Raw genomic sequence first — 115,343 nt, 5'->3', positions numbered from 1 at the left:
AACGTCCTTAACGACATTGACGTGCGAATGATAAACGGAACGGCAAAAGATGCGCTTGACTACTCCGAACAGGAAGGCGTCGGCCTCAAAGTGATCGCAATCGGTGGAGACAAGTTGGCCCGCGGTCTAACGCTCGAGGGCCTTTGCACCAGCTATTTTGTTCGAACGACAAAAATGTATGACACGCTCATGCAAATGGGGCGGTGGTTCGGATACCGCCCCGGCTATGTCGATCTTTGCAGGCTCTACACGACGACGGATTTAATCGAATGGTTCGAGCACATAGCGGACGCTTCTGAGGAATTGCGCGAAGAGTTTGACGCGATGGCAGCAAGCGGCGGAACGCCTCGAGACTACGGCCTGAAAGTTCAGTCGCATTCGGTGCTAATGGTGACGTCGCCGCTGAAGATGCGATCAGCGAAGAGCCTTCAACTCTCGTTTAGCGGACAGCTTTTAGAGACGGTTGCACTCCATAGCGCCACGAGCGCTCTTGATCGAAATCTCGCGGCGACGAACACTCTAATTCGAGAAATGGGCGCGCCGACCGAGGTATCCCCTAGGCGAACCCGGAACGGCGCGCCAACAGAATGGACTGGGAGTTTCGTTTGGACTGACGTGCGAGGTGAAAACGTTGCAGACTTCTTTTCTTCCTACTCGACTCATCCCCTGGCGCGCAAAGTAAACAGCTCAATGCTGGCGGACTTCATCAAGTCGATGAATAGCGAAGGCGAATTGACATCTTGGACAGTGGTTCTTGTCAGCGGTGGCGACGGAGCGTCCTATACCTTCGATAACGGGATTCGCGTCGAACACATGTTGAAACGAACCGCTGATCGGGACAAAAACGATCACTATTCCATCGGCCGCCTTCTTTCCCCTCGGGATGAAGCCATAGATTTGCACGAACCCGAATGGCGCGCGGCACTAGACATCACTCTACGGGCATGGAAACCCGATCCGGCGCGCCAAAAAGATGGCTCACCGCCTAAAAAGCCTGAAATTCCAAGCGGCGTCGCCGTTCGGCAAGTGCGCGGCATGGGCGCACCCGGCGTGGCAAAACCGGCGCCGGAAAGAGGCCTTCTTCTGCTCTACCCGCTAGATCCAACGAAGGCGGAAGCTGACCTATTCGACGGATGGACGGCGCCTGTGATCGCGTTTGGCGCAAGCTTCCCCAGCAGCAATTCCGGACAAAAGGTTGAATATAAGGTGGACCATCTGATTTGGGAGCAGGAATATGGCGCGGCCGACTAAGGAATTTATCGACGCTTGGCGCGCGCTATCAGGGCTTTCGGGCACCAGTGGGTGGCGGACCTTTCCGGTTGCTCCTGCGGGAGCCTGCGAACTGCGAGCAGGCCGGCACGCTCCAGGCGACGAGGAAGCGCTTCTCGCAAGCTTCACCGCCGCCACGATTCCACCACCTACGATGCTGCCCCGCGGGCAGGGGTTCTCCGTGGACAGAATCGAACAGGCAGGGGCAGTTCAAGGCTGGTTAGCTCTCTCACGGCAATCCTCCGGCAGCCAAGAATTGTTTGCGATGATGGTAGCCGACGTGGCCGGCGTGATGGATGCGAACGCCGCCCGATCTGAGGAAGAATTGCTGCGAGCCTTTTTGGCGCGAGTGCGTGGATGGCAAGAGTTCATGAAGTCTGGCTTCCAGGCGTTGGCACCTGAAGCCGAGACAGGCCTCGTCGGCGAATTGATGTTCTTGCGCGCAGTCATTGCTAGCGGGGTGCATGCAACATTCGCGGTCGACGCGTGGGTTGGTCCGTTGGATGCCCCGCAAGACTTTGTATTGGGAACTGGCGCTATTGAGGTCAAGTCAACTTTAGCCGCCGCAGGATTTCGCGCGAAGATCGGCTCTCTCGAACAGCTAGACGACTCGTTCAGAACTCCGATATTTATGGCCGCGACACGTCTGCGTGAATCTCAAAACGGACTCACGTTGCCGGAGATTGCCGCTGAAATCAAAAACCAAGTCGCCCACGACCTCTCTGCGTCCAACACGTTAACGGACAGGCTTTTGGCGGCGGGTTACATCGACGCACACGCCGATCGCTACACCAGACGCTTTGCCTTGGCTGATTTACGCATCTTTGAAGTCACCGCGGGCTTCCCGCGTATTACAACGGGTTCGGCGCCAACCGGAATCTTGCGAGCAACCTATGAAATTGATCTCGAGCACGCGCCAGGCCCACCGATCATGCTGATCGACACAATGCGAAAACTTGGAGTGCAATAAGCATGGACCTGAACGAATTCCTGACAGAGACTCAGCGTGAGGTCCGAGCCCAACTCGAAGACGGGGGTCTTTTCGACGAGATGGTGTTCGCCGAAGTGGTCATGCAGCACATGTCGGAGATCGGCATGACGTTTGAACCAGTTGTGTGCCATTACCAAGGGCGCGCCGATCGGGCAGTTTTGAGGCTGAGCGGCTACGCAATCTCAGACGACGCCGACCAGTTAGATCTTTTTGTGAGCATGTATGAAGGGGTGAACGAGATTACCCCCGTGCCAGACAGCGAAACGCTTCTCGCGCTGAAACAATGCTTAGCGTTCTTGGCACGGAGCGCCGATGGGAAGATGGCCTCTGACCTAGACGACTCGTCCGACGTGAAATCGTTGGCGCTCACCATCCAGAGCATCTATAACAGCTTGGAGCAGGTGCGGGTTTTCGTTCTCACTGACAAGCTGGCCAAATCAAAGAGCTTCCAAACTCGCGAAATCGCTGGAAAAGCGGTCCGGCTCGAAGTGATGGATATCGAGCGCCTCTACCGTCATTGGTCGGAGGGAAAGCCGCGCGACGAGCTGGTTGTCGATTTTCGGGAAGTATCAGGAGCGCCAATTCCTTGCGTCTACATTCCGGGTGGCGACGACGGTGAGTATGACTATGCTCTCACCGCGATCCCCGGAGATGCGCTTCGTTTCATCTATGAGCGCTTCGGCGCGCGCCTTCTAGAGGCTAACGTCCGGTCGTTCCTTAGCGTAAAGCGGCTCGGAGTAAATGCTGGCATCCAGAGCACGCTCAAGAACTCTCCCGAGCGTTTCATGGCCTTCAACAATGGGATCGTGCTGGTGGCGGACGAAATCCGGCTGGAACGGGGGCAGGATGGCGCGCCGGGAATTGCCTGGCTCAAAGGCATGCAAATCGTCAACGGTGGCCAAACAACCGCATCGATCTACTTCACAAAGCGCAAATATGCTGAGACGGATCTCTCGGCCGTAAGAGTCGCCGCGAAGATCATCGTCATGCGGGCACGGGATTCGACCACTGAAGAAGCGTTGGTCTCCGACATTTCACGATTTGCGAATAGCCAGAATGCGGTAAAGCAATCCGACCTTTCGGCTAACAAGCCATTCCATGTGGAGGTCGAGAAGCTCTCGTTGAGCGTCTACTGCCCAGATGGCGTGAGTCGTTGGTTCTACGAGCGCGCAACGGGTAGCTACAACACCCTACTGGTTAGAGAAGGCAATACGCCAGCAAGGTTAAGGCAGCTCAAAGAAGCTATCCCAGCGGCTAGAAAGATCACGAAAACCGATTTGGCGAAGTTCATAAATTCGTGGGATCTGCATCCTGATTGGGTGAGCATGGGATCACAGAAAAATTTTGACCGATTTATGTCCACACTAACTGTCAATGAAGGAGGGGTTGCGCCGCCCTTGCCCGACGTCGTCGCCTTCAAAACGATGATAGCGAAAGCGATTATCTTCAAGGCGACACAGAAGATGGTTCGGCCAATGTTCCAAGCATTTCAAGCGAACGTTACCACCTACGTGATATCGGTATTTTCAGCGCAGCTTGGAGATTGCGTCGACTTTGAACGAATCTGGGCTCGCCAAGCGATATCGGACGAAATGCTCGGCCAAATGGCGATATGGGCCAAGGAAGTCAACGCCGAGCTTCATCGAACCGCCGGAGGCAAAATGATATCTGAATGGGCCAAACGGCCCGAGTGCAAACAGGCGATCTTGGAGGCGCGCTATTCAACCGCGTCAACCAACATCCCCGAATGCGCGAACTAAACGAAAGCTTTGCGCATGCTTTGCTCTCTCTCAACCCACTCCACAATTCATGCAGCCCCTTGTCCGAGGCTGCATGAATTTAACTAGGGCCGTTGCTGTCGCGTGAGGTTTTCGAGACGATCGACCTTGGCCCGAGGCTCACCGGACCTGCTGCCTCGGTAGCCGTCTCTCGGCGATGTAAGCCTCCGCTTCGCCGACTCCGCAAGCGAACCAGCGGGGCTCTTTCGCGGCAGTCCTTGCGAACGCAGGAAGAGTCGGATGTCCCGCTGGCGGCGGCACGATAAAGCCCTTCGACTTGTTAGAGCTGAATGATTTTTGCTCGCTTGCCAGGGTAACGTGGTTTCGGCGGCATGCGAGTTCGACGCCGCGCCTCGACGTCATCTGGATCGGTGGGCACTTTTGACTCCACGGCTAGCACAATGCCCTTTTTCCCCTTCATCGCGTCCTTGATGAACGGAATTAAAATCCTCGCTTGCAGCGCGGACGTGCCCACCCAGCCTCGGGACACAAGATGGGTAAAGGTGCTTGGCGTGAGGTAGCGGCGACCTAGTGTCTCCGGGTAGAGTATCTTCCCGCCCTTCTCCCCCCTCGTCCGTGGATCGAGAGCCAGTCGTTTCCAATAATCAAGCGTCACGTAGGCGCCGGGCACATGGCCTTTCTCATCGTGCTCCAAAAGACGAGTGCAGAATTTTAGGAAAAAGGGATCTGGGCAAAACCGGTAGCCATCGCAAGTTTCGTCGACATCGACCTTCGCAAGCTCAGCCGCGGCACGGTCCATTCGAGCAATCTCTTTGTCGAGTTGGGCATCAGGGCGGTAGCCATCCTTTCCGTCCTCGCCTTCGAACATTTTGTATTGGACAAAGACAACCGCTCCGAGAGTTTCGTTGACGTAGATAAGGTCCACCCCGAGTTGCTTTTCCAGGTCCATCTTGTTTGCCAGAACAATAGTCAGCTTAGTGTCGCCATTTTCAAACGTGCGAGCGGGATACTGCTGCGACTTGACATAGTTCCAATCTCGATCGCCTTTCTCAAGATCGCGCAGAATGAGAACGTCCTCCATTGCGCGCATGCTGCGATCGTCGTCAAAAATCGACGTGGTGTCGGTCAGATTCGCACCGTTGAGCTGGGCAGCAGCCTTCAATCGCTCCTTGGGAATTCCTGCGATTTCCAGGGCCGTCATGGCGGCGTCGCGTTGGTAGGCCCAGTTCATCCGCGCGTTGATGGGGCCGGTCGCTGGCGGCGGTTGTTTGCGACTAATAAGTCCGCTTGCGATTTTGTGCGCCGATGAATCGACGCGTTTCAGCGCATCCATCATTTGCTCGAACGCTTTAGCCGAAATAGTCCCTCCGGCATCAAGCGCTCTGCGCGCACGCCAGATCTGCGCTCCTTCTAGCTTCCTTTTGATTGCAGAAATGCGAACGGGAGCCTTGAGGGAGGTAAGGTTCCAAATATCCAATTTGTCGCGACCTGATTCTGCGGCATAGTAGACAACGCTTCTTGCTACGTGCGACAGCGAACGCCCGTCCGTGCTGACAAAACAGAGCATCCATTTTCGACGGAGCGCCACCGAGATTTCCGGTATGCCCTGACTGCATATCTCTCGTGTTTGAAGAGCGTCTTCAAGCTCATTTAAGCGGTCCGCTTTGACATGAAGAAGGAAACCTATCTCCGGTATCCAGAGCGCCCTCGCTGGCGGGTATTGGTCTTCAATTGGAGGCATGAAGGTTTCCTCAAAATTTTTAAGCTGAACGGGTCCGATTGCTATGTTGGAAAGATAGCCGACCGAGACGACATTAGGTGTTCTCGCGATAGCAAGCCACGCCAAACAAGAATGTGGCTGCGGCTAAACAGATGTGCGGGAATATGGCATCGATGAACAGCGTCGCCGATCATCACGCTTCGCTGGGAGTTTCGGCCCCTTCATTTAACTGAGGTGATGGAAGAGCTAGCGTCGCTTGGCTGACTGTGCCCATGACGCGCGCTGTCAATTCGGCGCCAGAAACGTCCTCGTAGCGAGTCGGAATCTTCTCTTTCAGCCTGAAAAGACGCTTGTGGGCCGTCCGGGTTAACTGTCCGTAGCTTGTGGCGATAACTCGGCCGCGCACAACCCCATCCTCTTTGATTTCCTTCTCGCGAGCGGTTTTGTCGGCAACTTCGTGCCCCACGACGAAGGCCCGGAACATCGGCGTCCCGTCGATGGCGCCGCTTCCGAGGAAGTCCTGCACGTATCCATCCGCTTGGTTAACCTCTTCTCGCCCGATCGTCGATTGGCCTTTTTTGAGCTCGATAATCAGCACATCTCTAATGCGCGAAAGGTTGCCATCCGAGCCATCAAACGTCTCCGTCCCAACCACAGAAAGCGTCGCGTCAGCTAGACCGACAATATCCGGCCGCTTTCGTGCATTCTTGAACGCCGCGGCGTCGACTCGTTTTTCGAAAATTTTCTCGGTCGCCGTCTTGAGAGATACGTTGGACACGTATTCGCTACTGTCAAATTCGGGACCAAAAATCCAACGAGCCTGCGTAACGAGCGGGTGGAGAGTATGGAGTTCGTCTGTCGCCGGATCGCCGCTAAGTTTCTCGATTGCCACGACAACAGCGAGCCTATGGTCTATCTCGTCGAGAACGGACAAAGCGTCTTGGACGCTCCATTGACCGAGCAGGCGATCAAGCCCTTCGATGTCTGCCTCGTCAAGCTTGGTGAGCTTTTCAAGCAACGCCGCCCCGCCCCTCGCTCGCTCGAGGTTAATCACGGCTTGAACGGCCGCCGCGAGCGTGTCTGGGCGAATCGTGGGGGCTGCCCTGACGAGTTCCTGCGTGAACCCCGCGACCTCAATCCGCCCCAGAGGGGTCAGCTCTTTGAATTGCTCGCGTTTGCGAATCAACACCTCTTCGGAGCTCTCGTCGATCATGGTCACGGAAAGCTTGAATAGCATCTCTTGGGCGTATTCTCGGACCTCGTGAAACAGCGCATCCGCGTGCGCACCCGATTTGAAGCGCGACCAGTCTGGCTCAACCTCCGATATCCACTCGTCTTCAGCCTTGACCACGATGGAGTAACGCCGCGCGAAGCGCGCGCGGCGGTCGGTAACAGCCTCGTTGCCGACGACCCAACTCGGCGTCCCCACCAAACGGCCATTCACCCAAAAAGCGACGCCTTGGTAAAGGGTTGATTTTCCGCTCCGTGTCGAATCGACGACGAACGCCTCCGCTGAGCCACAACCCGGAATCTCCAAATCACGACGCTCGATCAGGCCGCTCTGGTCAGCCAACGACACCGACTGCCCGTTGACGCGCACGACAAACTGCGGGTCGTGCAGAAACCTCGCCGAGAGAATCTGCCGGATAGCATCGGGGTCCGGGAGGTGCCGAGCCACTGAGACAGACAAGATGGTGCCACTGCCCTGCCGGATGAAAGACGCTTCACTCTCGATACGGAATGGGTTTTTCCTGCTCTGCGTTCCGATCTCGAACGTGCAGCCCCTCCCCCCGCGCCACGTCTCCACCGAATAGAAATCCCCGAAGCAAAGCAGTCCGTGACGCCCCACTCCGTTGCGGCCATAAGCCCTGCGTCTTAGATCCTTGCGTTCTGGCGGGAACTCAACATCTTCGCCCTGGTTCTTCACGCGATCGTATCCAAGCGTCATCCAACGCGCTTTGAACTGTGCTGGCGTCAGCCCGTGGCCGTTGTCCCTCACAACCAAGTTCGCGTCTTTGGCCAGCGGGATAGCGATGTCCACTTGCGAGGCCCCGGCATCCCACGCATTGGCGACAAGCTCCGTTAGCGCTACCTCGGGGTCGCGGGCAATGCGGCCCAGCGTCCTGACGAGATAGTCCTCCTCGAAGAGGGAGCCAAAGCCTTGTTTTTGCTTTGCGGATCGAGTCATGGGGGGCGGCTCCTCAAAGGCCATATTTAACGCGGCGATTCTTGAAGGCTGGCTCAGTCCCTTCGAGAATCTGAACCACCTTGGCTCGGATCGTTGGATTCTCAATGCCGCCAGAGTCGTATGTAAAGCGACTCTCCGCTTTGTTGCACTGTGCGTAGATGATCTGCTCCGCGTCGCACACTACAGCTAGATTGGGGTTGTGGGTGACCATGATCACCTGCCGACGCTCCTTGGCTGCCTTAATGCACTTAACCAGAATCCGATAGATCGTCTGATTGTCCAAGTTCTCTTCGGGTTGGTCGATGACGATGGGAATGTCATCCTTGTCAACCAGCAAGTAGAAAACCAACAGCAGCAGCCCTCTCTCGCCGGGAGAGAGTTGGCCAATCTCCTGATTGTCGTAGGTTAACGAATAGCGCGGAGAAAGGTAAGCGAGTCCGTATAGATAGTCTAGGAGTTCTTGGGCTTCGACTCCCCGGCGCAACTGATCCGCCAAGCGTGTTTCGCGCCCTTGTTGGTCTCGTCGGTCATAGCGAAGCATGTCATCAATTTTTTCGGCGAACACAACCGCATCGTCAGCAGTGACGAAGCTCGCCTCCCTCAACAAAACGCGCATAAGCTGATTGCTGTCATCGACCCCTGAGAAAGAGCCTCGTGACTGGCGGTTGATGCGCTCAAGAAAGTGATCTTGGAACCCAGACTCCTCGATCCTGACCTCGAAATCTAGCGGCAGAGACATGTCCATCTTCTCTGCCGATTTCACAAAAGCTTGCACGGGCTCGTAGAGGCGCTTGTATTCGTCGCCGGTCGCGACGATATGCTCGTGGATCCTCTTGGTTAGTTCGATTCGGTCGGCGCGCAGCCCTGCCAGTCTATTGGGAAGCGCGTTTAACCCTTCCAGCTCCGCCTCGAACCAAGCGATGCTGTTGACCTTGTCCTTGCTGCCGACGAGATCGACCTTGGCTCTTTCCCACTCGGCTAGCGCCTCCTTATAACGGATGAACAACCGCTGCTTCTCATCCAGTTTGCCCTTTGTCGCCACGATCGAAGTCTCGACGCCTTCCCTGCGCTTCATCAGGCTGCCGGGTTCGGAGCTCTGAAGCTGGGCGTCAATGTCGAGAATTTCATTGCCAACCGCCGTGGCGATATTGTCGATCGGCGCAGATTCAATCCGAAGCTCGACCAAATCCTCCGCCTTAACCCCAGAGTCCAGCTCGTCGAGCAGCGGCTGCAACTCCGACACAAACAGCTCGTGCGTCTTGCGGTGGTTCGAGAGAGCTTGAACAATTCGCTTCGACACAGCTTGCTTCTTCGCCGCCAGACTCTTGCGCTCGCGAAGCGTCGCCTCTTCCTTGCTGATCTCTTGCGCTTGCTGTTCAAGCGTTTGAATCAACGCCGCCGCCTGCTGTGATTCCACCTGTGCCGTCGCGGAAGCGCCGGGATCTTCAACCTCCGCCGGCTTTGCCCCCTCCAACGCCACGAGCTCGGCCTTCTTGGCGGCGAGCTGCTCCTCCAGCCCAACCTTGAACTCCTGCGTTAGTCGTTTCTGCGTCAGAAGAATTTCAGCATTGATTTTGGAAATTTCAGTAAGAACGCTTTGCCGCGCCGTGTTGATTTCCGCAACCTTGAAGTCGAGCAACTCGTCCATCGATGCTTTGCCAAGCTGATCCTCTTCGGGGACGTGGGAGTAGATGATCTTCCGCAGCTCAGTGTCGAATGTCGATGACCCGCCCCCTCCAAGCTCGTTGCAAAGGGTTTCGAGGTAGCTTTGCGGCAGATACTTCACGCGCTCCACGCTGCTCGCCTGGGGGTCCTCATCAAGATCCCGCTTGGATTGGTTCCCGTCCTGCCAAACTAGGGTTCCGACGAAGTGCTGCGCCAAACGCCCTTTTGGGTTGCGAAACCTGTTGTCGTTGAGAAACGAAAAACCGCCGTGGTTCTTGGTGTCGCCGACCAGCGCAATGATGTCAGAAAGCGCGCTCTTTCCGCTTCCCTTGTTGCCGATGATGGCCACCAAGTCGGCGTTCAACGGCAGATCGACATCGAACCATGTGTCGGTTAGGGTCGAGCCCGGCTTCTTGCCAATGCGGATGGCCGAAGCGTATTTCGTCCGATTTCTTTCGACTAACTGCCGCTTGGGTGGGGTGTCGCCCACATAAACCCGATCATCGAACTCGTAAATCGCCTGAGCAAGACCAGAGAAAGTGGCATCTGCCTTGATCCAAGTGAAGCAATTGCCGATCCTGTCTTTGTGTTCGGTGTTGCGCAGATGGTGGGCATCGGAGCAATCCAGCAGAGCCGCCTTTACCCCTGACTCTCGCAGCTTATTCCGGCCTTTCAGATATGCCTCGGGATTCTCCGCAGCCGTGAACACAAGATCGGCCTCGTTGATGACGCTCTTCTTCTCCGCGATTGTATGGTCGTCCCACTTGAGGTTCTCCCATTCGGTCTTGCCGATGGCGAGGAGATGGCGATCGGCCAAAAGCGGTTTGGACAGGGCCAATTTCACGCGCTCAAAACTCACGTTTAGATTGTTGAACCCCTCTTTCAACGGTGACCCAAAAGCATCCCGTTTGTCGGCGGGAACCGAATCAATGATCGCCTGACCCAACGCGGCAAGATTCTCAGGGGTGATGACCCCGCCCCACGTTCCACCAGCAGCCTCGGCGTCCGCAATGAGCTTGTAGTCGGGGCTGATCGCGCTCAGAAATTGCTCACGGATCAGGGCTGGTTCGACTTGATCGAAAATAACATGCAGATTGATACGGCTCCACCCCGATTGAGTAAAACCACCTTTCCCCTCCTTGACCACGCCGCCGAATTTGTCGAGCCGGAGCTCAACGACAGGCAGGATCAAATCCAGATTTTTCAGCCGGCCGCCTTCACGCTTTGCTTTAAGCACTCGCTCATAGCCGTCGACGAACAGGTAATCGTTGATGCCGATAACCTTAAAATCAGCCGGCAGCGCTTCGAGATCGGAGAAAAAGGCTTCCCACGCCTCCTCTAGCTTTCCGGGGTAGTTGTTGACTATTGACGCGGGAGTGTGGACGTGGAGATCCCACTTCTTCCATGTCGATCCGATTCTCTCATTGGACATGCTCGGCCCCATATTTTTATGTTCTCGGCTTCCTCGAGCGCACTGTTCCGCGTCCGAATCCGCCTCAGCGGCGCCCCTCGTGGCGCACGCTCCGACTCGATCGGTGGGCGCACAGCCAGCCGCCGGCCTTTCTTGTTCGGCAATAAATGTAACACGATGAAGTGCTGCCATCGCATCGCCAGCCTGAACTTTGAACATGATTGGCCGAGGCGCCTTGGGGCAGAAAACCATGCTTCTTGGATATTCATTCTCGCAGGGTCCGCCGCGCGCCTGAGTGCTGCAACCCGGACGCTATGTCGCGCGCTCCTGCTCGGGCGGCTCAACGCGATAGCCGGCGTAGATTAGAACCCGCGCGCACAATGCAATGAAGGCCTCGACGGAGAGATCGTTTTTTGCGTCGTTCGTGCGCCAGGCGCATATCTTGAATGACGCCGAGCTCGCCGACGCCTCGACGTGATCAACTGTGGGCAGCAACGCGAAGCCCGCCTTGTAATGATGCCGGCCCTCTTGGGACTCGGTGTTCGCGTAGGTCGAGATGAGACGCCAATCGAGTGGTTCGCCGGTGTAATCGTCTAGGCCGCCGCTCGCCATCACGGCCGCGTGGATGGCGTCACGATATTGCGCGCCAGTGGCGAGCATGCCCCTCTTCCGGTCGCGGTTCACGTGCGCCTGCGCCTTGCGCAAGAGCCAACGCACGTAAAGATCCTCGGACACCACACCGTCGAGAAATGGTGGCAGTTGCCGTTTGCGGCGAACTCGTCGGATCGGCGAAGGATCGCCAACGCCTAGCGTGGCAACGGCGGGAGTAAGTGTTGCAGTCGCGTCGCTCATGCGCGCTCCTTACTGCCGACCGACACGCCCTCAACCCACCAAGCGCGATGTGGCGATGCGGCGGGGCTACCGCGATTGCCTAGCAGATGATTGTCGATTGACATGGTCTCGAATGCTCTCTTTTCTTCCCTGGTTGTTTTATGTTCTCGGCGAGGGCGGAGCGCCACTGCATTCCTGCCACTCGCTATACTCTTTTCGACCGAGTTGTGGTCGTTCTTTTCTCTTGCTCAAAAACAACATGGAACCCATCTATTTGACCGCGTTAGTTGGCTTGGCCGGGGCCGTTTCCACCTTTTTTGGCGTCTCAATCACAAGCCGCACACAGATAGCAAATCAGAAGATCAACAATCAATTCCAACTCGCGCTGGCACAAGAGAAGGCCAGGAGCGAACTGCTAGCCAAGGCCAAGGAGACCGGGGCCGCCCAACTGGCCACCGCGCACAAACTTCTTAGCCACATTTCCAGAGAGTTCTCCGTGACCGGACTCAATATTATGTGGACCGCGTCGATGTCAGTGGACGACTTCAACGCCAAATACATGTCTTTGTGCGAACGCGCCGATGAGCTATTGATGATCGTCGATTTCCACGCGCCCGAAGCCTCGGAGATCTGTCGCAAAATATACGGTGAGATGAACATGTTTTGGGGAAATTTCGGAAACGTTCTCCACCTCACCGCCGCCGGCACAAAGGTAGACCACAACACACCTTGCTTTCGGCTAGCGCATGACGCGGCCAGAGAAATCGGAGAAAAATCCGTCTTCGCACAAAGCAATTTGCGACGAAATTTCGAGTCGCACTACGCAGCTAGCTAGGTCAGCCTAGCGCGCGACAAAAGTTGGCTGATTCAAGGGGATTTCTCTCTCCCGACCGACAAAAGCAGATTCTATGCGGTGAAAGTAGTCGCGTTCGACCGGGTCTATATGCGGAAGATCAGAATCGCGAACTTGGTGGGCTTCAACAGCGGCATTTGCCAGTCGAGCCACCGGTTCGACGGGAGCTCGTTCGCTAATGCCATTTCGCTAGGGTTGTGGACCCAAGTCAGGGGCGACCACTGCAATTACGCGTGACGCCAGCTAAAGTTGTGGCTCACGAGACAAACCATTAGTCAGAAAAATTGCCATCGTGTTGACGGCACCCAAGTAAAGTGAGATGAGGAAGGCTCTCCGAGTTAGGCTGAGGTTTCCCGAATGCATCCCATCGCCATTTCACCCGTGCTGCTGACCATCCTGCTGGCGTGCCCCATTCTGCTTGCCATAATCATCATGATCTGCGGCTGCATGAGGCGCGCCCGTTTACCAACTCAATCGATTGGTCTACAACTTGGTGCTGGATTCATGCAAATGGGACCCGCCGAAGCTCGAAGATTTTGGGCTGTAATAGCGCTTATGACCGGTGCCTTACTGTGGCTTGTCGCGGATCTCATCGCGCACTTAGTCCTACATGCATTGTATTGACGCTACTGGCTCGGCAACTTCAGCGCTGGCACGTCCCCGAGCTTCAAGAGGCCATAGACAATCAGTGCAACTCCACAAATACCCAATGCCAAAAACAGGATCCAGCTCAGCAGCATGACCCAGCGATTGGCCCCGCTTGCGCTGAGATCCTGCGCAGATTTGTAAGCTACACGAGCAAGGTAGAGAAACCCCATTCCAAAGAAAAACTGAATCACCACCCCGAGTAAGTAGAAAATCTGATTATCCATATCTTGGTATCTGAAATAGTTCCGCCTCGAAGGCGGTTCATTGAACATGAAATGATACTATCAGTGCGCCGTTTTACTTCATACAGAATTTTGTGCCCCCTCCGCCGACGATTGGGTCTATGCGCGATCAGGCTCGCGCTGTCTGCTGATACGCCATTCCATAATTCGTCAGCGGTGCAAAATTGCACCAAGGCTTGAATGCGCCTCAATTGGTGTGAGCTTCGACTTCTCATTGTCCGTCTCGGATGGCGGTTGCGATACTCGTAGCTTCCAACGCAGCGGTGATTTTCTCCTTTGACGCGGCAAGCGCGGACAGAACGGCCTTCGAAAGTTCTTGGTGCGCTGACAGATTCGCCCATTCCCTCCCTGCCGCCTCGACGACTGGTAGCCAAACCAAGTCCCATGTGTCTACGCCTAAGCGCCCGATCACCATGCTCAACGAGACCTCCTCGGCTGCGCCTGCCACCACCCCCGAGGCGTTGACATAAAAGGGCGTTTCGGCGATCAAATCGAAGACAGTCCTGAACGCATGACCTCGTCGGACAGCCGCTTCCATAGAGTTGGAGACTTGATTGGCCTGCTGCCACGTCAGCAAGTCGATTTTCAGATAGAGACACTTCTGGTTGCCGCCGCGTGCGCCCCTGATTCCGCCCTGAGTATAGGTCGGCCCGCTTCCGTCCAGACGCATGCGCTCCAATGTCTTTGGCGAAAGGCGCAAAAACAGAGCCGCCTCGGCTGTCGTGAGCGCCGCTTTGTCGGGGAGCGCATGGAGCGCCGCCAGCACTTCATAGGTCTTCAATGCCGCGTCATGGGACGACATGCGCTCTTCTCCGTGGGTGCTTCCGGCTCGCTCCAGGCGCCCCCATCAATTTGCGGCGCCAGCGTCTGTCACGACTGTCTCCTTGCTCGCCTTGGGCGGTCGGCCCGAGCGAGGCTTCGGCGGCTTGCACACGTGCGGTTCAGGCGCCGGAAGCGGAGGCCAATCAACCGGTTTCAAGGCATTGTAGACGTTTGGTGCTTTGCTCAAAATCGCTTGTTCAATTCGTTCGATCCAATTTTTAAGCAGAGCCCATTCCGGTTTCGTATAAGTATCAGTGACGTGCGCGTCAGCGTGATTCAAAAACCGTTTCTTGATTGTATCTGGCACGTCGAGCGAAGTCGTTACCGCGCCAAAGGAGCGTCGAAAATCATGCGGATTGAGTTTTTTAATGCCGACTTCTTTTCGCAGCGTAGCCAGCAGAGCGGTGGCATTTGAATAGTGCCCGCTTTTAGAAAAACGGCTCCGCGCGGGGAAAACAAAATCTCGCGATTTCGCGCCGAATCCACGTCTCAAAGTCTCGTCGGCCGCTGCCTCCTGGCGCCTGCGTAACAACTCCGCGGCCATCCGCCCAAGCGGGAGTCTGTGATTGCGGCCATTTTTTGTGTCGTGCAGAAAGACGTATGGACCGTATTCGCCTTTCTCGGACAGCCAAACATGACTCGTCGTCTTCCGTTCGTCGGGCGTCAAAAGCTCAGCCCATTTGCATTGCACATGCTCAGACTTGCGAAAGCCGAGGAGCAACATCAAGATCAGGAAATGAACACCGGTCTTGTTGTCGTTCTCGCGCTGCTTGCTCCACGCAGCTTCGAGAAACGGCCCGATCGTTTCGCTCGGCGACAAGGGGTTCCTCTTGCCTTTTTCCTCACGCTCTCGCTCAATTTGGCTTCGCGTCCGGTAAAGGCCGTGCAATGTGAGAATGGCAAAAGGATTGGCGGCCAATGCCGGCGCACGGCCCGCGTGGTTCGCATCGACGAGCTCCACTCCGACGACCCAATTGATGGCGGTCGTGGCGAAGCGAAAGGCTTGCTCGTTCGCGGTCGGATGCGCGGCGCCGGCTTCAAAGCGGGAAACAATCTCGCTTGTCGCCAAGCTTCTCACTTTCTTGCCCGCCCAGCCCCAATCCGTGAACTTTCGTATGTGCCGGTCCGCCGCGCGCAAAGTCTCGGGCGCCGCTCTCTTTTTCACGCGCGTCGCAAGGTGGTTGCGATACGCAGCGAGAGCCTTCCCCAGTGTTATCTCAGCGGCTGATTCGTCCCGGCTGTCTTGATTTGGATTTCGCCCTGTTTCAACCATCTTCAACGCGAGCTCGGCCGCCTTTTTGCGGGCAACACCCAAATCCAAAAAATCGGCGACATTGCCCACCGTCGGCATGATGGAAACGCCCCGGACTTTGCGCCGAATGACGTAAGTCTTCTTCGACGAGACTCGAACGCCAAAACCAGGGGGCGCGTCACGGTTTGAATCCCATACAATGTATGGCTTATCGTTCGGCTCAAAAACCAAGCCGCCTTTCGCGTCCACAGCAACGGGCTTTTGGTCGAAGCGCAACCGCTTAACGAACGCGAGCGTGAGGTCTGCTTTCATAAGATTCCGTCATTCCTTTAGGCCCAACTGAGGGACTGGGATGGGGACTGAAGTATTTCTATGAACCCTTTCCTGGTAAGGCTTTCGAGCCTGCCTTTGCCAAGGGGGACTGGAATCTGGAGTGTAGACCAAACGACGCCCCTGCAGTCCGCGCTCAGTCCCCTTTGACATCGGGGAAGGCGTCGCAAAATGACGGAAAATGTCGGTGAATGTGCGAGCACGAACACAAGCAAGCTATTGAATGGAAACGGAAAACTTGAACGAAGCGAAGAGCGGCGCAGAGCTCGGAAACCATACTCCAATGATGCAGCAATACCTGCGCATCAAGGGGGAGCATCCGGGCACGCTCGTGTTTTACCGGATGGGCGACTTCTATGAACTGTTTTTCGACGATGCCGAAAAAGCCGCACGCCTGCTCGATCTCACGCTGACCCAGCGTGGTGCGTCGGCGGGTAATCCGATCAAGATGGCCGGCGTGCCGCATCACGCGGTCGAACAGTATCTCGCCAAGCTGGTGAAGCTGGGCGAATCGGTCGCAATCTGCGAACAGATTGGCGATCCGGCCACTTCGAAGGGGCCGGTCGAACGCAAGGTCGTGCGCGTGGTCACGCCCGGCACGCTCACCGATGCTGCGCTGCTGTCGGACAAGAGCGACGTGTACCTGCTCGCGGTGTGTGTGGGTCACAACCGGCGCGGCGTCGCCACCAACGTAGGCCTCGCGTGGCTCAACCTCGCGAGCGGCGCGTTGCGCCTCGCGGAAGTTGCACCGGATCAGGCGGCTGCCGCGCTCGAGCGCATTCGTCCAGCGGAAATTCTCGTCGCCGATTCGCCGGTCGATACCAACACGTGGTCGCCACCGGCTGGTTCTGGCGCACTGACACGGGTACCCGTCTGGCATTTCGACGTCTCCTCCGGCACGCAGCGCCTGTGCGATCAGATGGACGTGGCGAGCCTCGACGGTTTCGGCGCGCATTCGCTGTCGAGCGCCTGCGGAGCAGCCGGCGCGCTGCTGCTGTACGCGGCAGCGACCCAAGGTCAGCAGCTGCGCCATGTGCGCAGTCTGAAGGTCGAATACGAATCCGAATATATTGGGCTCGACCCCGCCACGCGCCGCAATCTCGAACTCACGGAAACGCTGCGGGGCACCGAAAGCCCGACGCTGTGTTCGCTGCTCGATACCTGCTGCACGACCATGGGCAGCCGGCTGCTGCGCCACTGGCTGCATCATCCGCCGCGCGAAGCGGCGATTGCGCAGGCGCGTCAACAGGCGATCGGTGCGCTGCTCGAGGCGCCAGTCAGTGCAAGCGTCGATACGTTGCGCGGCGCGCTGCGGCAAATTTCCGATATCGAGCGGATCACCGGGCGCCTCGCGTTGCTGTCCGCCCGCCCACGTGACCTGTCGAGCCTGCGCGATACGTTCATTGCGTTGCCCGATCTGCGCACGCTGCTGGCCTCGGTGACGGGCGCTGCCGATTCGCTCGCGCGCATCGACGCCGCGCTGGAACCGCCCGCGCCTTGCGTCGATCTGCTGAAGCTGGCGGTGGCGCCCGAACCGGCTGCAATGGTCCGCGACGGTGGCGTGATTGCTCGCGGCTACGATGCAGAGCTCGACGAGCTGCGTGATATCTCCGAAAACTGCGGCCAATTCCTGATCGACCTGGAAACGCGCGAACGCGCGCGTACCGGCATCAACAATCTGCGCGTCGAATACAACAAGGTGCATGGCTTCTATATCGAAGTCACGCGCGGCCAGACGGACAAGGTGCCCGACGACTATCGGCGGCGCCAGACGCTGAAAAACGCCGAGCGCTATATCACGCCGGAGTTGAAGACCTTTGAGGACAAAGCGCTGTCGGCACAGGAACGCGCGCTCGCACGTGAACGCTCGCTCTATGACGGATTACTGCAGGCGCTTCTGCCGTTCCTCGCCGATTGCCAGCGCGTTGCCGCGGCGCTCGCGGAACTCGATCTGCTCGCCGCGTTTGCCGAGCGCGCCCGCGCGCTCGACTGGGTCGCGCCTTCCTTCACGCCGAGCGCGGGTATCGCGATCGAACAGGGACGTCACCCGGTGGTCGAGGCGCAGGTCGAGCAGTTCATCGCCAACGACTGCACGCTCAACCCCGAACGCAAGCTGCTGCTGATCACCGGCCCGAACATGGGCGGTAAATCCACTTTCATGCGGCAGACCGCGCTGATTGCGTTGATGGCCTATGTGGGCAGTTATGTCCCGGCAACGCGTGCGACGTTTGGCCCGATCGACCGCATCTTCACGCGCATTGGCGCAGCCGACGATCTGGCCGGCGGCCGTTCGACCTTCATGGTCGAAATGACGGAAGCCGCGGCGATCCTGAACGACGCGACACCGCAAAGTCTCGTGCTGATGGACGAAATCGGCCGCGGCACTTCGACTTTCGACGGCCTCGCGCTGGCGTGGGCAATCGCGCGGCATCTGCTCGCGCACAACGGCTGTCACACGTTGTTCGCCACGCATTACTTTGAGCTGACGCAACTGCCCGCGGAATTTCCGCAAGCGGCCAACGTGCATTTATCCGCCGTGGAGCATGGCCACGGCATTGTCTTCCTGCATGCGGTGAACGAAGGCCCGGCGAATCAGAGCTATGGCCTGCAGGTGGCGCAACTTGCCGGCGTGCCTGCTGCCGTGATCCGTGCGGCGCGCAAGCATCTCGCGCACCTCGAGCAGCAGTCGGCCGGGCAACCCGCACCGCAGCTCGATCTGTTTGCGGCACCGCTGATGCTGCAGGACGCCGACGACGCTCATGACGACAGCGCCCCGCCCGCCCCTGCACTGACGGCTGCCGAGCAGGCGCTCATCGGGCGTCTGCGAGCGCTCGATCCGAACGACCTGCGCCCACGTGAGGCGCTGGACCTGCTCTATGAACTGCATGACCTGGCCACTGCGCCGGATGCAGATCATTGACCGGCGCCGTCGTCCGCAGCGCCAGCGCACGGTGTGCGCGGCGCTCGCATTTGCGCTGATCCTCGCAGCAGGGGTGTCAACCCAGGCACGCGCCGCGCCGATCCGCTACACCTTCGCAGTTATCGCCGATACGCTGCAAAGCCCCGCTGACGAGGCCTCGACGCAGCGACTCATCGACGCGATCGGCCGCGACCGCAACATGTCGTTCATCGTCTACGACGGCAATCTGAAGGGCGCGAAAGAAGCCTGCAGGGACACGTTATACGATCGGCGACAGGCTCTGCTGGAAGCAGCACGGCCGCCACTGATCTTCGTCCCCGGCCAGCATGACTGGACCGATTGCGGTATCGCCGAAGCCGGCGGCTTCGATCCGGTCGAGCGGCTCGACCAGCTACGGCAGACGATCTTTGCCGACCCTTCGTCCATGGGGCAAAATCCGCTGGCATTGACACGCGAAAGCGAAGTCTCGCGCTTCAGACCGTATCGCGAGAATGTGCGCTGGCAACTGGGCGACACCGTGTTCATCGGTTTGAATGTGCCCGGCTCGAACAACCATTACGTGAGCGCGGGCGGCCGTAACGGCGAGTTCGAAGATCGCGTGATCGCCAATGCGTTCTGGATCGAACACGCAGCCGAGTATGCGAAACGGCGCGAAGCACGCGCAGTTGTAATTTTCATTCAAGGCGACCCGGACCCGGAACGCTACGAGCGGCCAGACCGTTTCGCATGGCTGCGCTTCGGACGCAACGCACGTCGCGATGGCTTTCTGGAACTCAAGCGCAGCCTCGTGAAGGCCGCGCAGATCTTCCACGGCCCCATTGTGCTAATCCATAACGACGATGGACGCCCCGCCGGCGGCTTTGCGATCGACCAGCCGCTGCGTAACGACAAGGGGGAGGTGGTGACGAACCTGACGCGCATCGCCTTCACGCTGCATGATCGTCTGGATGAGTGGCTTCAGATTGAGGCCGATCTTTCGCGCAGGCCGCCTTTCCGGGTCAGCGTGCACGCCGTGCCGAAGAACATGCCGCTGGTGCCGTTCCAACCCGCGTCAGCGGTTCAGCCTGCGCAGGCTCCCGATGAAAGCGAGCCCGAGCTTTCCTCACCGGCGGCGGCGGGCAATCAGACGCCGGGGCAGATGCCGGATCAGTTACCCAATCAGTCGCCAGGTCAAACGTTGAATCAAACGCTCAATCCGGCTTCGAACCTGCCGCCGCTTCTACCGTCGACGCCACCGCCGGAGCAACCGCTCAACACGCTACCCGGCTCAGGTGGACAGGCGCCGGCCCCAGGTGGAGCATCCGCGGGCACGCCCTAAGGTAAGGCACACCCGTCGCGGCGCATCTACCAGGTTCAGTGCAACGTGGGGCCCGACGGCTCTTCATCGCCTTCGTCGTCATCCTCATCGAGTACTTCCAGGCCGTCCGCGCCGTGGGCATGTTCGTGCTGGATTTCGTCTTCAGTAGCGGGACGCACGTCCTTGACGGTCAGCGCAAAACGCAGCGCCATGCCGGCGAGCGGATGGTTGCCGTCGAGCACGACCTTGTCTTCCGCGACGTCAGTCACGACGTACACCAGCGAATCGATGTCCTCGTCGCCTTCTTCCGGCGTGCCTTCGAATTGCATACCGACTTCGAGCGGCTCGGGGAAGCGCGTGCGCGGCTCGATCTTCACCAGATCGGGATCGTATTCGCCAAACGCGTCTTGCGGTTCCAGCTGGATCTGGGTCTCGAAACCAGCCTCATGGCCGTCGAGCTCTTCCTCGATCTTGGGGAACGTGCCATCATAGCCGCCGTGCAGATAGACCATCGGCTCATCGCTCTCTTCGATCAGGTTGCCCTGCGCATCCGACAGCTTGTAAGCGACCGACACGACGGTGTTCTTTGCAATTTTCATTCGATTCTCCAGAATACAACTCACATTATACGATGCCCAAGCGGCCCCTTGACCACCCGGCGCATGCAGCTTCTGCGCGGATTTCTCCGCCGGTTCTGCCGCCCTCGCCGGACGTACCCACACCGCTGCTCGGCAATCTCACTCCGTCGCAATTCATGCGCCGGTACTGGCAAAAGAAGCCTCTGCTGATTCGTCAGGCCATCCCGAACGTCGAGGCGCCGCTCTCGCGCAGTGAGCTGTTCGACCTGGCCGATCAGGACGAAGTGGAAGCGCGCCTGATCACACACTTTCGCAACAAATGGCAACTGGAACACGGCCCGTTTGCGGCCGACGAATTGCCCTCGCTCAAGCAACGCGCATGGACGCTGCTCGTGCAGGGCGTCGACCTGCATAACGACCGCGCCCGCGCCCTGCTCGAGCGCTTTCGCTTCGTGCCGGATGCACGTCTGGACGATCTGATGATCTCGTACGCGAGTGACGGCGGCGGGGTCGGTCCGCATTTCGACTCGTACGACGTGTTCCTGCTGCAGGTGCACGGCAAACGCCGCTGGCGGATCGGCGCACAACGCGATCTGTCGCTCCGTCCGGGTGTGCCGTTGAAAGTTTTACAAAATTTCGAGCCAGAAGGGGAATGGGTCCTCGAACCCGGCGACATGCTGTATCTTCCGCCTCACATCGCGCACGACGGCGTGGCCGAGGGCGAGTGCATGACCTGTTCGATCGGCTTCAGGGCGCCCTCCTCGAGCGAGCTGACCGCGCAATTTCTGTATCATCTCGCCGAGCGTGGCGAAACGGGCGGCCAGCCAGAGCGTGCTGCCCAGCTTTACCGGGATCCGCAACAGCCTGCAGTAGCGCATCCCGCAGAGCTGCCTGCCGCCCTGGTCGAACGGGTAGGCGCGATCCTTGCTCAGGTGAAATGGGGCGAAAAGGACATCGCGTCGTTCCTCGGCACCTATCTGAGCGAGCCGAAGCCGAGTGTAGTGTTCGATCCGCCGGAACAGCCGCTCAACGAGGCGCGTTTTATCAGGCGTGCTTCAGAGTTGGGCCTAAGGCTCGACCGGAAGACGGTTATGCTGTACAACAGCCGCTTTTTCTTCCTGAATGGAGAAGAAAATCGGTTTGCAGGCCATAAAAGATGGTTGATTGAATTCGCTGATTGCCGGCGTCTGAGTGCGAAACGCTTTGTAACACTCTCAGGCGATTCATCGGTGACAGCATTGCTGCACGAGTGGTATCGTGCGGGCTGGATACAAGTGGGCGAGCTTGTCTAAAGCTTGTCCGCCTGTTATGAAGTACCGTGAAATTTTGTATGAGAAAGACAACGTATTGACCCCGCATTTGTCGACGGTCTGTACGAAAGTGCATATAATTTCCGCCCAAGCCGTAGGGAAGATTCACGCTCTTGTGAAGTGCGTCTCCACCAGCGGCCCAGGTCGGTGTTGGAGCACATTACCGGTATTATTTTGCGCTGTTGCTTACCTTTAACCATAAAAGGACGTGATCATGAAGAAATCCCTCCTCGTAGCATCCCTGTTGGCAGCTGTGGCACTGGCTGCATGCAACAAGAGCAGCGACCAGGCAGCTGCCCCGGCTAGCGATGCATCCGCTGCTTCGGCACCGGCTGCTGCTGCTTCGGATGCAGGCGCTGCAGCTTCGGACGCTGCTGCTGCTGCGAGCGACGCTGCTGCTTCGGCACCGGCTGCTGCTGCTTCGGACGCAGGCGCTGCTGCTTCGGACGCTGGTGCGGCTTCGGCTGCTGCAGCTTCGGGCGCAAGCCAGTAAGCTGTCGTACAGGGTTCGCCTCTGGGCGAAAACCACATCGGAAGATCGCTCTGGTCTTCCGGTGCGGTAAAGCAAAACGCCACGGATTTACATCCGTGGCGTTTTGTCATTCTGCGCTCGCTTAATGCAGCCGCTTAGTTGCTCTTAGTTGCTCTTACTCGCGCTTAGTCGCTTATTGCTTTTTGTATCGTCAGATAATTACCGTCGTTAATTACGATTTGCTTATAGCAGCCGTTTTCAACGACCGGCCATCACTTCTTTTTTTCACTCAGAACGCACGCCTGCGGCTTCTTCGAAGAACTCACGAACCACGTCGATCTCTCTGGTCCGCTTGAAAGGCGGCAGGCTCTGCCATATACGGCGCCCATACGGTTTGTCGACGAGTCGGGTATCGCAGATCATCAAAACGCCGCGATCCGTCTCAGCGCGAATCAGACGCCCTGCGCCCTGCTTTAGCGTAATCACCGCCTGCGGCAATTGATGGACCGCAAACGGGCTTAACCCCTTCTTGGTCAGTGCGTCGAGCCGGGCGGCCAGCACCGGGTCGTCGGGCGGTGCAAACGGCAGTTTGTCGATCACGACGAGCGAGAGCGCATCGCCACGCACGTCGACGCCTTCCCAGAAGCTTTGGCTGCCTACCAGGATCGCATTGCCATAGGAGCGGAAGCGATCGAGCAGTTCCGTGCGACTCGCATCACCCTGTACCAGCAGCGGGTAGTTCCAGCCACGCGCTTCGATCACGTCGCGCAGCTTCACGGCAATCTTGTCGACGGCCCGCAATGTCGTGCAGAGCATGAATACGCCGCCACCCGACGCTTCGATGGCCGGCAGCGCGGCTTCGAATACCGCGTCGGTGAACATCGGCGAGGACGGCTGCGGCAGATTGCGCGGCACGTACAGGAGGCCTTGCGTCGGATAGTCGAAGGGGCTCGGCAGCGTCATCGAGCGGCGCGCGTTCAGGCCCATCTGTGCGGCATAGTGCGCGAAATCGCCGCGCACCGAAAGCGTTGCCGATGTGAAAATCCACGCCCGCGGCACGCCGGCACGCTGCTTGGCGAAGATCGGCGCCACCGACAACGGCGTCTCATGCAATTGCACGGTATGCGCAAACACTTCGATCCAGCGCACCTTTTCGTTCGGGTCGCCAACGGCCTTCTTGTCGACCGTAGCAGCATCGCCACCGGCGGCGTCTGAGGCTACGTCGCGTTCGGCTTCGGTCGGCGGCGTCGTCCAGCCGGACAGGATCCCCTGCAACTCGCGCGCGCGCCGCAGACAGGCACCCAGCGACTCGGCGCGTTCCGCCTGGCTCGACAAGGCATTGGCGAGCGCAGCCAGTTCCGTCTCAAGCGTTTCGAGCGCAGCAAAGAGCGGATGGCCGTCCGGCAACTGGCCGATCGACAGCCGCACCGAATCTTCCTTGAAGGCGAGACGCACGTCGCGCGCCGAACGTTCGAGCGCCGCGCCGAGCTTCACCCAGTCGACCACCTCGCGCGCATGGCCCAGCCCTTCGGCAACCGAGTCACGGGCCAGTTCGAGAAACTGCGCAGTTGAGAGCGTCTCGCCGAAGAACAGCGTGGCGGTCTCCGGCAATTGATGCGCTTCGTCGAAGACGATCGTATTGGCCGTCGGCAGCAGTTCGGCCATACCGGTGTCTCGCAACATGATGTCGGCGAAGAACAGGTGATGGTTGACCACTACGATGTCGGCCTGCTGCGCCTCTCGGCGCGCCTGCATCACGAAGCATTCCTTGTAGTGCGGGCACTCCTGGCCAAGGCAGTTTTCACGCGTCGAGGTCACCATCGACCACACCGCGGCCGTCTCCGGCACACTCGCGAGTTCTGCCTTGTCGCCGGTGCGGGTGATCTTCGCAAAACGGACGATATCCTGCAGATACGAGGTTTCCTGGCGCGACGGCAGACGCCCATTGTCGGCGGTGCGTTGCAGGTAGTAGTGGCACAGGTAGTTCGCGCGACCCTTGAGCATCGCCACCGTGACGGGCACGGCGAGCGCATCGCGCACGGTGGGGATATCGCGCTGGAACAGCTGGTCCTGCAAGTGCTTGGTGCCGGTCGAGACGATCACCTTGCCGCCCCACAGCATGGCCGGTACGAGATACGCGTAGGTCTTGCCGGTGCCGGTGCCCGCTTCGACGATCAACGTGTTCTCGCTGCCATCGAGACCGCCGGCAGCGTCGCTCGTAGCAGCGTCTGCAGCCGCGGCAGCTGACGCATCCCCAGCGGGCGCCTGCAGGCGCCGTGCCGGCCGCTTCTGCGCCTCGAACATCGCCGGCTCGGGCATGGCCCTGCCCGACGCTTCCATCGCTGCAGCGACCGCGCGCGCCATCTCGATCTGCGAGGCACGCGAACGGTAGCCGTCAATCTGGCGCGCCAGCAGGCCATCAGCGGCGAAGATGTCGTCGAGTTCGGATTTGCGGCGGGGGTTCAGCGAGGCCGCGAGCGCACTCCCGGCTGCGCGCGGCTCGCGTGCGGAAGCTTCGTCATCCGACGAACTGCGCGAAGAAGAAACAAGCGGTGAATTCAAGGCAAGCGTTTCCTGCAAAATCCGGTGCGCGCGTGGCGACCCGGCGCCTGCCAGGTCGCGCGCCTAAGCGCGCGTATCCGGTTCGAGCTGCAACTGCAGCAAGATGATGGTGTCCTTCACCTTGAGTTTGCGCTTCTTGAGGCGCTGCAATTCAAGGTCGTCGAAGCCGGGCTCATCCGACATTTTGTCGATCAGACGGTCCAGTCCACTATGTTCCGATTCCAGCTGCAGAATACGGTCCTGAAGTGCGTTCGCGTCGATGACGTGATGATGGTCGCGCATGCTCGCCCCTCTTCCTGAGCGGCGCGGGCTGCCTCGTGCAGCCCAGACGCCTGAGGTTGCTGTCCGGCTAAAAACGCGTTACTGCTGTTGTTGCTGTTGCTTCTGCTGCTGCTCGAGTTGCTGTTGCTGCTGCAACTGCTCCTGCTGTTTCTGCTGCGCCTTGTCGGCCGCCTGCTTCTGGCGCGCCGCGACGTCCTGCTGATGCTGGGCGGCCGTCTCCTGCTTGCGCTGGAAGCTCTGCTGCTTCTCGACACGCTCCTGTGCCTTTTGCGCGCCCTGCTCGCGAGCCTGCTCGAGCTGGGTCTGGAAGTTGGCCTGCTTCTGATCGTACGCCTGCTGGTTCGCCGCCGCCTGCGACGGGCTGACACCGCGTTGCGCCTGATCCAGCGCGTGTTGCTGCACCTTCTGCTGATACGACTGCTCGTTGGCCGCGCGCTGCGGGGCCTCGGCTGCGCGCTGCGCCTGATCCAGCTGATGCTGGCGCTGCTTGTCCTCGTACTGTTGCTGGTTGCTGGCGTCCTGCGCCGCGCGCTGCGGGGCGTTGGCCTCGTCCTGGGCACGCTGCAGGGCTGCCTGCTGATCGCGCTGCTGCGCACGTGCCGTACGCTGTTCCTCGTCGAGCGCGAGCTGTTCCTTGCGGATTCCTGCCTGTACCGTGCGCATTCTGTCACGCGCCTTGTTGAGACAGTAGTTCACCAAAAACTTGCTATAACAATTGTGTTCGTCGACTGCGTAGTTATAGTTGTTCTCTTCGGTGCGATGGTTCAAGTCCGCTTGCCGCGCATCGAACCCGTTGCCCGGTGCCTCGCCCGTGGCGCCCTCCGCTCCCCTCGCTTTGGCATCCGATGCGCCGCTCGGGCCATTCAGCTGCCCGTCATCGGTGCGCAGCGTCGTGCCGGAGGCCGTGGAGCCCTCGACAGCAGCCGAACCGGCTGAACCCGCGGACGGCACGGTCGCCGCCGAGGGCGCCGATACCACCGGCTGATCCTGTGCCAACGCCGGTGCGGACACGGCGAAAGAGACGGCGGCAACGCCTAGCGCAGCGCAGGTGAACAGCGGCGCGGCCAGCGAGGCACAAAGCGAAGCAAGTGGAAAACGGGAGATCGGCAACGTCGTAGATGGGCAACGGAACATGCCCGAAATTCTATCACCCCGCGGTTGAGCCCTTTTGCATTTATGGCAAAATGCCCCGCTTCAGCAACCCGGCCGCAGCGCGCGCGTTCCGCGTGGCGCCACTCGCGGCCTCAGATCGAGTCCGGCAGGAACACCAAGACCCTATGACGGAAAACGTAGCACTCAAGATCGTACAGCGCATCGCCAGCGAACTCTCCGTCCAGCCGCGCCAGGTCGCGGCGGCGGTGCAACTCCTCGACGAAGGCGCGACTGTTCCGTTTATCGCGCGTTACCGTAAGGAAGTGACAGACAATCTCGACGACACGCAGCTGCGTAATCTCGAGGAACGTCTCCTGTATCTGCGCGAACTCGAAGACCGGCGCGCCTCGATCCTCGCGAGCATCGACGAACAGGGCAAGATGACGGACGAGTTGCGGACCGCCATCGAAGGTGCGGACAGCAAACAGGTGCTGGAAGACCTCTATCTGCCCTACAAGCCGAAACGCCGCACGCGCGCGCAGATCGCCCGCGAAGCGGGCCTCCAGCCCCTTGCTGACGCGCTGCTCGCCAATCCGCTGCTCGATCCGCAGACCGAAGCCGCCCAGTACGTCGACGCCGAAAAGGGCGTGGCCGACGTGAAAGCGGCACTGGACGGCGCGCGCGACATCCTCTCGGAGCAATTCGGCGAAACCGCCGACCTGCTCGGCAAGCTGCGCGAGTACCTGTTCAACCAGGGCGTGGTGTCGTCGAAAGTGGTGGAAGGCAAGGAAAGCTCGGAAGAAGAAAAATTCCGCGATTACTACGACTACTCGGAAACCATCAAGACGGTGCCGTCGCATCGCGCGCTCGCGCTATTTCGCGGCCGCAATGCCGGCGTGCTGATGGTCAAGCTGGGGCTTGGCGAAGAACTCGACGCGCAGGTGCCGCATCCGGGCGAAGCGCTGATTGCGCGCCACTTCGGCATCGCCAACCAGAACCGCCCGGCCGATAAATGGCTCGCCGACGTGTGCCGCTGGTGCTGGCGCGTGAAGGTGCAGCCGCACATCGAGAACGAGCTGCTGACCAATCTGCGCGAAGAAGCGGAGCATGAAGCGATTCGCGTGTTCGCCCGCAATCTGAAGGATCTGCTGCTGGCGGCGCCGGCAGGACCGAAGGCTGTGATCGGTCTCGATCCGGGCATGCGCACCGGCGTGAAGGTGGCGGTGGTCGATCGGACCGGCAAGGTGCTCGCCACCGACGTGATTTACCCGCACGAGCCGCGCCGCGACTGGGACGGTTCGATCGCCAAACTTGCGCGTATCTGCGCGCAAACGCAGGCTGAACTGATCAGCATCGGCAACGGCACGGCTTCGCGCGAAACCGACAAGCTGGCAAGCGAGCTGATCGCGCGCCATCCGGAGTTCAAGCTGCAGAAGATCGTTGTGTCCGAAGCCGGGGCTTCCGTGTATTCGGCCTCGGAACTGGCAGCGAAGGAATTCCCCGACATGGACGTGTCGCTGCGCGGCGCGGTGTCGATTGCGCGGCGTCTGCAGGATCCGCTCGCCGAACTCGTGAAGATCGAGCCGAAGGCCATCGGTGTCGGCCAGTATCAGCATGACGTGAACCAGCGTGAACTCGCGCGTTCGCTCGACGCGGTGGTCGAAGATTGCGTGAACGCGGTGGGCGTGGATGCGAATACGGCATCGGTGGCGCTGCTCGCGCGCGTGTCCGGATTGAACGCAACGCTCGCGCGCAATATCGTCGACTTCCGCGATGCCAACGGTCCGTTCCCTTCGCGCGAACATCTGCGCAAGGTGCCGCGTCTCGGCGATAAAACCTTTGAACAGGCCGCGGGCTTCCTGCGCATCAACAACGGCGAAAATCCGCTCGACCGTTCGTCGGTGCACCCGGAAGCGTATCCGGTGGTCGAGCGCATGCTCGCGAAGATCAACAAGCATGTCGGCGACGTGCTCGGTAATCGCGAGGCGCTGTCGGGCCTGTCGCCCGCCGAGTTCGTGGACGATCGCTTCGGTCTGCCGACCGTGCGCGACATCCTCGCCGAACTGGAAAAGCCGGGCCGCGATCCGCGTCCCGAGTTCAAGACTGCGACGTTCCGCGAAGGCGTCGAGAAGATCTCCGATCTGTCGCCGGGCATGGTGCTGGAAGGCGTCGTGACGAACGTCGCGGCCTTCGGTGCGTTCATCGATATCGGCGTGCACCAGGACGGCCTCGTCCACGTGTCGGCGATGTCGACGAAGTTCATCAAAGACCCGCACGAGGTCGTGAAGGCCGGCCAGATCGTCAAGGTCAAGGTGCTTGAAGTGGACGCGAAGCGTCAGCGCATTTCGCTGACCATGCGTCTTGCCGACGAGTTCGGTGCAACGGGTGCAGCGGGCGCCGCACAGCGCAGCGGTGGCGGCAGTGGCGGCCAGCAGGACCGTGGAGCCGGCAACCGGCCGGGCAGCAGCGGACGGGGCGCACCACAGCGCTCGCGTGAGCCTGAACCGTCAGGCGCGATGGCTGCAGCGTTCGCCAAGCTCAAGCGTTAAGGCGGCGCGCCGCAAGCGCCGCTAAACAAAAAGCCCACGCAGATCGCATCTGCGTGGGCTTTTTCATTGACCGCCCTGCCAGCAGAACAACCCCGGCAAGGACGGCATCGAAACTCAAATCTCGATCTTCGTCCCCAACTCCACCACACGATTGGCCGGGATACTGAAGAAATCGGTCGGCTTGGCCGCGTTCTGATGCATCCATGCGAACACCCGCTCGCGCCACACCGACATCCCTGGCAATTGTGTCGGCACAACCGTTTCCCGCGCGAGGAAGAACGACGTATCCATCAGTTCGAAGGTCATATCGTGCGTGCGGCCCACATCGGTCATCACCGCTTTCACGTCGGGCGTCTCGTTGAAACCGTATGCCGCCTTCACGAGGAACAGTCCCCCGCCGATCTCTTTGACCGTGACGCGATCCGCGTCTTCGACATAAGGAATATCGAGCGTCGCGAAAGTCAGGAAAATGGTGCGCTCATGCAGCACCTTGTTGTGCTTCAGGTTGTGCAGCAGACTCACCGGCACCAGCACATCGCTGCCCGTCAGATAGATGGCCGTGCCCGACACGCGATGCGGCGGATGCGCGAGCAAACCCTGCAGGAACGGCATCAACGGAATACCGTCGGCGGCCGTGCGTTCCTTGACGATCATCCTGCCCTTGAACCAGGTCATCAGCAGGAAAAACAGCAACGCGCCGATGCCCAACGGCAGCCAGCCGCCCTCCTCGACCTTCAGCAGATTCGCACCGAAGAAGCCGAGATCGACCACCATCAGGCCGCCGATAATCAGCGCGACCGCCAGCTTGTTCCACTTCCACACATTCACCATCACCACGCAGGCGAGGATCGTGGTGATCACCATCGTAGCCGTCACCGCGATACCGTACGCCGCCGCGAGATTGTCCGAGCTCTTGAAGGCCACCACGATGCACAGGATGATGAAGAGCAGCATCCAGTTCACCACTGGCACATAGATCTGTCCGATCGCGAGATCCGACGTATGCAGGATCTTCATGCGCGGCACATAGCCAAGCTGGATGGCCTGGCTCGTCAGTGAATAGGCGCCGGAAATCACCGCCTGCGAGGCGATCACGGTGGCCACCGTGGAGAGCACCACGAGCGGCAGCAGCGCCCAGTCGGGCGCAAGCAGGAAGAACGGGTTTTCGATGGCCTTGGGGTCGTGCATCAGCAGCGCGCCCTGGCCGAAGTAGTTCATCACCAGCGAAGGCATCACGAGACAGTACCAGGCCAGCCGGATCGGCTTGGCGCCGAAGTGGCCCATATCGGCGTACAGCGCTTCGGCGCCGGTCAGCACCAGCACTACCGAGCCGAGCACCACATACGCCTGCAGCACGTGCGCCGCCATGAACGAATAGGCATAGTACGGATTGAGCGCGCGGATGACGGCGGGCGCCTGCACGATATGCGCAAGGCCGAGCACACCGATCACCGCGAACCAGACCACCATGATCGGTCCGAACAGGCGCCCCACCATGGCCGTGCCGTGCCGCTGGATCCAGAACAGCACGATCAGGATAAGGATGGTGAGCGGCAACACCAGATGGGCCAGGTTAGGCGCTGCGATCTCCAGCCCTTCGACCGCGGAGATCACCGAGATGGCCGGCGTGATCACCGCATCGCCGTAGAACATGCAAGCGCCGAAGATGCCGAGCATTACGAGCAGCCCCGCGAGCTTCTTCTTTGGATCGACCGAGCGTAACGCCAACGCCATCAGCGCCAGCACACCGCCCTCGCCGTTGTTATCGGCGCGCATCACGAACAGCACGTACTTGATGCTGACGACGATCACGATCGCCCAGAACAGCAGCGAGATCACACCGAGGATGGATTGTTCGGTCAGCGGGATGCCATGCGCCGGGCTGAACGCCTCTTTCAGCGAATACAACGGACTCGTGCCGATGTCACCGAATACCACGCCGACCGCGGCCAGTGCGAGTGCAGGCAAAGGCTGTTTGTGCGCGTGATGGGTATCTGTCATAAACGCGAGGTATCCGTTCCTGAGCGGAAAAAAACGAGCGCTATTCTAAACTGACTGTAAGGTAGCGCCCCGGCCTGTTGTGCGTACACCACGTGGACAGCCCGCGAAGTTTAGCACCGTGCTACGAACCCGTCAGCCGCTTGTCATCGCGCTGTCAGGCGCTTTCTCATCAACCTGCGCGCGAAAAAAAACGGAGCCTAACCTGGCTCCGTTCTTGCTCATTCGCCGCATACGCCGGACAAGCCGGCGTCCATCACTGACCCGAGGATTCCTGCGCGGTACCGCGCTTGATCCAGGCGCCGAGATTATGCGGACGCACAGTGTCCCATTCCTCGAACGGCTGATGAATCCACGGATTGGTGGGCAGAAACTGCACGTGGTAGTCGGGCTTCACCTTCGAGCAGCCCTTGTACCAGAGCACCGCCGAGCGCACCGACGTAATGGCCGGATAGCGCTCTTTCAGATGCTGCTGCACGCGCGCCAGCGTCACGCCCGAATCGACGAGGTCGTCGACCAGCAGCACGTTGCCCGACAGCTCGCCGCGCGTCATCGTGATGTATTGGGCAATGTCGAGTTCGCCCTGCTCCGTGCCCGCGGCTTCACGGTACGAACTGGTGGCCAGGATCGCCAGCGGCAGATCGTAGATACGCGAGAGCTGATCGCCCACGCGCAGACCGCCGCGCGCGAGGCACAGGATCTTGTCGAACTTCCAGCCCGAATCGTGCACAGCGAGCGCCAGCAGTTCGATCAGGCGGTGATACTCGTCCCAGCCAACCCACAGGTTCTTGTCGTCATTGCGCGGGTCTTTCATCGCAATCATCGGTACACCCTGCGTCATGAGTTAAACCTTGAACGGATGACGAAGCAGAATCGTCTCGTCACGATCCGGGCCAGTTGAAACCATGTCGATCGGCACGCCAGCCACTTCCTGCACACGCGTCAGATAAGCACGCGCGTTGGCAGGCAGCTTGTCCCATTCCTTGATGCCGACCGTGCTTTCCTTCCAGCCGCCGAAAGTCTCGTACACCGGCACGCAACGCGCCACTTCCGTCGAACCGCGCGGCAGGATATCGCAGTCCTTGCCGTCGACCTTGTAGCCGACACACAGCTTCACTTCGTCGAGGCCATCGAGCACGTCGAGCTTGGTTATGCACAGGCCCGAGATGCCGTTGATCTGGATCGAGCGGCGCAGCGCAGCGGCGTCGAGCCAGCCAGTGCGGCGCGGACGGCCGGTGACCGAGCCGAACTCCTTGCCAACCGTAGCCAGCGTCAGACCGATCTGGTCCTGACGATCGACGTTATCCGCATCGTACAGTTCGCTCGGGAACGGGCCCGAACCGACACGCGTGCAATACGCCTTGGTGATGCCAAGCATGTAGTTCAGCTTTTGCGGACCGACGCCCGCGCCTGCGGCAGCCGCACCGGCCACGCAGTTGCTCGAGGTGACGAACGGATACGTGCCGTGGTCGATGTCGAGCAGCGTGCCTTGCGCGCCTTCGAACAGCAGGTTGTTGCCCTTGGCGTTTTCGTCGTAAAGGCGACGCGATACGTCCGTGACCATCGGCTTCAGACGGTCGGCGTAGCTCAGCATCGTATCGAGCGTTTGCTGGAAGTCGACCGCATCGACGCCCAGGTATTTCGTCAACACGAAGTTGTGGTAATCGAGATTTTCACGCAGACGTTCGGCGAAGCTTTCCGGATCGAACAGGTCTTGCACGCGCAAGCCGCGGCGCGCCACCTTGTCTTCGTAAGCCGGGCCGATGCCACGGCCGGTGGTGCCGATCTTGGCCGCGCCACGGCGCTTTTCGCGGCCCTGGTCGATGGCAACGTGATACGGCAGGATGAGGGTGGTGGCTTCGGAAATGAAGAGGCGCTTTTGCACATCAACGCCCGCGGATTCGAGCTCGCCAATTTCCTTGAACAGCGCTTCCGGCGACAACACGACGCCATTGCCGATGTAGCACGCCACGCCGGGATGCATGATGCCCGACGGAATCAGACGCAAGATGGTTTTCTTGCCGCCGATGATAAGCGTGTGACCGGCATTGTGACCGCCCTGGAAGCGAACGACGCCTTGAGCGTGGTCCGTCAGCCAGTCGACGATCTTGCCCTTGCCTTCATCACCCCATTGGGTTCCCACGACGACGACGTTACGTCCGGGGTTCACATTCGCAGCGCTGGCAGACATGTTGTTTCGTATGCTGGTTAAAAACGTATTCTACCTATGTTCGCGGAAGCTTCCGAATTTTTCCGTTTCCGCTCAACGGTATGGACGTTATCTTAGGTATATCGAAGTGATGCGGCGGCTCACCGCATCGATCGCTTTGCGTTCGTTCTGGCGAACGTTTTGCCGCTCAGGTTTCGCCGCTCAGGCGTGGGGTTCGACAACCCACGCGCCGTTGCGCTCGACCAACACGCGGTCGCAGGCAAATTCATCGAGCGCGTGGTCGTGACCCGGCAGCGCCTGGATCACCACTTCGCCCGCATCGCGCAATGCGGCCACACTGGCGCGCAGGGCGTCATCGTGCTGCCACGGCGCGAGAATCGCGCTGCTGCGCGCTTCGACCGGCGAGATACGCGCCACTTCACGCAGGTCGAGCGAAAAGCCGGTAGCCGCACGGGCCCGGCCATACGCCTGGCCGACGTGGTCGTAACGGCCACCACGCGCGACCGCGTTCGGCACACCGTCCACGTAGGCCGAAAACATCACGCCGCTGTGGTACGCATAGCCACGCAGGTCAGCGAGATCGATCATCACTTCCGCACCCTCGACCTGGCTGGCGAGGAACGCGAGATCGTCGAGTGCGCGGGCAATTTCCGGTGTGCCAGGCAGACGCTCGCGCGCTTCCTCCAGCACGGATGCGTCGCCATAGAGCGACGGCAACGCACGCAGCGCATCGCGAACTACCGGCGTAAGTTCAGTCGTCAATTCCGCCAGACGCGGCACGTCCTTGCCGGCGAGCGCTTCATAGAGCGATTCACCCAAAGCCTGCGCAGCCGGTTCGGCGTCGATCAGGGCCGCCAGCACGCCCGCATGGCACAGGTCCAGACGAACCTTCGCGAGACCCGCCAGACGCAGCGCGTCGAGCATCAACTGCTGGATCTCAAGGTCTGCTTCGAGCCCGGCGTGGCCGTAGATTTCCGCGCCGATCTGGATCTGTTCGCGCGTGGCATGCAGGCCACGCGGACGCGTGTGCAGAACGTTGCCGGCGTAACACAGGCGCGTCACGCCCTGACGGTTCAGCAGGTGCGCGTCGATGCGCGCCACCTGCGGCGTCATGTCGGCGCGCAGGCCCAGCGTGCGGCCCGACAACTGGTCGACCAGCTTGAAAGTGCGCAGATTGAGGTCGTGGCCCCCGCCCGTCAGCAGCGACTCGAGATACTCGAGCAGCGGCGGCATGACCATCTCGTAACCGTAGACGCGAAAACGGTCCAGCAGATGACGCCGCAACTCTTCGATCTTGCGGGCTTCCGACGGCAGCACGTCGGCAATATTCTCGGGAAGTAACCAGGTCGACATCGATACAGTCCTACGACGGTGAACACGGCGCCTCGCCGCGCCGGTAATTGAGAGTGAATGGCCAGCCGGGGCATGCGTACATGCATGCGGTGGCGGCGGCGCCGGCAGGCGACGCGCGCCCCGCGCCAAATCGCAACCCGAACCGCTCGCGCCTTCAGGTGACGATAAATAGCAGTATCAGCCCCAGCGCCATCACAATCAGTCCGCCAATGCGGATCTGCTGCGGCGGGCGTTCCGACATTTTACGGAACGTGTCGCGCCAGGCGCTCGGAAAAACGAAGGGGAACATCCCCTCGATGATCAGCATCAATGCGATCGCAAGCAATAACGAGCCGGCTATATCCATGCGAGTGGCGGTGCCGCGATACGTGTGCCGCGGCGCTCCAGTAATCAGTGTTTGCGCGCTGCCGCGGCGGCGTCCGGTGACATTTCACCGTCCGGGCTACGCATGAAGCGGAAAAACTCGCTGCTCGAATCGACCACAATCACGTCGTTCGGCTTGAAGGTGTTCCGGTAAGCCAGCATGCTCTGGTAGAACTGGTAGAACTGGGGATCGCGGCCATATGCGTCGGCGGCAATGGAGGCGGCCTTGCCGTCACCCTCGCCCTTGATCGTCTGCGCCTGCAGATACGCGTCCGCGAGCAATGCCTGCTGCCGGTTGGCCGCGTCGGCCTTGATCTGATCGGCCTCGGCCACGCCCTTGGCGCGCTCTGCGCTGGCCGCCTGCTCGCGCGCGGCGCTCATGCGCTTGTAGACCGAGTCAGCCATCGCAGCCGGGAAATCGATCCGGGCCAACTGGACGTCGATCACTTCCACGCCTAGCGACGCCGCCGCGGCGGACATGGCGCCACGCGCGTCGTCCGCAAGCGCCTGCTGTTTGGCCAGGGCGTCGGACAGCGTGACCTTTGCAAACGCATCGCCGAGCGCACTGCGCGACAACAAGGCGAGCCGGTCCGGCAACGTCTGTTCGTCGCCCTTGGTCTGGTCGAACAGCTTGAGCGGGTCGGTCACGCGATACTTGATCACGGAGTCGACCAGCAAGTCGGTTTTGTCAGACGTGACGAAGCGGTCTTCATCCGGCGTATCGAGCGTCTGGATCCGGCTGTCCACCAGCATCAGTGTTTGCAGCGGGGGCGGCAGCTTTGCATGCAGCCCCGGGCCGAGCAGTTCGGGAGTCGCGTCGCCGCGTCCGGACAGCACCGCCATATGACGCTGATCGACCACGAATACCGTCGACGACGCCGCAAACAGCAGAAGGACGATAACGACGATGAGCGCAATGATTCGATTCATGTTCGCTCGCCTCATTGGATGTCGTCTTCGCGACCGCGGCTGCGGAACGCGTCGCGCGAGCGCAGCGGATCGCTGGCAGCGTCGGCCTCGCTGGCCGAGCTCGCTGCCGCGGCGGCCGAGGCCGCTGCAGCAGGTGCGGGGGTATTGCTCGCGGCCTGGCTATCCTGCGTGCCCTGGGCTCCCTGAGTACTTTGCGCACCCTGGTTCAGGCCGACGGCGGAACCGGCCGAGCTGCCGGAAGCAGCGCTCGCCGCAGCAGCATCGGCAGCATGCTGACGGGTGGCCTCGACCAGCTTGTCGAGCGGCAGGTACATCACGTTGTTACCGGCTTTGCTGTCGACAAATACCTTCGTCGAATTCGAATAGATATGCTGCATGGTGTCCAGGTACATGCGCTCACGGATCACCGCCGGCGCTTTTGAATACTGCTCGTAGACCTGCTTGAAGCGCTCGGCATCGCCTTGCGCCTGCGCCACCACCTGGTCGCTGTAGGTCTTGGCCTGGTCGACGAGGCGCGCCGCGTCAGCCTGCGCATGCGGCAACAGGTCGTTGGCATACGCCTGAGCATCGGCCCTGGCGCGTTCACGGTCCTGATGCGCTTTCGCTGCGTCGTCGAATGCGGCCTGCACCTGCTCAGGCGCCTGCACACCTTGAATCGTCACACCGGTCACGACGAGACCGGTCTGCGATTCGTCCAGGGAATGCTGGATCGCATCGGTGAGTTGCTGGCGAATTGCTTCGCGATCCTGATAGAGAATATCGTCGGTGCTGCGCGCGCCGACAATGCTGCGCACGGCCGCCTGCGCAGCGAGCGTCACGCTCTGGTCGGGGTCGACACTGCGGAACAGATAGTCCGTCGCGCTACGCACCTGGTACTGCACGGCAAAACGCACATCGACGATGTCTGCGTCATGCGTGAGCATCGCGGCGTCCTTGACGTTCGCCATACGCACGATATTGTTGCGGCCAATCTCCACCGAACGCACGTCGCCGACATTGACGAGCTCGTGCGCTTCGAACGGATACGGCAGACGCCAGTGCACGCCCGGCGCCGCGGTATAGCGATACTTGCCGAACTGGGTTACGACGCCGGCCTGGCCGTCCTGCACCACGAACACACCGCTGCCGAGATAAATGGCGATCAGCACGCCGATGACGATACCGACACCGATACGCGCACCGCGCCCATTGTCAGGGCGGCCTGCGCCGCCACCCGTGCCCTTGCGGCCGAACATGCTGCTCAGGCGGCGATTGAAATCGCGCCACATCTCGTCGAGATCGGGCGGACCGTCGCCATCCTTGCCGTTCTGCGGACGCTTCGGGTCGTTCGGACGTTGCCGGTCGCCATTGCCGTCACCCCGGCCCCAGCGCGGATCGTTCATCGAAAGAGTGGCGCGCAGGCGCAGCCAGATACTCCGCACGTTGTAATCGTTCACCTGTGTTCGTTCACCAGAGTAGACAGCGGGTCAGTGCAATTTGGAACGGGTCAGTGCCCGAGTTCGGGGACCTTGCGGTCGTCACGTGATTCTGCAGGCCAGCCTTCTTCCGGCGCTTGTGGCGCGTTTGGCTCTGCATGCTGCACGTCGGGAAGAGTGTCGGCAGCCGCGATTTCGGCGATGGCAGCGCGCAGTGTCTCCAGTCCCTGCCCGGTTCGCGCGCTCAAAAAGACGCGCGAAATATTACCATACTCATCCCGCTCAACCGTGTCGCCTCGGGCCGCCAGCTCGGGCACGGCGTCGATCTTGTTGAACACCAGCACCTGGCGGATCGTGTCGGCACCGATTTCGTGCAACACCTCGTTGACCTGATCGATCTGGTCGAGGCGCACGGCGCTAGATGCATCCACGACGTGCAGCAGCAGATCGGCGTGAATCGTTTCTTCCAGCGTGGCGCGAAACGCTGCCACCAGCTGGTGAGGCAACTCGCGGATAAAGCCGACCGTATCGGACACCACCACCTGCCCCACCTCGTCGCCGAGATAGACGCGCCGCGAGGTCGTGTCGAGCGTGGCGAACAACTGGTCCGCCGCATACGCCTGCGCCTTCGTGAGCGCATTGAACAGCGTGGACTTGCCCGCGTTCGTATAGCCGACCAGCGACACCGACATCGTGCGGTTGCGCTCGCGGGCGCGCCGCTGCGTGCCGTGCTGGCGGCGCAGTTTTTCGAGCCGCGTCTTCAACGCCTTGATGCGCTCGCCGATCAGCCGGCGGTCGGTTTCAAGCTGCGTTTCACCCGGACCGCGCAAACCGATACCGCCTTTTTGCCGCTCCAGGTGGGTCCATGCGCGGATCAGCCGCGTGGACAGGTACTGCAATTGTGCGAGCTCGACCTGCAGCTTGCCTTCATGGCTGCGGGCGCGCTGCGCAAAAATATCGAGAATCAGACTCGTGCGGTCGATCACGCGCCTGTTAAGCGCCTGCTCCAGATTACGTTGCTGGGCCGGCGCAAGCGCGTGATTGAAGATGACGAGTTCAATGTCGTTCGCCTCGCACGCAAGACGCAGTTCTTCCGCCTTGCCGCTGCCGACAAACATTTTGGCATCGGGGCTGGAGCGGCGTCCGGTGAGAGTAACGAGGGGAGTCGCGCCCGCGCTTTGCGCGAGCAGGCTGAGTTCTTCGAGACTGGCTTCGAAATCGATCTTACCGAAGTCGATGCCGACAAGCGCTGCGTTGGTCAAATTGGAGGGTATCAAAATGAAGCGGCCGGGAGAGATCGCCAACGGGCGACACTACGCCGGCCGCGACGAGAGGTTAGGACTGTTCGGAATCCGGGTGGAAATTTACCGGGCGGGCAGGCACGACAGTGGAAATGGCGTGCTTGTAGACCATCTGGGTAACCGTATTCCGGAGCAACACGACGTACTGGTCGAACGATTCGATGTTCCCTTGAAGCTTGATGCCGTTGACCAGATAGATCGACACCGGCACATGCTCTTTACGCAGTGCGTTCAAAAACGGGTCTTGTAACAATTGCCCTTTGTTGCTCATAGCAAACTCCGTATTTTTTTGCAGGTTGACTAAATTGACGACGAAGAAAAAGAAATCCGCCGTCAACCGCTACACTATAGCCGATTTTCGTTTTTGCGCGAGTGACCTGGCCATCCGGCCAAACCCAACACACACGCGGGTTTCAGCCTTTGTCCGCGTAAGGGTTCGTCGACGATCTGAACTCTATGCGCAATGGAGTCCCAGTCAGCCCGAAAGTTTCCCTGAAGCGATTTTCGAGGTAGCGTTTATACGTTTCCGTGATCGCGTCGAGCGCATTGCCGTGAATCACGATAATTGGCGGGTTTTGGCCTCCCTGGTGCGCATAACGCAGCTTCGGACGAACCGGACCCCGCCGGCGCGGCTGCTGGAATTCGACTGCGTCGATCAGTGCGCGCGTCAATTTCGGTGTCGGCAGCTTGGACATGGCCGCCGCATAGGCGTCGTCAACCGAGCGCATCAACGGCCCAATCCCCGACTTTTCGGCCGCTGAAATAAAGTGAAATTTCGCAAAGTCGAGAAATTTTAGTTTGCGCTCCAGATCCGCTTTGGTGCGCTCGCGCACATGCGAGTCGAGACCATCCCATTTGTTTACGCCAACAACTAGCGCGCGGCCCTGCTCCACCACGAAACCGGCAATGTGCGCATCCTGGTCGGAGATGTCCTGACGGGCGTCGAGCAGCAGGATCACGACGTTCGCGTCCGAAATGGACTGCAGTGTCTTCACCACCGAGAACTTTTCGATGGCTTCGAACACCTTGCCGCGACGGCGCAGGCCAGCGGTGTCGATCAGCGTGTAGGGCTTGCCCTGACGCTCGAAATCCACGTAGATCGAATCGCGCGTGGTGCCGGGCATGTCGAACGCAATCACGCGCTCCTCGCCGACGAGCGCGTTGATCAGCGTCGACTTGCCGACGTTCGGACGGCCCACGATGGCGATCTTGATGCCGCGCGCAGCCTTTTCCTCGTCGCTCTCTTCCGGTTGCCCCGCGTATGCGACTTCCAGCGCATCGTTGATCATCTCGGTCACGCCGTCGCCGTGCGCCGCCGAAATGGCGCGCGGATCGCCGAGCCCGAGTTCGTAGAAGTCCGCGGCGACCGCGCTGTACTTCATCCCCTCGGCCTTGTTGACGACGAGGAAAATCGGCCGGCCAACCTTGCGCAAATAGTCGGCAATCGACTTGTCCTGTGGCGCGAGACCATTGCGGCCGTCAACAATGAACACGACGATGTCCGATTCTTCAACTGCCTGACGGGTCTGGCGCGCCATCTCATGGAGGATGCCGTCTTTGGCGACCGGTTCGAAACCGCCGGTGTCCACCACGAGGTACGGGCGCTCGCCGGTGCGGCCTTCGCCGTAGTGGCGATCGCGTGTGAGACCCGGCAGGTCGGCAACGAGCGCATCACGCGAGCGCGTGAGACGGTTGAATAGCGTGGATTTCCCCACATTGGGGCGCCCCACAAGGGCAATTACGGGTTTCATCAGATGTTGTTCACGGTGAAACGCGAGGCCGGGATCGATCACCCCGCGCGCGACGCCATGCGGCCGCGTCGCGGCTGCGTTTGACGCAAATTATCACGAATTCGGCCGGCCCCGGACGTGCGGCAAATATGCCCGTCCAGGCGGACGTTGGGCTGGCTATATGGGCGGCGCCGCAGCGCCGCCGGGTTCCAGGTGTTGCGGACGGCTCCGCTTTCGCACCCGCGGCAAGCCTATGCCGCCGCAAACCCACGAAGCGGACGGTGACGTGCACCGCCCTGGATACAACTAAAAACGCGCGCGGCCGGCTAAGCCGGCCTGCGCGCGGTACCGCGTAAGCCTCTCGCCGCGTTTAGCGCGGACGGAAGCCGTAGATGTCGCCGTCGTGCGTCTGGACGACGAGCGTTTCGCCCGCCACCACCGGCGCGGCGGTAATCGCTGTGCCATCGGTCGGCATCCGTGCGACGAGCGTACCGTCGTCACGTGAGAGGAAATGCACGAAACCCTGGTAATCGCCCATCACCGCGGCGTGACCCAGCAGGAACGGCACACTCAGTTCGCGGTTCTTCAGCTTGTCGTTGGTCCACAACTGCTTGCCGCTCGTCGCGTCGAACGCGTTGACGACCGACCAGTCGTCTGCACCGACCACCGTCGATTCGTCCTGCGCAATACCGCTCGTGCTCGAGAACGCCTTTTCCCACAACGGACGGCCCGAGTTCGCGTCGAAACAGCCAACCTGCCCCTGGAACGTCACGGCACAGGTTTGCGCGTCGACCAGCGTGGGCGGCCCGGTCACGTCATTGATCCGCTCGACTTCCGTCACGCCCTTCGGATAGGACACCGGCGTTTCCCAGAAGGTATCGCCCGTCTGCACATTGATCGCTGCGAACGTGCCGCCGGGGAAGCCGGCCAGCACCGCCTGGCCACCCGCGAACGTCATGCCTGCCGACACGCGCAGATTGAGCGGCACCGCGCGGTTGCGGTATACCCACTTCTGTTCACCGGTTTGCGCGTTGAACGCCGTGATCTGGCCGTCCACCGTGCGCACCACCACAAAGCCGTTACCCACCAGCGGCGGCGAAATGATTTCGCCCGGCGCCGTGTTCTTCCACAACTGCTTGCCGCTCTCGTCGAGCACGTACACCTGGCCCTTGAGCGCGCCGACCGCAGTCAGCGTTCCGTCGCTGCCGACACCTGCCGACAGGTCGCTGCCGATCTTGATACGCCAGACATCCTTGCCGGTCTGCGCGTCGATCTTCGCGACCGAGCCGTTCGCGCCTGCGGCGTACACGAAGTTGCCGACCGCCACCGGCGAGAACAGATAGCGCCCTGCCTTACCGACACTGGCCTTCCAGACCTGCTGCACGTTCAGCACGGGTTTGAACTCGGTGAGCGGCGTCGGCACGCGGCGCTCGTCCTTTGTGGATGAGCAAGCCGTCATCATGAGCACGGTCATCGCACAGGCAACGGGCACAGCGTAGCGTTTCAGCAGATTCATCGGTTGACGTTGCATTTAGGGAGATTGATCAAATGGGACTGGTTGGGCGTCATGCGACGTTCAACCGCCCAGCGCGTCCAGCTTGAACTGGATCAGCTGGCGCGAGGATGTATCGGACTTCGGCAGCGAATCGAGCGCGAGCTGATAGGCCGTACGTGCATCGGCACGCTTGCCCTGAGCTGCGAGCAGGTCGCCACGGCCATTCGCCACGACGCCCTTGAACGCGTCGGATTGCGGTTCGGCGAGCAGCGCCAGACCCTGGTCGTAAGCCTTGTCGTCGAGCAGCAGGGAAGCCAGACGCAGCTTCGCGATCTGCTTGAATTCGTCGTCCTTGGCATGGTCGACGGTCCATTGCAACTGCGCCTTCGCACCGGCTTCGTCGCCGGCTGCGTAGAGCGCCTTGGCCGCGGCCAGCGCGGTCATCTGCGCATATGCGGTGCCGCCGAACTTGTCTTCCATGTCGCCGGCCACACGGGCCACCTGGGCCTTGTCGCCGGCCGTCACAGCCTGTTGCACCTGGTCGTACAGCACGGCGGCTTCTGCAGCCTGATGCCGCTGCCAGTAGTTCCAGCCGTTCCAGCCAGCGGACGCAAGCAGTGCCACCAGCACGATCCACGTCGTGGAATTGCCCCACTGGGCCCACCAGGCCTTCAGACCTTCAATTGATTCTTGTTCGTCGTGGTAACTCATCGCCAGGCGATCCCTTCTCTTTTATTACCTTGTATGTGTCGAACCGCATGGCCGACGACATCGCAATCAGTCGTCGCCGTCTTCGGCGGATGCAACCATCGCATTGATTAGAAATTCGGTCAAGTCTTCGGCCGGCACGTTGTGTTGCTCGCTCTTACCACCGTCCTGACCCGCATTGCGCAGCGGCTTCACACCTACCGTGCCGCTGGCGATCTCGTCTTCGCCGAGAATCACTGCGAAGGCCGCGCCGCTTGCATCGGCACGCTTCATCTGCGACTTGAAGCTCGCCGTCTGGCCATCCGCACTGCAGTGCAGGATGACGTCGAGACCGGTGTCGCGCAGCCGCTCGGCGATGATGAAGGCCTGCTCGCGCGCCGTGTCGCCCTGATGGACCACATACACATCGCAACCTTCGTCCTCCGGCACGAGGTTCTCTTCCTTCAGAAGCTCGAGTATGCGCTCGACGCCCATGGCCCAACCGCAAGCGGCCGTCGGCTTGCCGCCGAGCTGCTCGATCAGCGGATCGTAGCGACCGCCGGCGGCCACGGTGCCCTGCGCGCCAAGCTTGTCCGTCACCCATTCGAACACGGTCAGATTGTAGTAATCGAGACCACGCACGAGACGCGGGTTGATCTTGAACGGCAGATTGTTCGACTTCAGGATGCGTTGCAGTCCTTCGAAATGCGCGCGCGACGCATCACCGAGAAAATCGATCAGCTTCGGTGCGTTCTGCGCGACTTCCTGCATGGCCGGGTTCTTCGTATCCAGCACGCGCAGCGGGTTCGTGTAGAGGCGGCGCTTCGCTTCTTCGTCGAGCACGTCCATGTGCTTTTCGAGGTACGCGATCAATTCGACGCGATGTGCCGCGCGTTCTTCCGCGAGCCCGAGCGAATTGATTTCGAGGCGAATCCCGGTCAGGCCGAGGTCATCCCACAAACGCTGGCACATCATGATGATTTCAGCGTCGGCATCTGGACCCGCAAAACCCAACGCCTCGACACCCACCTGATGGAACTGGCGATAACGGCCGCGCTGCGGACGCTCGTGGCGAAACATCGGACCGACGTACCACAAGCGCTTTGGACCGTCGTACAGCATGTTGTGTTCAATCGAAGCGCGCACGACGGCAGCGGTATTTTCCGGACGCATCGTGAGATTTTCACCGTTCAGCGCATCGGTAAAGCTGTACATCTCCTTCTCGACGATGTCCGTCACCTCGCCGATACCGCGCGTAAACAGTTGCGTATGCTCGACGATCGGTGTGCGAATGTTCTGGTATCCGTAAGAACGGAGCATCGACTTGACGGTCGTTTCGAAAAACTCCCACAACCCTGCTTCCTGCGGGAGGATGTCGTTCATGCCCTTCACACCGGACAATTTCTCGAGCTTTTTCTTCTGTTCAGTCATCTGTATTCGCTTGATACTTCTCAGTTGAGCGCGGTCGCGCGGCCGTAAGTACGCTCGACGTAATCGCTCACGATTTGCTGGAATTCTTCGGCGATGTGCTCGCCACGCAGCGTCTTCACTTTCTCGCCGTCGATGAACACCGGTGCAGCCGGATTCTCACCCGAGCCCGGCAGGCTGATGCCGATGTTGGCCTGCTTCGACTCGCCCGGGCCATTCACGATGCAGCCCATCACCGCGACGTGCATCTTCTCGACGCCAGGATACTGGTCGCGCCATACCGGCATCTGCAGACGCAGATAGGTCTGGATCTGCGAGGCGAGTTCCTGGAACAGCGTGCTGGTGGTGCGGCCGCAGCCGGGGCAGGCGATGACCATCGGCGTGAACGAGCGCAGGCCCATGGTCTGCAGGATTTCCTGGCCGACGATCACTTCGCCGGTACGCGGGCCACCCGGTTCCGGCGTCAGCGAGATACGGATCGTGTCGCCGATACCCTGTTGCAGCAGCACCGACAGCGCGGCCGTCGACGCCACGATGCCCTTCGATCCCATGCCGGCTTCGGTCAGGCCCAGGTGCAGCGCGAATTCGCAGCGGCGCGCGAGTTCGCGATACACGGCGATCAGATCCTGCACGCCGCTTACCTTGCACGACAAGATGATCTTGTTGCGCGCCAGGCCCAGTTCCACGGCGCGCTCGGCCGAGCCGATCGCCGACTGGATCAGCGCTTCGTACATCACGCTCTGCGCTTCCCACGGCGTGGAACGCGCGGCGTTTTCGTCCATCATCTTCGCGAGCAGGTCCTGATCCAGACTGCCCCAGTTGACGCCAATACGCACCGGCTTGTCGTACTGGATGGCAGCTTCGATCATCTGCGCGAACTGCGTGTCGCGCTTCGCGCCGTGGCCGACGTTGCCCGGATTGATCCGGTACTTCGACAGTGCCTCCGCACACGCGGGGTAATCGCGCAGCAGCAGGTGACCGTTGTAATGAAAGTCGCCGACGAGCGGCACCGACACGCCCATGCGGTCGAGCTGATCGCGCACGGCCGGCACGGCCGCTGCCGCCTCCGGCGTATTGACCGTGATGCGTACCAGTTCCGAACCGGCCTGCGCCAGTTCCTTGACCTGAATGGCCGTGCCGATCGCATCCGCGGTATCGGTGTTGGTCATCGACTGGACGCGCACCGGTGCGTCGCCACCGATCGTCACGAGATTGCCGGCCCAACGGACGTCGACCGCGTGCGACGAACGACGCGGTGCATGACCGCCGAACACCGGCTCGTTCGAAGAAATCTGACTGCTGCTTTGGGATTGAGCTTCGGAGTACATCGAAAAACCCATTTACGCCGCATGCGCCACGCAACACGCACGCCGCACGAATTGAAAAAGCGCCGCGAGCCACGAGGGCCGCGGCGCGCACCTTATCAAGGCAGCGTCATGCGCGCCACATTGCCTTTGGCGGATGCATATTTCGCGGGGTCGACCGGTTGACCGTCGAGCGTCATCGAATCGAGCCCTGCCTTGTTACCGACCGTGACCTTGAAAGGTCCAACGCCGGAAATTTCCTTGCTGTCGCCTGCGTGCACGAGGCCGGAGAACAACTCCTTGCCGTCGCTCTGCCGCACGCTGAACCAGCTATCCTGGGTGACGCGCAGCGCCACAACCGACTCGCCCGCCGCAGCCTGTACAGCATCGGACGCGCCGTTGGCCGTCGTCGCTACCACCGGTGCGCTGGCGGCCTTCGTCGCGGCCTGGGCCTGTGATGCTGCCTTCGGAGCCGCCGGGGTCGCCACAGCCGGCGCCGCCGCGCTCGCGCCGTCAGCCATCGGCAACGGCGTCGGCATCTGCACGGCCGACGCTGCGTTATCCGTTGCTGCCGCCTGGTTTTGATCCGGCGCCGACGCGGCGGGTGCCGCCTCGTCCGCCACGGCTTCGGAGCCCGCCGCCTGCCCTTGCGCCACTGCGCCCGACGCGCCGTTTGCGTTGTTACCCGCCGCGCTATTGGCCGTGGCCCGCAAGCGCGCCAGCCATGCTGACGAATCGCCGCCGTTCGTATGCCACATGCCCAATGCGATGACCGCGACGATCACCGCTGCGATTCCCCACAGCCACGAGCGATGCTTCTGACCGCCACTGCTGCCGCCCAGCGACAGCGAAACCCGGCCACGCGGCAGATCGCGTCCCGACGACGCGGGCATCGACAGATCCGGCGCAGGCACGCCCTTTTCGCGGCGCAACGCCTGCGTGAAAGGTGCCGGATCGGCGCCGAGCATCTTGGCGTAGCTACGCACCACGCCGAGCGCGAAGGTCGTATCCGGCAACTGGCTGATATCGCCCGCCTCGAGCGCGCGCAGTTTCGCCGACGACACCTTCAGCCTGGCCGACACGTCGTCGATCGACCAGTTCTTCGATTCGCGGAGCTGCGTCAGTCGCGCTCCCACCGCCATCAGCGAGTCCAACCCCGTCTGCACAGCAGGCTGCACCACGGCTGCGCGCGTGGCTGCCGGCGCCGGATGGCCCGTGTCGGTCCCTGTATCCTGCGGGTGCGGGTGCTGCGGCTCACTCATCCCAAATCCTTTCGCGTCGATTCTTTTTCACTCGTGCGAGAACCGCCGGGCAGCATGCCTCGGGCCAGTTACGCAGACCGTTTATAACAAAATGTGCGGCCTCATGTGCCGCTTCCGATCGCTTCTGCAAACTTTCTTTTCAATTCCATGCGGCACAGCGGGTTTTTTAGCGACTCGCAGCTTCGCGATTCGCGCTCCCCGCCGCCGTGCTCACACTGCGCGGACCTCGATCACCCTGGCCGCCTTGCCGCTACGTTCAGCGAGGCGCGTTCGATCCTGCACCGCCCCCGCCAATTGACCGCACGCCGCGTCGATGTCGTCACCGCGCGTCTTGCGGATCGTGGTAACAACGCCCGCATCCATCAGCACTTGCGCAAACCGCTTGATCTGTTCCGGCTTCGAGCGAAGCAGCCCGGACTCCGGGAACGGATTGAACGGAATCAGGTTAAATTTGCACGGCACGTCGCGCGTCACGGCGAGCAGCTCGCGCGCCTGCGCCTCGCTGTCGTTGACGCCGTCGAGCATGCAGTATTCAAACGTAATGAAATCGCGCGGCGCAACTTTCAGATAGCGCTGACAGGCGGCCATCAGTTCACGCAGCGGATATTTCTTGTTGAGCGGCACCAGCATGTCGCGCAACGGATCCGTAGGCGCATGCAGCGAAACCGCCAGCGCCACCGGCAGATCCGCGCCGAGCCGGTCCATCATGGGCACGACACCCGAGGTGGACAACGTGACACGCCGGCGCGACAGGCCGTACGCGTTGTCGTCGAGCATCAGGCGCATGGCCGGCACCACTGCGTCGTAATTCAGGAGCGGCTCGCCCATGCCCATCATCACGACGTTCGTGACGACCCGCTCGCCCTTGCCGTCGCCTCCCACCGCCCGGCCACCGGCCGCGCCGCGCGACGCGCGCAGCGCAAATTCAGCCATGCGGAGCTGGCCGATGATTTCGGCTGTGGTGAGATTGCGTGAGAAACCTTGTTTGCCAGTGGAACAGAACCGGCAGTTGACCGCGCACCCGGCCTGCGACGACACGCACAGCGTGCCGCGCGTTTCTTCGGGGATGTAGACGGTTTCGACCGCGTTGCTGTTACCGACGTCGACCAGCCACTTGCGTGTGCCGTCGCTGGAGATGTGGTCGCTGACGATGCCGGGCATCGCGATCGTGGCACGACCTTTGAGCTTTTCGCGCAACGACTTCGCGAGATCGGTCATGCCGTCGAAGTTTGCAGCGTTGTACTGGTGGATCCAGCGCTGCAATTGTTTGGCGCGAAACGGCTTCTCGCCCAGGCTGTCGCAATACGCGACGAGCCCCTGGGCGTCGAGATCGAGAAGGTTGACGGTTGGACTACTCGTCATATCGAATCCTGCCATTTCAGTGCGAGACTTTCCGTTCATGCAACAAGCTGCATGAACGCATGTGCCGTTCGCGCCCGTTCCTGCTGCTTTACCTTACTACTTCGCGGAGCGCTTAGCGCGAGTAAACGTTGACTTCCGGGAAGAAGAACGCGATCTCGACCTTGGCCGTCTCCGGAGCATCCGAACCGTGCACGGCGTTCGCATCGATGCTGTCAGCGAAGTCAGCGCGGATAGTGCCCTTTTCTGCCTTCTTCGGGTCCGTCGCGCCCATCAGGTCGCGATGCTTCAGAATAGCGTTTTCGCCTTCGAGCGCCTGCACGACCACCGGGCCCGAAATCATGAAGTCAACGAGGTCCTTGAAGAACGGACGTGCAGCGTGCACAGCGTAGAACTTCTCTGCATCAGCACGCGACAGATGGACCATGCGCGAAGCGATGATCTTCAGTCCAGCGTTTTCGAAACGGCTGTAGATCTGCCCGATCACGTTCTTTGCCACTGCGTCCGGCTTGATAATCGACAGGGTGCGTTCGATCGCCATAAAAACTCCAGAAAATTAAGAGGTTACAGATTCAAATGAATCCGCTATTGTAGCATGTTCCCATGTATGATTGCGATTGAACCCTTACGGTATTGAAAGACTCCAACGGGGAGTCGGTATTTATCTTAAGAGGACCGCGCGGGCTATTGAAACTCCCTGCCACGGCGCTAATCTTAGGGTTGTACAGATCAAGCGACCGGCCGCAAACTTGCTGGCCGGCGCTGCAAAACCACGGCGAGTTAATGCGCCTGACGCAAGGAGAAACCATGAACGAACATCCCTATAGTTTCGGCCGCAACGGCGCTGTCGCCACGGCTGAATCCCGCAACCGCGTGCTACGCAACGTCTACTGGCTGCTGGCGCTGTCCATGGTGCCGACGGTGCTGGGGGCGTACGTTGGCGTCGTCACCGGTTTCTCGCTGTTCGCGGCCACTAGCCCGGCCATGAGCATGCTGGCGTTCTTCGCCATTGCTTTCGGCTTCATGTTCGCCATCCAGCGCACCAAAGACAGCGCAGCCGGCGTATTCGTGCTGCTCGGCTTCACGTTCTTCATGGGCCTGATGCTTTCGCGCATGCTGAGCTTCATCCTCGGCTTCTCGAACGGCCCGTCGCTGATCATGCTCGCGTTTGGTGGCACGGGTGTGATCTTCGCAGCAATGGCAACTGTCGCCACGGTCAGCAAGCGTGACTTTTCGGGTCTCGGCAAGTGGCTGTTCGTGGGTGTGATCGTGCTGCTGCTGGCGATGGTCGCCAACATGTTTCTGCACCTGACGGCGCTCATGCTGACCGTGTCGGTCATGGCCATCGTGATCTTCTCGGCCTACATGTTGTTCGACATCCAGCGCGTGGTGCGCGGCGGCGAGACGAACTACATCACCGCTACGCTGGCAATTTATCTGGACCTGTATAACGTTTTCGTGAATCTGCTGGCGCTGCTGGGTATCTTCGGCGGCAACCGTAATTAAGCGTAACGTGCACGCGCAACTAGGCGCGGCGCGGTAAGCGCGACCCAGACGAGTGGTCCGCAAGCCTGAGAGGCAGAAGCCGTAACCAGCAGTAATAGACGTAAAGCTCGGTTTTACGAGTCGCATGAAAAACGCCCATGACCTTTGACCGTCATGGGCGTTTTCTTTTGGGCGCCCGCTCTGGCTTGCAGGTATGCGACGATGCACAGGCCCGGAATCGGTGAATCAAAGGCTCAGCCAGTCGAAGCCGTCATCCTGCGAGGCCACCACTACCTCGACCGCCGCCGCGCCGAGCACGCCCGCCATAGCAGCTTGCGCGAGTGCCGGCGTATTGTTCTGCTGGCTCAGATGCGCCGCGATCAGATGACGCAAGCGCGAGCGATCGAGCGAGGCGAGAATTTCTGCCGCCGCTTCGTTGTTCAGGTGGCCATGGTTGCCGCCAATACGCGCCTTCAGCGATTGCGGATAGCGGCTCGCCGCCAGCATGCGCACGTCGTGATTGCATTCGAGCACCAGCGCGTCGCATCCGCTCAGCACGGCACTGATATGCGGCGTCGACGTGCCGACGTCGGTCAGCACGCCCAGCCGGTTCGCGCCGTCCGACAGGACATATTGCAAAGGTTCGCGGGCATCGTGCGGAACGGTATAGGGCAGCACGCTCAGGTCGCCGATCGCAACAGCCTCGTCGCCCCACAACACATGCAGGTCGACCTCAGCCTCGTCGGCGCCCACAGCGCGCGCCGTGCCCCAGCTCATGTGCAGCGGAATCGACCACTTGCGGGCCAGCGTCAAGGCGCTGCCGATGTGGTCGCTATGCTCGTGAGTAATCAGAATGGCGTCGAGAGATTCGACGCCCAACCCGAGACGCGCTAACCGGCGTTCGAGTTCTTTTGCCGAGAAGCCGCAGTCGAGCAATACGCGCGTGGTGGTTGTGCCGCTTTGCACTTCCACCAGCAAGGCATTGCCTTCACTGCCGCTTCCCAGGCTGGCGAACCGCACGGTTCGTCTTAGTTCAGCTGCGCATGCAGCAGCGAAACAATGTGCTGCGCGTCCGACGAGGTATCCACCTGACCGTTGGCGTCGACCACCGCCACCTGCGTCAGCGCATCGCCCTTCGGCCGCACGTTGACGAGGAATTCCGGTGCCGGCTTGTTCGAACCGCCGCTGAACAGCTTGCCGAAGAGACCTTCCTTCTTCAGCTCCTGCGCCGCGTCTGAATAGCGCACGTAGTAAATGCCCTTCTGGCGATCGCGGTTGTCCACGGCGAAGTTTGTACGGTCAAGCGCAAGGCCCACACGCAGCCACGCGCTGTCGAAAGATTCCTGCAGGTCGAGGGTTGCACCGCCAGCGGCCATGTCCACGGTAACCGGCGCGGTAGCCGGACGGGCGTCCGTCAGCAGCTGCTTCGACTGCGCATCGGTCAGGCCGAATTTCTGCATCAGCTTGGCAAGGAACAGCGCTTCCAGCACCGGATTGCGCGGACGCTCCACCCAGCGCGACGACGTCTTGTCCTGTCCGGTCAGCATTTCTTCCATCGCGCTATGCGTGATCGAAATATCCGTGGCGCCGTCCGGGCCGTGCGACACCAGGGTGCGGAAGCTGTCGCGGGTACCCGACGAGTAAGCGAAATCGACCAGCTTGCCGATCGACTTGCGGAACCAGTCGTCCGGGATGTTGGCGCGGTTCTCGGCCCAGTCGGTCGACATGATGCCGGTGTTCGGCGTATCGCTCTTCAGCGCAAAGCCGTTTTCCTGCCAGAAATCCTCGATCTGCGGCCACAACTGCTCCGGCGTCCGGCCGTCGACAACCAGCCAGCGGTGATCGCCGTCGCGCTCGATGTGCATGCCGAGCGGGTCCTGCGCGCTCGGTACGCCTTCGACCGAATTGCCGGCGCTCGTGGCCACGCGCGTCGGTGCGCCGCCAAGCGCCAGGTTGGCCGGCGGGGCGACGTACTTCTGCTGGGTCTGCTGGGCCTGCAGATCGCTCGGCACGTTCAGCGGTGGGGCCGTGCCTGCGCCCTTGTAGTTGACGCGATCGGACGCAAACCAGTCGTTCAGCGTGTCACAGCCGGCGAGCGTCACCAGGGCAAGCGCCAGCGCCGCCATGCGGGTTGCGTGGAGGGAAAGTGCGGAACGTTTCATGAGGTCCTTCGTGAAGCTGGAACGCGGTGCCTGGTTCAATGCCGGGAACGCGGGCGATATCGACGTCGGTTAAAAAAATGCCGGTGACGGGCTGCTCGGTGCTGAAACCACTCAGCTGAGCAAACCCGCTTCGCGCAGCGCCGCACGCACCACTTCGTGGTAGCGCGCATCGAGCGGGGTGAGCGGCAGGCGGATTCCGCCTTGCACGCGCCCCAGTTGCTGCAAAGCCCACTTCGCCGGGATCGGATTCGATTCGATGAAGAGGTTCTTGTGCAGCGACAGGAGTTTCAGGTGAATCTCACGCGCGGTCTTTGCGTCGGCTGCCAGAGCGGCCTTGCACAACTCGCTCATGTCGCGCGGTGCTACGTTCGCGGTCACGGAAATATTGCCGTGGCCACCCAGCAACATCAGCGCGATCGCCGTCGGATCGTCGCCGCTGTAAATGCCAAAGTGCGCGGGTGCCGACTTGATCAGGTGAGCGGCGCGGTCGATATTGCCCGTCGCTTCCTTCACGCCCACGATGCCCGGCACCTGCGCGCAGCGCAGGATCGTTTCGTTAGACATATCCGCCACCGTGCGACCCGGCACGTTGTACAGAATCACCGGCAGATCGACCGTTTCGGCGATCTTGGCGAAATGGCGGTAAATACCTTCCTGGGTCGGCTTGTTGTAGTACGGCACGACTTGCAGCGTCGCGTCCGCGCCGACTTCACGGGCCTGCTGCGTCAGCTCGATCGCCTCAGTGGTGGAATTGCCGCCGGAGCCGGCGATCACCGGAATGCGGCCAGCGGTGTGTTCCACCGCGGTCTTGACCATCAGCACGTGCTCTTCGACCGACAAGGTAGCCGATTCGCCGCTCGTGCCAACTACGACGAGCGCGTTCGTACCCTCTTCGATATGCCAGTCGATCAGTTTGCGGAACGCCGGCAGGTCGAGGCTGCCGTCTTCGAGCATCGGGGTGATGATGGCCGGAATGCTGCCGCGAATCTGAGGGCCGTTACTGCTGCCGCTTTGAATGCCGTTGGTCATGAAACGCCATGAATTTAATCAGTAAACCGCGATTGTAGCGGATTAGCCAGCCAGTTCGTAACAAGGCTGGGGTAATGCCTGAGTGTCGCCGGAAGCCGGCTGGGCCTCCAGAATTGCGCAGATCCGCTGGACGTACGCCGGACGCGGCTGCGCAAGAAAACCGTCCTGAAACGCAACCACCCGCAGACGCGGCCGTACCACGTCGAGCAGCTCGCCCGGCGCAAGCAGGAACGCCGGGTTGGACGGCTTGCCAACCGTCTGGTTGCCGTGCGCGAAGGTCTCGTAAATCAGCACGCCGCCCGGCGCGAGCGCCGCCAGCAGGTTCGGGAACAACGGACGATGCAGGTAGTTCGTCACCACCACCGCGGCAAATTTCGCATCGTCGGGCAGCGGCCAGGGCGCGCCTTCGAGGTCGGCCACGTGCGTCGTAATTCGGGGCTCGTCCCGCATGGCGGCGAGTGCTGCCGCATCGCGATCGAGCGCGCTCACCGGATGGCCGTGCCCGGCAAACCAGCGCGCGTGCCGACCTGCTCCCGAGGCCACATCGAGCACCGCGCCGCCCGGCGCCACGAGATGCGCCCAGTGACACACCCAACGCGACGGCTCGCCGAGCGAAGCGTGAGCCGCGACGGCGGCCGGAGAAGCCTCAGAGTTGGCAGAAGCAGCGGATGCGGATTCGCTCATGGCCTGCAAAAAGCGCTGCGCGCGGTTCGTGCCGGACGCACCCGTTGCGCCAGCGACGTCAATTGTACGAGAGTCCCATTGCCTCACGCACATCGCGCATGGTTTCGGTGGCGAACTTGCGGGCCTTGTCGCAGCCGTCGGCGGCGATCGCACGCAGCAGCGACGGATCGTCCATGTACTTTTGCGCGCGTTCGAGCATCGGCTGCTGTTCGCGCAGAATGCCTTCGATCACCGGCTGCTTGCAATCCAGACAGCCAATTCCGGCCGAGCGGCAACCCTTTTGCACCCACTCGTGGGTGGTTTCGTCTGTGTAGACCTGGTGCAACTGCCACACCGGGCATTTGTCCGGATCGCCCGGATCGGTGCGGCGCACGCGGGCCGGGTCGGTTGGCATCGTGCGAACTTTCTTCGTGATGGTTTCCGAATCTTCCCGCAGGCCGATGGTATTACCGTAAGACTTCGACATCTTCTGACCATCGAGGCCCGGCATGCGCGACGCCTCGGTCAGCATGGCTTGCGGCTCGACGAGGATGATCTTGCGCGAGCCTTCGAGATAGCCGAACAGCCGCTCGCGGTCGTTCATCGACAGGCTCTGCGACTCCTGCAGCATCGCGCGGGCCTGTTCGAGCGCTTCGTCGTCGCCTTCCTGCTGGTAGGCGTTGCGCAGCTCGTGATAGAGCTTCGAGCGCTTGCCGCCCAGCTTCTTGGCCGCCTCGTTGGCCTTCTCTTCGAAGCCCGGCTCGCGGCCGTACAGGTAGTTAAAGCGCCGCGCGATTTCACGCGTCATCTCGACGTGCGGCACCTGGTCCTCGCCGACCGGCACGAGCGAACCGCGATACAGCAGAATGTCCGCCGCCATCAGCACCGGGTAGCCGAGGAAGCCGTAGGTGGACAAGTCCTTGTCCTTCAGCTTCTCCATCTGCTCTTTGTAGGTCGGCACGCGTTCGAGCCAACCGAGCGGCGTGCTCATACCGAGCAGCAGCGCCAGTTCGGCATGCTCCGGCACCTTGCTCTGGATGAACAGCGTGGCCTGGGCCGGATCGATGCCGGAAGCCAGCCAGTCGATCAGCACTTCCCAGACGTTCTTTTCGATGACCTCGGGCGTCTCATAGTGCGTCGTGAGCGCGTGCCAGTCGACGACGCAGAAAAAGCACGGATATTCGGACTGCAGGCGCACCCAGTTTTTCAGCACACCGTGATAGTGGCCGAGGTGCAGGGAGCCGGTAGGCCGCATGCCGGAGAAGATACGGTCAGGGAACATGATTTTATTGAAAGAGCGAAGCGATAGGAGTCAGGATGGCGGTCACGGCGTCATAGCCGAGACCAACGAGCGGGCTCAGCCAGAAGCGGGTCAGGAGGCCCGTCATCACCAGCGCCATCACGATAAAGAAACCATACGGCTCGAGGCGCGCCAGCGCAATGGCCTGGCGCGGCGGCAGCAGCGCGGTCAGCACGCGCCCGCCATCGAGCGGCGGCAGGGGAAACAGATTGATCACGCCGAGCACCAGATTGACGCCAACGCCTGCGGCGGCCATGCGCGTGAAAAAGGGCTCCTGAATACCCGCCACACCAAGCGCCACGGCGATCACGCCCCAGACCAGCGCCTGCAGGAAATTGCACATCGGACCGGCCAACGCGACCCACAGGCTGCCCCAGCGAGGATTACGCAGATTGCCGAAGGCCACGGGCACCGGCTTCGCGTAGCCGAACATGAATGCTCCGCTGGTCGCAAAGTAGAGCAGCAGCGGAATCGCGATGGTGCCGAGCGGGTCGATGTGACGCATCGGATTGAACGAAACGCGGCCGAGCGCGTAGGCAGTATTGTCGCCGAGGAGACGCGCCACGTAGCCGTGAGCCGCTTCGTGAAGCGTGATGGCAAAAATCACGGGCAACGCATAGACCGCGACGGTCTGTATCAGGGAAGAGTCCATAACCCGCTATTGTAACAACGCCATTGCGTGCGTCTGTCCGCTTTCGCTCATGCAGGCTAACACGGAGGCCCTCATGCCGGCTGTTCGAGACCAAAAGGCGCGAGACTGCCGCGCCCTGCCCGCACCAGCACCGGTTCTGGACCCGTCAGATCGACGATAGTCGACGGCTCGCATGGACACGGGCCGCCGTCGATCACGAGGTCCAGCTGTTTTTCGAGGCGCTCGCGGATTTCTTCGGCGTCGTTGAGCGGCTGGGTTTCGCCCGGCATGATCAGCGTCGTGCCGAGCAGCGGCTGGCCGAGTTCTTCGAGAATCGCCAGCGTGATCGCGTGATCCGGCACGCGCAGGCCGATGGTCTTGCGCGACGGATGCGACAGGCGTCGCGGCACCTCTTTGGTGGCTTCGAGCACGAATACGTACGGGCCCGGGGTCACTGACTTGATCAGGCGGAACTGGCGGTTGTCGACCATCGCGAAGTTCGCGAGTTCGGACAGGTCGCGTACCAGCAACGACAGCAATTGACGCTCGTCGAGGCCACGAATCCGGCGCAGGCGCTCGACCGCGTTCTTGTCGTCGAGATGGCAGGCAAGCGCATAGCTCGAATCGGTCGGCAGGGCTACCACACCGCCGTCGTTGATGATCTGCGCGGCCTGCTTGATCAGGCGCGGCTGCGGATTATCGGGGTGGAGCCGAAAGAATTGGGACATGGTTATGTGCGGGTGGAAGCGAAGCAGAAGCGGGATCCGGGGCGGACCGGCCGCGAAGCCCGTCGCCGCCGGTGCACCGTCACAACCAGCGTTCCCAAACCGGCGTCAGATCGGACGGCAACGGCGGCAGACCGCCCAGTTCGACCCGGCCCTCGCCCGCCGCATGAAAATCGGAGCCGCGCGAGGCCTCGAAACCGAAGCGGCGCGCCACGTCCGCATACTCGCGATACTGGTCCGGCGTATGGCTGCCTGTTACGACTTCGATCGCCTTGCCGCCGAGATCGATAAACTCGCCGAACAACGCGTCGAATTCGAGCTGGGTGTATTCATAGCGCCCCGGATGCGCAATCACCGCTTCGCCGCCGGCCACCTGGATCCAGCGGACCGCGTCAGCCAGCTTCGACCAGCGATGGGCGATGTATGCCGGCTTGCCGTCGCCCAGATAGCGAGTGAACACGTCCTGGGTCGATTCGGCGTAACCGTTCTCCACCATGAAGCGCGCGAAGTGAGTGCGCGAAATCATGTCGGGGTTGGACACGTACTTCAGTGCGCCTTCGTAGGCATTCGGCACGCCCAGGGTGGCAAGCAACTCGCCGATCGCTTCGGCACGTGCCGCGCGGCCGTCGCGGGTGCGCACAAGGCCGTCTATCAGCGCCTGGCAGGTCGGATCGACGTTCAGGCCGACAATGTGCACCGTGCGTGATGCCCATGTGACCGAAATCTCCACGCCGCTCAGGTAACGCATGCCGAGTTCCTCGGCGGTCTGGCGCGCTTCGGCCTGACCGCCCAGCTCGTCGTGATCGGTCAGCGCCCACAACGTGACGCCGTTAGCCTGAGCGCGACGCGCGACGTCGGCGGGCGCAAGCTGGCCATCGGAAACGGTGGAGTGACAGTGGAGATCGGCGTTCATCGGTGTCTTAAAAAGGTTCTGCACTCATTTTACTGCAACGCAGTAACCCGAGCAGACCATTCGACGACGCCCAAGACCTTGCGGAAAGCTCAACCTGTCAGAAATCTTATGCGCAGAACGCCTCGATCAGCGCTGCCACCTGCTCCGGCTGATCGTGATGGACCATATGGCCCGCATCCTCGATGATTTTCTCGCGCCAGTCGGGAAACGCGCTGAACCGCGCCTTGAATTCGTCGAGCGGCACCTCGCCGGCAATCTGTGCGAGGGACGGCGAGCCGGCGGCCTCGACGTGCAGCACTTTGGCGCGCACATTGGCCCAGACTGCCATGATTTCATCGAGACGGTAGAGCAGCGGGCTACGCAGCTTATGCGCGGGGTCAGCGAGCAGCATGAAACCGCCCTCGCCGTCCGGCTTCGACCAGTGCCCGGCGAGAAAACGCGCGCGCTGTGGGGCGAGACGCGGGTTGGTCTTCGTCAGCCGCGCAGCGACTTCGTCGAGAGACGCGTAACGCCTCAACTGCGGCGGCTCGCGCAATTCGTCGAGCCAGCTACGCAAACGCCTGGGCGACTGGCTCGGTTTCGCGGCGGCAAGGCCGAAGCCCTCCAGGTCCACCACCCGGCGAACCCGCTCCGGACGCGCCCCGGCATAAAGACAGACCACGTTCGCGCCCATGCTGTGCCCCACCAGGTTCACTTCGCCGGTCGGCGCGTAGTGGTCAAGCAGTGCGTCGAGGTCCGAGAGATAGTCCTGAAACCAGTAGCTACCACCGCCCCGCTCGGCCACCGGCCAATCCGACAGCCCGAAACCGCGCGCATCCGGCGCGATCACCTGCCAGTTGCCGCCCAGTGCATCCACGACGAACTGGAACGATGCCGCCACGTCCATCCAGCCGTGCAGCATGAACAGCGTCGGGGCGTCCGGATTGCCCCAGCGCCTCGCATGCAGACGCACGCCGCGCACGGTGATGAAGTCGGACTCTGGAATATTCATGAGCGCATCGAGCCTAAAAAAAGAATGATCGTTCGATTATAGCGAGATAGCGGGCGAGCGGAAGGTGCGACGTATCGAGAGCCGGCTCGATGTGCGACCGCCGCAACCGGCTCAATCTGCGGCTGGCGCTGTCGGCTCGAGTCCGGCCAGCGCGGCCAGTTCGGCTTCGTCGAAACCGGCGTCGCGACGGGCCTCGAAATTGAACGGACCACGTAATTTCGGTGCGTGATACTGGTCGGCGAGCTGCGCGTAAGTGGTGTGCGGGTCGAGACCGCCCTCGTCGCACAGGTGGCGGAACCAGCGGTTGCCGATCAGCACGTGGCCGATCTCGTCGCGCAGGATGACGTCGAGAATCGCCGCCGAAGCGTGGTCGCCCGCCTGCTGGAGTCTGGCACGGATCGGCGGCGAGGCGTCGAGGCCGCGTGCTTCCAGTGTGCGCGGCACCAGCGCCATACGCGCCAATACGTCGCCGCGCGTGCGTTCGCACATATCCCACAGGCCATCGTGGGCGGCAAAATCACCGTAAGCGTGACCGAACTCGGCAAGCCGTGCGACCAGTAGCGAGAAGTGATGGGCTTCCTCTGCCGCCACCTTGAGCCAGTCGGTATAGAACGCAGGGGGCATGCCGCTAAAGCGCCAGACCGCGTCGAGCGCCAGGTTGATCGCGTTGAACTCGATATGGGCGAGCGCGTGCAACAGCACGGCGCGTCCTTCAGGGGACTGCATACTGCGGCGGCCCAGTTTGCGCGGCTCCACCAGCTCCGGGCGGCCGGGCCGTCCTGGCAAGCCGGGCGGTTCGTCGATCAGCAGGGACGGCGAGCAGACCGCGGCGAGGGCCAGCACGTCAGCGTACAGGGCCTGTGCCGCGGCGGCCTTCGCCTGCGGATCGAACTGGCGCAATGCTTCGAGTGCTTCGGCACGGGCGCAACGCGACAGGTGGGGTACAACGGGAACGGCGGAATTCATCGTGACGGTCGTGGCGGTCCTGGCGGGGCGGGAAAGCGGCTTGGCAAGGATTAAAAACGCACGCCGCAAGGCTGCCGGCCCACCGAGCGGTCTCTCCACACAACCGTTTACAATACGCCATTCAACCACACGGCGCGCACCATTCGCGCAGCCGTTTGCACTACCCCTACGCCCGCCGACGGCGGTGTGACGACCGATCAACAGCAACCATCTTGCATGGATGCAGAAGCCTGGGACCGGAGACATTGTGGCAATTTACAAGCTTGGCGACGCAGCGCCGACCATCCACGAAAGCGTGTTCGTCGCGGATACCGCGACCATCATCGGTAAAGTCGAACTCGAAGAAAATTCGAGCGTCTGGTTTGGCGCAGCCATTCGCGGTGACAACGAACTGATCTCGGTAGGCCCAGGCAGCAACATCCAGGAAAACGCAGTCCTGCATACCGATCCGGGCTATCCGCTGACCATCGAAGCCAACGTGACAATTGGCCATCAAGCCATGCTGCACGGCTGCACCGTCAAGGAAGGCGCACTCATCGGAATTCAGGCGGTGGTCTTGAATGGAGCGGTAATTGGCCGCAACTGTCTGGTCGGAGCAGGCGCCATCGTCACCGAGGGCAAGGTATTTCCTGACAATTCGCTGATTCTGGGCGCGCCGGCCAAGGTCGTGCGCGAACTGACGGAGGCCGACATCGCCGGCCTGCGCCGTAACGCGGCCAATTACGCCGAGCGGCGCGCCTATTTCAAGGCGCAACTCGTGCGTATCGGCTAGCCATGCCGCTCGCGCACAGTGCGCAAGCGCAGCATCGCATCACGCTGCGCGATTCGACCGAGGAAAAGTTGTGAACGACCAGTTGCAAAAATTCATGTTCAGCGCGGCGCCCGTGCGCGGCGAAATCGTTTCGCTGCGCAATACGTGGCAAGAAGTGCTGACCCGCCGCGACTATCCGGCGCCGGTGCGCACGATGCTCGGCGAAATGATGGCCGCCTGCGCGCTGCTCTCGGCGAACCTGAAGTTCGACGGCACGCTCATCATGCAGATTTTCGGCGACGGTCCGGTCAAGATGCTGGTAGTGCAATGCAGCTCGGATCTGTCGATGCGCGCCACCGCCAAGTTTTCTGGCGAAGCGGACGCCACTATCGGCGACGACACGACGCTGATCGAGCTCGTCAACGCCAGCGGTCACGGCCGCTGCGTGATCACGCTCGACCCGCGCGTCAAGCAGCCGGGCCAGCAGCCCTACCAGGGGATCGTGCCGCTGTCGGGCCTCGACGGGCCGCTCAAGTCAATGGCGGAAGTGCTCGAGCATTACATGCACCACTCCGAGCAGCTCGATACGCGCTTGTGGCTTGCGGCCAACACCGAGCGCGCGGTCGGCATGCTGTTGCAGAAGCTGCCTGGCGACGGCGGCATCGTCCCGCACCCCGGCGATCTCGACGTGGATACGTGGGAACGCGTCTGCACGCTCGGCGGCACGCTGTCGCAGGAGGAACTGCTCAAGGAAGAACCGGAGACCGTATTCCGACGCCTCTTCTGGCAGGAAAACGTCCAGCATTTCGAACCCGCGCCGGCACGTTTCGAATGTAGCTGCTCGCGTGAGAAAGTCGGTGCGATGCTGAAAATGCTGGGCCGCGAGGAAGTGGATAGCGTGATCGAAGAACGCGGCCACGTCGAGATTCACTGCGAGTTCTGCAATCAGCGTTACGAATTCGATCCGGTCGACGTGGCGCAACTGTTTGTTGCCAGCGAACTGTCGCAAGGCGTCTCGCCCGCTGCGGACCAGCGGCATTAAACGGCATTAATCAGAAACGCCTGCTCGCACATGCGGGCAGGCCAACCCGGCTTATTGCGCCGGCTTCTTCTCTTTCGAACCCTTGTCTTTCGTGTCCTTGCCGGCGCGCTTGCGATCCGGCTTCGCGCGCGATTCCGGATTCGGCACCACGCGCACCGGCGCAGCGGACACTTCGCCACGCGTCGATGTGGTGACCGACGCGTTATTCGGCGTAGGCAACGGCGCGTTAGGTGCGACGAACTGCACGAACACTTCGCCGTCCTTCACCATACCCATCTCGTAACGCGCGCGCTCTTCCACTGCGGCCGTACCATTCTGCAGATCCTGCACTTCACCCGCAATGCGTTCGTTGCGCAGCTTCTCGTCCGCGTTCTTCTGCATCTGCTGCGCCAGTTCGCCTTGTAGTTCATGCACGCGCAGCCAGCCCCCATGCCCCCACCAGAGTGGGTACTGGATCAGGGCCAGCAGTACGATCAGGACAGCAGTGACAAGCCGCATGAGGTAAGCACAATAAATACACGCCGCCCTGCGCTATACGCAGGGCGGCGTGCTGAATCAGAAACGAAGGAGAACCGGCTCAACGGTCAAAACCTGCATTCGACCTCATGATCAAGACTAGCGATCAACGCAGATTGTAGAACGCCGACTTGCCCGGGTAGCTGGCGATATCGCCGAGATCCTCTTCAATGCGCAGCAACTGGTTGTACTTCGAGATGCGGTCGCTGCGCGAGAGCGAACCGGTCTTGATCTGACCAGCGTTCAGGCCAACGGCGATATCGGCAATCGTCGAATCTTCCGTTTCGCCCGAGCGGTGCGAGATCACGGCCGTGTAGCCGGCGCGCTTGGCCATTTCGATCGCAGCGAAGGTTTCCGTCAGCGTGCCGATCTGGTTGATCTTGATCAGGATCGAGTTGGCGATACCCTTCTCAATGCCTTCCTTCAGGATGCGCGTGTTGGTGACGAACAGGTCGTCGCCCACCAACTGGATCTTCTTGCCGAGCTTGTCGGTCAGGATCTTCCAGCCGGCCCAGTCGCTTTCGTGCATGCCGTCTTCGATCGAGACGATCGGGAACTTGTCGGCCAGATTCGCCAGGTAGTCCGCAAATTCCGTGGACGACAGTTGCAGGCCTTCGCCCGCCAACTGGTACTTGCCGTCGTGGTAGAACTCGCTCGCAGCGCAGTCGAGTGCCAGCAGCACATCTTCACCCGCGCGGTAGCCGGCTTTCTCGATGGCTTGCAGGATCGTCGACAGACATTCGTCGTTGCTGCCGAAGTTCGGCGCGAAGCCACCTTCGTCGCCCACGGCCGTGCTCATGCCACGGTCGCTCAGGATCTTCTTCAGCGCGTGGAACACTTCGGCGCCGCAGCGCAGTGCTTCGCGGAAGGTCGGCTGGCTGACCGGCACAATCATGAATTCCTGGATGTCCAGGCTGTTGTTGGCGTGCGCGCCGCCGTTGACGATGTTCATCATCGGCACCGGCAGTTGCATCGCGCCCGAGCCGCCAAAGTAGCGGTACAGCGGCAGGCCGGCTTCTTCAGCGGCGGCCTTGGCCACCGCCATGGACACGGCCAGCATGGCGTTCGCGCCGAGACGCGATTTGTTCTCGGTGCCGTCGAGTTCGAGCAGGGTCTTGTCGAGGAAAGCTTGCTCGGAAGCGTCGAGGCCCATGATCGCTTCGGAGATTTCGGTGTTGATGTGCTCGACAGCCTTCAGCACGCCCTTGCCGCCGTAACGGCCGGTTTCACCGTCGCGCAGTTCGATCGCTTCGCGCGAGCCCGTCGATGCACCCGACGGCACCGCAGCGCGGCCCATCGTGCCCGACTCGAGCAGCACGTCGCATTCGACGGTGGGGTTGCCTCGCGAATCGAGAATCTCTCGACCGATGATATCTACGATAGCACTCATGGTTTCCTCAAGAAATGACGTTGGATTCTTACGGTGAAACAGCGTCCGGCGTACGAAGCACAGCCTCTAACCAGACACCTTGGACGACCATTGGGTTCAGATCGGGGTTCAAAGCGGATTCAGACGCACTGCGCCGGCTAGCGGGTCGACACAGTGCACAGGTCAGCATCAGTTGAAATCGCTTTCGAGGAACGGCGTACGCTTCACAGCCCGATCGAGCGTCACCAAAGTTTCGAGCAGATCAGCCATACGATGCAGCGGCACAGCGTTCGGACCGTCGGACTTCGCTTCCGCAGGCTTCGGATGAGTCTCCATGAAGAGGCCGGCCACACCGGTGGCCACAGCAGCACGCGCGAGCACCGGCACGAATTCGCGCTGACCGCCAGAACTGGTGCCCTGCCCGCCCGGCAACTGCACCGAGTGGGTGGCGTCGAACACGACCGGCGCGCCAGTTTCGCGCATGATCGCGATCGAGCGCATGTCCGACACCAGGTTGTTATAACCGAACGAGACGCCACGCTCGCAAGCCATGAAGCGGTCTTCCGACAGACCTGCTTCACGCGCGGCGTCGCGTGCCTTGTCAATCACGTTCTTCATGTCTTGCGGTGCGAGAAACTGGCCCTTCTTGATGTTGACCGGCTTGCCCGAACGCGCGCACGCATGAATGAAATCGGTCTGGCGGCACAGGAACGCCGGCGTCTGCAGCACGTCGACGACTGACGCAACCTGCTCGATCTCGTGTTCCGCATGCACGTCGGTCAACACCGGCACGCCGAGCTGACGCTTCACTTCCGACAGGATGCGCAGACCCTCGTCCATGCCAAGACCGCGGAACGACTTGCCACTGCTGCGATTGGCCTTGTCGTACGACGATTTGTAGATGAACGGGATCTCCAGCTTCGCGCAGATTTCCTTGAGCTTGCCGGCGACGTCGATCGTCATCTGTTCGGATTCGACGACGCAGGTGCCCGCGATCAGGAAAAACGGCTTGTTCAGGCCGATTTCGAAATCGCCTAGTTTCATGCTTTCTCCTCGACGACCGGCTGCTGGTGCTGCTGATGCGCCAGCGCCGCCTCGACGAACGACTTGAACAACGGATGACCGTCACGCGGAGTGGACGTGAATTCCGGGTGGAACTGCACGCCGACGAACCACGGGTGCATGTCACGCGGCAATTCCATCATTTCCGGCAGATCTTCGCTCGGGGTACGGGCGCTGATGATAAGGCCGCCGCCTTCGAGCTGGGGCACGAAGCGGTTATTGACTTCATAACGGTGACGGTGACGCTCGTTCACGTCCTTGCCATAGATCTCTTCAGCCATCGTGCCCGGCTTGATTGGGCAACGCTGCGAACCGAGACGCATCGTGCCGCCGAGGTCCGACTCTTCGGTGCGCTTTTCGACGCGGCCGTCACGGTCGTACCACTCCGTTATCAGCGCGACCACGCGGTTCGGTGTGCCCGGATCGAACTCGGTGCTGTTCGCGTCCTTCAGGCCGACCACGTCGCGAGCGAATTCGATCACCGCGAGCTGCATGCCGAGACAGATGCCAAGGTACGGCACCTTCGCTTCACGCGCATAGCGGATGGCCGCGATCTTGCCTTCGGTACCGCGCCGGCCGAAGCCGCCCGGCACCAGCACGGCGTCGAGATGCTTGAGGCTCTCGACGCCTTGCGTTTCGATCTCTTCCGAGTCGATGTATTCGATGTTGACCTTGGTCGACGTATGAATCGACGCATGGCGCAGCGCTTCGATCAGCGACTTGTACGACTCCGTCAGGTCAACATACTTGCCGACCATGCCGATGGTGACCTGATGCTGCGGATGTTCGAGCTTGCCGACCATTGCCGCCCACAGGGAGAGGTCAGCGGGCTTCGGCGTGAGCCGGAGCTCTTCGCAGACGATCGCGTCCATGCCCTGGTCATGCAGCATCTGCGGAATCTTGTAGATGCTGTCCGCGTCCCACACCGAGATCACCGCGTCTTCCGGCACGTTGGAGAACATCGAGATCTTTGCGCGCTCGTCGTCCGGAATCGGACGGTCGGCACGGCACAGCAGCACGTGCGGCGAGATACCGATTTCGCGCAGCTTCTGCACACTGTGCTGGGTAGGCTTGGTTTTCAATTCACCGGCCGTCGCGACCCAGGGCACCAGCGTCAGGTGCACGAAGCACGCGCTGTTGCGGCCGAGACGCAGGCTCATCTGACGAGCGGCTTCGAGGAACGGCAGCGATTCGATATCGCCCACCGTACCGCCGACTTCGACGATCGCGACATCCGGCTCACCGCACGTCGCAGACGCTGCGCCGCGCTCGATAAAGGCCTGGATTTCGTTCGTGATGTGCGGGATTACCTGCACGGTTTTGCCCAGATAGTCGCCGCGCCGTTCCTTGCGGATGACCGACTCGTAAATCTGGCCCGTGGTGAAGTTGTTGGCCTTGCGCATCTTCGTACTGATGAAGCGCTCGTAGTGGCCGAGGTCGAGGTCGGTCTCCGCTCCGTCTTCCGTCACGAACACTTCGCCGTGTTGAAACGGGCTCATCGTGCCGGGGTCGACATTGATGTAGGGATCGAGTTTGAGGAGGGTGACTTTCAGACCGCGCGATTCGAGGATCGCGGCGAGGGAAGCGGCGGCAATACCCTTGCCGAGGGAAGAAACTACGCCGCCGGTGACGAAAACATATTTGGTCATCGCTGGATGCTCGCGGGAAAAACGGATTATACCGTAAAGCAGGGTCTCAACCCAGCAAAATGCGCGGCATCCGCGCCGATCCTGCACCGTTTTCTGCGCCGCCTGTTGCTACCGCGTGAAGCCCTGCGGTAGCGACGTTGTTGTTGTCAAGCGGTTGCTATCTTGTTGCCTTGCTGCTTTCCCCTTTCCTTGCGGCTGACCTGCTGCCCGGACTTCCGCGTGACATGCAGGACTGCTTGCCTGCATGTTAACGCTTGCGACGTTCGTTGTGCAGGTTCAATTGTTAATGGAAGTCAAGCGCGCCTGTGGAAGCGGACAAACGGAGCCGCGCGACGTTCGCGGCAGCCTCCGTGGTGCCGTGCCACCGTGCATCAGGCAGGCGGCCGTTCGAGTTCGCGCAGCATCCGCTGCACGGCCCGCGCGGTTTCGATCGGTTTCTCCATCGGATAGAGATGGCTGCCCTGGATCCATTCCAGGTGGCCCCCGATGGCGCGGCGCGTGGCCTCCAGCCCGGCCTGGCGAATCTCCTTCGAATGGGTCCCGGCGATGAAGCCGACCGGCACCGGCGCGCCACGCGCCAGCCGCGAGCCGAGCGTGTGCGGCAACGTCTTGTAGATCCTGTATTCGGTGCGCCGGTCGAAGGCGAGCGCGCGACTGCCGTCAGGCGAGGCTTGTGGAATGCCGAAGTCGATATAGTCGGACAGCATCCGCTCGTCCCAGCGCGCGAAGGCGGGTTTCGAATGAAAGTGGCGCCACGCTTCATCGCGGCTCGCCCACTGCGTGCGGCGCGTGCGGGTCGCGGCCGCCGGCGAGAGACGTTCGTCGAGCCCGGTCCATTGCGACACGCGTAGCATGCTGCTGCGCCAGCCAGCGATCACCGGGGAGTCGAGCATCACGACGCCCCTCACCCACTGCGGCTTCTTCAACGCCGCCATCAGCGAAAGATAGCCGCCGAGCGAATGACCGACCAGCCAGACCGGTTGCTCGTATGACCGGCTGATGTCGTCCAGCAACTGCTCCACCAGATGCGGCCAGTCCTGCGTCACGGGAAAGCGCGTGTCATGGCCGATGCGCTCGATGAAGCGGACCTCGTAGTCGTCGGCGAGCTCGGCAAAGATGGTCCGGTAGGTCGACGCCGGGAAACCGTTGGCGTGGGAGAAGTGAATGATGTTTTTCAAGTGCTGCTGTCTCCGTTCCTGATTATGTTGCGCGAGGCGCCCGGCCGGGTGTGGCGCGAGCGTCCTTCATCGGTCCATCCAGTACCGGTGATACGCAGTGCGATACCGTTCGAGCGTGAGTGTGGCGGGCGGCGATGGTGCGTCTTGCACCGGGTCGCTGTGTGCATGAGTGCCCGCAGGCAAGGTGCCCTGCGCATGGTCGCCCGCCGCCAGGTTGCCCTGCGCACGGACGCCCGCCGCCAGGTAGCCCTGCGCACGGTTGCCCGCCGCCATGATTTGCACCGCGCCGTCGGTGTCGCTGCGCGTGAGTTCGATGTGCCGTCCCAGATAGCGTTCGAAGACACCCGGATTCGGATGATGAAAACGGTTGCGATAGCCTACCTGAAATACCGCGACAAGCGGCTCGATAGAGTCGAGGAACGGCTCGGTCGACGAAGTCTTGCTGCCGTGATGCGGCACGACAAGGATCTGCGCGGGCAGCGCCGAGCGATCCCGCGCCAGCAGGATACGCTCAACCGGTGCCTCGATATCCGCGGCCAGCAGCGCGCTGACACTGGGTGCGGCGGCGTGACCAGGAGATTCGCCGGAGCCCGCGATACTGACACGCAGCACGCAGCAATGCGCATTCGGATTGCCTGATAACGGCCCGGGGTCGGGCCAGAGAATGCTGAAATCGACGCCGTCCCATTGCCAGTGCTGCCCCGCCGCACAGCGCACCGTGTCGGCACCGACGGCACGGGCTTTGTCCCAAAGCGCATTCGACGGCACGAGACCGCCTAGCAACTGGCGCACCTCGACGCCTTGCAATACGGCCGGCGCGCCGCCCGAGTGATCGGAATCCTCATGGCTGATCACCATCGTGTCGAGCGTGTGCACGCCGTTGGCCTGCAGATACGGCACCACCACCCGCTCGCCGGCGTGGGTCGACTCCGGCCCTGGGCCCGCGTCGAACAGCAACGCGTGATGGGTCGTTTCGACGAGGATCGACGAACCCTGGCCGATGTCAAGCGCGGTCAATCTGAACGAGCCCGACGGCGGCCCCGGAGGAGTTGGCAACAGGAGCGGCAGCAAGGTTAGCGGCGCTGCCCAGCGTAACGGCCAGCCGCGCGGAGCGAGACACCAGACGACACCGACCGCCGCGACGGCCAGCACCCAGCCATTCGGCTGCGGCAAGCGCCAGAGCGTCCAGCCAGGGCCGGACAACATCTGCAATCCCGCGACGAGCAGTTCGAGCAAAGCATGGGCGGCACGAAACGCATACGCGTCGACAGGCATCGGCAATGCGACGCCAGCCAATACCGCGGGAGTGACTAACAGACTGACCCAGGGAATCGCAAACGCATTGGCGAGCGGCCCGATCAATGGAATCTGCGAGAACCAGTAGATAGTGAGCGGGGCAAGCGCGATCGTCACCGCAAATTGGACGTGTGCGGCGCTGCGCATACGCTCGATGAGCGCCCGGCCACGGGCGCACACGACGCGGAGCATGCGGGTGGGAAAACGCGTGACCGCTTGGCCGCTAGCTGCACCAACGCCAGCACTGTCACTGCCACTGCCACCGCCACTACCACCGCCTGCATCAGGATCAACGCCAGGCCCACCCCCCGCTCCATCGCCGCGTTCATCCGCCCGCACACGCGGCCGCCCCGACATCGCATACAGGATCGCCGCCACCGCGCAGAACGACAGCCAGAACCCCGCGGACACCGGCGCCCACGGATCAAGCAACAGCACAAGACCAAGCGCCCAGGCCAACACCCACGACGGCGCGACACTGCGTCCGCTGACAAACGCCAACGCCACCACACCCGCCATCCACAATGCCCGTTGCGCCGGCACATTGAACCCGGCGAGCGCCGCATGCAGCGCAGCGAACATCGTCCCCGCAGTCACCGCGACGAGTTGCGCCGGAATTCGCAACGGCCAGTTGCGCCCAACCAGGCCCGACCGCCGCCACAGCGCGCCGGCCAGCCATCCGGCGAGGCCCGCAACGAAACCGATGTGCAGACCGGAGATGGCCACCAGGTGGCTCGTGCCGGTGGCGCGCATCAGCAGCCAGTCGGCAGCGCTGACCCCGTCCTGCGCGCCGACCGCGAGCGCCACGACAATGCCGCGATGCGGGGCGTCGGCCAGCACGGTGTCGATGCGCGCACGCAGTGCCGCGCGCCAGCGGTCCACGCTGACACCCAGGCCGCCCGCGTAACCATCGAGACGCCGTGCCGTAGCAGGCGCATTGACATAACCCGTTGCGCGGACATTGCGTGCCAGCAAGCCCGCTTCGGCGTCGCGCACGCCGTAGTTGGCGTTGCTGTGCGGACGCTTGAGCCGTACCGTCAGACGCCAGCGCGCGCCGGGTTCGAGCAATGGCGGCGGCGGGCCCTTCTGATCGATCCACGCCAGTTGAATCGTGCGAGGAAAATGTTCGATCGGCTCAGCAACAGAATCCACGTCGAACAGAAAGCGCGCGCCCTTCTCGTCACGGCTCGGCAGACCTCGAATGGCGCCCTGCACTTCGAGGTCGCGCCCCTCCCACGCGGTAGGCAAGCTCAGGGCAAGACGCATTTCGGCCCGCCAGGCTGCATAACCGAATCCGACACATGCAGCGGTCAACAAGACCGCGCACCAACCGGTGTACACACGCCAGCGTATCCCGTACCACCAGGCTGACGCGCACCGAGCGGCCGTGCAGCTTCTCTGCCCTCGCAAGCACCAGCAAGCCCAAGCGAGCGCGCCGCCAGATATCAGCAACAGCACAAGCCACTCGCGCCACACAGGCAATGCCGCCTGCTGCTGCAAGACAATCACACCCAACGCAAAACCACACCACACTGCCCGCATTCGCCCTCCGCCCTGCTCGCCAGCCGGCCGCGCCGGACTGCCACCCAATGCCACCGGGCGTAGCCAACGCATGCAGGTCAGAAGCCGTTTCAGACGAATTACCGGACGCGTGTTCCGCCCGGCGCGAACCACCAGGAAAGATTATGCAGACGAAAGTGCTAGCCGCGGCAGCGCGGCGTGAGCGTTAGCCGTTGTGCCTATGGAAAGCTCATCTACGCCGATACCGCGCAGTTGCGCGAGTCCCGCGCCGATGGCGGGAATCTGGTCCGGCGTATTGCGTTGGCGATAAAGCCAGGAGGGAGCGATGTCCGGCGCGTCGGTTTCGACCACCAGCGCATCGAGCGGCAATTGCGCCGCGAGACGACGAATCTGCAGCGCGCGCTCGAACGTCAGATTGCCGCCGAAGCCAAGGTGCATGCCGTGATCGATGAACGCCTGAGCCTGCTGAAAACTGCCGTTGAACGCATGGGCAATGCCGCGATGCACGCTATTCCGGCGCAAGCCTTTGAGCACCTGGTCCTGCGATTTGCGCACGTGGCAAATCACCGGCAAATCGAATTCGTGCGCGAGCTTCAGCTGCTCGTTGTAAAAGAACTGCTGACGCGCATCGTCGAGGCCCGCGACGAAATAATCGAGGCCGATTTCCCCAAGTCCGACAAACAGCGGATCGTCCAGACTTGCTTCGATCTCCATGCGGAGCACGTCGAGATCGGCGTCCTGCGCACCGGGCGTAAAGAGCGGATGAATCCCGAGCGCGTACGCACCGCCCTTCACGCGATGCGCGAGTTCACGCACCCGCGCGAAGTTCTCGCGCGCCACCCCCGGAATCACGATGCGCGCTACGCCTGCCTCGCAAGCCGCAGAAGCGACCGCGTCACGATCCGCATCGAATTCCGACGCGTCGAGATGGCAGTGCGTATCGATCCACATGCTGGCGCCCCGGCAGCAAAAGACGTTAGACCGGAACGTGCGGCTCTTCGTGCAGCACGCCGTCGCGCAGACGCATGATGCGATCGCAGCGCGCCGCCAGATCGGGATCGTGCGTGACGATCACGAAGCTGGTATCGAAGGTTTGCGACAGTTCGAGCATCAGGTTAAACACCGTATCCGCGGTGCCGCCATCGAGATTGCCGGTGGGCTCGTCAGCCAGCACGCAGGCCGGGTTCGTGACGAGCGCACGCGCGATCGCCACACGCTGACGCTCGCCGCCCGAGAGCTCGCCCGGACGGTGTTTCGCGCGATGCGCGAGGCCCACGCGTTCCAGCGTCTGCAATGCCGTGCGACGCGCCTCGTCGGTTGGCATGCGGCGGATGCGCAGCGGCATCGCGACATTGTCGAGCGCAGTGAATTCCGCCAGCAGATGATGGAACTGATACACAAAACCGAGCGCGCGATTGCGTAGTTCATTGCGCTCACGCTCCGAGAGTTTCGTGAACGGCTTACCCAGCACCGAGACTTCGCCCGTGCTCGGATCGTCGAGGCCGCCCAGCACGTGCAACAGTGTGCTCTTGCCGGAACCCGACGCGCCGACGATCGCCAGCTTCTCGCCGCGCCGCACTGACAGTTCTGTGTTGTTCAGCACCTGCACGTTCAGGCCGCCCTGCACGAACGACTTCGAGATGCCGGTCGCTTCGAGGACATACGGATGCAGCGCGCTGTCTGGGGTCATGGCCTGGCCAATGGAACGATCATTCATAACGCAGCGCCTCCGCCGGGCGCACCTTCGCACCGCGCCAGCTCGGATACAGCGTCGCCAGCGATGCCAGCACGAACGCGATCACGCCGATCCGGATCACATCTGCAGGCACCAGCTCGGACGGCAACTCGCTGATGAAGTACACCGACGGCGGCAGGAACTGCACGCCAAGCAGATGCTCGATCATGGGCACGAGCCACGGAATGCTCCACGCGATCAGACACCCGAGCGCCACGCCGGTCGCGGTGCCGATAAAGCCGATCGTCACGCCCTGCACCACGAAGATCTTCATGATCGAGCCGGGTTGCGCGCCAAGCGTGCGCAGGATCGCGATATCCGCCTGCTTGTTGGTCACCGTCATCACCAGCGACGACACCAGGTTGAACGCCGCCACCGCAATGATCAGCGTAAGGATGATGAACATCATGCGCTTTTCGATCTGCACGGCGGAAAACCAAGTCTTGTTCTGCTGGGTCCAGTCGCGGATGTAGAGGTCACCGGAAAGCGTGCGCGCCAACTGGTGCGCGACCTCCGGCGCGCGCTGCATGTCCTTCAGGCGTAAGCGCACGCCGGTGGGCGCAGCGAGCCGGAACAGCACCTGCGCGTCCTGAATGTTGATCAGCGCGAGCGTGCTGTCGTATTCGTAGTGGCCCGACTCGAAGACACCGACCACCGTGAACTGCTTCAGGCGTGGCAGCATTCCTGCAGGCGTGATGGTGCCCTCGGGCGCCACCAGCGTAATCTTGTCGCCGACCATCACACCGAGATTGGCGGCGAGATCCGCGCCCAGCACGATGCCGAAATCGCCGGGCTTCAGGTCGGACAGTTGGCCGCCTTTCATTTCCTTGTAGATATCGGACACCTGCGGCTCGAGCGCCGGGTCGACACCACGCAGCGCGACGCCGCTCACGGCGTCCTGACGGGTCAACAGCGCCTGGGCGTCGACATACGGCGCCGCGCCGATCACTTCCTTGTTCTGCTTCGCTTCCTTGGCGGTCAACTGCCAGTTCGGCATGGAGCCGGTCGGCGAAAAGATCTCGACGTGCGCAAGCACCGACAGCATGCGGTCGCGCACCTCTTTCTGGAAGCCGTTCATCACCGACAGCACGACGATCAGCGCCGCGACGCCGAGCGCAATGCCCGACATCGAGACGAGCGCGATGAAGGAGATAAAGCCGTTACCGGTCGTGCGTTTGCCGGCGCGTGTGTAGCGCCAGCCAATTGTCCATTCGTAGGGAAATTTCAAGCGAATCCTTTTCTGCGTTCTTCAGCCTCGTGCTGCGGCGTCGGTGTTCGACCGTTGGTGCAGCGCATGACGGTGCGCAATCCCGCGCGCCATGCAATTCGAGGGTCGTGACCATTGGTGCCGGATCGGGGCGGATGGTTCCGGTTCGATGCGCAAACCGCTGGGGCTGCCGGGCTGGTACCGCTTCCAGCGTCGGGGCGGTGCACCGAGCTGTCCATGCTGCACCGCACGGGTACATTACCAGAGCCTTAATACCGCCCCTTCGACGCCGCCCGTCCACTGCCGCTCATCTACCGTCGGTCAAGCGCGAAGTTTGCCATACAATGCCGAGCATCATGCACGCCAACCGTCTTCAACTCCTCCTGCCCTTCGCGCTGCCCGCTGCAGCCGACGCCTCCACCGCGCTGCATAACATCGAAAGTCCCGCCCTCGACAAGCTGGTCGCAAGAGCCACGCTGGTCGAACGGGTGATCGGCGAGGACTTCCAGCGCACGCTCCCGCACGAACGCTGGGTGGCCCGGCAGTTCGGCACGGTCGCGAGCGGCGAAGGGGCTGCGGACGAAGCGCCGCTCGCCCCCTACATGCTGCGCGCCGATGGCGGCGAACCCGACACGTCGACCTGGGCGTGCGTGCAACCGGTGCACGTGCGCATCGCGCACGACCATCTGGTCCTGATCGATCCGGCCTCGCTCGAACTGACGGACGCCGAAGCCGCGACGCTGCTCGAGGTCGCCAGGCCGCTGATCGAAGAACTGGGCGTGCGCATCGAGGCGCCCCATCCATCGCGCTGGTATCTGGCGAGCGACGCCTTCGGCACGTTGGCCGGCGCTTCGCCGTTGCGCGCCAGCGGCCGCAACATCGAGATCTGGCTGCCGCACGAAGCCCACACCGGCCAGCGCTCGCGCGCCTGGATGAAACTGCAGAACGAAGTGCAGATGGCGTGGTTCGAGCATCCGGTCAACGAGGCGCGTGAAGCGCGCGGCCTGCCCGCGGTCAATTCCATCTGGTTCCATGCGCAAGGTGCCGCGCAACCGGTTAAAAGCCCGTTCACGCGTGTGCTGTCGGACGCAGCGGCGACGCGCGGCCTCGGGCTCACCGCTGGCGGGGTCGAGATCGGGCCTCCGCCGGCTTCGTTTGCAGCCCTCGCGCCCAGCGCCGCCACGGCACCGCGTGCGAACGGTGCAAGCGGAGCCCAGCAAGCCGGCAACGGCGCCACGGCAACAGCATCAACAACGCTCGTCGAGCTCGACCCATTTTCCGCGCCCTATATCGAGCAGGACTGGGGCCGCTGGAATGCGGCCTTCGCCGCGCTCGAAACCGACTGGTTCGCCCCTGCTCTCGCTGCCTTGCAGTCGGGCCAACTCGGCGAACTGGGCCTCACACTATGCGGCGACACCGGCTCGGTGACGCTCAACATCACACGCGGCGATCTGCGCAAATTCTGGCGCCGCCGCGTGCTCGCATCGCTCTTTATCGAATGACGCACTTCATCACCCTGCTACCGTTCCACCGCATGTTTTCCGGCCTTTCCGCATGACTCGAATCGTTACGCGCGCCTGCTCCCCCGTCGATGCCGAAGTGTTGACCCGTCATGGCCTGCATCCGGTGCTGGCCCGTCTGTACGCGTCGCGCGGCGTCTGTCTGCCGGATGAACTCGAAACCGGCCTTGCGCGGCTGGTCGCGCCCACTCAACTGAAAGGCTGCGAAGAAGCGGCCGTGCTGCTCGCCGATTCGATCGAAGGCAAACGCCGCATGCTGGTGGTCGCCGACTACGACTGCGACGGCGCCACCGCTTGCGCCGTTGCCGTGCGCGGGCTGCGGATGTTCGGCGCGAACATCGACTATCTGGTGCCGAACCGCTTCGAATACGGCTACGGCCTGACGCCCGAAATCGTCGCGCTGGCGGCACGCAATCCATCCGGCAAGCCGGACCTGCTGATCACCGTGGATAACGGCATCGCCAGCGTCGACGGTGTAGAAGCGGCCAACGCGCTCGGCATCGACGTACTCGTCACCGATCACCACTTGCCCGGCGACCAGCTGCCTGCCGCGCGCGCCATCGTCAATCCGAACCAGCCCGGTTGCGGCTTCCCGAGCAAATGCATCGCCGGCGTCGGCGTAATGTTCTATGTGCTGCTTGCGCTGCGCGCCGAACTGCGCAAACGCGGCGCCTTCGACGACGCGCGGCCCGAACCGCGTCTGGACGGCCTGCTCGATCTGGTCGCGCTCGGCACGGTGGCCGACGTCGTCAAGCTCGACGGCAACAATCGCGTGCTGGTGGCTCAAGGCCTGCAACGGATTCGCAAAGGCAAGATGCAGCCGGGTGTGGCGGCGCTGTTTCGCGCCGCTGCACGCGACGCCCGCAGCGCTTCCGGCTTCGATCTGGGCTTTGCGCTCGGCCCGCGGCTGAACGCGGCGGGACGGCTCTCGGATATGTCGCTCGGAATCGAATGCCTGACCACCGACGACATCGGCCGCGCATGGGAACTCGCACAGCAACTCGACTCGATCAACCGCGAGCGGCGCGAGATCGAAGCGGGCATGCAGCAGCAGGCACTCGAAGATCTGTCGTCGATCGATCCGGCCGGCTCGGCCACCATCGTGCTGTTCAACCCGAGCTGGCATCAGGGCGTCATCGGCATCGTCGCGGGGCGCATCAAGGAGAAGTTCCACCGGCCCGTCTTCACCTTCGCACCGGCTGACGAAAGCGGCGTGCTCGTCAAAGGCTCGGGGCGTTCGATCGGGGGCTTTCATCTGCGCGATGCGCTCGACCTGATCTCGAAACGCGAACCCGGTCTGATCGCCAAGTTCGGTGGCCACGCCATGGCTGCCGGCATGACGCTCGCCGCCGCCGATGTGCCGCGTTTCACGACTGCCTTCGAAGCAGTGGGCCGCGAGTGGCTCAGCGAAGACGCGCTCGCCCGTGTGGTCGAAACCGACGGTGATCTCGAAGAAGCCTATTTCACGCCGCAATTCGTCGAGATGCTCGACGCTGCGGTCTGGGGTCAGGGCTTTCCGGCACCGGTTTTTTCGGGAGAATTCGAGGTGGCGTCGCAAGCGCTGGTGAAGGACAAGCACCTGAAGCTGCAACTGCTGCGCGGCCGGCAGCGCTTCAACGCGATCTGGTTCAATCACACGGATTCGCTGCCCAACCGCACGACAATCGCCTACCGCCTCGCAAGCGATACGTGGAATGGCGTCTCGCGCGTGCAGCTGATCGTCGAGCATGCAATAAGCTGAGCGGCAGTGGGTCCGCCTCGGCCTCGCGTCATCCACGCCGGGGCGCCGAAATCGCGCAAAATCCCCCGCAAAACGGCCCCAACCACCCGCCGGATCGCGTATTCGCCGCCGGCGGGCAGCCTCGATCGGCTATAATTTCCCCTTTTTACGAAGCTATAAAAGATCGACATGGAAGCGGAACGTCTCAACGCGATCGAAGCCTCTCTGGCCGACCTGCGCCATCGCGCGGGCGAGCTACGGGGGTATCTTTGACTACGACGACAAAGCACTGCGTCTAATCGAAGTCAACCGGGAACTCGAAGACCCGAACGTCTGGAACGACTCGAAGCATGCCCAGGCCCTCGGCCGGGAAAAGAAGCTGCTTGACGACGTCGTCGGCAAACTCACAGCGCTCGACAACGACCTGCGCGACGCGCAGGACCTGTTCGGCATGGCGCGCGAAGAAAATGACGAGGAAACCCTCCTCGCCTGCGAAAGCGATGCAGCCGGCCTCGAACAGCGCGTCGCCGATATGGAATTCCGCCGCATGTTCTCGAACGCGGCCGACCCGAACAACGCCTTCCTCGACATTCAGGCCGGCGCCGGCGGCACCGAAGCATGCGACTGGGCCGCGATGCTGTTGCGCCAGTACCTGCGCTACTGCGAGCGCAAGGGCTTCAAGACCGAAGTGCTGGAACAGACCGACGGCGACGTCGCGGGCATCAAGAACGCCACCATCAAGATCGAAGGCGAGTACGCCTACGGGTTCCTGCGCACCGAAACCGGCGTGCACCGCCTCGTGCGCAAGTCGCCGTTCGACTCGTCGGGCGGCCGTCATACTTCGTTCTCGTCGGTGTTCGTGTATCCGGAGATCGACGATTCGATCGAAGTGGACATCAACCCGGCCGATCTGCGTATCGACACGTACCGCGCGTCCGGCGCGGGCGGTCAGCACATCAACAAGACCGACTCCGCGGTGCGGATCACGCACATGCCGTCGGGCATCGTCGTGCAGTGCCAGAACGACCGCTCGCAGCACCGTAACCGCGCCGAAGCGATGGCCATGTTGAAATCGCGTCTGTACGAAGCGGAAATCCGCAAACGTCAGGCCGAACAGGACAAGCTCGAGGCAGGCAAGACCGACGTGGGCTGGGGTCATCAGATCCGCTCGTACGTGCTGGACAACAGCCGCATCAAGGATCTGCGTACCAACGTCGAAATCAGCAATACCAAGAGCGTGCTCGATGGCGACCTCGATCCGTTCATTAGCGCCAGCCTGAAACAGGGCATCTAAAGTAAGCGCATCCGGCGCGGCGAGCTTTGCCGCGCCGCATCTTTTGACCGCCTGCTTTGGTCCGATTGCAGTCCGATTTCCGACCGTCAGGCAACCTCGTGCGGCCCACCCGCATGCAGGCCACCCCGAATACCGACCCATCATGACCGAACCGAACCAGACGAACGCTGCGCCCGAGGGGGACGAAAACAAGATCATCGCCGAGCGCCGCGAAAAGCTGCGCGAGCTGCGTGAACAGGGCGTCGCCTATCCGAACGATTTCCGCCCGACGCATCACGCGGAAGACCTGCAGACGCAATACGCCGAGACCGACAAGGAAACGCTCGAAGCGAATCCGCTTCAGGTTGCCGTGGCCGGCCGGATGATGCTGAAGCGCGTGATGGGAAAGGCGAGCTTCGCGACCGTGCGCGACGGTTCGGGTCAGATCCAGTTCTTCATCACGCCGGCTGACATCGGCCAGGAAACCTACGACGCATTCAAGAAGTGGGACATGGGCGATATCGTCGCCGCGCGTGGCGTGCTGTTCCGTACCAACAAGGGCGAGCTGTCGGTGCGTTGTACCGAACTGCGTCTGCTGTCGAAATCGCTGCGTCCGCTGCCGGACAAGTTCCACGGCCTCGCCGATCAGGAGATGAAGTACCGTCAGCGCTATGTCGATCTGATCGTCACGCCGGAAACGCGCAAGACTTTCGTGGCGCGCACCAGGGCGATGTCGTCGATCCGCAAGTTCATGGCCGAGGCCGACTTCATGGAAGTCGAAACGCCGATGCTGCACCCGATCCCGGGCGGCGCGGCGGCCAAGCCGTTTGTGACGCACCACAACGCGCTCGACATGCAGATGTTCCTGCGCATCGCGCCGGAGCTGTATCTGAAGCGTCTGGTGGTCGGCGGCTTCGAGCGTGTGTTCGAGATCAACCGGAATTTCCGTAACGAGGGCGTCTCCGTGCGCCACAATCCGGAATTCACGATGATCGAGTTCTATGCCGCGTACACCGATTATCAGTGGCTGATGGACTTCACCGAACAGTTGATCCGTCAGGCCGCGATCGATGCGCTCGGTACGGCGACGATCAGCTATCAGGGTCGCGAGCTCGATCTGTCCAGGCCGTTCCATCGGCTGACGATCACGCAGGCTATCCAGAAGTACGCGCCGCAGTACACCGACGAACAACTCGCTGACGCGGCGTTCCTACGCCCCGAGCTGAAGAAGTTCGGTGTCGATGCGTCACAGCCGCAGTTCTTGAACGCAGGCGTCGGCGCGCTGCAACTCGCGCTCTTCGAAGAGACCGCCGAATCGCAACTGTGGGAGCCGACGTACATCATCGACTACCCGATCGAAGTGTCGCCGCTCGCACGCGCGTCGGACAAGGTGGCGGGCATCACCGAGCGCTTCGAACTGTTCATCACCGGGCGTGAAATCGCCAACGGTTTCTCCGAGCTGAACGATCCGGAAGACCAGGCCGCGCGCTTCAAGAAGCAGGTCGACCAGAAGGACGCCGGCGACGAAGAAGCGATGTTCTACGACGCCGACTACATCCGCGCACTCGAATACGGTATGCCGCCGGCGGGCGGTTGTGGCATCGGCATCGACCGTCTGGTGATGCTGTTGACCGACAGCCCGAGCATCCGCGATGTGATCCTGTTCCCGCATCTGCGCCGCGAGGACTGATTGCGCGGTCGGCGTGATCCGACAGACAGCAGGTCCTGACTGACGCAACGCCCGGCTCGTCGCCGGGCGCTCTCATTTGAGCGGCCTGCAGGCCCATCGGCCTATCTCCAGCATCCCGTCGCGCCACCTGACAGTTTGTAACGATCGGTAAAAGGTTCACGGCCGGAGGCGCCTCACGTCGGGATCGGAAGGCCATGTCAGCGCTTGAAATCAGGCGCCAGGCCGCCGTCTCCGCGATCCGCTTCAAACCATCTCTGCGGACGCTACAGAACTGGTTACAAATTGAAACCCCGCGCGAGTCTGTCTGTCAGACACTTAAGTCTCGAAAAAACCACTCGGACTCTGCTCAAGACGGAGGTCATCATGGACAATCCTGGCAACACACAACCACGCCGAATTCACCCGCTTGTCGCGACCGCGGCAGGCGCAGTCATCATCGCGAGCCTCGCGGCCACAGCGGCTATCACGGGTCTGTTTCCCAAAGCGTCGAGCAACGGCGCGCAGACAGATCAAACCCAGGCGGCACAGGTGACTTCGCAGCCGTCGCAGCAAGTGGTCGATTCGGCGGCCCCGGCCAATCCGAACACCTACGCGCAGCAACAGCAGCCGCAGGCCGCCCAGCCTGCACAGGCTCAGGCACCAGCCGATGCTCAGACCCAGCAGCCCCAACCGGCTCCGGTCGCAGCGGCTCCTACGCCCGCGCAAGCGCAGTACGCACAGCAGCAACAGCAATCGGGCCAGTACGCACAGCAACCGCCGCCCCAACCCGCCTATTGCGCTAGTTGCGGGACCGTCGTAGCGATCTCAGCAGTGCGTCAGGAAGGCCATGGCACCGGCGTCGGCGCTGTGGGCGGTGCGGTGGTCGGCGGTCTGGTGGGCAACCAGTTCGGCGGCGGCGTGGGCCGCGGCGCGATGACGGTGCTGGGCGCAGTCGGCGGCGGCTTCGCGGGTAACGCGGTCGAGAAAAATATCCGCAGCACAACTGCCTACTCGGTGCATGTGCGTCTGGAGAGCGGCAAGAACCGTTACTTCACGTATCACGAAGCGCCGCCGTTCCAGCAAGGCGAGCGCGTGCATATCGAGAACGGCGCGCTCGTAGCAGGCTAAACAACGCGTCAGGAAGCGCGTCAAACAAAACGGCGATTCCAGATTTCACTGGAATCGCCGTTTTTCTTTCAGAGCCGGTCGAGATCGAGAGTCAATCCTGAACCCACAGCCCGCTCAATAATCCGCATCCTCGATCCAGGCCGTCTGGATCGCTTCGAGAATCTTCTCGTTCGAACGGTTCGGATCGTCGTCGAAGCCGTCCAGTTCGGTGACCCAGCGGTGCAGATCGGTAAACCGGATCTGCTGCGGGTCCACTTCCGGGTGCTTGTCGGTGAGGGCCATCGCGATGTCTTGCGTGTCGGTCCACTTCATGGCTGCGCTCCTGTTAGTGATTTTCCTTCGCGTGGTTGATCGAGTAACGCGGGATTTCAACGACCAGATCCTGGTCGACCGGCACCATCGCCTGGCACGACAGACGCGACTCCGGCTCGAGGCCCCAGGCCTTGTCGAGCAGATCGTCCTCGTCTTCCTCCGACGGCGTGAGCGCATTGAAGCCTTCGCGCACGAGCACATGGCAAGTCGTGCAGGCACACGATTTCTCGCAGGCGTGCTCGATTTCAATGCCGTGCTCCAGCAGATTGTCGCAGATGCTCTTGCCCGGCACAGCATCGATCACCGCGCCTTCCGGACACAGTTCGACATGGGGCAGCACAACGATTTGAGGCATACGATTTCCGTTTAGTCTGGGGCACAGCAGCCGGCGAGCCGGCTGCGTGCCATTTTACTGGTGACGCGCACCTTTGTTGACGCGCGTCACGTGATTCGTCGAGTTCAGATGTCGTCGAGCTTGCGGCCCGCCAGCGCGCGGCGGATGCCCTTGTTCATGCGGCGGGCGGCGAATTCGTCGGTACCTTCGGCCACTGTCTTGGTCGCCGCTTCGATCGCGTCCACGTCATCGCTTTGCGCCACGTTGCGCAAAGCGGTGAGCAGGCCGTCGAGTTCGGCGCGCTCGGCTTCGTCAAGCAGGTCGGCATCAGCAGCCAGCGCCGCATCCGTCGCTTCGACCAGGCGTTGCGCTTCCACTTGCGCCTCACGCAGCGCGCGGGCTCGCATATCGACTTCGGCGGTACTGAAGCTGTCTTCGAGCATTTTGGCGATGTCGTCGTCGGCGAGGCCGTATGACGGCTTCACCACCACCGACGCTTCCACGCCCGACAACTGCTCACGCGCAAACACCGACAGCAGGCCATCGGCATCGACCTGATAGGTCACACGAATGCGCGCTGCGCCGGCCGCCATCGGCGGAATGCCGCGCAGTTCGAAGCGCGCGAGCGAGCGGCAATCCGCTACCAGTTCGCGTTCGCCCTGCACGACGTGGATCGCCATCGCCGTCTGGCCGTCCTTGAAAGTCGTGAAATCCTGCGCACGCGCCACCGGAATGGTCGAATTGCGCGGAATGATCTTCTCGGTCAGTCCACCCATCGTCTCAACGCCAAGCGACAGCGGGATGACGTCGAGCAGCAGCCAATCGTCGCCGTCGGCGCTGCGGTTGCCGGCCAGCAAATCGGCCTGGATCGCCGCGCCGAGCGCGACCACTTCGTCCGGGTTGAGATTGGTCAGCGGCGGCTGGCCGAAGAACGCTTCGACCGCGCGGCGGATCACCGGCATGCGGGTCGCGCCCCCCACCAGTACCACGCCCTTGATTTCCTTGGTGGTGACCTTGGCGTCGCGCAGTGCTTTCTTGGTCGGCCCGAGCGTGCGCTGCACCAGCGCCTGCGTGATGGCTTCGAAAGCAGCCTCGTCGATCGTCAGATCGAGCTGGGTGCCGTTGGAGAGCGTCGCCTTCAGCGTTGATAGCGGTGCCTCCGACAACGCCTCCTTGGCCACGCGTACGTTGTCCAGCAGCATGCGCACGTCTTCGGCAGCGAGCGTCTGCGGTGCGATGCCGGCCTGCTCGAGCGCATGACGGTACAGCGCGTGATCGAAATCGTCGCCGCCGAGCGCGGAGTCGCCGCCCGCTGCGAGCACTTCGAAAACGCCTTTGGTGAGCTTGAGGATCGACAGATCGAACGTGCCGCCGCCGAGGTCGTACACGGCGTAGAGGCCTTCGGAGCCGTTGTCGAGGCCGTAGGCAATCGCCGCTGCAGTCGGCTCGTTGAGCAGGCGCAGAACATTGAGACCGGCCAGACGCGCGGCGTCCTTGGTGGCCTGGCGCTGCGCTTCGTCGAAATACGCCGGCACGGTGATGACGGCGCCGACCAGATCGTCGCCAAGCGAGTCTTCCGCACGCTGCCGCAGCGTCGCGAGAATTTCCGCCGACACTTCGACCGGGCTCTTCACGCCATCGACGGTGCGGATCTGCACCATGCCCGGTGCGTCCACAAAATCGTACGGCGCATTCTCGGCGCCTTCGACCTCGCTCTTGCCGCGGCCCATGAAGCGCTTGACCGAGACGATCGTGTTACGCGGATCGCTCGCTGCTTCCGCCTTGGCGGTACGGCCGATGCGGCGGCCGCCCTTCTCCAGATAACGCACCACCGACGGTAGCAGCACATGGCCGTCCTCGTCGGGCAGCACGTCGGGAACGCCACTACGCACTGCAGCGACAAGGGAATTGGTGGTGCCAAGATCGATACCGACCGCGAGGCGCCGCTGATGCGGCGCGGGCGCCATGCCGGGTTCGGAGATTTGCAGTAAAGCCATCTGAGATCTTCTTCGGGGAACGTTCGGCCCCGTCCTGAATGGTTCGCGTTGCTGGGTTGAACGCTACGGCTGGTTGTCGCGGCGTCCCGTTTGCATCCGGCCTGTTTCCAATCGCGTCCGCTTACGTGCGTTTGCGCTGATCTGCTTCGTTCGCTTCAGTTGTCGAGCCGTTCGATCTGCGTGCCGATTTCCGCCGCCACGCGTTCGATGAACATCAACTGCCGCACCGCCTCGCCCGCCGCCTGATCCGCGCCGCTGTCGAGCAGTGCACCGAGTTTCGTGAAGCGCACCCGCTCTTCGTCGCGCAACTCGGTGAGCAAGGCGTCGAGTGCGTCGACATTCTTCGCCGCCGCAGCATCCTCGATACCTTCACGCCATTCCATCTGCTGCATCAGGAATGCCGGCTCCATCGCCGTATTGTTCTCCGCGCCGACATCGATGCCGCGCAGCGACAACAGATACGTGGCGCGCTTCAACGGATCGCGCAGGGTCTGATACGCCTCGTTCGTGCGCGTCGCCCATTGCATCGCGATGCGCTTTTGCGCGTCGCCAGCAGCGGCAAAACGGTCGGGGTGAACCTGCGACTGCACCGTACGGTACGCATGATCGAGCGCACTGGCGTCGAGCGCGTATTGGGCCGGCAGGTCGAACAGGTCGAAGTGGCTGTCGTTCAGCGAGGCCATCGAATGATGTAATCCGTTCAAAAAGCGCACCTGAGTTTCAGGCATCAAGTGCAACGTAAGGTGCAACCAGGCACACAAAGCACAACGCAAGGTACAACGACGTGCGACAAATTAAAAAGGCGGCCCGCGCCGCCTTTTTTCCGCTTCACGCGGACTGAACCTGCTCAGACGCGGAACGATTCGCCGCAGCCGCACTCGTCCTTGACGTTCGGGTTGTTGAACTTGAAGCCTTCGTTCAGCCCTTCGCGTGCAAAGTCGAGTTCCGTGCCGTCGATGTAAGCCAGGCTTTTCGGATCGACGATGATCTTCACGCCGTTGCACTCGAATACCTGATCTTCCGGCGCGAGTTCGTCCACATACTCGAGCTTATAGGCGAGGCCTGAGCATCCGGTCGTGCGCACGCCCAGCCGCAACCCAACACCCTTGCCACGCCGGGTCAGGAATTTCTGGACGTGATTTGCTGCCTTCTCGGTCAACGTAATTGCCATAGCGTTTCTCAACGGCCTTAAGCAGTCTGGTGCTTTTCGCCCGCTTCCGCGGTTTCGCCATGACGTTGCTTGTAGTCAGCCACGGCTGCCTTGATCGCGTCTTCCGCGAGGATCGAGCAGTGGATCTTGACCGGCGGCAACGCCAGTTCTTCGGCGATGTGGGTGTTCTTGATTTCCATGGCCTGATCGAGCGTCTTGCCCTTCACCCATTCAGTGACGAGCGAGCTCGACGCGATGGCCGAACCGCAGCCGTACGTCTTGAACTTCGCGTCTTCGATGATGCCGTCCGCGCCCACGCGGATCTGCAGCTTCATCACGTCGCCGCAGGCCGGCGCGCCGACCATGCCGGTACCGACTGCATCGTCGTCCTTGGCGAAGGAACCGACGTTGCGCGGATTTTCGTAATGGTCCAGAACCTTGTCGCTATAAGCCATGATTACACTCCTTGATTCGTTTCAACCTGCATTCGGTGCGATGTTTCGTGCAGCGTAGCGTCGCAGTCAAACCTCAGTGCGCCGCCCACTGGATCGTCGAAATATCGATCCCGTCCTTGTACATTTCCCACAGCGGCGACAGATCGCGCAGCTTCGAAATCTTGGTCTTCAGCAGGTTGATGACGTAATCGACGTCCTGCTCCGTCGTGAAGCGGCCCACCGTAAAGCGGATTGAGCTGTGCGCCAGTTCGTCGTTGCGGCCAAGCGCGCGCAACACATACGACGGCTCGAGCGACGCCGACGTGCACGCCGAACCCGACGACACCGCCACGTCCTTCACCGCCATGATCAGCGATTCACCTTCGACGAAGTTGAAGCTGATGTTCAGGTTGTGCGGCACACGCTTTTCCATGTCGCCGTTCACGTAGGTTTCTTCCATGTCTTGCAGACCGCGCAGCAGACGGTCGCGCAGCATGCGAATGCGCTCGTTTTCCGTTGCCATTTCTTCGCGGGCAAGACGGAACGCTTCGCCCATGCCGACGATCTGGTGCGTCGCCAGCGTGCCCGAACGCATACCGCGCTCGTGACCGCCGCCGTGCATCTGCGCTTCGATACGGATACGCGGCTTGCGGCGCACATACAGCGCGCCGATGCCCTTCGGACCATACGTCTTGTGTGCCGAGAACGACATCAGATCGACCTTCAGCTTTTGCAGGTCGATCGTGATCTTGCCGGTGGCCTGAGCGGCGTCGACGTGGAAAATGATGCCCTTTTCACGGGTGATCTCACCGATCGCCTCGATGTCCTGAATCACGCCGATCTCGTTGTTGACCGACATTACCGAGACCAGAATCGTGTCGGGGCGCAGCGCAGCCTTGAACACGTCGAGGTCGATCAGACCGTCGTCCTTCACGTCCAGATACGTGACTTCGAAGCCTTCGCGCTCGAGCTCGCGGCAGGTGTCAAGCACAGCCTTGTGCTCGGTCTTCACCGTGATGATGTGCTTGCCCTTGCTCTTGTAGAAGTGCGCGGCACCCTTGATGGCCAAGTTGTCCGACTCCGTGGCACCCGAGGTCCAGATAATTTCGCGCGGATCGGCATTCACCAGCGCCGCGACGTTCTCGCGCGCTTCCTCGACCGCACGTTCCGCGTCCCAGCCGTACGAGTGGCTACGCGATGCAGGGTTGCCGAACTGCTCACGCAGATACGGAATCATCTTGTCCACCACGCGCGGGTCGACCGGAGTCGTGGCGCTGTAGTCCATGTAAATGGGCAGGTGGGGAATGTCGTTGTTCATGAATCGCTCCGGGGACATCATTGCTCTGGCTTCTGGGTTCCGAGTTCGCTGGCTTCGCGGGGTCTAGGAACCGGCCATGTTAAAAACGGAATTCGGTCCGCGTGGCGCGACCCGGGCGGGTTCGACCGCCGGCGCCTCGCTGCGGCGGTCGCGCAGCACGGCGGGCGCGCCCTCGCGCGAGCGCTGCTGATCGACCAGATCCTTTAGCGATACCGAATCGAGGTACTCGACCATTTTCTGGTTCAGCGTGGACCACAGTTCGTGCGTCATGCAGTGGCCGTCGTGCTGCTTGGTGCCTTCGCAGGTGCCTTTGCCGCCGCATTGGGTGGCATCGAGCGGTTCGTCGACAGCAATGATGATGTCTGCGACGGTCACGTTCTCGGCGCGGCGGGCCAGATTGTAGCCACCGCCGGGGCCGCGCACCGACTCCACGATCTCGTGGCGGCGCAGCTTGCCGAACAACTGCTCAAGGTAGGACAGGGAAATATGCTGGCGCTGGCTGATACCCGCAAGCGTCACCGGGCCCTGCTCCTGGCGCAGTGCCAGGTCAATCATCGCCGTGACGGCGAAACGGCCTTTCGTGGTGAGTCTCATGATGTTGGGGATCGCAATTCTCGACAAGTTTGCTCAAGTATAAATACATGAGCAAATTAGTCAAGTATCCCTATCGCGATTTGGGTCATTTGCTTAATTGAGGCGGCGCGCCTGAAAAGCCTGCAGACAGGCCCTGAAGCCAGCCACCACGAACACCTTGAGCACTAAAGTGCTACGCCCTCAAGGCACCAGTTGCGGGTGCAATGCTGCGATCAGACCCCGGCAAGCCGCCTCGCACTGATCGAGGACCTGCTCGAAGCCTTCGTCGCCGCCAAAATAGGGATCGGTCACTTCCCGCTCCCCCGCCCACCGGCTGTCGGCCTCGGGGACAAACTCCATCAGCAGACGGATCTTGTCGCGCTGGGCCGGCGGGCAGATCCGGCGCAACGCGGCGACGTTGGCGTCGTCCATTGCGACCAGCAGATCGAAATGCTCGAAATCCGCCGCACCGATCTGCCGGCCGCGCAGCCCGGACAGGTCGTAGCCGCGCTGGGCGGCGGCACGCTGCGCCCGCTCGTCAGGCGCAGCGCCGATGTGCCAGTCGCCGGTACCGGCCGAATCGATCGCAATGCGTTCTTGCAGCTTCGCTTCACCCACCTGATGCCGCATCACCCCTTCCGCGGTCGGAGAACGGCAGATGTTCCCGAGGCAGACAAAACAGATGGAGATGGTTTTCATCAAGGCTCTGGATGCAGTGCATCCGGATAGGGTTAGGCAACAGTGCCGCGATTATACAAAGGTGCTGAAAATCTCGCCGCGCAGGCGCACCGCCGCCTTAACCGCGCCGCGCGCCTGGTGTTCAGGACGCTTCTGAAGCCTGCACTGAGGTGACCGCCCGCATGGGCTTGACCGGCGCGGCACTATCGTCGCCGACCAAACCATACGAAACAGTTCGCGCCAGTTCCGCCGTGAGCTGCGATGCGCCGAGCGGCGACTGCGAGACCGGGGAAGCGCTCTCGCTGCTGACATACATATAGGCTGCCGCTGCGAACGGCACAAACACGGCCAATGGCCAGTACATCGATATTGTCTTTTTCATGATGTCGTTCTCTTCCGATTGGGGCATCCGGAGCTTGTGACCCACTATGCCCAGTCGAAATCATATAGAACTAATCAATTGGTATAAACCCACCCTGGTGAGATAGAGCGTTGCTCTGGAGATAACAGTGCCAGTCCGCGACGCGGGCCGTCCCCTTCAGCCGAGGTGGCTGCGCTGCGCGGCGTATAGCTCGCGGAACGTACGCCCGACCGGCGCCGGCATGTCTCGGGTGTTGGTCCAGCCGGCCGCGAGCGGCAGCCGGCTGATGGCGCGCCGACGCCCGCCCATCATCTCCAGAACGCGCACCGCCAGCTTGGCAAACAACGCATAGGCATCCGGATGCAGCGCGAGGAAACCCCACACGGCCAGCCCCGCGCGCTCGCGCCACGGTCGCAGGTGCCGCTCCACCTGCTTCTCGCGCAGCTTGCGCAGCAGGCCCGAGAGGGGAATGCCGACCGGACAGACGCTATCGCATTCACCGCACAGCGTGGCGGCCTGTGGCAGATCGAGCGCGTTGTCGATACCGACGTAGCTCGGTGTCAGCACCGAGCCCATCGGCCCCGGATAGACCCAGCCGTAAGCGTGGCCACCGATCTTCTGATAAACCGGGCAGTGGTTCATACAAGCGCCGCAGCGGATACAGCGCAGCATCTCCTGGAAGTCGCCGCCGATCAGCCCGGTGCGCCCGCCATCGACCAGCACCACATACATATGCTCCGGGCCATCCTGATCGCCCGGCCCGCGCGGCCCTGTCAGCACCGAGAAGTAGTTCGAGGTCGACTGGCCGGTCGCCGAGCGCGGCAGCAGGCGCATCGCGGTCGCGAGATCTTCGAGCGTCGGCAGCACTTTCTCGATCCCCGTCACCGCCACGTGCACGCGCGGCATCACTGTGCACATGCCCTCGTTGCCTTCGTTCGTCACGAGCGCGACTGAACCGGTCTGCGCTACCAGAAAATTGCCGCCGGTCACGCCCATGTCAGCCGTCATGAAATGCGGACGCAGCACCTCACGCGCCTCGCGGGTCATCTCGGTGATTTCGGTCAGGCGCGGCCGCTGATGGGTTTTGGCAAACAGATCGGCAATCTCGTCCTTATCCTTATGGACGACCGGCGCGATGATATGGCTCGGCGCCTCGTTGTCGTTGATCTGCAGGATATATTCGCCGAGATCGGTCTCGATCGACTGCACGCCCATCTGGCCGAGCACTTCGTTCAGACGCATTTCCTCGGTGACCATCGATTTGGTCTTGATCACCTTCCTGACGTCGTGCCGACGCGCGATGTCCGCGACGAGCTGGGCTGCTTCCCGCGTGGTCTCCGCAAACAGCACCGTGACGCCGCGCCGGGTCGCCTCGCGCTCGAAGGTCTCAAGCCAGACGTCGAGGTTTTCCAGTGCGCGGTTGCGGCGCTCCTTGAGCGCGGCGCGCGTCGCCGCGAAGTCGATCGCCGTAATCGCGGTGGCCCGGGCCGAAACGAACTTCGTCGACAGCTTGGTGAGGTTCTGCTGCAGACGCTGGTCGGCGAGCTTCTCGCCTGCGCGCGCCTTGAACTGCATCGTTTGAACTTGCATGGCGGCCTTTGGGAGGATTCGCGTGGGGACTTAAGCGTCGCCGGCGAGCACCTGCGCGATATGCAGCACGCGCGTAGTGGTGTCGCCCTTGCGGCGCAAACGGCCTTCTATATTGAGCATGCAGCCGAGGTCGCCCAGCACTACCGTGCCCGCGTCGCTCGCGCCGATATTCGCGCATTTCTCATCGACGATCGCCGTCGAGATATCGCCATACTTGACCGCGAACGTGCCACCGAAGCCGCAGCAGTGCTCGCAATCCTTCATCTCGGTGACGGTCACGCCAGCCTGCGCCAGCAACGTGCGCGGCTGCGACTTGACGCCCAGTTCGCGTAAGCCCGAGCAGGAATCGTGATACGTCACCGGCCCCGCGAACTCGCCCGGCGGCAACTGCACCCTGGCGACGTTGACGAGGAAATCGGTCAGCTCATACACCTTTGGACGCAGGCGGCCGAAGCGGATCATCATTTCCGGATCGTCGCCGAACAGGTCGCCGTAGTGCACGCGGATCATGCCGCCGCACGAACCGGACGGCACCACGATGTAATCGAACTGCTCGAATTCCCGCAGCGTTTTCTGGGCCAGATCGCGCGCCAGACGGCGATCGCCGGAATTGTAGGCGGGCTGCCCGCAGCAGGTTTGCGCCGGCGGCACCATCACCTCGAAGCCAGCGCCCTCGATCAGCTTGATCACCGAGAAACCGATCTCGGGACGCATCAGGTCAATCAGACAGGTGACGAACAAACCGACTCGCATAGGCGCTCCTTCGGGAAAACGTCCCTGATTATCCGCTGTTTATCGAGCAATACCAACGCCAAAACCGGTCAACGCGCCAGACGGCGAACAGTCGCCGCAGATTCGAAGGCAGCCTCGAACGACGTTCGCTTTTTTCACAATACGATATACAATCAATTCTCCGCTGTTTGACGCGTCAACCGATTTCTCCCCATGAGCGATACGAACCCGGATCCCAAGACTTCGATCCAGGTGATCGAGCGCATGATGCGCCTGCTGGATGCCCTGGCTGCGCATACCGACCCGGTCAGCCTGAAGGAACTCGCGCTAGGCACCGAGCTGCACCCCTCCACGGCGCACCGCATCCTTAACGACATGGTGACGTGCCGTCTCGTCGACCGTTCGGATCCGGGCACCTACCGGCTCGGCATGCGCCTGCTGGAGCTGGGCAATCTGGTCAAGGCGCGTCTGTCGGTGCGCGATGCTGCGTTGACGCCAATGCGCGAACTGCACCGCCTGACCGGCCAAACGGTGAATCTCTCGGTGCGTCAGGGCGATGAGATCGTCTATATCGAGCGCGCCTATTCCGAGCGTTCCGGCATGCAGGTCGTACGTGCCATTGGCGGGCGGGCGCCGCTGCATCTGACATCGGTCGGCAAGCTGTTCCTCGCCGCAGACGAATCCACACGTGTGCGCGCTTACGCGACACGCACGGGCCTTTCGGGGCACACCCAGAATAGCATTACCGACCTCGGCAAACTCGAACGCGAACTGTTGCACGTGCGCCAGCACGCCTGCGCGCGCGATAACGAGGAACTGGAACTCGGCGTGCGCTGCATCGCAGCGGGTATCTATGACGACACCGGCAAGCTGGTCGCGGGCCTGTCGCTGTCGGCACCGGCCGATCGCCTGCAAGACTCGTGGCTTGGGCAGTTGAGCAAGACTGCCCTGGTGATCTCCGCCTCGCTCGGCTATCAGCCCGAGACGCCGCCCGCCAGCGCGCATCATCAGCATGCCTGATTAAACAGAGCGTGTAGCCTGGTGGCTGCGAATGGATGCGCCATATGCAAAAAGCCCCGCAAATGCGGGGCTTTTTGTTTGCGCTGCTGATTGCCTTAGGCCGAAACCAGGTGCCACGTCGAGGCGGCAACCCTCATACGCGGCTCCTGGCTTTCAGGTACCCGCGCCGCCAGCGTCGGCACTGGTGATGTGCTGCTCGCCACCGTTGTCGAGCCAGTTACGTAGACGCGTCGCATCGGCAAAGCGCGTGTACTTGCCCGACGAATCGAGCAACACCACGATCATCGGACGGCCGTGAATGGTCGTCTGCATCACCATGCACTCACCCGCTTCGTTGATGAAACCGGTCTTCTGCAGACCGATATCCCACGTTGGGTTGCGCACCAGCGCGTTCGTGCTGTTATAGGCGATCGAACGCTTGCCCGTGTAGACCTCGTAGCTACGATCCGTCGAGAACTCGCGGATCATCGGATACTGATAAGCCGCGTTGACCATCTTCACCAGGTCGCGCGCGCTCGACACGTTCTCGCTCGTCAGACCCGATGGGCTTTCGAAGTGCGTGTCCGTCATGCCGAGTTGCTTGGCCTTCGCGTTCATCGCCGCGATAAAGGCCGGACGGCCGCCCGGGAAGTAACGCGACAGCGCTGCGGCCGCGCGGTTTTCCGAAGCCATCAGCGCAATGTGCAGCATGTCTTCACGCGAAAGCACCGAACCGACCGCGAGACGCGAACCGGTGTTCTTGATGTAGTCGCGGTCTTCGTCCGTGACTTCGATCTGCTCGGTCAGCGGTGCCTTCGAATCCAGCACCACCATGGACGTCATCAGCTTGGTGATCGAGGCGATTGGCACCACGGCGCGCGAGTTTTTGTCGAACAGCGATTCGCCGGTGTTTTGATCGACCACATACGCGACGCTCGAGCGCAAGGCCAGTGCATCAGGCGTGTCGTGCAGGCCGAACGCCTGGCCGACCGTCGGCTGACGCGGTTCGAACGCAACCTGGCGGACCACCGAGCGGCGGCGGCCGTTCATCGTGTACGAAACACGGTGGCGGCGGCTTTCGACGCGCGGTGCGTCGTCGTCCGCTGCCGCGACCTTCGCGGCTTTGGAAGACTTCGCGGCGACGGCGGAACCCTTGCGGGCCGATTTCGCGGTTTTGAGGGTTTTCTTGCCGGATTTGGCAGGGGCGGTAGCGGCCTTGGCCGCTGTAGCCGCGAAAGCGTCGACAGGCGCAGCAAACGCGGCTGCGATGACCACCGAGGCGGCCACCGACATAGCGGTGCTGATGGCCACGCCATGGATCACTTTTAGCGACGAAAACATGTCGGTTTTCATTGGTGTTCTGTCAGGGGCGGCTGGAGTTTTACGCAAGTGTAGTAAAACCACGAAAAATTAGCAATATTAAGCACTTATCGGCGCTCCTTAAACCGGCTTGTAAGATCCGATTGCAGAGAGGCTATAAGCTTTGCGCACTCGATCGAAAAAAACGATCAAATCCGCGGATGTTTGTCGGGGCTGTTACGTGCCCATTTCGGGCAATGCTCACAGCATAACGGCAATTTAAAGACAACCTTGATCAGGGGAACTACGGTCGCTTCGCGTGGCTGCAAAACGCCGCTGGCCAGTGCCCCGTGGGCGTTCCCCAAGGCACCCGCCAATGTGCCGACCAGCAGGAAGTTAAGCATCTGCTGCGTATCGATCCATCGCGCATTCGACCGGGATGGTGGATTAACGTTCCGTGACAGATTCCGGTTTACATCGAATGTTGTTTTCTCACCTCTTGCCCAAAAAAGTTTGCTCCGCCCTACCCTGCGAAGGATCGTCGCAAAAACGTCCCTTTGGCCGTTCTGGCGGCAAAAACCGTCGTGCTAAAACGCACCAGCACTGTGCAGCAGCCAATCTGACATGCTCCCGGCATATGTCATATGTGCTCCATAACGCATTGTTTTGTCGAGATATTCTCGATATTGTGCGACGCACAAAAAGAGCTTGACATTCGCTGCCACCATCCTAAAATGAGACCTATTGCTGCGATGCACCATGAATCGTGGCGTGATGTGTGATTCAGGTTTCGATGTACCGGATTTACCGTTAACCCAATACGGTCCGCATCAGACGGACCGTCATCCAGGAGCGTAAACATGTCTCTGCTGACCCCCGAGCAAATCGCCGCAGCCCAGAAAGCAAACCTTGAAACCCTCTTCGGCCTGACGACCAAGGCATTCGAAGGCGTGGAAAAGCTGGTTGAGCTGAACCTGCAAGTCGTGAAGTCGACGCTCGCGGAAAGCCAGGAAAATGCGCAACGCGCTCTGTCGGTGAAGGATGCGCAGGAATTTTTCGCGCTGCAGGCGGGCCTCACGCAGCCGCTGTCGGAAAAGGCGCTGTCGTATGGCCGTCACGTGTATGAAATCGTGTCCGCTACGCAAGCCGAGTTCGCCCGTGTTGCCGAAGCACAGTACGAAGAGCAAAACCGCAAGGTGCAATCGCTGGTCGAAAACGTGGCCAAGAACGCACCGGCCGGTTCGGAAACCGCTGTCGCCGTGATCAAGTCGGCTATTACCGCCGCCAACACGACGTACGAAACGGTTCACAAGGCAACCAAGCAAGCTGTGGAAATCGCCGAAAGCAACTTCAACGCAGCCGCTACGGCAGCGTCGAAGGCCGCTTCGCAAGCCGCCGCTCAAGCTTCGCGCTCGGCCAAGAAGGCTGTCTAAGCTTCAGCTTAGGCTTCACTCGGGTGAGACTGCGTTGTGTCGATCCGGCATGAACGGCATCACCTGAAGTTTGATTCGCATTAGCTTCTCGCGCTTCAACATGCGCGGGCCGGTTCGAAAGCCGGCCCGCGCCTATCGTAGCAACAGCGTCGTGCGGCCTCGCATGCTATGCGTGTGCCGCGTGGGCCAACGCTCCGATACGTTGAACAGCGTATCGTTTGCCCGGCGAAGGCCGGGATTTTTTTGCCCCGGCTGTGGCTAGCCTCGTACACGGGGCAGACAAACGAAGCGCGTGACACACAAGCGTGGCGAATGCCCTGCCCCGCTGAAAACAGAACGGCGCGCCCTTTGCGGGGCGCGCCGTTCTGTTTGTGTCGCTGACTTTCGCGGCTGACGTCCGCGGTTCATCTCTGAAGCCAACTATAGAAACCCGCCACCACGCGAACCGTGGGCCAATCGGCGACGCCCGCGCTTCGCCAGCGAGCACAAGCGTCCCCTTACCGCCTTACTTCTTTTTCTGCGGCGGCAGATCGGTACAGACGCCTTCGTACAGCTCAGCGGCCATGCCGACCGATTCGCCAAGCGTCGGATGCGGATGGATGGTCTTGCCGATATCGGTTGCGTCGGCACCCATTTCGACGGCGAGACACACTTCGCTGATCAGGTCACCGGCATTCAGACCAACAATCCCGCCACCGATGACCCGATGCGTGGTCTCGTCGAAGATGAGCTTGGTGAAGCCCTCATCGCGACCATTGGCGATAGCGCGACCCGAAGCAGCCCACGGGAACACAGCCTTGCCGTACTTGATACCTTCGGCCTTGCACTGATCTTCCGTCTTGCCGGCCCAGGCCACTTCCGGATCGGTGTAAGCCACCGACGGGATCTGCAGCGCGTCGAAGTACGCCTTCTCACCGTGCGCAACTTCAGCGGCGACGTGACCTTCATGCACCGCCTTGTGGGCGAGCATCGGTTGACCGACGATATCGCCGATCGCGAAGATGTGCGGCACATTGGTGCGCATCTGCTTGTCGACGTCGATGAAACCGCGATCCGTCACAGCGACGCCGGCCTTGTCGGCACCGATCTTTTTGCCGTTCGGGCTACGGCCCACGGCAACCAGCACGAGATCGTAGCGCTGCGGTTCAGCCGGAGCCTTCTCGCCTTCGAAGGTGACGTAGATGCCATCGTCCTTGGCCTCAGCGGCGGTGGTCTTGGTCTTCAGCATGACGTTAGCGAAACGCTTGCTGTTGTACTTCTCCCAGACCTTGACGAGATCGCGATCGGCGCCGGCCATGAGACCGTCGAGCATTTCGACGACATCGATTTTCGCGCCGAGCGTGGAGTACACCGTGGCCATTTCCAGACCGATGATGCCGCCACCGATGACGAGCATGCGCTGGGGAATCTGACGCAGCTCGAGCGCGCCGGTCGAATCGACGACCCGCGGATCTTGCGGAATGAACGGCAGCTTGACCGCTTCCGAACCGGCAGCAATGATGGCCTGCTTGAACTTGACGACCTTCTTGCCGCTTTCGGTGACGACTTCCATGTGATGCGGATCGACGAACGTCCCGGTGCCCGTGACGACTTCGACCTTGCGCATCTTGGCCATCCCAGCGAGACCACCGGTGAGCTTCTTGACGACACCGGACTTGAAATCGCGGAGCTTGTCGAGATCGATCTGCGGCTTGCCGAACGTGATGCCGTGCGAGCCAAGCGCCTCAGCCTCGTCAATGACGAGGGCCGTATGCAGCAGCGCCTTGGACGGAATACAACCCACATTCAGACAGACGCCACCGAGCGTGGAATAACGTTCGACGAGCACGGTCTTCATGCCCAGATCGGCGGAGCGGAACGCAGCGGAATAGCCGCCAGGCCCCGAACCGAGCACGACCATATCGCATTCGATGTCAGCGTTACCGGAGTAGCTCCCCGCTTGAGGCGCGGCGGCCGGTTGCTTGGGAGCGGCAGCAGGCGTCGGAGCGGGCGCCGCCTGAGGTTTAGCTTCCGCTTGAGCGGGCGCCTTCTCGGGTTCTTTGGCAGCCTTGGCAGGTGCAGCTTCAGCGGACGATTCGACGATAGCGATGATGGTCCCCTGGGAGACCTTATCACCGGTTTTGACGCGCACTTCCTTGACGGTGCCGGCGGTATCGCTGGGCACTTCGATGGAAGCCTTATCGGACTCGAGCGTCAAGAGAGCTTGTTCGTTCTCGATGACATCGCCCGGCTTGATATTGACTTCGATGACATCGACATCCTTGAAATCACCGATGTCCGGCACTTTCACTTCGACGAGACTCATAGTGTCCCCTTCTCTTATTGATCGTTGACGAGGAAGCGCTACAAGAACCGCCTCAACAGGGTCTAAAAGCTGGCAGCGTGCTAGACAGAAGCATCCTTTGCCGTCCGCCCAAGGACGCGCCTTTCTTTTGCCTACTTTTCTTTGGAAGACGACCCGAAGGTAGTCCCTGTGGGACAAAGAAAAGTAGGTGCCGCCCCGCACAGGGGCGACACTAATAGACCGACATGAAAGCAGGTTCAACGAGGGACATGGATAACCACCAAAAACCCACATCCCTCGGCGCAAAGACGACGTCAAACAATCAAAGAATCACACGCCGAAAATCGGCAAGAATCGCACCCAGATACGCATTGAACCGCGCAGCTTCAGCCCCATCAATCACCCGATGGTCATACGACAGCGAAAGCGGCATAGTCAACCGGGGCACAAACTGCTTCCCATCCCAGACGGGCTTCATAGCGCTGCGCGACAGCCCAAGAATGGCCACTTCAGGCGCATTGATAATCGGCGTGAAGTGCGTCCCACCGATCCCGCCAAGGGAAGAGATAGAGAAGCACCCGCCCTGCATCTGATCCGGCTTGAGCTTGCCCTCACGAGCCGCCTTGGACAGATCAGCCATCTCCCTGGCGATATCGACGAGCCCCTTCTTGTCCGCATCGCGAATCACGGGCACCACGAGACCATTAGGCGTATCCGCAGCAAACCCAACGTTGTAGTACTGCTTGAAAACGAGCGTATCGCCATCAAGGCTTGCATTAAACGTCGGGAACTTCTTCAACGCGGAAACGACTGCCTTGATTACAAAAGCCAGCATGGTGAACTTCACACCAGCCTTCTCGTGTTCCTTGTTCAACTGCACGCGCAGCGCTTCGAGTTCGGTGATATCCGCTTCGTCGTTATTGGTGACGTGCGGAATCATGACCCAGTTGCGATGCAGGTTCGCGCCGGAAATCTTCTTGATACGCGAGAGCGGCTTCGGATCGACCGGACCGAACTTCGTGAAATCGACCTTCGGCCACGGCAGCAGATTCAGCTCGCCGCCACCGCCGGCAGCAGGCGCAGCAGCAGCCGGAGCCGCACGCTGACCGCTCATCACACCCTTGATGAATGCAGTGACGTCGTCCTGCGTAATGCGGCCCTTCGGCCCCGTACCCTGTACGCTTGCAACATCCACACCCAGTTCGCGCGCGAACTTGCGCACGGACGGCGACGCATGACTCGCGTGACGGCCACCCTCGCCTGACGGGATCACCGGAGCCTGTGCAAGCGCGGACGGCGCTGCCGGCGCCGGACTCGGCGTAGCCGGTGCGTCGGACGGCTTCTCGACTGCCTGCTTCGGCGTCGCGGCCGGTGCGGGAGCCGGAGCAGCCGCGCCGCCTTCCGCTTCGATCACCACGATCACGGAGCCTTCCGACACCGTATCGCCGATCTTGACCTTCAGTTCCTTGACGACGCCCGTGGCCGTGCTCGGCACGTCCATGGTCGCCTTATCGGATTCCAGCGTAATGAGCGACTGTTCCTTCTCGACACGGTCGCCGACCTTCACCGCGATCTCGATCACGGGAATGTCCTTGTAGTCGCCGATATCCGGGACCTTCACTTCCTGCACGCCGCCACCGCTCGAGGCGGGCGCAGGCGCAGGTGCAGCAGCCGGTGCCGGAGCGGGAGCCGCAGCAGCACCATTCGCCTGCGCAGCAGCCGGCTTCTCAGCCGCGCCACCATCAGCGCCTTCCAGCACGACGATCAACGAGCCTTCCGACACGTTATCGCCCACCTTGACCTTCACTTCCTTGACGGTACCGGCGGCCGAGCTCGGCACGTCCATGGTCGCCTTATCGGATTCCAGCGTGACGAGCGACTGCTCTTTCTCGACGGTATCACCCGCCTTCACCAGCACCTCGATTACAGGGATGTCCTTGTAATCGCCGATGTCCGGCACCTTGACTTCGATCGCTTGACTCATTGTTGGTGTCTCCTGGGCCGCGCACGCAACCCGCCCCTGGCGATCAGGAGCAGACGCGCACGCATGGCACTCGGGGAATGATGCCTTAGACGGTCATCGGGTTGGGTTTGGCCGGATCAAGGTTGTACTTCTTGAGCGCCTCTGCGACGACCTTGCGTTCGATCGTGCCTTCATCTGCCAGTGCATTCAACGCGGCAACCGTGACCCAGTAGCGGTCCACTTCGAAGAAGTGACGCAGCTTTTCACGGGTATCCGAACGGCCGTAGCCATCCGTGCCCAGCACGACGAACTTCTGCGGCACGAACGCACGGATCTGCTCGGTCAGCGCGCGCACATAGTCGGTCGATGCGATGACCGGCCCTTGTGCGTCCTTCAGCAGCTTCTCGACGTGCGAGACCTTCTTCTCTTCGGTCGGATGCAGCAGGTTCCAGCGCTGCACTTCGTGGCCTTCGCGGGCCAGTTCCGTGAAGCTCGGCACGCTCCAGAGGTCGGCAGCGACGCCCCAGTCGTTCTTCAGCAGGTCGGCTGCAGCGATCACTTCATTGAAGATCGTGCCCGCGCCCATCAGTTGAACGCGCGGAGCCTTGGCGTCGGCCTCGGCCTTCCTGAACGCATACATGCCCTTGATGATGTCAGACGCTACGCTGTCGCCCTGCGGAATCGCCGGGTGCTCGTAGTTCTCGTTCATCACGGTGATGTAGTAGTACACATCTTCCTGATCCGCGACCATGCGGCGCAGACCGTCCTGCATGATGACGGCGAGTTCGTAACCGAACGTCGGGTCATAGCTGATGCAGTTCGGCACCGAAGCCGCCCACAGCAGCGAGTGGCCGTCTTCGTGCTGCAGACCTTCGCCGTTCAGCGTCGTACGGCCGGCGGTGCCACCCAGCAGGAAGCCGCGCGAACGCATGTCGCCCGCGGCCCACGCCAGATCGCCGATACGCTGGAAGCCGAACATCGAATAGAAGATGTAGAACGGGATCATGATCTCGCCGTGCGTCGAGTACGACGTCGCGGCAGCGATCCAGTCCGCCATACCGCCGGCTTCGTTGATCCCTTCCTGCAGGATCTGGCCGGTTTCCGATTCGCGGTAGAACATCAGCTGGTCGGAGTCTTCCGGCACGTACTTCTGGCCGTCCTGATTCCAGATACCGATCTGGCGGAACAGGCCTTCCATACCGAACGTACGCGACTCGTCCGGCACGATCGGCACGACGCGCTTGCCGAGCGCCTTGTCCTTCAGCAGGATGTTGAGAATCCGCACGAACGCCATCGTCGTGGAGATCTCGCGGCCTTCGCCCGTGCCCTTCAGCAGCGGCTCGAACACGTCGAGCGCCGGCACCGGCAGCGACTCCGCCTTCTGACGACGCGCCGGCAGATAGCCGCCGAGGTCCTGGCGGCGAGCGCGCATGTACTCGAGTTCCTTCGAACCTTCTTCGAACTTGAGATACGGCACGTTGACGATATCTTCGTCGGAGATCGGCAGGCGGAACTGGTCGCGGAATTTCTTCAGCTGATCCACGTGCAGTTTCTTCTGCTGGTGGGTGATGTTCATCGCCTGACCGGCTTCGCCCATGCCGTAGCCCTTGATCGTCTTGGCGAGGATCACGGTCGGCTGGCCCTGCGAATTCGATGCTTCCTGGAACGCCGCGTAAATCTTGTGCGGATCATGGCCGCCGCGGTTCAGGTTCCAGATGTCCTCATCGGACCATTCGGCAACCAACGCCTTCAGTTCCGGCGTATTGAAGAAGTGCTCGCGCACGAACGCGCCGGACTCCGACTTGTACGTCTGATACTCGCCGTCGACGACTTCCATCATCCGGCGCATCAGCGCACCCGACTTGTCGCGCTGGAACAGCGCATCCCAGCGGCTGCCCCAGATCACCTTGATGACGTTCCAGCCCGCACCGCGGAATTCGCTTTCGAGTTCCTGGATGATCTTGCCGTTACCGCGCACCGGTCCATCCAGGCGCTGCAGGTTGCAGTTGATCACGAACACCAGGTTGTCGAGGCGTTCGCGGCCGGCCATGCCGATCGCGCCGAGCGATTCCGGCTCATCCGTTTCGCCGTCGCCGAGGAACGCCCAGACCTTGCGGCCTTCGGTCTTGACGATGCCGCGCGCCTGCAGGTACTTCATGAAGCGCGCCTGATAGATCGCCATGATCGGGCCAAGGCCCATCGAGACGGTCGGGAACTGCCAGAAGTCCGGCATCAGCCACGGGTGCGGATACGAGGAGATGCCCTCGCCGCCCACTTCCTGACGGAAGTTGTCGAGCTGGCCTTCGGTCAGACGGCCGAGCAGGAACGCGCGCGAGTACACACCCGGCGACGAATGGCCCTGCACGAACACGAGATCGCCACCGTGCTTGTCCGACGGTGCATGCCAGAAATGGTTGTAGCCGACGTCATACAGCGTGGCAGCCGAGGCGAACGAGGCAATGTGACCGCCGACGTTGGTGTCCTTGCCGGCACGCAGCACCATCGCAATGGCGTTCCAGCGCGTGTACGAGCGGATCCGGTGTTCGAGGTCCTGGTCGCCGGGAATCGGCACCTGACGCGACACAGGAATCGTATTGATGTAGGGGGTATTGGCAGAGAACGGCAGGTGTTCGCCATGCACACGCGCAAATTCGATCTGTTTCTCGATCAGGTAGTGGGCGCGGTCGGGACCTACAGCAGAAATCACGCCATCTAGCGCTTCCAGCCATTCGCCGGTTTCCTGCGGATCATCGTCTTTCTCGGCGGCGACATATTTCATGACTTCGTCGGGTACAGCGGACATGCTCGTCTCCTGGGGGATAAGGAACGCTCTTTGAACAGACGACGCGGACGAGGGCCGGCCGCGGCAGCTTCGGGCCGATTGTAATAAGGCGCTCGCCGTCTGCGCAACAAAATTTTCGAATTACGAGATCGTTTCTCATAATGCGGAATATTGTTGCGGCGCACCCTGGTTTGGCTGCCTTTCAACGGATACGTCGGCTAGTTTGCTCCGATTAGCGGCACTTTCAGCGATTTTTTGCGCCATTTGCTAGCGACACGCTGCGCTACAATGCCAGCCATGTTGACCGAACGGCTTTTCGCACGCTCGGCGCGGCCGTCCGGTTCGCCGGCGGATTCGTCGCCGTCCCGCTGGCACCATGGACCATGGTGGTCGAACTCCTATTTGCTGACGCCGCTCCTGTCGATCCTGGTGTTCCTGGTCGTCATGAGCCTGATTCTGTGGAGCCTGAACCGTCGCGAGCAACAGCAGCAGGAAGACACGCTGTACCGCAACGTGGCGTGGGCCCAGCAACAGATTCGCCTGTCCATGACGGGCGCGCAGGAACAGATCCAGGCACTCGCACGTGACATCGCCGCCGGCCACGCCGACCAGCATTCGTTCCAGGTGTCTACCACGGACATCCTGCAGGGCCATCCCGAAATCCTCTACATGAACTGGTACACGGCGCAGCAACAGCCGCGCTGGCCCAATACCGCGCTGCCGGTGCTCGGCCAGCGGCTCGCCAGACCCAGTGACGAACAGATGGACGAAGCCGTAAAGGCCGCCTTCAACGATGCGCGCAACTCGCGCCGCCAGACCTACTCACCGCTCTTCTACGACGACCTCGGCAACGGCTATCTGACGTTGCAGACGCCGGTGTACCGCGACCGCGAGTTTCTCGGCTCGATCGCCGCGGTGTTCTCGATCGAAGGTGTGCTGAAGCACGACATCCCGCCTGAGCTGTCGGCCAAGTACAAGATCTCGATCATCGACCTGAACAATCGCGAACTTGCCACCACGTCGACGCGCCCGCGCCTGCCGCGCGACGCGTTCTACGACCTGCCGCTCGACCCGCCCGGCCAGGGCGTCTCGGTGCGCGTCTATGCGTACCCGCAGATGACCAACTTCACGAACAACACGCTCGTGTGGCTGGTCGCAGGTCTGTCGTGCTTCGTGCTGTGGAGTTTGTGGAGCCTGTGGAAGCACACCCGGCAGCGCTTCGAAGCACAGCAGGCGCTGTACGCAGAAGCGTTCTTCCGTCGTGCGATGGAAAACTCCGTGCTGATCGGCATGCGCGTGCTCGACATGCATGGCCGCATCACCCACGTCAATCCGGCCTTTTGCCGCATGACAGGCTGGGACGAAAGCGACCTCGTCGGCAAGCAGGCGCCGTTCCCCTACTGGCCGCGTGACGCCTACCCCGAAATGCAGCGCCAGCTCGACATGACGCTGCGTGGCAAGGCGCCCTCGTCCGGCTTCGAGCTGCGCGTGCGGCGTAAGGACGGATCGCTCTTCCATGCCCGGCTCTATGTCTCGCCGCTGATCGACAGCTCGGGCCGTCAGACTGGCTGGATGTCGTCGATGACCGACATCACCGAACCGAAACGCGCCCGCGAAGAACTCGCCGCCGCGCACGAGCGCTTCACCACCGTGCTCGAAAGTCTCGATGCCGCTGTGTCCGTGCTCGCCGCCGACGAAGCCGAGCTTCTGTTCGCTAACCGCTACTACCGCCATCTCTTTGGCATCCGCCCGGACGGCCACCTGGAATTAGCGGGCGGCGGGTTCGATAGCGCACAGGCGTCGTCGGATTCGATCGATATGGTCGATGCCTATGCGGGCTTGCCCGCCGCCGCACTGACCGAAAGCACCGCGGACGCCCAGGAAGTCTATGTCCAGGGCATCCAGAAATGGTTCGAAGTGCGCCGCCAATACATCCAGTGGGTAGACGGCCATCTGGCGCAGATGCAGATTGCAACCGACATCACCACTCGCAAGCAGGCCCAGGAACTCGCGCGCCAGCAGGACGAGAAGCTGCAGTTCACCAGCCGTCTGATGACGATGGGTGAAATGGCTTCTTCGCTTGCTCACGAGCTGAACCAGCCGCTCGCGGCAATCAATAACTATTGCTCCGGAACGGTTGCACTGGTTAAATCAGGTCGGACAACGCCTGACAATCTGCTGCCCGTGCTCGAAAAGACCGCGCAGCAGGCGGTGCGGGCAGGCATGATCATCAAGCGGATCCGTGAATTCGTGAAGCGCAGCGAGCCGAAACGCCAGGCCACCCGTGTCGCCGATATCGTGGCGGACGCGGTTGGGCTTGCCGAAATCGAGGCGCGCAAGCGCCGTATTCGCATCGTCACGGACCTGCGTTCGCGGCTGCCGGTGATCTATGTGGACCCGGTGCTGATCGAGCAGGTGCTCGTGAACCTGTTGAAGAATGCGGCTGAAGCCATGCACGATGCGCGGCCTAATGCAGTCGATCCGGTGATCCGCGTGGTCGTGCGGCTCGATAGCGGGTTCGTCTGCATCAGCGTCGTCGACCAGGGGCCGGGCGTCGACGAAGCGACGGCCGAGCGTCTGTTTGAACCGTTTTACAGCACCAAGTCCGATGGCATGGGCATGGGGCTGAATATCTGCCGTTCGATTATCGAATCGCATCGCGGCCGTCTGTGGGTGGTCAACAACGTCGAATCTGACGGCCACATCACAGGCGCCACGTTCCATTGCAGTCTGCCTATTGGAGAGCCTGATACCCCGAGCAACGGCGGGGCACAGGCGCCGACACCACAAACCGTTACGGGAGAGCTATGAACAGCCCAGTCACCACACAGGAAACAGTCTTTGTCGTCGACGACGACGAGGCCGTGCGAGATTCGCTGCGCTGGCTGCTGGAGGCGAACGGCTACCGCGTGCAGTGCTTCTCCAGCGCCGAGCAGTTCATCGACGCCTGGCAGCCGCACACGCACCCGGGGCAGATCGCGTGTCTGATCCTCGACGTGCGGATGTCCGGCATGAGCGGTCTCGAGTTGCAGGAACGCCTGATCGCCGACAACGCCTCGCTGCCGATCATCTTCGTGACGGGCCACGGCGACGTGCCCATGGCCGTGTCGACGATGAAGAAAGGCGCGATGGACTTTATCGAAAAGCCGTTCGACGAAGCCGAACTGCGCAAGCTGGTCGAGCGCATGCTCGATAAGGCGCGCAGCGAAAGCACCAGCGTGCAGCAGCAACGTGCCGCTGCCGAGCGGCTGGGCAAGCTGACCGCGCGTGAGCATCAGGTGCTCGAGCGCATCATCGCCGGCCGTCTGAACAAGCAGATCGCCGACGACCTCGGCATCAGCATCAAGACAGTGGAAGCGCACCGGGCCAACATCATGGAAAAGCTCAACGTCAACACGGTCGCCGATCTGCTGCGACTGGCGCTGTCGAACAAGCCGCAACCGGCGCAGTAAGCCGGCGTCGTTGCAAAGGCAGTAGAGGTGCGCGGCTAGGGCTGGCCGCGTACCTTGCTTGCCGCAGGACTTCATCCTCTCCCCTCGCGCTTCTCGCGCCACTCCGCAATCGTCCCGTGCATCCTGGCTGAAAGAGCGCCGGGCCGCGCCGGTATAATCCTGTACTTCGTCGCCGCGCCCGATTTGCACATCCAGGCGCACCGCACGCCCCCGCATTCCGAACACCACCCTATCTCGACCTCGACCGACCATGACAGCCAAACTGATCGACGGCAACGCCCTCTCCAAGACCTTGCGCGGCGATGTCGCGACCCGCGCCGCCGCTCTCACCGCTCGCGGCCACCAGCCGGGCCTCGCGGTCGTGCTGGTCGGCGACAACCCGGCCAGCGAAGTGTATGTGCGCAACAAGATCAAGGCCTGTGAAGACAACGGCCTGCACTCTTCGTATGACCGCTATCCCGCTACGCTGTCGGAGGCCGATCTGCTCGCGCGCATCGACGCCTTGAACAACGACCCGAAGATTCACGGCATCCTCGTGCAACTGCCGTTGCCGAAGCATATCGATAGCCACAAGGTGATCGAAGCGATCGCACCCGAGAAAGACGTGGACGGCTTCCACGTCGCCAACGCAGGTGCGCTGATGACCGGCAAGCCGTTGTTCCGCCCCTGCACGCCGTACGGCGTGATGAAGATGTTCGAGGCCTACGGCATCGACCTGAAGGGCGCGAACGCGGTGGTGATCGGCCGCTCGAACATCGTCGGCAAGCCGATGGCGTTGCTGCTGCTCGAAGCGGGTGCGACGGTCACGATCTGCCACAGCAAGACGCGCGATCTGGCCGCGCATACGCGCAACGCCGACGTGGTGGTGGCTGCCACGGGTCTGCGCAATATCCTGACGGCGGAGATGGTGAAGCCGGGCGCAGCGGTGATCGATGTGGGTATGAATCGCGACGAGGCCGGCAAGCTGTGCGGCGATGTCGATTTCGCTGGCGTGAAGGAAGTAGCCGGCTTTATCACGCCGGTGCCGGGCGGTGTCGGCCCGATGACGATCACGATGCTGCTCGTCAATACGATCGAAGCGGCCGAACGCGCGGCTGGCCAGGCATAAGGCGGTTCAAGCGTAACGAAGCCGGCGCATTCGCTGCGGCAAGCGCGGTGCTTGCGGCGCGGGCGCTAGCCGTATCATCAGCTCGCGCTCGGCAGCCTTTACCCGCACCCGTATCTAACGCGCCGCCGAATTGGCTGCCGCCGCCCCAACCGCGCCCGGTGTACGTGCCAGACGCCGGTGGCACCACACCAGTACCGGCCGCTCCACAAAGCGCCACGAAAGCACTGCGCAAAGCAGGATGAAGGGCGCGGCAACCAACGTTGCCGTCTGATGACTCAGACGCGGCGCGAGACTTGCCACACATTGCTGCATCATGAAGCCGTACAGATAGATGCCGTACGAGTAATCGTTGCGTGGCGTGAGGCGGCGCAGCAGCGGCGTCGTGCCGACCCACAGCACGCCGTACACGAAGGCCAGATAGAACAGCGGTTGCGCGGCAGCCGTGTCGCGGAACACCAGAAATACCATCACGAGACCAAGCGCAGCGAGACCATGAAGCTCGATGTCCTCGCGCCAGCCGTACAGCAGCATGCCGATGAAAAAGAACGGCTCGGGCCAGAACGAATAGCCGGGCGTCTTTGCGGAGAAGTCGCGCAATTCGAGGTGCAGATGCGGCACCAGATGCACGCGCAGCACGAATGCGGCCAACCCCAGCGCGGCGGCAAGCACCACACCCCAACGGTTCGACAGCAAGCCCACGAGCCCCGTGAACAGCACGATCAGATAGCAGCGCACCGCGAGCGGCAGCGTCCACAGCGGCGCGCTGACTTCGTTCAGCCAGCGGTTATGCTCGAACACGCCGGGCACGGCCCAGCTGCCGTTCAGCACGAGCGTGGAGAAGTTGTCGAGATTGGCCCATGTCACGCCGGAGGCGAAATATTCGCGTAGCGGCAGCGTGGTGAAGAGCGGCCCGATGACGAAGACCGTCACCAGCGAACCGGCCGCCACAGCCGGCCAGATACGTGCGATGCGCAGGACCGCGAAGCGCGGCGCCGAGCGTTGCCGGTCGAAACTGGCCGTCACCAGCATGCCGCTCAGCAGAAAAAATGCGTATATCCCGAATGCGATCAAACCGTCGAAACCGAGCGCGTTCGGGACCCAGTCGGTGCTGCCGTCCGGCTGCTGAAGCAGGTACGAGTACCCGTAGACGACAGCAATGGCCGCAAGGAGACGCACGAGGCCGAAGTTGTTCTCGTTACGCGATAAGGCATGCGAAAGCGGATTCATTTGGCGTTCTCCAGTCCCATGCTGTTTCACCGCGGTCGACACGAGTTAGCGCTTTAGCGCTTACTCGTGTCCCATGCTGTTTCATCGCGGTCGGCCACTTCATCGCACCATGCCGCAAAGCAACAAACCTGACCGTTCGCTTTCGTACAGACCGGTGGAGCGGACGAAAACCCGCCAAGCCGCGCACGACAGCCACCGCCGTCCCAAACGCTCTGGCACAAATATCGCAACGGATACACGAAAGACGAACTTCTGATAATTTGTGCCGTAGCCAATTGGAATCGCAGCCTGCTGCCCCAATAATGTCGATATCGGGCGCCGCCACGAGCCGCGTCCGCATACTCGCGCCTAGCCTATTCACTCGCGTCAGACAGGAAGCCTTATGTCCACCAACCAACCCACACACGACAACCCGCTCCTCGATTTCTCCGACCTGCCGCGCTTTGGCGACATCCGCCCCGAACACGTCACCCCCGCTCTCGACGTCCTGCTTGCCAACGCAACTGCCGCCGTCGAGCGCGCCGCCGCGCCGATCACGCCCGCGTCCTGGTCCGACGTGGTCGAGCCGGTAGAGCGCGTAACGGAGCCGCTGTCGCGCGCCTGGGGCGTCATCGGTCACCTGAACGCTGTCGCGGACACACCTGAGCTGCGCGCCGCCTATGGCGAGAATCTGCCGCGCGTCACGGAATTCTGGTCGAGCGTCGGGCAAAACCTTGCGCTGTTCGAAAAGTACAAGACGCTCGCCGCCAGCAGCGACTTCGGCTCGCTCACCGGCGAACGCAAGAAGATCCTGCAGAACGCCCTGCGCGATTTCCGCCTGTCGGGCGCGGAACTGCCCGAAGACCAGAAACCGCACTTCGCTGAATTGCAGGAGCGCCAGGCCAGTCTGTCGAAGTCGTTCTCCGATCACGTGCTGGACGCCACCAACGCCTACGCCTACCTCGTCGACGACAAGGCACAACTGGCAGGTCTGCCGGAAGATGTGATCGAAGGCGCAGAAGAAGCGGCCGAACGCGACGGCAAAAGCGGCTGGAAATTCACGTTGCATTTCCCGTCGTACTTCCCGGTCATGCAGTACGCGGAAAACCGCGCGATGCGCGAGACGATGTACCGCGCCTACGTCACGCGCGCCTCGGAACTGGGTGGCACCTACGGCGGCGGCAGGGCCGAGTGGGACAACACGGCGAACATCGCCGAGCAACTGAAGCTGCGCGCCGAAGAAGCGCACATGCTTGGCTATCACAACTTCGCCGAGGTCTCGCTGGCGCCGAAGATGGCCGAGTCCCCCGCGCAAGTGATGGCCTTCCTCGAAGACCTCGCCACGCGTGCCCGTCCGCATGCCGAGCAGGACTGGAAAGAACTGCGCGAATTCGCCGCCAACGAGCTTGGTTTGACCGAACTGCAACCGTGGGATATGACCTTCGCCGCCGAACGTCTGCGTCAGAAGCGCTATTCGTTCTCGGAAAACGAGGTCAAACAGTATTTCCCGGAAGACACCGTGTTCAAGGGCCTGTTCAAGGTCACGGAGACGCTCTTCGGCGTGAAGATCCGTCGCGATGAAGCGGCCGTATGGCATCCGGATGTGCGCTTTTTCCGCGTCGAGAATCAGGATGGCGGTCTGGTCGCACAGTTCTATCTCGACCTGTATGCGCGCGAAGGCAAGCGCGGCGGCGCGTGGATGGACGATGCACGAGCCCGTCACAAGCATGCGCAGGGCGGCGTGCAAACGCCGGTCGCGTATCTGACCTGCAACTTCTCGGCACCGGTCGGCGGCAAGCCGGCCTGCTTCACGCATGACGAAGTGATCACGCTGTTCCACGAGTTCGGCCATGGTCTGCATCACATGCTCACGCAGGTCGATGAGCTGGCCGTGTCGGGCATCAACGGCGTCGAGTGGGACGCGGTCGAACTGCCGTCGCAGTTCATGGAAAACTTCTGCTGGGAGTGGGACGTGCTGAGCGATATGAGCTCGCATGTCGAGACCGCCAAGCCGCTGCCGCGCGATCTGTTCGACAAGATGCTGGCTGCGAAGAACTTCCAGAGTGGCCTCGGCACGCTGCGGCAGATCGTGTTCTCGATGTTCGACATGAAGCTGCATACGGACTTCGATGCGACCGGTTCGCTGAGCGCCAACGATCTCGCCCGTGAGATCAACGAGCGCTTCCACGTGGTGCCGCAAGCGGCGTTCTCGCGCTGGCCGAACACGTTCAGCCACATCTTCGCCGGCGGTTATGCGGCGGGCTACTACAGCTACAAGTGGGCCGAAGTGCTGTCGGCCGATGCCTATGCCGCGTTCGAAGAAGCGGCTCAGGCGGCGAGCGGCAGCGTGCTCGATGCGGCCACCGGCACGCGCTATCGCAAGGAGATTCTTGAAGTGGGCGGCAGCCGTCCTGCGATGGAATCGTTCAAGGCGTTCCGCGGCCGTGAGCCGAATATCGACGCGCTGTTGCGTCATAACGGTATGACGCCGGCTACGACGCATTGAGCTTTGCGCGCCCATTGGCGCGGCTTCTGGAAAAAACCGGTGCCCTGCTCACTCACGCAGGCACCGGTTTTTTATTGCGGGTGTTGCCCGTATCGCCAGCGTTACCTGTTATGACCACTACTCACGTTGACGCTACCCACGCCGCAGCTTGAAATCGACCTCCCCCGGTCGACCATCGAGCGCAAGCGTCGCCCGCGCAGCGGGCGAGCGGGCCACCACCTTGCCACGCCGCACCACCGCCAGCCGCGCCGCGCGCAGACGGATGGCTTCGACCGGATCGCGCGCATCCAGCAACACGAGATTCGCCTCGCATCCAGGCGCGATGCCATAACCTTCGAGCCCGAGAATCCGCGCTGCATTCACCGTCACCGCATCGAAGCACGCATGCATCGCGTCGACGCCGGTCATCTGTGCGACGTGCAGCCCCATGTGGGCCACCTCGAGCATATCGCCCGAACCAAGGCTGTACCACGGGTCCATCACGCAGTCGTGGCCGAATGCCACCGTGATGCCCGCAGCCATCATCTCCGGCACGCGTGTCATGCCGCGGCGCTTCGGATAGGTATCGCTGCGGCCCTGCAACGTGATGTTGATGAGCGGATTGGCGATCGCCGCCACGCCCGAATCGCGCATCAGCGGCAAGAGCTTGCTGACGTAGTAGTTGTCCATCGAGTGCATCGAGGTCAGATGCGAACCCGTCACGCGTCCCTGCAAACCAAGCCTGTGCGTCTGCGCAGCCAACGTTTCGATGTGACGCGAAAGCGGGTCGTCCGATTCGTCGCAATGCATGTCCACGCGCAAGCCCTGCTCCGCCGCGTATTCGCACAGGATGCGCACCGACTCCGCGCCATCCGCCATGGTCCGCTCGAAGTGCGGGATGCCGCCGACCACATCGACACCGAGCGCAATTGCCCGCTTCAGATTGTCGAAGGCACCCGCGCTACGCAAAACCCCGTCTTGCGGAAAGGCCACCAGTTGCAGGTCGAGGTACGGCGCGACGCGCCGCTTGACCTCGAGCAACGCTTCGACGGCCAGCAGGCTCGGATCGCACACGTCGACATGGCTGCGAATTGCCAGCAGACCGCGCGCCACCGCCCAGTCGCAGTACTGCAGCGCGCGCTCGATCAGAGCCTCCTGGGTCAACTGAGGTTTGAGTTCGCCCCACAGCGCAATGCCTTCGAGCAGCGTGCCGGACGCATTGACGCGCGGCAGGCCATAGGACAGCGTCGCGTCCATATGAAAATGCGGGTCGACGAAGGGCGGCGTGACAAGCGAACCGGCAGCGTCGATTTCTTCGGGGGCGCTCGCAGCAAGATGCGGTTCGACCGCGATGATGCGCCCCGCCTCGATGCCGATATCGACCGGCTCTCTATATTCGGAGGCACTACGCGGCAGGCTGGCACGGCGGATGATCAGGTCCATGTCTCGCTCCTTTGACTGCCATCGATTCTATCGGCGTCAGAAAGGCCTTGGGGGCGACTAAACGACAACTGGACGACTATTCGGCAGAATCGTGCGGAGGCGCTTGCTCCGGCGCTTCGATGACCTCATCCGCCGGCTCTTCATCGAACAGCTCGAACTGCCCGTGCTGGGCAAGATGCTCTTCCTCGAGCCGCACGCCCACACCCAGCAGCCTCACGGCCTGATTGCGGCGCGCAAAGCCCTTTTCCAGCAATGCGAGAAAGGTAGGCAGATGGGTAACCTCGCCGACGCATTCGACCGTAGTGCGCTGAAAATCGGCGAAGCGGATCTTCACGAACAGCTTTCGCACGGCCGCTGCCGCCTCGGCGCGCGCAATCCGTACGTCCAGTTGTTCGGCCAGCCGCCGCAGTTCCGCCGCGCACTCTTCGAGCGTGCGCAGATCCGTGACGTAAGTCGTCTCCACGCTCACCGATTTGCGCTCCCGGTCCGAGCGCACGGGCCGGTCGTCGATGCCGCGCGACAACTCGTAGAGCCGCCTGCCGAACACGCCGAACTGACGATGCAGATCGACGAGCGGCCACTCGCGCAACTGGGCGCATGTCACGAGCCCAAGCTTTTCGAGCTTCGCCGCCGTCACCTTGCCCACCCCGAAAATCTTGCGCACCGGCAATGCGGCGACGAACGCGTCAACCTCGTGCGGCCGCACCACATAAAGACCGTCGGGCTTGTTCCAGTCGGAGGCGATCTTGGCGACGAACTTGTTGGGCGCCACGCCGGCCGACACCGTCACGCCGACCGTCTCGCGGACACGCTCGCGGATCTCGTTGGCCATCAGCGTGGCGCTGCCTTTACAGCGCTCGGTGTGGGTGACGTCCAGATAGGCTTCGTCGAGCGACAGCGGTTCGACCTCGACCGCGTAATCGCGGTAGATCGCCATGATCTGGCGCGAGGCGATGCGGTATTTCTCCATGGTGGGCGGGATGAGCAGCAAATCGGGACACTTGCGCAACGCCATTGCCGACGACATGGCCGAATGCACGCCGAAGCGCCGCGCCTCGTAGTTGCAGGTGGCCACCACGCCGCGATGATCGGGCCGCCCGCCCACTGCCAGCGGCCGGCCGCGCAAGGACGGGTCGTCGCGCATTTCGACCGATGCGTAGAAACAGTCGCAGTCGCAATGGATGATCTTGCGCAAGGGCGAGGGCGGCGGCGAGGGCGAATCCGCCGGAGGAGTGTCGAGCTGGTTCAAGATGCATATACTGTACAAAAATACAGTAGTATTATCAAGAAGCTCACGGATCGTTACGCCCATGCCCTCTTCCATCCGCAACTCGTTACTCTGGATATTCGACGCCTTCGAGCGCGATTCGACCTTTATCACCAAGCGGATGTTCGGCCTGGACGCCGCTTATATCGACGGCCTGTTGTGTCTGGTCGCGGGCGATCGCGACCGGCCGTGGAACGGCCTGCTGGTGTGCTCCTCGCAGGACAGGCACGCCGCGCTGATGGAGGAACTGCCCGCCTTGCAGCCACACCCGGTGCTGGGAAAGTGGCTCTATGTCGCCCAGGACGATCCGGCGTTCGAAACCACCGTCGACGAGGTGACGGCGCTCGTGCTCGCCCGCGATCCGCGGATCGGCGTCGAACCGAAGCCACGCAAGTCGCGCGGCAAAAAATCCACCTTGCCGAAGGCTTAGGATCAGTCAGGCCAGAGGCACGAATCCGCCGCCGCAACTCCCACCGTACCGGCGCAAGCGCGCCGATCCGTACCGCTTTCCAGCGCCCCGCCCGGCCTATACTCGTCGCTCACCCATACGCATCGGCAGGACAGGGATATGAAAACGATCGGCATCATCGGCGGCATGAGCTGGGAGTCATCCACCGAGTATTACCGGCTGCTCAACCGCCACGCAAAGGCGCGGCTCGGCGGCCACCACAATGCTCGCAGCGTCTTGCTGACCGTTGACTTCGCCGAAGTGGAAGCGCTCCAGCGCGCCGGCGACTGGGCGGCGCTCGGTACGCAGATGGCCGACGCCGCGCAGCAACTCGAACGCGGCGGCGCGGACCTCGTGATCCTTGCCACCAACACGATGCATCGGGTGTACGAGTCGATCGAACAGGCCATCTCGATTCCCTTCCTGCATATCGCCGACCCGACCGGCAGCGCTTTGCGCGAGGCTGGCGTCGAGCGTGTGGGGTTGCTCGGCACGCGCTATACGATGGAGCAGACGTTTTACACGGGACGCCTGAACGAACGCTACGCACTCGAAACGCTGACGCCGAACGAAGCCGATCGCGCGGAAGTGCATCGCATCATTTACGACGAGTTATGCCATGGCGTGGTCCACGAGGAATCACGGCGCGTCTATCAGCGCGTGATCGAGGACCTGGCCGCCCGCGGGGCGCAGGCGGTGATTCTCGGCTGCACGGAGATCACGCTCCTGATCAAGCCGGAGCATGCCGCGTTGCCGGTGTTCGATACCACAGCGCTGCATGCGCAGGCTGCGGTCGACTGGGCGATCGAGGCGGACGCTCAGCGCGCAGCGGCACGCTGATGCCGCTGCGTTCTTCAATAACCGAATAACCGCGCTCAGGCCTCCACGTCCTCCAGACTGAACAGTTCGGTCTGGTCGTTGTACGAGAAGATCTCGCCATAGCGGCCCCAGTTGATCACCGCGTCGAGCGTCTCTTCGGCCGCGCTATCCGTCAGGAAGTCTTCCAGCTCCTGTTCGAAGCGCACACGCGGCGCACGATGCCCCGGACGCTCGTTGAGCACGGTCTTGATCCGGCTCGCAAGCGGCACGTGGCGCAGCAGATGCTCGGCGAACATCAGCTTGCGTTCCTGCGTGCCGAGTTCAGCGAACACGCGCGCAGGCGGCGTCAACAGAATGTCGCCTTCGCGGACTTCGGCGAAGCCCAGGTGCTGCAGCATTTCGGCGACCGGGAACAGATCGTCCACTTCGAGATGCAGCGAACGGGCAATTTCCGGCATGTCCGCACGGCCGTGGTAAGGCGCCATGGCGAGCATTTCGATCAGACCGGCCATCAGGTTGGTCGACACATGCGGCAGCAGGCTTCCCAGTTCCAGGCCCTTCCTGGTCGACTCACCAGCCTGACGCGCGGTCATTTTCGCGTAGATCTCGTCCACCAGCTTGCGGAACGCCGGATCGAGCCGGTTGCGCGGATGCGCAAACGGCACCTTGATCTCGGCCACCACTTTGCCCGGGTTCGACGACAGCACCAGAATCCGGTCGCACATGAACACCGCTTCTTCAATGTTGTGCGTGACAATCAGCACCGACTTGATCGGCATACGACCCTGGGTCCACAGATCCAGTAGATCGGTACGCAGCGTTTCGGCGGTCAGCACGTCGAGCGCGGAGAACGGCTCATCCATCAGCAGCAGCGTCGGGTCGACCACCAGTGCACGAGCGAAGCCCACGCGTTGACGCATACCGCCTGACAGCTCGCGCGGATAAGCGTTTTCGAAGCCGTCCAGACCGATCAGATCGATCGCCGCCAGCGCGCGTTCGCGGCGCTCGCGAGCACCGACGCCCTGCGCTTCCAGACCCGCTTCCACGTTCTGCAGAACCGTGAGCCAGGGGAACAGCGCGAAGGTCTGGAACACCATCGCCACGCCCTTGGCGGGACCGCTGAGCGGCTTGCCGAGGTAGTTCACATCGCCGCTGGTCGGCTCGATCAGACCAGCGATGATACGCAGCAGCGTCGACTTGCCCGAGCCCGAGCGGCCCAGCATGCCGACGATCTCGCCTTCACGCAGCGACAGGTTCACCCCGTCGAGCACCAGCAATTCGTCCTGGTTCTTGTCGAAGCCGCGGCTCACGTCGGTGACGCGCAGCACTTCTGCGCCAAGGCGTGCGGGCGTGGCCGGGATCTGGGTCTGCGGCGGCGTCGGGAGCAGATCGGCCGAGACGATTTTAGGATTTAGCATCGTGGTCACTCTCACAATAAAACACCGGGTCGCCCTGCTTTTTAAGCCCCTTCAAAGGGCCGAGGCGAAACGTCAGTTATAGGGACGCTCAGTCGAGCCGCAGTTTGGATTCGGCATAGGCGTACATCGGACGCCACAACGTGCGGTTGAACAACGTCACGAACAGCGACATCACCGCAATGCCGAGAATGATCTTCGGGAAGTCGCCCGCCGCCGTGGTCTGCGCGATATACGAGCCCAGCCCGTGGGCCACCACCTTGGTATCGCCCCACTGCACATACTCGGCCACGATGCTCGCATTCCACGCGCCACCCGAAGCGGTAATTGCGCCCGTCACGTAGTACGGGAAAATTCCAGGCAGCATCGCCTTGCGCCACCACTGCCAGCCGCGAATGCTGAAGTTCTTCGAGACTTCGCGATAGTCGTTCGGATAGGCGCTCGCCCCTGCAATCACGTTGAACAGGATGTACCACTGGGTACCCAGCACGATCAGCGGCGACAGCCAGATATCCGGGTTCAGATGGAAGCGCACGATCACGATCACGAACACCGGGAACAGCAGATTGGCCGGGAACGCGGCGAGGAACTGCGCGAGCGGCTGGATCTTCTCGGCCAGCGCCGGACGCAGCCCGATCAGCACGCCGATCGGCACCCAGATCGCCGACGAGATCGCGATCAGCAGCGCCACGCGCAGCAGCGTGATCAGGCCGAGCACGAAGACATGGCCCACTTCATCAAGCGTGACGCCGGTCCGCACATAGGCGACGACGCGATAGACGACGTAGAGCGTCAGGAGAATCACGAGGACGCCCCAGATGATGTCGCCCAGGCGCGACGACTTCTGGCGGCGCGGCATGCTGAACTTGAGTTGCCCCAGGCCTGGCAGACGCATTGGCATACGCGCCGTATTGGCGAACAGCTTGCCCATCGGCACGAGGCCGCGGTGAATCAGACGGGTGCGGCGCACGAGGTCGAGCAGCCAGGACTCCGGCGCGTTACCCGAACTGGTCGTTTCCATGCGGAACTTGTCGGCCCACGCGACGAGCGGACGGAACAGCAACTGGTCGTACGCGATGATCACGATCGTCATGGTCAGAATGACCCAACCGATCGCATGCATGTTCTTGTCCGCGATCGCCTGCGCCAGGTAGGCGCCGATCCCCGGTAACGTGATCGTGTTGTTGCCCACCGTGATCGCTTCCGAGGCCACCACGAAGAACCAGCCGCCCGACATCGACATCATCATGTTCCAGATGAGGCCGGGCATCGAGAAAGGTACTTCGAGCTTCCAGAAGCGCTGCCAGCCGGTCAGGTGAAAGCCGCGCGAGACTTCGTCCAGATCGCGCGGTACCGAGCGCAGCGACTGGTAGAAGCTGAATGTCATGTTCCAGGCCTGGCTCGTAAAGATCGCGAAGATCGCCGCGAGTTCGGCGCCCAGCACCCGCCCCGGAAACAGCCCTATGAAGAACGTCACCGTGAAGGAAATAAAGCCGAGCACCGGCACCGACTGCAGGATGTCGAGAATCGGCACCAGCACTTTTTCGGCGCGGCGGCTCTTGGAAGCAATCGTGCCGTAGATCAGCGTGAACGCCAGCGACGCCGCCATCGCCGCCAGCATGCGCAACGTGGTGCGCAGCGCGTATTCGGGCAGGCTCGACGGGTCGAGCGAGATCACCTGGGTCTTGAGCGTCGACATCGGCGCGAGCGTCTGGTGAAAACCAATCGCCGTAAAGGCGATCACGCAGATGATCAGCGGAAAGGCGACGAAGTCCCAGCCGTTGGGCAGCAAGCGCCAGGCGGACGCATTAGCGGTGCGGTTTAGATTGAAACTGAAATTCATCTGGCGTCTCGAACAAGGACAGCACACATCAGCGCCCTCCGCAGGGGCGTCTCATCGCGGACGACGAAACGCCCCTGCAGATGGCGCAGGAGCAAAGGAATCAGGAAAACAGGGACTTCAGGCTGTGCCAGAGCACGACTAACTTATGCGGTCCGCGGGCTTGCAGCGAAAGCATGGCGTCGTAGTGGACGCGCGCTTCCTGGACATGCGGGAGTTGCGACAGGAGGAGGCCGAAATTCATGGTATTGCTCCGAGCGTTGGCTTAACGCATTCAATGGAAGCCAGCAGACCCGGAGCGC

94 protein-coding genes (1 of these 94 running past the window's edge) are annotated in these 115,343 nt (G+C 61.8%); 25 read left to right on the top strand and 69 right to left on the bottom strand.

Translation table 11 applies throughout. The annotated features are described in order from the left end of the window. The 3 genes in view from P3T17_RS02785 to P3T17_RS02775 are tightly spaced (at most 2 nt apart) and all read left to right on the top strand, a layout consistent with a single transcriptional unit that may run on beyond the window. Positions 1-1,251: the 3' end of a Z1 domain-containing protein gene (locus P3T17_RS02785; RefSeq protein ID WP_429404569.1), read on the top strand. The gene continues 1,629 nt to the left of window position 1, outside the view; 1,251 of the gene's 2,880 nt are visible here — the last part of the coding sequence; its start codon lies off the left edge, out of view; it ends in the stop codon at positions 1,249-1,251. Continuing rightward, positions 1,235-2,239 (top strand): PD-(D/E)XK motif protein, encoded by a 1,005-nt coding sequence (locus tag P3T17_RS02780; RefSeq protein ID WP_429404567.1) that lies wholly within the window; start codon positions 1,235-1,237, stop codon positions 2,237-2,239. The genes P3T17_RS02785 and P3T17_RS02780 overlap by 17 nt, the downstream gene beginning before the upstream one ends. 2 nt (positions 2,240-2,241) lie before the next feature. Next, positions 2,242-4,020 carry an AIPR family protein gene (locus P3T17_RS02775; protein WP_429404565.1) on the top strand — a complete coding sequence of 593 codons (1,779 nt, stop codon included), beginning with the start codon at positions 2,242-2,244 and terminating at the stop codon, positions 4,018-4,020. A gap of 298 nt (positions 4,021-4,318) precedes the next feature. Here P3T17_RS02775 and P3T17_RS02770 read toward each other — a convergent pair whose 3' ends face one another. The 4 genes from P3T17_RS02770 to P3T17_RS02755 form a co-directional block, all read right to left on the bottom strand. Then, on the bottom strand, positions 4,319-5,740 hold the full coding sequence (locus P3T17_RS02770; RefSeq protein ID WP_429404563.1) for a hypothetical protein: 1,422 nt from the start codon (positions 5,738-5,740) through the stop codon (positions 4,319-4,321). A 172-nt stretch (positions 5,741-5,912) separates the two neighbouring features. Beyond that, entirely contained in the window at positions 5,913-7,907 is a 1,995-nt protein-coding gene (locus P3T17_RS02765) for an ATP-binding protein (RefSeq protein ID WP_429404562.1), read from the bottom strand. A gap of 13 nt (positions 7,908-7,920) precedes the next feature. Beyond that, positions 7,921-11,202 (bottom strand): TrlF family AAA-like ATPase, encoded by a 3,282-nt coding sequence (locus tag P3T17_RS02760; protein WP_429404561.1) that lies wholly within the window; start codon positions 11,200-11,202, stop codon positions 7,921-7,923. A 93-nt stretch (positions 11,203-11,295) separates the two neighbouring features. Next, on the bottom strand, positions 11,296-11,835 hold the full coding sequence (locus P3T17_RS02755; protein ID WP_429404559.1) for a hypothetical protein: 540 nt from the start codon (positions 11,833-11,835) through the stop codon (positions 11,296-11,298). Between the two features lie 238 nt (positions 11,836-12,073). Between P3T17_RS02755 and P3T17_RS02750 the strand changes: the two genes are divergently transcribed. Continuing rightward, positions 12,074-12,649 carry a hypothetical protein gene (locus tag P3T17_RS02750; protein ID WP_429404558.1) on the top strand — a complete coding sequence of 192 codons (576 nt, stop codon included), beginning with the start codon at positions 12,074-12,076 and terminating at the stop codon, positions 12,647-12,649. Positions 12,650-13,293: 644 nt separating this feature from the next. Here the strand turns inward: P3T17_RS02750 and P3T17_RS02745 are convergent. The 3 genes from P3T17_RS02745 to P3T17_RS02735 all read right to left on the bottom strand — a co-directional run bounded on the left by P3T17_RS02745 (position 13,294) and on the right by P3T17_RS02735 (position 15,943). Further along, complete coding sequence (locus P3T17_RS02745; protein ID WP_429404557.1) at positions 13,294-13,539, bottom strand: hypothetical protein; 246 nt, start codon at positions 13,537-13,539, stop codon at positions 13,294-13,296. Positions 13,540-13,768: 229 nt separating this feature from the next. After that, positions 13,769-14,359: a helix-turn-helix domain-containing protein gene (locus P3T17_RS02740; RefSeq protein ID WP_429404555.1), complete on the bottom strand. Its 591-nt coding sequence runs from the start codon at positions 14,357-14,359 to the stop codon at positions 13,769-13,771. Between the two features lie 45 nt (positions 14,360-14,404). Next, positions 14,405-15,943, bottom strand: a complete 1,539-nt coding sequence (locus P3T17_RS02735) for a tyrosine-type recombinase/integrase (protein WP_429404553.1) — start codon at positions 15,941-15,943, stop codon at positions 14,405-14,407. A 241-nt stretch (positions 15,944-16,184) separates the two neighbouring features. On the opposite strand from P3T17_RS02735, the gene mutS reads away from it, so the two are divergent. Next, complete coding sequence (gene mutS, locus P3T17_RS02730; RefSeq protein ID WP_429404551.1) at positions 16,185-18,881, top strand: DNA mismatch repair protein MutS; 2,697 nt, start codon at positions 16,185-16,187, stop codon at positions 18,879-18,881. After that, the gene (locus P3T17_RS02725) at positions 18,847-20,199 is read left to right on the top strand and encodes a hypothetical protein (RefSeq protein ID WP_429405483.1); all 1,353 of its coding nucleotides are present in this window, start codon (positions 18,847-18,849) and stop codon (positions 20,197-20,199) included. The genes mutS and P3T17_RS02725 overlap by 35 nt, the downstream gene beginning before the upstream one ends. 35 nt (positions 20,200-20,234) lie before the next feature. Here the strand turns inward: P3T17_RS02725 and P3T17_RS02720 are convergent, their stop codons facing one another. After that, positions 20,235-20,777 carry an FKBP-type peptidyl-prolyl cis-trans isomerase gene (locus P3T17_RS02720; RefSeq protein ID WP_074264206.1) on the bottom strand — a complete coding sequence of 181 codons (543 nt, stop codon included), beginning with the start codon at positions 20,775-20,777 and terminating at the stop codon, positions 20,235-20,237. 32 nt (positions 20,778-20,809) lie between these two features. Between P3T17_RS02720 and P3T17_RS02715 the strand changes: the two genes are divergently transcribed. Together P3T17_RS02715 and P3T17_RS02710 are read left to right on the top strand one after the other, a co-directional pair. Continuing rightward, complete coding sequence (locus tag P3T17_RS02715) at positions 20,810-22,048, top strand: JmjC domain-containing protein (protein WP_429404549.1); 1,239 nt, start codon at positions 20,810-20,812, stop codon at positions 22,046-22,048. 232 nt (positions 22,049-22,280) lie between these two features. After that, complete coding sequence (locus tag P3T17_RS02710) at positions 22,281-22,559, top strand: hypothetical protein (RefSeq protein ID WP_074264204.1); 279 nt, start codon at positions 22,281-22,283, stop codon at positions 22,557-22,559. 264 nt (positions 22,560-22,823) lie between these two features. On the opposite strand, the gene P3T17_RS02705 is transcribed toward P3T17_RS02710, so the two are convergent. The 3 genes from P3T17_RS02705 to P3T17_RS02695 form a co-directional block, all read right to left on the bottom strand. Then, complete coding sequence (locus P3T17_RS02705) at positions 22,824-25,100, bottom strand: ATP-dependent DNA helicase (protein WP_429404547.1); 2,277 nt, start codon at positions 25,098-25,100, stop codon at positions 22,824-22,826. Positions 25,101-25,163: 63 nt separating this feature from the next. Beyond that, positions 25,164-25,382 carry a DUF465 domain-containing protein gene (locus P3T17_RS02700; protein WP_074264202.1) on the bottom strand — a complete coding sequence of 73 codons (219 nt, stop codon included), beginning with the start codon at positions 25,380-25,382 and terminating at the stop codon, positions 25,164-25,166. A gap of 78 nt (positions 25,383-25,460) precedes the next feature. Continuing rightward, positions 25,461-26,516, bottom strand: coding sequence for a hypothetical protein (locus P3T17_RS02695; protein ID WP_429404546.1), 1,056 nt, complete (start codon positions 26,514-26,516; stop codon positions 25,461-25,463). A gap of 143 nt (positions 26,517-26,659) precedes the next feature. Between P3T17_RS02695 and P3T17_RS02690 the strand changes: the two genes are divergently transcribed. Next, complete coding sequence (locus P3T17_RS02690; RefSeq protein WP_429404545.1) at positions 26,660-29,023, top strand: Tex family protein; 2,364 nt, start codon at positions 26,660-26,662, stop codon at positions 29,021-29,023. A gap of 114 nt (positions 29,024-29,137) precedes the next feature. Here the strand turns inward: P3T17_RS02690 and P3T17_RS02685 are convergent, their stop codons facing one another. The 17 genes from P3T17_RS02685 to ndk form a co-directional block, all read right to left on the bottom strand. After that, complete coding sequence (locus tag P3T17_RS02685; RefSeq protein ID WP_429404543.1) at positions 29,138-31,024, bottom strand: potassium transporter Kup; 1,887 nt, start codon at positions 31,022-31,024, stop codon at positions 29,138-29,140. Between the two features lie 253 nt (positions 31,025-31,277). Further along, the gene (locus P3T17_RS02680) at positions 31,278-31,862 is read right to left on the bottom strand and encodes a phosphoribosyltransferase (protein WP_074264198.1); all 585 of its coding nucleotides are present in this window, start codon (positions 31,860-31,862) and stop codon (positions 31,278-31,280) included. A gap of 3 nt (positions 31,863-31,865) precedes the next feature. Then, on the bottom strand, positions 31,866-33,212 hold the full coding sequence (locus tag P3T17_RS02675) for an adenylosuccinate synthase (RefSeq protein WP_074264197.1): 1,347 nt from the start codon (positions 33,210-33,212) through the stop codon (positions 31,866-31,868). A gap of 180 nt (positions 33,213-33,392) precedes the next feature. Next, positions 33,393-34,544 (bottom strand): ATP phosphoribosyltransferase regulatory subunit, encoded by a 1,152-nt coding sequence (locus P3T17_RS02670; RefSeq protein WP_074264196.1) that lies wholly within the window; start codon positions 34,542-34,544, stop codon positions 33,393-33,395. 154 nt (positions 34,545-34,698) lie between these two features. Continuing rightward, positions 34,699-34,890 (bottom strand): DUF2065 domain-containing protein, encoded by a 192-nt coding sequence (locus P3T17_RS02665; RefSeq protein WP_074264195.1) that lies wholly within the window; start codon positions 34,888-34,890, stop codon positions 34,699-34,701. Positions 34,891-34,934: 44 nt separating this feature from the next. Continuing rightward, complete coding sequence (hflC, locus tag P3T17_RS02660) at positions 34,935-35,837, bottom strand: protease modulator HflC (RefSeq protein ID WP_429404541.1); 903 nt, start codon at positions 35,835-35,837, stop codon at positions 34,935-34,937. A gap of 11 nt (positions 35,838-35,848) precedes the next feature. After that, positions 35,849-37,273 (bottom strand): FtsH protease activity modulator HflK, encoded by a 1,425-nt coding sequence (gene hflK / locus P3T17_RS02655; protein WP_429404539.1) that lies wholly within the window; start codon positions 37,271-37,273, stop codon positions 35,849-35,851. 50 nt (positions 37,274-37,323) lie between these two features. Next, on the bottom strand, positions 37,324-38,556 hold the full coding sequence (hflX, locus tag P3T17_RS02650) for a GTPase HflX (protein WP_254368816.1): 1,233 nt from the start codon (positions 38,554-38,556) through the stop codon (positions 37,324-37,326). A 31-nt stretch (positions 38,557-38,587) separates the two neighbouring features. Next, on the bottom strand, positions 38,588-38,824 hold the full coding sequence (gene hfq / locus P3T17_RS02645) for an RNA chaperone Hfq (RefSeq protein ID WP_006051315.1): 237 nt from the start codon (positions 38,822-38,824) through the stop codon (positions 38,588-38,590). Positions 38,825-38,966: 142 nt separating this feature from the next. Beyond that, on the bottom strand, positions 38,967-40,304 hold the full coding sequence (der, locus tag P3T17_RS02640; RefSeq protein ID WP_074266017.1) for a ribosome biogenesis GTPase Der: 1,338 nt from the start codon (positions 40,302-40,304) through the stop codon (positions 38,967-38,969). A gap of 349 nt (positions 40,305-40,653) precedes the next feature. Next, the gene (gene bamB / locus P3T17_RS02635) at positions 40,654-41,799 is read right to left on the bottom strand and encodes an outer membrane protein assembly factor BamB (RefSeq protein WP_429404537.1); all 1,146 of its coding nucleotides are present in this window, start codon (positions 41,797-41,799) and stop codon (positions 40,654-40,656) included. 60 nt (positions 41,800-41,859) lie between these two features. Then, positions 41,860-42,489 (bottom strand): tetratricopeptide repeat protein, encoded by a 630-nt coding sequence (locus P3T17_RS02630; RefSeq protein ID WP_074264190.1) that lies wholly within the window; start codon positions 42,487-42,489, stop codon positions 41,860-41,862. A 66-nt stretch (positions 42,490-42,555) separates the two neighbouring features. Continuing rightward, positions 42,556-43,896 (bottom strand): histidine--tRNA ligase, encoded by a 1,341-nt coding sequence (gene hisS, locus P3T17_RS02625; RefSeq protein WP_429404535.1) that lies wholly within the window; start codon positions 43,894-43,896, stop codon positions 42,556-42,558. 20 nt (positions 43,897-43,916) lie between these two features. Further along, positions 43,917-45,233 (bottom strand): flavodoxin-dependent (E)-4-hydroxy-3-methylbut-2-enyl-diphosphate synthase, encoded by a 1,317-nt coding sequence (gene ispG, locus P3T17_RS02620; RefSeq protein WP_429404533.1) that lies wholly within the window; start codon positions 45,231-45,233, stop codon positions 43,917-43,919. 83 nt (positions 45,234-45,316) lie between these two features. Beyond that, on the bottom strand, positions 45,317-46,459 hold the full coding sequence (locus P3T17_RS02615; protein ID WP_429404531.1) for a helix-turn-helix domain-containing protein: 1,143 nt from the start codon (positions 46,457-46,459) through the stop codon (positions 45,317-45,319). A 210-nt stretch (positions 46,460-46,669) separates the two neighbouring features. Beyond that, entirely contained in the window at positions 46,670-47,821 is a 1,152-nt protein-coding gene (gene rlmN, locus P3T17_RS02610) for a 23S rRNA (adenine(2503)-C(2))-methyltransferase RlmN (RefSeq protein WP_429404529.1), read from the bottom strand. A 112-nt stretch (positions 47,822-47,933) separates the two neighbouring features. Continuing rightward, on the bottom strand, positions 47,934-48,359 hold the full coding sequence (gene ndk, locus P3T17_RS02605) for a nucleoside-diphosphate kinase (RefSeq protein WP_074264186.1): 426 nt from the start codon (positions 48,357-48,359) through the stop codon (positions 47,934-47,936). A gap of 266 nt (positions 48,360-48,625) precedes the next feature. Here ndk and P3T17_RS02600 point away from each other — a divergent pair, with 266 nt between their 5' ends. Beyond that, positions 48,626-49,324 carry a Bax inhibitor-1/YccA family protein gene (locus P3T17_RS02600; RefSeq protein WP_074264185.1) on the top strand — a complete coding sequence of 233 codons (699 nt, stop codon included), beginning with the start codon at positions 48,626-48,628 and terminating at the stop codon, positions 49,322-49,324. 225 nt (positions 49,325-49,549) lie between these two features. Here the strand turns inward: P3T17_RS02600 and P3T17_RS02595 are convergent, their stop codons facing one another. The 10 genes from P3T17_RS02595 to P3T17_RS02550 form a co-directional block, all read right to left on the bottom strand. After that, positions 49,550-50,323, bottom strand: a complete 774-nt coding sequence (locus P3T17_RS02595) for an MBL fold metallo-hydrolase (protein ID WP_429404527.1) — start codon at positions 50,321-50,323, stop codon at positions 49,550-49,552. An 8-nt stretch (positions 50,324-50,331) separates the two neighbouring features. Beyond that, positions 50,332-51,465, bottom strand: coding sequence for an outer membrane protein assembly factor BamC (gene bamC / locus P3T17_RS02590; RefSeq protein ID WP_429404525.1), 1,134 nt, complete (start codon positions 51,463-51,465; stop codon positions 50,332-50,334). A gap of 111 nt (positions 51,466-51,576) precedes the next feature. Continuing rightward, a complete protein-coding gene (gene dapA, locus P3T17_RS02585) occupies positions 51,577-52,494 on the bottom strand; it encodes a 4-hydroxy-tetrahydrodipicolinate synthase (RefSeq protein WP_429287150.1) in 918 nt (305 codons plus the stop codon). 42 nt (positions 52,495-52,536) lie between these two features. Beyond that, positions 52,537-53,178, bottom strand: coding sequence for a class I SAM-dependent methyltransferase (locus tag P3T17_RS02580; protein WP_429404523.1), 642 nt, complete (start codon positions 53,176-53,178; stop codon positions 52,537-52,539). A 58-nt stretch (positions 53,179-53,236) separates the two neighbouring features. Continuing rightward, positions 53,237-54,439: a tryptophan--tRNA ligase gene (locus P3T17_RS02575; protein ID WP_074264180.1), complete on the bottom strand. Its 1,203-nt coding sequence runs from the start codon at positions 54,437-54,439 to the stop codon at positions 53,237-53,239. 4 nt (positions 54,440-54,443) lie between these two features. After that, positions 54,444-55,109 (bottom strand): site-2 protease family protein, encoded by a 666-nt coding sequence (locus P3T17_RS02570; protein WP_429404521.1) that lies wholly within the window; start codon positions 55,107-55,109, stop codon positions 54,444-54,446. A 71-nt stretch (positions 55,110-55,180) separates the two neighbouring features. Further along, the gene (locus P3T17_RS02565) at positions 55,181-55,816 is read right to left on the bottom strand and encodes an L-threonylcarbamoyladenylate synthase (protein WP_074264178.1); all 636 of its coding nucleotides are present in this window, start codon (positions 55,814-55,816) and stop codon (positions 55,181-55,183) included. Positions 55,817-55,895: 79 nt separating this feature from the next. Further along, on the bottom strand, positions 55,896-56,726 hold the full coding sequence (locus P3T17_RS02560) for a 3',5'-nucleoside bisphosphate phosphatase (RefSeq protein WP_429404519.1): 831 nt from the start codon (positions 56,724-56,726) through the stop codon (positions 55,896-55,898). Between the two features lie 106 nt (positions 56,727-56,832). Beyond that, entirely contained in the window at positions 56,833-57,717 is an 885-nt protein-coding gene (locus tag P3T17_RS02555; protein WP_429404517.1) for an alpha/beta fold hydrolase, read from the bottom strand. A 111-nt stretch (positions 57,718-57,828) separates the two neighbouring features. After that, entirely contained in the window at positions 57,829-58,683 is an 855-nt protein-coding gene (locus tag P3T17_RS02550; RefSeq protein WP_429404515.1) for a ferritin-like domain-containing protein, read from the bottom strand. A 247-nt stretch (positions 58,684-58,930) separates the two neighbouring features. Between P3T17_RS02550 and P3T17_RS02545 the strand changes: the two genes are divergently transcribed. Both P3T17_RS02545 and hslO read left to right on the top strand, forming a co-directional pair. Further along, a complete protein-coding gene (locus P3T17_RS02545; RefSeq protein ID WP_429404513.1) occupies positions 58,931-59,455 on the top strand; it encodes a gamma carbonic anhydrase family protein in 525 nt (174 codons plus the stop codon). 70 nt (positions 59,456-59,525) lie between these two features. Continuing rightward, complete coding sequence (gene hslO, locus P3T17_RS02540) at positions 59,526-60,476, top strand: Hsp33 family molecular chaperone HslO (RefSeq protein WP_429404511.1); 951 nt, start codon at positions 59,526-59,528, stop codon at positions 60,474-60,476. 51 nt (positions 60,477-60,527) lie between these two features. Here hslO and ftsB read toward each other — a convergent pair whose 3' ends face one another. The 9 genes from ftsB to P3T17_RS02495 form a co-directional block, all read right to left on the bottom strand. Then, a complete protein-coding gene (gene ftsB, locus P3T17_RS02535; protein ID WP_429404509.1) occupies positions 60,528-60,974 on the bottom strand; it encodes a cell division protein FtsB in 447 nt (148 codons plus the stop codon). A gap of 124 nt (positions 60,975-61,098) precedes the next feature. Continuing rightward, a complete protein-coding gene (eno, locus tag P3T17_RS02530) occupies positions 61,099-62,382 on the bottom strand; it encodes a phosphopyruvate hydratase (RefSeq protein ID WP_074264173.1) in 1,284 nt (427 codons plus the stop codon). A 168-nt stretch (positions 62,383-62,550) separates the two neighbouring features. After that, complete coding sequence (kdsA, locus tag P3T17_RS02525) at positions 62,551-63,405, bottom strand: 3-deoxy-8-phosphooctulonate synthase (protein WP_429404507.1); 855 nt, start codon at positions 63,403-63,405, stop codon at positions 62,551-62,553. Further along, positions 63,402-65,072 (bottom strand): CTP synthase, encoded by a 1,671-nt coding sequence (locus P3T17_RS02520; RefSeq protein ID WP_074264171.1) that lies wholly within the window; start codon positions 65,070-65,072, stop codon positions 63,402-63,404. Before P3T17_RS02520 ends, kdsA begins: the two co-directional genes overlap by 4 nt. 371 nt (positions 65,073-65,443) lie before the next feature. After that, positions 65,444-66,250, bottom strand: coding sequence for an alpha/beta fold hydrolase (locus tag P3T17_RS02515; protein WP_429404505.1), 807 nt, complete (start codon positions 66,248-66,250; stop codon positions 65,444-65,446). 66 nt (positions 66,251-66,316) lie between these two features. Next, the gene (locus tag P3T17_RS02510) at positions 66,317-69,088 is read right to left on the bottom strand and encodes a DNA internalization-related competence protein ComEC/Rec2 (protein ID WP_429405481.1); all 2,772 of its coding nucleotides are present in this window, start codon (positions 69,086-69,088) and stop codon (positions 66,317-66,319) included. 141 nt (positions 69,089-69,229) lie between these two features. Continuing rightward, complete coding sequence (locus tag P3T17_RS02505) at positions 69,230-70,018, bottom strand: TatD family hydrolase (RefSeq protein ID WP_429404503.1); 789 nt, start codon at positions 70,016-70,018, stop codon at positions 69,230-69,232. Between the two features lie 25 nt (positions 70,019-70,043). Next, complete coding sequence (gene lolD, locus P3T17_RS02500; protein ID WP_429287152.1) at positions 70,044-70,784, bottom strand: lipoprotein-releasing ABC transporter ATP-binding protein LolD; 741 nt, start codon at positions 70,782-70,784, stop codon at positions 70,044-70,046. Beyond that, entirely contained in the window at positions 70,777-72,030 is a 1,254-nt protein-coding gene (locus P3T17_RS02495) for a lipoprotein-releasing ABC transporter permease subunit (RefSeq protein ID WP_429404501.1), read from the bottom strand. The genes lolD and P3T17_RS02495 overlap by 8 nt, the downstream gene beginning before the upstream one ends. Positions 72,031-72,353: 323 nt before the next feature. Here P3T17_RS02495 and P3T17_RS02490 point away from each other — a divergent pair, with 323 nt between their 5' ends. The 5 genes from P3T17_RS02490 to P3T17_RS02470 all read left to right on the top strand — a co-directional run bounded on the left by P3T17_RS02490 (position 72,354) and on the right by P3T17_RS02470 (position 79,319). Next, on the top strand, positions 72,354-73,511 hold the full coding sequence (locus P3T17_RS02490; protein WP_429404499.1) for a regulator: 1,158 nt from the start codon (positions 72,354-72,356) through the stop codon (positions 73,509-73,511). A gap of 52 nt (positions 73,512-73,563) precedes the next feature. Further along, entirely contained in the window at positions 73,564-75,270 is a 1,707-nt protein-coding gene (gene recJ, locus P3T17_RS02485; protein WP_429404497.1) for a single-stranded-DNA-specific exonuclease RecJ, read from the top strand. A gap of 168 nt (positions 75,271-75,438) precedes the next feature. After that, positions 75,439-76,543, top strand: a protein-coding gene (prfB, locus tag P3T17_RS02480; protein ID WP_143787488.1) for a peptide chain release factor 2 whose coding sequence is annotated in 2 segments (ribosomal slippage) — positions 75,439-75,519 and positions 75,521-76,543 — 1,104 coding nt in all. Because the reading frame shifts where the segments join, the coding sequence is not laid out codon by codon here. A 142-nt stretch (positions 76,544-76,685) separates the two neighbouring features. Beyond that, positions 76,686-78,212: a lysine--tRNA ligase gene (gene lysS, locus P3T17_RS02475; protein ID WP_429404495.1), complete on the top strand. Its 1,527-nt coding sequence runs from the start codon at positions 76,686-76,688 to the stop codon at positions 78,210-78,212. 363 nt (positions 78,213-78,575) lie between these two features. After that, entirely contained in the window at positions 78,576-79,319 is a 744-nt protein-coding gene (locus tag P3T17_RS02470; RefSeq protein ID WP_429404493.1) for a glycine zipper 2TM domain-containing protein, read from the top strand. 114 nt (positions 79,320-79,433) lie between these two features. On the opposite strand, the gene iscX is transcribed toward P3T17_RS02470, so the two are convergent. From iscX to P3T17_RS02410, 12 genes are all read right to left on the bottom strand, one after another. Next, entirely contained in the window at positions 79,434-79,631 is a 198-nt protein-coding gene (gene iscX / locus P3T17_RS02465) for a Fe-S cluster assembly protein IscX (RefSeq protein WP_074264161.1), read from the bottom strand. Between the two features lie 13 nt (positions 79,632-79,644). After that, on the bottom strand, positions 79,645-79,986 hold the full coding sequence (fdx, locus tag P3T17_RS02460; RefSeq protein WP_074264160.1) for an ISC system 2Fe-2S type ferredoxin: 342 nt from the start codon (positions 79,984-79,986) through the stop codon (positions 79,645-79,647). A 104-nt stretch (positions 79,987-80,090) separates the two neighbouring features. Beyond that, on the bottom strand, positions 80,091-81,962 hold the full coding sequence (hscA, locus tag P3T17_RS02455; protein WP_429404491.1) for a Fe-S protein assembly chaperone HscA: 1,872 nt from the start codon (positions 81,960-81,962) through the stop codon (positions 80,091-80,093). A gap of 155 nt (positions 81,963-82,117) precedes the next feature. Next, positions 82,118-82,645 carry a Fe-S protein assembly co-chaperone HscB gene (hscB, locus tag P3T17_RS02450; RefSeq protein WP_074264158.1) on the bottom strand — a complete coding sequence of 176 codons (528 nt, stop codon included), beginning with the start codon at positions 82,643-82,645 and terminating at the stop codon, positions 82,118-82,120. A 164-nt stretch (positions 82,646-82,809) separates the two neighbouring features. After that, a complete protein-coding gene (gene iscA, locus P3T17_RS02445) occupies positions 82,810-83,133 on the bottom strand; it encodes an iron-sulfur cluster assembly protein IscA (protein WP_074264157.1) in 324 nt (107 codons plus the stop codon). A 17-nt stretch (positions 83,134-83,150) separates the two neighbouring features. Next, the gene (gene iscU / locus P3T17_RS02440; RefSeq protein WP_429404489.1) at positions 83,151-83,567 is read right to left on the bottom strand and encodes a Fe-S cluster assembly scaffold IscU; all 417 of its coding nucleotides are present in this window, start codon (positions 83,565-83,567) and stop codon (positions 83,151-83,153) included. Positions 83,568-83,640: 73 nt separating this feature from the next. Beyond that, on the bottom strand, positions 83,641-84,864 hold the full coding sequence (locus P3T17_RS02435) for an IscS subfamily cysteine desulfurase (protein ID WP_074264155.1): 1,224 nt from the start codon (positions 84,862-84,864) through the stop codon (positions 83,641-83,643). A gap of 63 nt (positions 84,865-84,927) precedes the next feature. Then, a complete protein-coding gene (gene iscR / locus P3T17_RS02430; protein ID WP_074264154.1) occupies positions 84,928-85,458 on the bottom strand; it encodes a Fe-S cluster assembly transcriptional regulator IscR in 531 nt (176 codons plus the stop codon). Between the two features lie 180 nt (positions 85,459-85,638). Next, complete coding sequence (locus tag P3T17_RS02425; RefSeq protein WP_429404487.1) at positions 85,639-86,136, bottom strand: low molecular weight protein-tyrosine-phosphatase; 498 nt, start codon at positions 86,134-86,136, stop codon at positions 85,639-85,641. Between the two features lie 121 nt (positions 86,137-86,257). After that, positions 86,258-86,497, bottom strand: coding sequence for a hypothetical protein (locus tag P3T17_RS02420; protein ID WP_074266013.1), 240 nt, complete (start codon positions 86,495-86,497; stop codon positions 86,258-86,260). 156 nt (positions 86,498-86,653) lie between these two features. Beyond that, positions 86,654-88,066, bottom strand: coding sequence for a lactate utilization protein B (locus P3T17_RS02415; protein WP_429404485.1), 1,413 nt, complete (start codon positions 88,064-88,066; stop codon positions 86,654-86,656). A 30-nt stretch (positions 88,067-88,096) separates the two neighbouring features. Further along, positions 88,097-88,819, bottom strand: a complete 723-nt coding sequence (locus P3T17_RS02410; protein WP_429404483.1) for a (Fe-S)-binding protein — start codon at positions 88,817-88,819, stop codon at positions 88,097-88,099. Positions 88,820-89,011: 192 nt separating this feature from the next. Here P3T17_RS02410 and P3T17_RS02405 point away from each other — a divergent pair, with 192 nt between their 5' ends. Then, the gene (locus tag P3T17_RS02405; RefSeq protein ID WP_074264150.1) at positions 89,012-89,818 is read left to right on the top strand and encodes an IclR family transcriptional regulator; all 807 of its coding nucleotides are present in this window, start codon (positions 89,012-89,014) and stop codon (positions 89,816-89,818) included. A 153-nt stretch (positions 89,819-89,971) separates the two neighbouring features. Here the strand turns inward: P3T17_RS02405 and pbpG are convergent, their stop codons facing one another. After that, positions 89,972-91,150: a D-alanyl-D-alanine endopeptidase gene (gene pbpG, locus P3T17_RS02400; protein ID WP_429404481.1), complete on the bottom strand. Its 1,179-nt coding sequence runs from the start codon at positions 91,148-91,150 to the stop codon at positions 89,972-89,974. 806 nt (positions 91,151-91,956) lie between these two features. Between pbpG and P3T17_RS02395 the strand changes: the two genes are divergently transcribed. Further along, positions 91,957-92,529 carry a phasin family protein gene (locus P3T17_RS02395; protein ID WP_074264148.1) on the top strand — a complete coding sequence of 191 codons (573 nt, stop codon included), beginning with the start codon at positions 91,957-91,959 and terminating at the stop codon, positions 92,527-92,529. Between the two features lie 505 nt (positions 92,530-93,034). On the opposite strand, the gene lpdA is transcribed toward P3T17_RS02395, so the two are convergent. The 3 genes from lpdA to aceE all read right to left on the bottom strand — a co-directional run bounded on the left by lpdA (position 93,035) and on the right by aceE (position 99,579). Then, positions 93,035-94,834, bottom strand: coding sequence for a dihydrolipoyl dehydrogenase (gene lpdA, locus P3T17_RS02390; RefSeq protein WP_429404479.1), 1,800 nt, complete (start codon positions 94,832-94,834; stop codon positions 93,035-93,037). A 301-nt stretch (positions 94,835-95,135) separates the two neighbouring features. Beyond that, positions 95,136-96,797: a dihydrolipoyllysine-residue acetyltransferase gene (gene aceF / locus P3T17_RS02385; protein WP_429404478.1), complete on the bottom strand. Its 1,662-nt coding sequence runs from the start codon at positions 96,795-96,797 to the stop codon at positions 95,136-95,138. An 85-nt stretch (positions 96,798-96,882) separates the two neighbouring features. Continuing rightward, entirely contained in the window at positions 96,883-99,579 is a 2,697-nt protein-coding gene (gene aceE, locus P3T17_RS02380) for a pyruvate dehydrogenase (acetyl-transferring), homodimeric type (RefSeq protein WP_074264145.1), read from the bottom strand. A 276-nt stretch (positions 99,580-99,855) separates the two neighbouring features. Between aceE and fixL the strand changes: the two genes are divergently transcribed. The 3 genes from fixL to folD all read left to right on the top strand — a co-directional run bounded on the left by fixL (position 99,856) and on the right by folD (position 104,118). Continuing rightward, on the top strand, positions 99,856-102,369 hold the full coding sequence (gene fixL, locus P3T17_RS02375) for an oxygen sensor histidine kinase FixL (RefSeq protein ID WP_074266012.1): 2,514 nt from the start codon (positions 99,856-99,858) through the stop codon (positions 102,367-102,369). After that, positions 102,366-103,010 (top strand): oxygen response regulator transcription factor FixJ, encoded by a 645-nt coding sequence (gene fixJ / locus P3T17_RS02370; protein WP_011488992.1) that lies wholly within the window; start codon positions 102,366-102,368, stop codon positions 103,008-103,010. The genes fixL and fixJ overlap by 4 nt, the downstream gene beginning before the upstream one ends. A 250-nt stretch (positions 103,011-103,260) precedes the next feature. Continuing rightward, positions 103,261-104,118, top strand: coding sequence for a bifunctional methylenetetrahydrofolate dehydrogenase/methenyltetrahydrofolate cyclohydrolase FolD (gene folD / locus P3T17_RS02365; RefSeq protein ID WP_429404476.1), 858 nt, complete (start codon positions 103,261-103,263; stop codon positions 104,116-104,118). 114 nt (positions 104,119-104,232) lie between these two features. Here folD and P3T17_RS02360 read toward each other — a convergent pair whose 3' ends face one another. After that, positions 104,233-105,345 (bottom strand): acyltransferase family protein, encoded by a 1,113-nt coding sequence (locus P3T17_RS02360; protein WP_074264143.1) that lies wholly within the window; start codon positions 105,343-105,345, stop codon positions 104,233-104,235. Between the two features lie 382 nt (positions 105,346-105,727). Here P3T17_RS02360 and P3T17_RS02355 point away from each other — a divergent pair, with 382 nt between their 5' ends. Next, positions 105,728-107,830, top strand: a complete 2,103-nt coding sequence (locus P3T17_RS02355) for a M3 family metallopeptidase (protein ID WP_429404474.1) — start codon at positions 105,728-105,730, stop codon at positions 107,828-107,830. A gap of 132 nt (positions 107,831-107,962) precedes the next feature. Here P3T17_RS02355 and P3T17_RS02350 read toward each other — a convergent pair whose 3' ends face one another. Together P3T17_RS02350 and dinB are read right to left on the bottom strand one after the other, a co-directional pair. Further along, complete coding sequence (locus P3T17_RS02350; RefSeq protein WP_429404472.1) at positions 107,963-109,252, bottom strand: amidohydrolase family protein; 1,290 nt, start codon at positions 109,250-109,252, stop codon at positions 107,963-107,965. 76 nt (positions 109,253-109,328) lie between these two features. Continuing rightward, entirely contained in the window at positions 109,329-110,576 is a 1,248-nt protein-coding gene (gene dinB / locus P3T17_RS02345) for a DNA polymerase IV (protein WP_429404470.1), read from the bottom strand. Between dinB and P3T17_RS02340 the strand changes: the two genes are divergently transcribed. Together P3T17_RS02340 and P3T17_RS02335 are read left to right on the top strand one after the other, a co-directional pair. Next, complete coding sequence (locus tag P3T17_RS02340; RefSeq protein ID WP_429404469.1) at positions 110,563-110,949, top strand: hypothetical protein; 387 nt, start codon at positions 110,563-110,565, stop codon at positions 110,947-110,949. The genes dinB and P3T17_RS02340 overlap by 14 nt on opposite strands. A gap of 138 nt (positions 110,950-111,087) precedes the next feature. Then, complete coding sequence (locus P3T17_RS02335) at positions 111,088-111,807, top strand: aspartate/glutamate racemase family protein (protein ID WP_429404467.1); 720 nt, start codon at positions 111,088-111,090, stop codon at positions 111,805-111,807. A gap of 35 nt (positions 111,808-111,842) precedes the next feature. Here P3T17_RS02335 and P3T17_RS02330 read toward each other — a convergent pair whose 3' ends face one another. The 3 genes from P3T17_RS02330 to P3T17_RS02320 form a co-directional block, all read right to left on the bottom strand. Next, positions 111,843-113,204, bottom strand: coding sequence for an AAA-associated domain-containing protein (locus tag P3T17_RS02330; RefSeq protein ID WP_429404465.1), 1,362 nt, complete (start codon positions 113,202-113,204; stop codon positions 111,843-111,845). 88 nt (positions 113,205-113,292) lie between these two features. Beyond that, positions 113,293-115,044, bottom strand: a complete 1,752-nt coding sequence (locus tag P3T17_RS02325; protein WP_429404463.1) for an ABC transporter permease — start codon at positions 115,042-115,044, stop codon at positions 113,293-113,295. A 100-nt stretch (positions 115,045-115,144) separates the two neighbouring features. Continuing rightward, positions 115,145-115,285: a hypothetical protein gene (locus tag P3T17_RS02320; protein WP_166660733.1), complete on the bottom strand. Its 141-nt coding sequence runs from the start codon at positions 115,283-115,285 to the stop codon at positions 115,145-115,147. Between the last annotated feature and the right edge of the window lie 58 nt (positions 115,286-115,343).

The sequence above is a fragment of the Paraburkholderia sp. GAS82 genome (genome assembly GCF_050436285.1).
GTDB classification, from domain to species: domain Bacteria; phylum Pseudomonadota; class Gammaproteobacteria; order Burkholderiales; family Burkholderiaceae; genus Paraburkholderia; species Paraburkholderia phenazinium_B.
This window is presented reverse-complemented; position numbering and strand designations above follow the sequence as displayed.

Coding starts and splice junctions, on each gene's coding strand:
- fdx (WP_074264160.1), bottom strand. CDS start 79,986: ATGCCTCAAATCGTTGTGCTGCCCCATGTCGAACTGTGTCCGGAAGGC.
- rlmN (WP_429404529.1), bottom strand. CDS start 47,821: ATGACGAGTAGTCCAACCGTCAACCTTCTCGATCTCGACGCCCAGGGG.
- P3T17_RS02675 (WP_074264197.1), bottom strand. CDS start 33,212: ATGTCTGCCAGCGCTGCGAATGTGAACCCCGGACGTAACGTCGTCGTC.
- aceF (WP_429404478.1), bottom strand. CDS start 96,797: ATGAGTCAAGCGATCGAAGTCAAGGTGCCGGACATCGGCGATTACAAG.
- P3T17_RS02360 (WP_074264143.1), bottom strand. CDS start 105,345: ATGAATCCGCTTTCGCATGCCTTATCGCGTAACGAGAACAACTTCGGC.
- P3T17_RS02690 (WP_429404545.1), top strand. CDS start 26,660: ATGACGGAAAACGTAGCACTCAAGATCGTACAGCGCATCGCCAGCGAA.
- P3T17_RS02405 (WP_074264150.1), top strand. CDS start 89,012: ATGAGCGATACGAACCCGGATCCCAAGACTTCGATCCAGGTGATCGAG.
- fixJ (WP_011488992.1), top strand. CDS start 102,366: ATGAACAGCCCAGTCACCACACAGGAAACAGTCTTTGTCGTCGACGAC.
- lolD (WP_429287152.1), bottom strand. CDS start 70,784: ATGAATGATCGTTCCATTGGCCAGGCCATGACCCCAGACAGCGCGCTG.
- P3T17_RS02575 (WP_074264180.1), bottom strand. CDS start 54,439: ATGTTCCCTGACCGTATCTTCTCCGGCATGCGGCCTACCGGCTCCCTG.
- P3T17_RS02470 (WP_429404493.1), top strand. CDS start 78,576: ATGGACAATCCTGGCAACACACAACCACGCCGAATTCACCCGCTTGTC.
- P3T17_RS02685 (WP_429404543.1), bottom strand. CDS start 31,024: ATGACAGATACCCATCACGCGCACAAACAGCCTTTGCCTGCACTCGCA.
- hflC (WP_429404541.1), bottom strand. CDS start 35,837: ATGAATCGAATCATTGCGCTCATCGTCGTTATCGTCCTTCTGCTGTTT.
- dinB (WP_429404470.1), bottom strand. CDS start 110,576: ATGGAAGAGGGCATGGGCGTAACGATCCGTGAGCTTCTTGATAATACT.
- lysS (WP_429404495.1), top strand. CDS start 76,686: ATGACCGAACCGAACCAGACGAACGCTGCGCCCGAGGGGGACGAAAAC.
- P3T17_RS02410 (WP_429404483.1), bottom strand. CDS start 88,819: ATGCGAGTCGGTTTGTTCGTCACCTGTCTGATTGACCTGATGCGTCCC.
- iscX (WP_074264161.1), bottom strand. CDS start 79,631: ATGAAGTGGACCGACACGCAAGACATCGCGATGGCCCTCACCGACAAG.
- P3T17_RS02490 (WP_429404499.1), top strand. CDS start 72,354: ATGCCGAGCATCATGCACGCCAACCGTCTTCAACTCCTCCTGCCCTTC.
- P3T17_RS02615 (WP_429404531.1), bottom strand. CDS start 46,459: ATGAGTGAGCCGCAGCACCCGCACCCGCAGGATACAGGGACCGACACG.
- hfq (WP_006051315.1), bottom strand. CDS start 38,824: ATGAGCAACAAAGGGCAATTGTTACAAGACCCGTTTTTGAACGCACTG.
- P3T17_RS02745 (WP_429404557.1), bottom strand. CDS start 13,539: ATGGATAATCAGATTTTCTACTTACTCGGGGTGGTGATTCAGTTTTTC.
- P3T17_RS02505 (WP_429404503.1), bottom strand. CDS start 70,018: ATGTGGATCGATACGCACTGCCATCTCGACGCGTCGGAATTCGATGCG.
- P3T17_RS02710 (WP_074264204.1), top strand. CDS start 22,281: ATGAAGAAATCCCTCCTCGTAGCATCCCTGTTGGCAGCTGTGGCACTG.
- P3T17_RS02665 (WP_074264195.1), bottom strand. CDS start 34,890: ATGGATATAGCCGGCTCGTTATTGCTTGCGATCGCATTGATGCTGATC.
- P3T17_RS02775 (WP_429404565.1), top strand. CDS start 2,242: ATGGACCTGAACGAATTCCTGACAGAGACTCAGCGTGAGGTCCGAGCC.
- P3T17_RS02335 (WP_429404467.1), top strand. CDS start 111,088: ATGAAAACGATCGGCATCATCGGCGGCATGAGCTGGGAGTCATCCACC.
- P3T17_RS02325 (WP_429404463.1), bottom strand. CDS start 115,044: ATGAATTTCAGTTTCAATCTAAACCGCACCGCTAATGCGTCCGCCTGG.
- P3T17_RS02350 (WP_429404472.1), bottom strand. CDS start 109,252: ATGGACCTGATCATCCGCCGTGCCAGCCTGCCGCGTAGTGCCTCCGAA.
- P3T17_RS02725 (WP_429405483.1), top strand. CDS start 18,847: ATGACCTGGCCACTGCGCCGGATGCAGATCATTGACCGGCGCCGTCGT.
- P3T17_RS02415 (WP_429404485.1), bottom strand. CDS start 88,066: ATGCAAGTTCAAACGATGCAGTTCAAGGCGCGCGCAGGCGAGAAGCTC.
- P3T17_RS02355 (WP_429404474.1), top strand. CDS start 105,728: ATGTCCACCAACCAACCCACACACGACAACCCGCTCCTCGATTTCTCC.
- P3T17_RS02425 (WP_429404487.1), bottom strand. CDS start 86,136: ATGAAAACCATCTCCATCTGTTTTGTCTGCCTCGGGAACATCTGCCGT.
- iscU (WP_429404489.1), bottom strand. CDS start 83,567: ATGGCTTATAGCGACAAGGTTCTGGACCATTACGAAAATCCGCGCAAC.
- P3T17_RS02560 (WP_429404519.1), bottom strand. CDS start 56,726: ATGAACGCCGATCTCCACTGTCACTCCACCGTTTCCGATGGCCAGCTT.
- P3T17_RS02550 (WP_429404515.1), bottom strand. CDS start 58,683: ATGAATTCCGCCGTTCCCGTTGTACCCCACCTGTCGCGTTGCGCCCGT.
- P3T17_RS02580 (WP_429404523.1), bottom strand. CDS start 53,178: ATGAGCGAATCCGCATCCGCTGCTTCTGCCAACTCTGAGGCTTCTCCG.
- mutS (WP_429404551.1), top strand. CDS start 16,185: ATGGAAACGGAAAACTTGAACGAAGCGAAGAGCGGCGCAGAGCTCGGA.
- aceE (WP_074264145.1), bottom strand. CDS start 99,579: ATGTCCGCTGTACCCGACGAAGTCATGAAATATGTCGCCGCCGAGAAA.
- eno (WP_074264173.1), bottom strand. CDS start 62,382: ATGAGTGCTATCGTAGATATCATCGGTCGAGAGATTCTCGATTCGCGA.
- bamB (WP_429404537.1), bottom strand. CDS start 41,799: ATGAATCTGCTGAAACGCTACGCTGTGCCCGTTGCCTGTGCGATGACC.
- P3T17_RS02570 (WP_429404521.1), bottom strand. CDS start 55,109: ATGGACTCTTCCCTGATACAGACCGTCGCGGTCTATGCGTTGCCCGTG.
- P3T17_RS02770 (WP_429404563.1), bottom strand. CDS start 5,740: ATGCCTCCAATTGAAGACCAATACCCGCCAGCGAGGGCGCTCTGGATA.
- dapA (WP_429287150.1), bottom strand. CDS start 52,494: ATGACCAACGGCATTCAAAGCGGCAGCAGTAACGGCCCTCAGATTCGC.
- P3T17_RS02720 (WP_074264206.1), bottom strand. CDS start 20,777: ATGAAAATTGCAAAGAACACCGTCGTGTCGGTCGCTTACAAGCTGTCG.
- lpdA (WP_429404479.1), bottom strand. CDS start 94,834: ATGAGTCTCGTCGAAGTGAAAGTGCCGGACATCGGTGATTTCAAGGAT.
- fixL (WP_074266012.1), top strand. CDS start 99,856: ATGTTGACCGAACGGCTTTTCGCACGCTCGGCGCGGCCGTCCGGTTCG.
- P3T17_RS02320 (WP_166660733.1), bottom strand. CDS start 115,285: ATGAATTTCGGCCTCCTCCTGTCGCAACTCCCGCATGTCCAGGAAGCG.
- hscA (WP_429404491.1), bottom strand. CDS start 81,962: ATGGCTTTACTGCAAATCTCCGAACCCGGCATGGCGCCCGCGCCGCAT.
- P3T17_RS02435 (WP_074264155.1), bottom strand. CDS start 84,864: ATGAACAACGACATTCCCCACCTGCCCATTTACATGGACTACAGCGCC.
- iscR (WP_074264154.1), bottom strand. CDS start 85,458: ATGAGACTCACCACGAAAGGCCGTTTCGCCGTCACGGCGATGATTGAC.
- bamC (WP_429404525.1), bottom strand. CDS start 51,465: ATGAAACGTTCCGCACTTTCCCTCCACGCAACCCGCATGGCGGCGCTG.
- pbpG (WP_429404481.1), bottom strand. CDS start 91,150: ATGAAAACCGACATGTTTTCGTCGCTAAAAGTGATCCATGGCGTGGCC.
- hscB (WP_074264158.1), bottom strand. CDS start 82,645: ATGGCCTCGCTGAACGACAGCCACTTCGACCTGTTCGACCTGCCGGCC.
- P3T17_RS02330 (WP_429404465.1), bottom strand. CDS start 113,204: ATGCTAAATCCTAAAATCGTCTCGGCCGATCTGCTCCCGACGCCGCCG.
- P3T17_RS02520 (WP_074264171.1), bottom strand. CDS start 65,072: ATGACCAAATATGTTTTCGTCACCGGCGGCGTAGTTTCTTCCCTCGGC.
- ftsB (WP_429404509.1), bottom strand. CDS start 60,974: ATGCGGCTTGTCACTGCTGTCCTGATCGTACTGCTGGCCCTGATCCAG.
- P3T17_RS02735 (WP_429404553.1), bottom strand. CDS start 15,943: ATGAAAGCAGACCTCACGCTCGCGTTCGTTAAGCGGTTGCGCTTCGAC.
- P3T17_RS02680 (WP_074264198.1), bottom strand. CDS start 31,862: ATGACGCAGGGTGTACCGATGATTGCGATGAAAGACCCGCGCAATGAC.
- hisS (WP_429404535.1), bottom strand. CDS start 43,896: ATGACTGAACAGAAGAAAAAGCTCGAGAAATTGTCCGGTGTGAAGGGC.
- P3T17_RS02700 (WP_074264202.1), bottom strand. CDS start 25,382: ATGCGCGACCATCATCACGTCATCGACGCGAACGCACTTCAGGACCGT.
- P3T17_RS02510 (WP_429405481.1), bottom strand. CDS start 69,088: ATGCGGGCAGTGTGGTGTGGTTTTGCGTTGGGTGTGATTGTCTTGCAG.
- P3T17_RS02760 (WP_429404561.1), bottom strand. CDS start 11,202: ATGTTCAAAGTTCAGGCTGGCGATGCGATGGCAGCACTTCATCGTGTT.
- P3T17_RS02695 (WP_429404546.1), bottom strand. CDS start 26,516: ATGTTCCGTTGCCCATCTACGACGTTGCCGATCTCCCGTTTTCCACTT.
- P3T17_RS02565 (WP_074264178.1), bottom strand. CDS start 55,816: ATGTCCCAATTCTTTCGGCTCCACCCCGATAATCCGCAGCCGCGCCTG.
- P3T17_RS02395 (WP_074264148.1), top strand. CDS start 91,957: ATGTCTCTGCTGACCCCCGAGCAAATCGCCGCAGCCCAGAAAGCAAAC.
- P3T17_RS02750 (WP_429404558.1), top strand. CDS start 12,074: ATGGAACCCATCTATTTGACCGCGTTAGTTGGCTTGGCCGGGGCCGTT.
- P3T17_RS02715 (WP_429404549.1), top strand. CDS start 20,810: ATGCCCAAGCGGCCCCTTGACCACCCGGCGCATGCAGCTTCTGCGCGG.
- P3T17_RS02670 (WP_074264196.1), bottom strand. CDS start 34,544: ATGTCGACCTGGTTACTTCCCGAGAATATTGCCGACGTGCTGCCGTCG.
- P3T17_RS02630 (WP_074264190.1), bottom strand. CDS start 42,489: ATGAGTTACCACGACGAACAAGAATCAATTGAAGGTCTGAAGGCCTGG.
- P3T17_RS02765 (WP_429404562.1), bottom strand. CDS start 7,907: ATGACTCGATCCGCAAAGCAAAAACAAGGCTTTGGCTCCCTCTTCGAG.
- iscA (WP_074264157.1), bottom strand. CDS start 83,133: ATGGCAATTACGTTGACCGAGAAGGCAGCAAATCACGTCCAGAAATTC.
- recJ (WP_429404497.1), top strand. CDS start 73,564: ATGACTCGAATCGTTACGCGCGCCTGCTCCCCCGTCGATGCCGAAGTG.
- P3T17_RS02600 (WP_074264185.1), top strand. CDS start 48,626: ATGAACGAACATCCCTATAGTTTCGGCCGCAACGGCGCTGTCGCCACG.
- ndk (WP_074264186.1), bottom strand. CDS start 48,359: ATGGCGATCGAACGCACCCTGTCGATTATCAAGCCGGACGCAGTGGCA.
- der (WP_074266017.1), bottom strand. CDS start 40,304: ATGAAACCCGTAATTGCCCTTGTGGGGCGCCCCAATGTGGGGAAATCC.
- kdsA (WP_429404507.1), bottom strand. CDS start 63,405: ATGAAACTAGGCGATTTCGAAATCGGCCTGAACAAGCCGTTTTTCCTG.
- P3T17_RS02340 (WP_429404469.1), top strand. CDS start 110,563: ATGCCCTCTTCCATCCGCAACTCGTTACTCTGGATATTCGACGCCTTC.
- P3T17_RS02420 (WP_074266013.1), bottom strand. CDS start 86,497: ATGAAAAAGACAATATCGATGTACTGGCCATTGGCCGTGTTTGTGCCG.
- P3T17_RS02740 (WP_429404555.1), bottom strand. CDS start 14,359: ATGTCGTCCCATGACGCGGCATTGAAGACCTATGAAGTGCTGGCGGCG.
- P3T17_RS02780 (WP_429404567.1), top strand. CDS start 1,235: ATGGCGCGGCCGACTAAGGAATTTATCGACGCTTGGCGCGCGCTATCA.
- ispG (WP_429404533.1), bottom strand. CDS start 45,233: ATGGGTTTTTCGATGTACTCCGAAGCTCAATCCCAAAGCAGCAGTCAG.
- P3T17_RS02755 (WP_429404559.1), bottom strand. CDS start 11,835: ATGAGCGACGCGACTGCAACACTTACTCCCGCCGTTGCCACGCTAGGC.
- P3T17_RS02555 (WP_429404517.1), bottom strand. CDS start 57,717: ATGAATATTCCAGAGTCCGACTTCATCACCGTGCGCGGCGTGCGTCTG.
- folD (WP_429404476.1), top strand. CDS start 103,261: ATGACAGCCAAACTGATCGACGGCAACGCCCTCTCCAAGACCTTGCGC.